The organism is Bradyrhizobium sp. 25ACV, from assembly GCF_054863005.1.
The window spans coordinates 1-114,969 of sequence record NZ_JAVAYO010000006.1; the positions used below are offsets into that span (position 1 = coordinate 1).

The window sequence follows — 114,969 nt, forward strand, 5'->3', positions numbered from 1 at the left end:
AGGACTTGACCGTAGCAACGACGGCCAGGACCACACGGTTTTGCCGTACGCACGGCCCGCCATTTCGCCGCAGTTTTCCCTGACTCCGTCGACGAAGCCGGAAACTTACAGACGAGACGAAGCCTGGCAGCGCCGCTCGTCCGCACGAAGCCTCGGGCTCACAGGGACTACCCGCCCTGCCCGCGCCTCTCGTGCCGACGCTGCCGCGTCCACCGCAACCCCGGCTCGCGATGCGTGACGACACATGATCGCCCCTCTTGGTGAGCCGGGATGGTCGACACATACGCCTAAACCGAATTTCGGTAAAGCGGAATATTTTTGGCGACGCGGATTGACAGAGGGCGACACAGGCACGGTCCCGTAGCCCGGATGGAGCCAACGGGTCGGCGCGGAGCGCCGCCCGATGACAGGCTCCGCGTAATCCGGGACAGTGCAAAATGAGGGGCGGCCCCGGATTACGCGTTCGCTCCATCCGGGCTACGAGAGCGGCTCAAGCCGACATTGCTCGCTTGCGTCCGGCCGGATCGATCAGACGGACGATCTCACAGATCGCGACGAGGCCGGCGAGCCAGACCGCGCTGGTCAGTCCAATGCGCGTCACGATCGCGGCGGTGAAGGCGCCCTCGCCGCCGAGGAACGGCGTCGCGGCGAGCAGCACGAGCTCGTAAATCCCGTAGGCAGCGACGAGCGTGATCGCCAGCGTCAGCGGCGTGCGGCGCTGCGGCAGCAGGCTGAGCACCGCCGACGAGGCCGCGGTCGCCGGAAGCGCGGCCGCGCCGATCACGAAGCCCCAGGCAATCGTGCTGGCATCAACGGGATAGTGCAGCGCGCCGAAGCCGATGGTCTGGTTGACGAGCCAGGCGCCGGTGACGACGAGCAGCGCCGGACGCTGCGGCAGCATCGCCGCGGCAATGACGGCGAAGGCTGCGAACGGCGTGGCGCAGGCGAACGCAAAACTTGCGAGCGCGCATGACGCCGTCAGCAGCGCAAAGCAGAACATCGGCGCAAGGCGCGGCGCGACCGGGTGAAGTCGGAAGCGATCGCCACTGGACGGCAGGATGCTGAGAGCCATGGTTGAATCTCCTTTTCGAATTCTAGTCCGTTTGAGGGCGTGTGACAGCCCCGGCGAAAATCAGAACGTTGCACCGGCCTTGAGCAGATAGGTGCGGCCGGGCAGCGGATAGGCGCTGAAGCGGCCGTCCGTGAAGGTGCTCGCGATGGCGTAGTCGTAGTAGAGCGCGTTCAGCATATTGTTGACGCTGAGGGACCAGAAGTAGCGCTCAACCTGGCCGCTGAGCTTGAGATCGATCGTGCCGTTGGCGGGGATCGGCTTCTGGGTGCCCGCCTGGTCGTTGTCCATGCGCCGCTCGCTCCAGAAGCGCGCGGTGGCATCGAGCACCACGTAATTCTGCCAGATGTTCCAAGTGACGCCCGCACTCGCCGTGTAGCGCGAGACCAGCGGCACGTCGTTGCCGGCCCAGATGCCTTCGCGGAAGACCGCGCTTGTATAGGCCACGCCGGAGCGCAGCAGCAGGGCGTCGTTGACGCGATAGGATAGACTGGTCTCAGAGCCGTAGCGGCGGGTCGGATCAAGATTTGTGTTGTAGAACAGGACCGGATTGAAATGGACCTCGTTGGTGAGATCCATCAGATAGACACTGCTCTGCAGCTGCAACCCGCCGCCCTTGATGCGAACACCGCCCTCGATGTCCCAAGAGGTCTGGGTCTTGAGCTGGAACGTTTGCGGGATCGCAGCGAAGGTAAAGGGATCGAAGGAAGGCCCTGAGGACAGGCGCTCGTCAACATCAGGCGTGCGGAACGCACGCGCAACGCGGCCGAACAGCGAGACTTGGTCGTTGAGGCGATGCTCGGCGCCGAGATGCAGCGCATATTGGGTCTCGTTGCTCGTCAGCGGCAGCGCGCCGATGTCGCCGTTGAACGGAGCTGCCGGGTCGAAATTGTCGCGTGCCGCAAGACTGACGTTCTGCACACGCGCGCCGTAGGAGATGTCCGTCGTGGGCGCGATTCCCAGTGTGTGCTGGAAATAGCCCGCAACCGTCTGCTGCCTGAGATCGTAATTGTGCCAGGGGGAAAGCCCCTGCCCGGCGCCGCGGTTCTGCTCAAAGCTCGCATCGTAATAGTCTATGCCGGCCAGGAGCTGCGACGGCATGCCGAGCAGCAGGCTCTTCACGCTGAGCCGCGGCGTGATCGACCATGTCGTCAGATGGGAACCGACATAGGTCGACGTGAAGAACGCCGGAATCGGCGCCGGGCTGGAGAAGAACGCACTCTGCTGCTTCTTGTCGCGCACGCCGCCGTCGACGATGAGATCGACGCCGTTGACCAGGATCTTGGTGAAGCCCGCGGTCGCGCCAAAACCCTGCTGGTTGGCGTAGTTGAACGGCGTGCCGGTCCCTCGCCGGTTGGCCCTGAGCTCGTCGAGGCCGATGGAGGGATCGACGGTGCGGCCGCCCGGCAGCCGCAGCTCCTGATTGTCACCGGTAACCGTGAGAAAAGCAGTCAGGTCTGGCGTGGTGTAATTGAGATTGCCGACGCCATTCTGCTGCGAATAGCGGTTGTTGTCGCGATAGCCATGGGTCCTGACCGTATTGCCGTAGAACGAGGTCGACCACGGACCGGAATTGAGCGAGGTCGACACGTTGCCGAGCCTGGTGTTGAACGAGCCGAAGCCAGCCTCGATGCGCGCGGTCACGGGCGGTCCGCCAACGCCATTTTTGGTAACGATGTTGATCACACCGCCGACCGCGTTGTCGCCGTAGAGCACCGCGCCGGAATTGCCCCGCGTGATCTCGATGCGTTCGATCGAATTGAGCGGGATGTTGGAGAGGTCCACCTGCGCCATGTCGACGTCGTTCAACCGCCGTCCGTTGACCAGCACCAGCGTGTTGGCGGTGGCAAAGGCGCCGAAGCCACGCAGGTCCACGCTGGTCTTGGCGCCGATCTGGCCGCCATAGAGCGTCGTGATCTGAGCCCCAGGCGTCTGCGTCGCGATGATCTCGGCAAGCGTCTGCGACGGCGAATGCGCGATATCCGCGGCCGTGATGACGGTCGTGGCAGCCCCGACGATTCCGCCGCTGCCGGCGGCAGCCTCACCGCCGGAGCCGGATGAGCCGGCGCCATTGCCTGCCGGCGCGACATTCGTCCTCACCCGCTGCCGCGTCGCCTCGCCGTCACCGATCGCCCCGGCGCGTGTGCGGTTGTGATCGTCGGGCCCGGTCACTTCGATCGGCGGCAATTGCTCGGCAAGCGCCTGCTGGGCGAAGGCGGAGGACAGATCGAGCGAATGGAGGGAAACGGATGCGAGCAGGCCGGCGCTGAGGCGCCTGGCGGCAGGGACAAGACGGGACACAATTGTAACCTCGGTATGACGTCAGTGGCACGTCACAGCGAACGAGGTTTCACGGCAGAGCGATGGATTGCTCCGGTGAAGCTAATGTCTGTACTCCCCGACCGACATCTTCGCGTGTGACCACGGCTGACGGCAGGTCTCCTGGCTCGCGGGTCGTGACCTTGCGTCGCCTTCCCAGGACCGAGATTCCCAGTGGCATGAGACGAAAGATTCACCGCTTACAGTTGCGGGGGCAGCCGTGGCGTTGAGACAAATCCCTGCATTGGGACAATCCCGCACCACATTCCCTTTTGATCTCCGCGAGGAGAACCGTCGCCGATCATTTAGGAGCCGTTGGCCCCGGGAGTCAATCGACCGGTGCATGCTCGGCGCTCAGGTCCGCCCTCGCACACGCTGTGCCTGGGCCCAGGCGACAGCGACGTCGCTTGGCGGAACATCGACGCGCTTGATCGGGGTCAATTCGCCGGAGGCCGAGACGATGGCGGTCTCCTCGCGGCGACAGCGCGTGCAGACAAAGCGCACCTCGTGCGGAGACGCCGTCCAGCTCGACCGCTTCACATTGGCCGCCATCGGCCAGGCATCGCAATGCGAGCACGACACCAGAAATCGGCCGGGATCGAGCATACCCATTTCCATCGGACTCCGCGTCCTGCCCACTTGCTTCAATGATTAACCCAAGTGAATCGTTCCGGTGTCCCAGCACCGCCGCTGGGCGCGCAACGAGAAAGTGGTGGCCTCAGCGCGCGCCCTTGAGGGTGCAGGAGGTGGTGCAGGTGACCGTGGTGCCGCGATCGCACGATTTGCAGGCACTGACGCACTGGTTCATGTCGCGGGGATTGTAGCTGTAGTTCCGCATCGGGCAGGTCGGCGTCGAGCCGGTGATGTCCTGCTCCTGGTCGCAGGCCGCCGTCATGAGCGCGAATATGATCACGGCAACGAGGCGCATGTGATTGCCCTGTCAAACATGGCAAATGACACTCGCGAGGTGCGCTGCATTGCAGCGAACCCCGGCCTTTCCACCACGAGCGATCGCTCGTGAGGTCAAGGATGCGCGCCAAACCTTAAGAACGGATTGCAGCCGGGATCAGGCAGCAGCCTTGGTCGCGATCGCCTGCCGCATGTCCACCGCCAGCTGACGGTACTGTTCCGAGAGTTTCAGATAGAACTCGCGCTTGGTGCTGTCGGTGGCGAGCTTGGCGATCAGCTCGCATTCGGCGGTGAGCGTCTCGAACCGTTCCAGCCTGTCCTGAAGTTCTGTCATCGGCGTGTCCCCGTCAAACGCCTCAAGGACATCCAACCTAAGCCCGGGAAATAGGTCACGGCGAACATCGTTATCGAGTAGAAACGTTTTTTCCGGACAGGGCGGGCTGGTCCAACAAAAAAGGCTATTTCTGCTCCAGCCGCCAGGCGCCGTCCCACCCCTCTTCCGGCGGCTTGGCCTCGAATTGCGCGATGCGGCCGAGCATCGTGCGCGAGGGGCCGTCGCCGGGGACGGCTTCGAGCGCGGCGTTGAAGGCGGCGCGCGCCTCGTCGAAGCGGCGGGCCCGATAGGCGGCAAGCGCTTCCGCATAGTGCGTGCGCAGGCTGTCCTGCGCGCCGGTGAGCGCACCTGCCCGCGCCATCACCTCGAAGATCGGCTGCGGCCCGCTCTGGCCTGCGACCGCGAGACGATCGATCTCGCGCAATTCGAGCCGCGCTCCGATCGCGTCAGCAGTTGCCTGCGAGATCAGGATGCGGGTGCCGTAGACCTTGTTGACGGCCTCCAGCCGCGAGGCCAGGTTCACGGCATCGCCCATCACGGTGAAGCTCATCATCAGCTCGGAGCCGATGCTGCCGGTCAGGACCTCGCCGGTGGCGATGCCGATCCGCAGGTCACACGGCGCCGGCATGGCGCGGATGCCGAGCAGGTCGGGCAGCTGCTTCTGGAGCGCGGGCACCTGGTCGACCATCTCGGTTGCGGCGATGCCGGCCAGGAGCGCCTGCTCGTCCTCCTCGATGAAGGGCGGGCCCCAATAGGACATGATGGCGTCGCCGATATATTTGTCGATGATGCCGCGATTACCCCTGATCGGTCCGGACATCACCGTGAAATAGTGGTTCATCACCCTGACGAGGCCACGCGGGGTCATGCCCTCGCTCATCGAGGTGAAGCCGCTCATGTCGCAGAACATGATGGTCATGACCCGGCGCTCGCCGTCGATCGCGACCTCGGGCCGGTCGATCAGCCCCTGCACCACCTTGGGATCGATGTAGCGGCCAAAGGTCTCGCGGATGCGCTCGTTGTGCCTGAGCTGCTCGGTCATGCGGTTGAAGGCCGCGGCGAGCTCGCCGATCTCGTCCTGCGTGGAGACCGTGATGGTCTTGTCGAAGCGGCCGGCCTCGACCTCGCGGGTGCCGGCGAGCAGCAGCCGCACCGGGCGCGTGATGCCGCTGGACACCAGCAGCGCAAAGGCAAAGCCGACGATCGCCGCGAGCAAGGTCACAATGGCGGAGATGACGATCGCCTGATGCTGACGGCCTATCACTGTCTTTGTCGAGGCAAAGACCTGCTTCAACATGTCCGCGCGGATCGTGTCGATCCTCTGATTGAACTGATCGCGCAGTGTATCGAGATGCTCCAGCGTGCCGCGCACCTCGGTCATCTGCTTGCCATCGACCTGCTTGAGCAGCTTGGCATGATCCTCATTCATTGCCTGCCGAAGTTCGGTGAGCGCGGTTTCGATGCGCGTCTCGATCCGCGCCAGCCCGGCATTGTCGGACTGCGTTCTGGAATCGTCGATGATCGCGTTGATGAGCGTGCGTGCGGCCTCCGCCTCGTCGTCGATCTTGCGATCGGCCTCCTCAAACTCTCGCAAGCGCGCCGCATAGGCTTCCTCCTCCGACGGCGCCTGCATTTTCATCATCACCATTCGCCGCAGCGCCACCGACCGCTCCAGCGAGCGAATGTTGGCACGCGCCAGATGTCCATAAGCCGGGATGTAGCGGTTGGTCAGCTCGTCGAGCAGGATTCCGACCTGGCTCGACATCACCATCGACAGGATCGAGGTGACCAGCATCAGGACGATCAATCCGAGGGCGATGCCGACGATCTTGCGCCTGATCGACTGGTTGAAAATCGGCATAGCTGCACGGACAAAGGCCAAAGGGACGGAGCAAGGGAACTCCATACACCGGATCTGGCTGCGGGAACACGCGCAATCTGGGCTTGTGACGCCCAGGACCAAGCCAAGCCGTCGGGCGGGCCCGGATCGTTAACAAAGGTTAAACGAACTGACCCTTGCTCCCAAGCCGAAGTTCCCTCGTCACATCCGTATTTTGCCGCATTGTTGCGACAGCGTGGGGAATGCGAAACGATGCCGTGGCATCGTTCTCGATGTCGTTGATTCTCAAGCCGCATGTCGTCGCGGACCTTGGTTTGTAGTGGTTTCGCAGGGGGACCATGGGATGAACCAGTGCCTACGCTCGCTCGCGTGTCTCGTTGCCGTGGCCGCGATGGCCCTCCTTCCGACCGAGCTGGCGGCGAAGAGCAGCCACAAATCGTCCGCGCCGAAAAAGTCGCATGAGGCGAAAGCCGGCAAGCAGCGTCATGCCGCGGCCAAGTCCCGTCACGGCAAGCATGCCGAGGCCAAGCGCAAGGCGAAGAAGACCGACGACGAGCCCTCGGACAAGCCGGCGCCGCCGCCGCTGACCGGCGACCTCGCCGCGCTGAAGGACGCGATCGACCTCGCGCGCAAGGGCAAGACGGACGATGCGAGCGCGGCGCGCGACCGCATCGCTGATCCCGCCGGACAGAAGCTCGCCGACTGGTTCATGCTGCGCCATTCCGAGAGCACCGCCAATTTCAAGCGTTATGCCGCCTTCCTTGCCGCCAATCCGGGTTGGCCGAGCAGTGCCCTGCTCCGCCGCCGCGCCGAGGCGCGGCTGTGGCAGGAGAAGGCCGACGCGGCCACCGTGCACAAATTCACCATGGACCGCCCGACCAGCGCCAAGGGCAAGTTCGCCCTCGCCCGCGTGCTGCTCACTGAAGGCGACGCCGACAGGGCTGCCCGCCTCGTGCGCGAGGCCTGGCGCACCGACGAATTGTCCGAGCGCAGCGAGGAGGATTCCTACGAGGCGTTCCGCGATCTGCTCAACTCCGAGGATCATCGCGCCCGCATGGACAAGCGGCTCGGCGCCAAGGACTATGCCGGTGCGCGGCGCGCGGCAAAACGGCTCGGCGAGGATGCGCTGGCGATCGTCAAGGCCTGCGCCGCCGTCACCGGCAAGGCCAGCAAGGCCAACGATTATCTCGAGGACGTACCGACCGAAGCGCGCCGCGATCTCGGCTATGTGCTGTGCCGCGCCCAATGGCACCTCCAGAAGGACCGCATCGACGATGCCGCCGAGGTGATCCTTGCCGCCGCGCCCGACACCATGGCGGCCCAGGACACCGACGCCTGGTGGCGCGAGCGTCGCCTGCTCGCGCGCAAGCTGCTCGACCAGGGCAAGTTCAAAACGGCGTATGATGTGGTGCGCACGGCCGCGGTGCCCGAGAAGGAAGTCTACCGCGTCGACTATCATTTCATGTGCGGCTGGATCGCACTGCGCTTCCTGAGCGATCCCCAGGCAGCCATGGTGCACTTCGCCGCCATCGACGCAGGCTCGGCCAATCCGATCGCGCTGTCGCGTGCCCATTACTGGCGCGGCCGTGCCGCCGAGGCGATGGGGGCGACAGCCGATGCGCGCATGAGCTACCGGGCGGCCGCGCGCTATCCGACCGCCTATTACGGCCAGCTTGCGCGCGCAAAGCTCGGCCTCGATCGCATCGAGCTGCGACCGCCCTCGCCCGTGCTGGCCGCGCTCGACACCCCGCCCGCAGACGAGCGCGTGCGCGCCGCCGACATGCTCTACGGCATCGGCGAGCGCGACACGGTGTTCTATTACGCCGAGGATTTCGCCAAGGAGAGCACCGACGTCGCGGCCCTCGAGGGCCTCGGCGAACTCGCCGGACAGCGCCGCGATGCGCGCGTGATGCTGGAGGTCGGCAAGTCGGCGCTGGCGCGCGGGCTCGCGCTCGACCATTACGCTTTTCCGACCATCGGCATCCCCGAGCACCAGCAGGTCGCGCCCGCGATCGAGACCAGCGTGATCTATTCGGTGGCGCGCACCGAAAGCTCGTTCGACCAGCGCGACAAGTCGCCGGCCAATGCGGTCGGGCTGATGCAGGTGACGCCTGAAGCCGGCCGCGACACCGCCAAGCGCTTCGGCCTGACCTACGACTGGGACAAGATGGTCTCCGATCCCGTCTACAACACGCAAATGGGCGCGGCCGAGCTCAGCGCGCTGCTGTCGGAATATCGCGGCAACCAGATCATGACCTTCGCCGGCTACAATGCCGGCCGCGGCCGCGTGCGCGAATGGGTGCAGGCCCGCGGGGATCCCAGGGATCCCAAGGTCGATCCGGTCGACTGGGTCGAGCGGATCCCGCTGTCGGAGACGCGCAACTACGTCCAGCGCGTGATGGAGAACGTGCTGGTGTACCGCGCCAGGTTCGAGGGCAGCAGCATGGTCGCCGGCAAGTCCGACCAGCGCGTCACGACGCAGGAAGTGAGCGCGGCACCAACGGGATCGGCCGCAGCCCCCTCACCCTAGCCTCGCCGCCGGGGCTGGACGCGGCGCGGGCTGGACGCGGGACTGCGGCCGACCGCTCTCTGCGCGGCCTGCATCGTTCAGCTAGCCGTCACCTCCTTCCATGGTCAGAAGGTCGTACTCGCGCAGATATGCCTCGGCCAATGCGCGCGACAGCGCGCCCATCTGAATCATCCAGCCCCAGCTCGAGATCGCCGTCAGCATCGCGATCCCCTCGAACGGGATGCGGGGCCACAGCATGTCCATGGCCGTCTGCTGACGGTAGCAACCGTAGTCGCAATACCGCTCTTGCTTGGACACATGCCGGACGTAACTCGCACCCAGCGGCCGGGCGCATGCACTGCAGACGCCGCCGTGGCAGGGATGTTCCTGATTGACGAGCATGAATCTCAATGCCGTGTCCTCTCCTACCGAAGGCAGATCCGCCGAATGCGTTCTGCCAGCCTGACGGCTCAAGATGCCGCGCGCGTACGTCCCTCGATCAACGGCGCGGCCTCGTGATGAAGCGCGTAGCAATCGTAGCCGCAGTAGCGCAGCAGCGTCCTGGCGTCGCGCAGATAGCCACCGTCGATCTCCTCGCAGCACCAAAGGCACGACGTCTTGCGGAACGGAGTTCTGCCGTTCACCAATACGAATCTCACGTGGCACCTCCCAACGCGAAACAGTAGACCAAGTCGACCAGAGAGGCGGACGGCGGTGGCGCGCAGATATGGTTGCGGCCGTCGGGATTGTCTCTGTTGCGCTCGACCTTCTGGGACGGGATCAGGATGTATTTGCCGTCTTCCCGGCGCCGCGCGTAGATCCTGCCGTCGACGTAGCGAATCTCGGTCGGGTAGCAATCGGCATTGTTGCAGCAGCTCAGAACCGGATTGTCCGGCATGTGCCAGCTCGAATAGAACTTCTCGTGCAGCAGTTGATCCTGGGGCGGATGGTGACGATGTGAACCATCCCGTCCGGCTTCGTCGGCCTCCACGCCCGTCACCAGCGGAAGCGGCAGCGCGATCGCCAACAGCAGCTTGCAGGTACGGTTCAACGCAGCCTCCCGACGAAGAAATTGCCTGAGGTGGCAGACGCGGCGGCTGGTCCTCAGGCCGCCTGATATCGGAACAACCAGCGGCGGTCGCGCTCGCGGCGCGCCCTGAACCGGTCGAGACATTTCCTCGAACAGAGCGGCGTCCGCCAGGAATAGTATCGGATCAGGCCAAACTTCGCCGCGCAGACAGCACAGCCTTTGGTCTCGGGACGGCGCTCGGAGTAGTCGGGGCTATCGCACATCATCCTCTCCTCTTGACCTCTTAGGGGTCCCGGCTTCCTTGGTGCGCAAGCACGGGTCGCCACGGTCGTCACGGAAAATGCGGCTTCTCAATCGTGACCGCCAATTCATCCGGCAAGTCAGGGGGCGGACGCAGAGCCTGGCTTTTTGGGGGCAACATCCCCGAGCCTTTCAGCGATTTGTGCTCCGCAATCGTCTCCTCTCGATTGACCGCAAAACTACGCCGCTGCAACGCATCGCTCAATTGTACGGAGGTAAATGCGCGCTAGAACTAGGATTGTGCGAGCTATACGTAGGTTTGTGCCGTAGTTTTGCGGACCTCTGCCCGCCTGCGCAACGAGACAGCGCAACGCGCGCAAGCTGCACGGCAACCGGGAGTTTTACCGGGAATCCGACTTTGGTCGGGGGCAATTGCCCCTGTTCTGGCAAAGTGCTCTACTCGCCTTGACGCTAGCGCGCCGGGACGCTTGCGATGATGCCTGGCCAGATCACAAAAATCGGGACTTCGGCCGCACAATTCCTGCTCGGCGGCCTTGCGGCGCTTCGATCATTCGGCAACGGCGAGAAGGACCGGTCCGCGGTCGCTGACGTCTCGCGGCAGAACACCGATCTGCGTGACGCCATGAAGCAATGGCGTGAGGTATTCGAGCACAATCCGGTCATGTACTTCATGGTCGATCCGTCCGGAACCGTGCTCAACGTGAATACGTTTGGCGCCGCACAACTGGGCTACACGACGGCCGAGCTGATCGGCCAATCCGTGCTGAACGTCTTCTTCGAGGAAGACCACGACTTCGTTCGTCAATGCGTCGCTTTGTGCCTCACGACCGTGGACCAGTCGCATACCTGGGAGATTCGCAAGTTCCGGAAGGACGGGTCGGTGCTCTGGGTCCGCGAAAACGCCAAGGCGATGCTGCGCGGCGACGGCACGCCGATCCTGCTGGTCGCCTGCGAGAACATCACCCAGCGCAAGGAGACCGAGGATGCGCTGCGACAGAGCGAGGCCTATCTCGCCCAGGCCCAGGAATTGAGCCACACCGGCAGCTTCGGCTTGAACCTCGCCTCCGGCGAGGCGGTCTGGTCGAGGGAGACCTTCCGCATTTTCCAATGCGACCCCGCGACGAAGCCGACCCTGAGCTTCGCCTTTCAGCGCATCCATCCGGAAGATCGCGACACAGTCCGCGGCACCCTGGATCGGGCCTACCAGCTGGCCGAGGATTTCGACCACGAATACCGCCTGCTGATGCCCGACGGATCGATCAAATATCTCCATTCCGTGGCGCGCGCCGTGCGGCACCCATCCGGGCGTATCGAGTTCGTCGGAGCGGTGACCGATGTCACCATTGCGAAGGAAGCGGAACAGAGGCTGCGTCGCAGCGAAGCCTATTTGGCCGAAGCCCAACGCCTCAGCCATACGAGCAGCTGGGCCTGGGACGTTCATCGTCAGGAGTTCGCCTACCGGTCGACTGAACTGTACCGACTGTTCGGGTTTGAGCCGGAGCAGACTGATCTCCCGGCCCGAGCTTTTCAGCAACGTATCCTGCCGGAGGACTTTCGGCGGATTGTCGAGGTGGAACGTGAAGCCGTCAGGCTAAAGCAGCCCTTCCAAATCGACTTCCGGATTGCGCGCCCCGACGGCTCGATCAGACGCGTCCACAGCGAGGGACACCCCGTGATCGGCCGCGACGGCGAGGTGATGGAAATCATCGGCACGCACGTGGACGTCACCGAGCAGTTCGCGGCAAAAGATGCCCTGCATAAGGCGTTCGACGAGCTCAAGACATCCGAACAGCGATTCCGCGACTACGCCGAAACCGCATCGGATTGGTTCTGGGAGACCGGGCCCGACCACCGCATTACCAGGATATCGGAGCATGCCGAAACCTCCAGCGCGGCGCCGACGGGCTTGATCGGCCTGACCCGCTGGGACATTCCGCCCGATGCCGAGTTCGAGCCGGAGAAATGGGAGCAGCATCGCGCGGCGCTCGATGCCCACGTTGCGTTCCGCGATCTGATCTACCGCAGCAAAGATGGCAACGGATCTCCAATCTACGTGCGAACCAGCGGCAAGCCGTTCCATGATGCGACAGGCAATTTTCTCGGCTATCGCGGCGTCAGCAGCGACGTCACGGCGGCGATCCGCGTCGAGCAGGCGGAAGAGGCGCTGCGCAAGGCGCAAGGCGAGCTCGCCCACGTCACCCGCGTCACGACGCTCGGCGAACTGACCACCTCGATCGCCCACGAAATCACCCAGCCCCTTGCCGCGGTGATCTCCAATGCGGACGCTTGCATCGCTTGGCTTGACCGCGACCCCGCCGACCTGAAGGCCGCGCGCCGTTCCGCAGAATGGATTGTCGAGGACGCCAATCGGGCAAGCGAGGTGATCCGCCGGATCAGGGCGCTTGCGAAGAAGACCGAGATCGAAATGGCTCCACTCGACATCAACCAGGTCGTCAGGGAGGCAGTGGCGCTGGTACGGCGCGAACTGGCGATCCATGCGGTGTCGGTGCGAATGGAGTTGGCGTCCGACCTGCCCAGGATCTGCGGCGACCGGATCCAGCTTCAGCAGGTGCTGATCAACCTGGTGGTGAACGGCATCGAAGCCATGCATGCCAATGTCGACTGCCCACGCGAGCTGGCGATCCGCTCGGGCCGGACGGACGACGACCACCTGCTCCTCACCGTGACGGACAGCGGTGTCGGCCTTGGCAAAGACGTCAAGGAACGCATCTTCACTCCCTTCTTCACGACCAAATCGGGCGGTCTGGGAATGGGACTCTCGATCTGCCGATCGATCATCGAGGCTCATGCGGGCCGGCTTTCGGCCATTCAAAATGAAGGGAGTGGTGCAACATTCCAGATCGCCCTGCCCTTGCCAAACAAGGACACGTCGTGACTGATCATGCCAAGCAGGCCCAGGCGAGCGCCAGTGATCCGATCGTCCTGATCGTCGATGATGATCCGTCGATGCGCCGTGCGCTCACCAATCTCTTTCAATCGGTCGGCCTCAAGGTCGAAGCCTTCAGTTCGGCGGCGGAGATCATGGAAGCCAAACCGCCTGCGGTCCCCAGTTGCCTCGTGCTCGACATCCGCCTGCCAGGCTTGAGTGGCCTCGACCTCCAGGCGGACCTCGCCAAAGCCAATATTCACACGCCCATTATCTTCATCACCGGTCACGGCGATATTCCAATGACCGTAAGAGCCATGAAAAGCGGTGCCGTCGATTTTCTGACCAAGCCGGTGCGCGACCAGGACATGCTGGATGCGGTGCAGGCGGCGATCGAACGCGATCGCAAGCGGCGCGATGCCGAGCAGTCGATCTCAGGCGTGCGATCCCGTTACGAGGGGCTGACGGCGCGCGAACGCGACGTCCTCGCCCTGGTTGCGTCCGGCCTGATGAACAAGCAGGTCGCCGCCGAGCTTGGATTGGCCGAAATCACCGTGAAGATCTATCGCGGCCAGATCATGCGAAAAATGGCGGCGAAGTCGTTGGCCGACCTCGTCAGAATGACCGACGCGCTCGGAATCCCGCGCAACAGGGGTCATCTGCAAACCTAAGTATGCTTTCCAATCTCGCTCCGGTGGCCCACCTTGCCTCGAGCGGCTGAATCGTGGCCGGCGGCTCCCCGTGCAGGAGCGATTATATTGTCAGCGTCTTCGATCGTTTCCGTCATTGATGATGATGCCTCCGTTCGCCTTGCGACGAACAACCTCCTGACGTCGCGCGGGTACACGGTCTACACCTTTGGCTCGGCTCAAGAATTTCTCCAATCCGCCGAGCTGGAGACGACATGCTGCGTGATCACGGACGTGCAGATGGCGGTCATGAGCGGCGTCGAACTGTTGACGCATATGCGCGGCCTCGGGCACGTCACGCCCTTCATCTTCATGACGGCTTTTCCGGACGAGGCCGTACGCGAGCGGGCACTGAGGGCCGGCGCGATCTGCTTTCTCGCCAAGCCGTTTTCCACGCCGGCCCTGCTCCAGTGCCTGGAGACCGCACTGTCGAGGCCCGGTGACGCCGCGACGTGTTGCGGGGGCGCCGCGCCGTCCCCATGACGCGCCCGCGGCCCTGCGGCTCAATCCACCTTGATGTTGGCCGCCTTGATCATCGGCCACCATTTGGCGATCTCGGCCTTCTGTCGGGTGCCGAGCGCTTCGGGAGTGAGTTGGTCCTTCGGCGTCATCTCCAGCCCCTGGCTTTCGAGCTGCTTCTTCACGGCGGGATCGTTCAGCGCCTCCACGGCTGCGGCGTTGAGCTTTGCCACGATCTCCTTCGGCGTGCCCTTCGGCACCCACATGCCCGACCACAGCGTCATGTTGAAACCCTTCAGGCCCGCCTCCTCCGCGGTCGGAATCTCGGGCGCCGAGGACAGGCGCTTGCTGTCGGTGATGGCGTAGGCGCGGATGGTGCCGGCGCGGACTTGCGCGATGGAGTTGGAGGTCTGGTCGATGATGACGTCGATCTGGCCGGCGATGAGATCGTTCAGCGCGGGCGCGGTGCCGCGATACGGCACGTATTGCAGCTTGATGCCGGAGACGCTCTCGAAATAGACGCCGGCGATGTGGCTGCCGGAGCCGGCGCCGGCGGTGCCCGCTGTCGGCGGCGACGGCCGGGACTTCAGCCATTCGATCAGCTCTTTCAGCGAGGTCGCGGGCACCGCGTTCTTGCTGACGACGATCATCGGATTGCTCGGCAGCAGCACCACCGGCTCGAGGTCGGCAACGAGGTCGTATTTGAGCTTGTAGACGGCGCCATTGGCGACGTGGGTGCCGAGATGGCCGAAGGAGATGGTGTAGCCGTCCGGCGGCGATTGCACGGCACGGCCGACGCCGATCGACCCGCCCGCGCCGGTGACGTTCTCGACCACGAGGGGCTGGCCGAGCGCAGTGCGCATCCGCTCGGCAAGCACACGCGCCATCGCATCCGACGGGCCGCCGGCCGAGAAGGGCACGATGATGGTGATGGGACGGGAGGGATAGTCATCGGCGCGCGCGGCGCCGGTCACAGCGAGAATAGCAAACAGCGCAGCCCAGACGGCCTTCGTCATTGTCTTCTCCCCAGCGATGTCGTTCTTGTTTTTGTCTCTTCCCGCGTACGGGAAGAGGGATCGTTCGTGAAGAGACGAAATGACGCGCTAGAACTGCGTGTAGTCGATCGGCTTGTGACGGTCGAGCGTGCGGGTGACCGGCGGCAGCGGATATTTCAGGCCGGTCGCGCAGTTGAACAGCATGACGCGGTCACCCTTCGAGACGCGGCCGTCGGCGAGGCTGTCCTTGTAGGCGGCGTAGGTGGCGGCGCCCTCGGGGCACAGCAGCAGCCCCTCCTCGCGCGCAACCTCGTTCAGCGCCGACGAGATCTTGTCGTCGTCGACCGCGATCGCAAAGCCCTTGCTCTCGCGCACCGCGCGCAAGATCAGGAAGTCGCCGATCGCCTGCGGCACGCGGATACCCGAGGCGATGGTGTGGGCGTCCTCCCAGCGCGTCGCATGCTCGGTGCCGGCGTCATAGGCCCGCACCATCGGCGCGCAGCCGGAGGCCTGCACCGCGACCATGCGCGGGCGCTTCGAGCCGATGAAGCCGATCTTCTCCAGCTCGTCGAACGCCTTCCACATGCCGATCAGACCGGTGCCGCCGCCGGTCGGATAGAAGATCACATCGGGCACGTCCCAGCCGAGCTGCTCGGCGAGCTCGAGGCCCATCGTCTTCTTGCCTTCGATGCGGTACGGCTCCTTCAAGGTCGAGGTGTCGAACCAGCCGACCTTGGCCTTGCCCTCGCCGACGATCTTGCCGCAATCGTCGATATAGCCGTTGACCCGGTAGACGGTCGCGCCCTGCAGCTCGATCTCGCTGACATTCACCTCGGGCGTGTCGGCCGGGCAGAAAATGGTGGTCTTGATGCCGCAGGAGGTGGCGTAGGCCGCGAGCGCCGCGCCGGCATTGCCATTGGTCGGCATCGCCATGTGCTTGATGCCGAGCGCTTTGCCCATCGACACCGCCATCACGAGGCCGCGCGCCTTGAACGAGCCGGTCGGCAAACGGCCCTCGTCCTTGACGATGATCTCGCCGCCGCCGAGCTTCTTGCCGAGCTTCGGCAGCCGGATCAGCGGCGTCGTGACCTCGCCAAGCGAGACGATGTCCTTACATTTGCGCACCGGCAGCAGCTCGCGGTAGCGCCACATGTCGCCGGGGCGTTGCGCGAGCGCGTCCTTGGTCAGCGCCTTCTTCACCCCGGCAAGGTCGTAGCGCACCAGCAGCGGCTTGCCGGCCTTGGAGAGATTGTGGACCTGGTCGGCCGCGTAGTGATCGCCCTCCATCGCGCATTCGAGATGGGTGACGAAGGTCGGGCGTTCGATGGTGAGGTTGTCGTTGTCGTGCATGGGTTCATTCCCTCTTCTTGTTTTCGTATTTCTCTATCAAACCCGTCACCCTGAGGCGCCGGAGCGAAGCGGAGGCCACGAAGGGCGACGAGCACGGCTGCTGCAGCTCGGCCGTTCATCTTCGAGGCTCGGCCAGCCGTGCTATGCACCGCTGGCCTCGCACCTCAGGATGACGGGTCCCACAGCCCCGCCGCCTCATCCATCAAATATTCAACACCCGCCCATACGCATCGAGCACGGCTTCCTTCATCATCTCCGACAGGGTCGGATGCGGGAACACTGTGTGCATCAACTCTTCTTCGGTCGTCTCCAGGTTCATGGCGACGACGTAGCCCTGGATCAGCTCGGTGACCTCGGCGCCGACCATGTGGGCCCCTAACAGCTGGCCGGTCTTCTTGTCGAAGATCACCTTGACGAGGCCCTGGTCTTCTCCGAGCGCGATCGCCTTGCCGTTGCCGACGAAGGGGAAGCGGCCGACGCGGATCTCGCGGCCGCTCTCTTTCGCCTTGGCTTCGGTGAGGCCGACCGAGGCGACCTGCGGGTTGCAATAGGTGCAGCCCGGGATCAGGTTCTTGTCCATGGGATGCGGATGCAGGCCCTTGATGGCCTCGACGCAGATCACGCCTTCATGCTCGGCCTTGTGGGCGAGCATCGGGGGCCCCGCGACGTCGCCGATGGCGTAGATGCCGGGGACGTTGGTCTTGCCGTAGCCGTCGACGACGATGATGCCGCGTTCGGTCTTCACGCCGGCTTTTTCCAAGCCGAGATTCTCGATATTGCCGACGACGCCGACGGCCGAGATCACGCGCTCGAACTCGGTGGTGACAGGCTTGCCCTTGCCGTCGTCGATGGTGGCGACGACGCTGTCGGCCTTCTTCTCCAGCTTGGTCACCTTGGTCGAGGACATGATCTTGAGGCCCTGCTTCTCCAGGCGCTTGCGCGCGAGGCCCGCGATCTCGGCGTCTTCGACGGGCAGGATCTGCGGCAGCACCTCGACCACCGTCACGTCCGAGCCCATGGTGTGGAAGAACGAGGCGAACTCGATGCCGATCGCGCCGGAGCCGACCACCAGCAGCGACTTCGGCATCCGCTCCGGAACCATGGCCTCGAAATAGGTCCAGACCAGCTTCTTGTCGGGCTCGAGCCCCGGCAGCACGCGCGGCCGCGCGCCGGTCGCGACGATGATGTGCTTGGCCTGATAGCTCCCCTCGCCCAGCGTGCCCTTCGGGCCATCGACGTCGGACTTCTTCACGGTGACCTTGCCGGGTGCGTCGATCGAGGCCGCGCCCCAGATCACGCTCACCTTGTTCTTCTTCATCAGGAAGCCGACGCCGTCGTTCAGCCGCTTGGAGACGCCGCGCGAGCGCTGCACCACGGCCTTCGGGTCGAACGAGACCTTCTCCGCCGACAGGCCGTAGTCCTTGGCGTGCTGCATGTAGTGATAGATCTCGGCGGAGCGCAGCAGCGCCTTGGTCGGGATGCAGCCCCAGTTCAGGCAGATGCCGCCGAGATACGACTTCTCGACGATCGCGACCTTGAAGCCGAGCTGAGCGGCCCGGATCGCGGTGACATAGCCGCCGGGACCGGAGCCGATGATGATGATGTCGAAGGATGTGTCGGCCATGGCGGCTCCCGTTCAACTCAACAGGCGCCGCGGGCGCGGCGCTTGACCAGAAAAGACCTCACCAGCCATTCGAGCATCAGCGCCAGGACCATGACGGCCAGAGCGATGAGCACGATGGGCTGGGCGATGTTCCGTGCCAGTTGCTCGCCGGCAAAGAACGCAGAGTGCAGAAAATCGAGCCCGATCGGGCTGAGCGCGACGACGGCTCCGAGCAGCAGCGATATCCATGGCCAGCGGGTACGGACATGCAAAATTGCGCCCTCTGCCGCCGCGTCAGACCATCATCATGACGGGGTTTTCGATCAGCTGCTTGAAGGCGCCGATCAGCTCGGCCCCGAGCGCACCGTCGATGGCGCGGTGATCGCAGGACAAGGTCACGCTCATCATGTGCGCGATCTCAATCTTGCCGCCGCGCACGACGGGCCGCTCCTCGCTGGTGCCGACCGCCAGGATGGTCGCATGCGGCGGGTTGATCACGGCGGTGAAGTGGCTGATGCCGTACATGCCGAGGTTGGAGACTGCGGTGGTGCCGCCTTGGTATTCCTCCGGCTTCAGCTTGCGCGAGCGGGCGCGCGCGGCGAAATCCTTCATCTCGTTGGAGATGGTCGAGAGCGTCTTGGTCTCGGCCTTGCGGATGATCGGCGTGATCAGGCCGCCGGGCATCGCCACGGCGACGCCGACGTCGGAATGGTGGTGCTTGACCATGCCGCTTTCGGTCCAGCTGACATTGCAGTTCGGGATTTTCTGCAGCGCTACCGCCATCGCCTTGATGACGAAATCGTTGACCGAGATCTTGTAGAGCGGCTTCTTCTCCTTGTCCTTCGGCGCGGCAGCGTTGATCTCCTCGCGGGCAGCGAGCAGCTTGCCGATGTCGCAGTCGATGGTCAGGTAGAAGTGCGGGACGTTCTGGATCGACGCGGTCAGGCGCTGCGCAATGGTACGGCGCATGCCGTCATGCGGGACGATGTCGTAGGAGCCGGGCTCGAACAGCGAGAGGATCTGCTTGTCCGACATGGTCGGTGCGATCGAGGGCGCACCTGATGGTGCCGCGGCAGGCGCCTTGAGGCCCTTGCCCGACTTGGCCTGCTCGACGTCGCGCGCGACCACACGGCCGTGCGGGCCGGTGCCTGTTACCATCGACACGTCGATGCCGGCGTCCTTGGCGAGACGCCGCGCCAGCGGCGAGGAGAACACGCGACCGCCTTGGCCGTTGCTCTGCGCGGCAGGAGTTGCGGCCTGCGGCGCAGGTGCAGCAGCCGGCGACGGTGCAGCCTTGGGAGCGGCAGGCGTGGGAGCCGGCGCCGCAGCAGGAGCCTCGGCAGCCTTCGGAGGTGTGGCTGAAGCACTGGGCTTGGCGGCACCCGCCGCCTTCACGTCCTCGCCTTCGCCGGCGAGCACCGCGATCACGTCGTTGACCGGGACGTCCTGCGTGCCCTCGGGCACCAGGATCTTGGCGATCGTGCCCTCGTCGATGGCCTCGACCTCCATGGTCGCCTTGTCGGTCTCGATCTCGGCGATGACGTCGCCGGATTTGACCTTGTCGCCTTCCTTCTTCAGCCACTTGGCGAGGTTGCCCTTCTCCATCGTCGGCGAGAGAGCGGGCATCAGGATGTTGATGGGCATGCTGACCTCAAGAAGAACTTTGCAAAACGTCGTCTCCAAAAGCGAAGACGAACAGACCAGGTTTAGTTGCCGATGTCGCCCTGCCACAGGCGCTCATTGGCAGGGATGGAACGCCAATTCTTCATCATGCTGATGGAGCGCTCGTCGGCAAGGTCGATCCAGGGGATGCCGAACTTGTCGAGGATGTCCTTGGATCCCTCGAAGGTGACGGACTCTCCGATCACCACCAATGAGACCTTGAACAGACCCAGCGCGCCGGCGCACATCGAACATGGCGACAGCGTGGTGTACATGACGGTGTCGTGGAACGAGATCGCGCCGGCTTCGCGCAGGCAGCTCATCTCGCCGTGCAGGATCGGATTGTTCTCCTGCACGCGGTTGTTGTGGCCGCGGGCGATGATTTTGTTGTTGCGCGTCAGCACGGCGCCGATCGGCAGGCCGCCCTGCGCGATCGAAGCCTCCGCCTCGCGGATCGCCTCCAGCATGAAATCGAAATGATGAGCTTCGATCGCCACGGTCAATGTCCCTTGCCGCGCGGCGTCGTGGTGCCGGTGTCGGTGGGACGCTCGATCTCGGCCTGGAACATCTCCAGGATCCGGTTCAGCGCGTCCTCTTCGGTATATTCGCTCTCGCGCGCATAAGCGCGCGCGGCGTGGCGGGCGAGATCGACGAGCAGCAAGCCCCACATGTCGGGCTCCTCGAAGGCGCGCTGGAACGCCATCGACAGCCCGCCGTCCAGCACGAACACGCGCAGGATCTCGACCGCGTCGTCGCGGGTCATGACGTCGGGCGGAAGTGGCTGCTCCTTCGGGCCCGCCATGATCTACCTGTAGCAGACGGCTTTGGCGGCCTCGACGACTTCTGCCGCCGACGGCAGCGCGAGCTTCTCCAGGTTCGCAGCATAGGGCATCGGCACGTCCTTGCCGGAGACGCGCACAACCGGCGCGTCCAGATAGTCGAAGGCGTTCTCCATGATGCGCGCGGCGATCTCGGCGCCGACGCCGCTCTGGGCCCAGCCCTCTTCCACCGTGACGGCACGGCCAGTCTTCTTCACCGAGTTGATGATAGTCTCGGTGTCCATGGGACGCAGCGTGCGCAGGTCGATCACCTCGGCCTCGATGCCCTCCTTGGCAAGCTCGTCGGCGGCCTTCAGCGCATAGGTCATGCCGTTCGACCAGGAGATGATCGAGACATGGCTGCCGGTGCGCACGATGCGGGCCTTGCCGATCGGGATCACGAAATCGTCGAGCTTCGGCACCTCGCCGGTGTGGCCGTAGAGCACCTCGTTCTCGAGGAAGATCACCGGATTGGGATCGCGAATCGCGGCCTTCAGAAGCCCCTTGTAATCGGCGGCCGAGAACGGCGCGACGACCTTCAGGCCAGGGACGTTCGAGTACCAGGCCGAATAATCCTGGCTGTGCTGGGCGGCGACGCGCGCAGCCGCGCCGTTCGGTCCTCGGAACACGATCGAGCAGCCCATCTGCCCGCCGGACATATAGAGCGTCTTGGCCGCGGAGTTGATGATCTGGTCGATCGCCTGCATCGCGAAGTTGAAGGTCATGAACTCGACGATCGGCTTGAGGCCCGTCATCGCGGCACCGACGCCGACACCGGCAAAGCCGTGCTCGGTGATCGGGGTGTCGATGACGCGCTTGGCGCCGAACTCCTGGAGCAGGCCCTGCGTCACCTTGTAGGCGCCCTGATATTCGGCGACCTCTTCGCCCATCACGAAGACGTCGGCGTCGCGGCGCATCTCTTCGGCCATGGCATCGCGCAAGGCTTCGCGGATGGTCTGCGTGATCATCTCGGTGCCGGCGGGCACTTCGGGATCCGGCTCGGCAACGACTTGCGGCGCCGGCGCAGCCTTGGGTGCAGGCGCCTCGGCCTTTGCCGCGGCGGGCGGCGCGGACTCGGCAGCCTTCGCGGCCGGTGCAGGCGCTTTGGCAAGATCGGCGGCGCTTTCGCCGTCGGCGAGAATGGTCGCGATCGGCGTGTTCACCGCGACGTCGGCGGTGCCCTCGGGGATCAGGATCTTGCCGAGCGTCCCCTCGTCGGTCGCTTCGACCTCCATGGTCGCCTTATCGGTCTCGATCTCGGCGATGACATCGCCGGACTTGATCGTCTCGCCCTCTTTCTTCAGCCATTTGGCGAGGTTGCCCTTCTCCATCGTGGGCGACAACGCGGGCATCAGCACTTGAATTGGCATAGCGACTCCAAAAGAAAGCTTGCGCGCGTTCAGCGGTAAACGTCGGTCCAGAGCTCGGCGGCATCCGGCTCGGGATCATGTTGGGCGAAATCGGCGGACGCGTTGACGATGTCGCGCACCTCGGCGTCGATCGCCTTGAGATCGGCCTCGCTGACCTTGGCGGCCAGGAGGCGGTTGCGCACCTGCTCGATCGGGTCCTGGTCGTGGCGGACCTTCTCGACCTCCTCACGCGTGCGATATTTTGCAGGGTCGGACATCGAGTGGCCGCGATAGCGGTAGGTCTGCATCTCCAGGATGAAGGGACCCTTGCCGGCGCGGCACCAGGCGGCGGCTTCGTCGCCGGCGGCCTTGACGGCGCGGACGTCCATGCCGTCGACCTGCTTGCCGGGAATGTTGAAGGACGCGCCGCGCTTGGAGAAATCCTGCTGCGCCGAGGCGCGCGAGACCGAGGTGCCCATGGCGTAGCGGTTGTTCTCGATGACGAAGATCACCGGCAGCTTCCAGAGCTCCGCCATGTTGAAGCTCTCATAGACCTGGCCCTGGTTGGCCGCACCGTCGCCGAAATAGGTGACGCTGACATTGTCGTTGCCGCGATAGTGGTTGGCGAAAGCCAGACCCGTGCCGAGCGAGACCTGGGCGCCGACGATGCCGTGGCCGCCGTAAAAGTGCTTCTCCTTGCTGAACATGTGCATGGAGCCGCCCTTGCCCTTGGAATAGCCGCCGCGGCGGCCCGTGAGCTCGGCCATGACGCCATTGGCATCCATTCCGGTGGCAAGCATATGGCCGTGATCGCGATAGCCGGTGATGACCTGATCGCCCTGCTTCAGGGCCATCTGCATGCCGACCACTACGGCCTCCTGGCCGATATAGAGGTGGCAGAAGCCGCCGATCGCGCCCATGCCGTAGAGCTGGCCGGCCTTTTCTTCGAACCGCCGGATCAGGAGCATGTCGCGGAGCGCCTTGAGCTCCTGCTCCTTCGTGAATTCCGGGGGCGAACCGCCGTCGGACTTGTCCTGTGGAGTGCTTGCGGCGGCTTTCTTGGGTGCGGCCATGGGAATTCCGGGTCAGAGAAAACTTTCGTCCTCTCTAACCCAACTCAAACGCCCTTGGAAAGCACCGCAGCGGCATGGCACGACTTTCATTATGCCGCAGTGCAACGTGGCCGAAATATTGGAAAATCTTTGGCGCTGATCGGGCAACAAATCTACGCGCGTCACGGCTCACGCAGATTCGTGGCCGGATCAAGAACTATGGACCATGCCGATCCGGGCCTTCGGATCGGACGGCGCCAAGATGGCGCCGCCCTCTCCGCACCTCCGTCAGAAGAAGCCGAGCTTCTTCGGGCTGTAGCTGACCAGGAGATTCTTGGTCTGCTGATAATGATCGAGCATCATCTTGTGGGTCTCGCGACCGACGCCCGACTGCTTGTAGCCGCCGAACGCCGCATGGGCGGGATAGGCGTGGTAGCAGTTGGTCCAGACCCGGCCGGCCTGGATGGCCCGGCCGAAGCGGTAGCAGCGGTTGGCATCACGGCTCCAGACGCCGGCCCCGAGGCCGTAGAGCGTGTCGTTGGCGATCTCGAGCGCCTCGTCGTCGGTCTTGAAGGTCGTGACCGAGACCACGGGGCCAAAGATCTCCTCCTGGAAGATTCGCATCTTGTTGTGGCCCTCGAACACGGTCGGCTTGACGTAGAAGCCGCCGGCGAGATCGCCGCCGAGCTCGGCACGTCCGCCGCCGGCGAGCACCTTGGCGCCCTCCTGCTTGCCGATGTCGATGTAGGACAGGATCTTCGCCAGCTGCTCGCTGGATGCCTGGGCACCGATCATGGTGGCGGCATCGCGCGGGTCGCCCTGCTTGATCGCCGCGACGCGCTTCAACGCCCGCTCCATGAAGCGGTCATAGATGTCGGCGTGGACCAGCGCGCGGCTCGGACAGGTGCAGACCTCGCCCTGGTTCAGCGCGAACATGACGAAGCCTTCGATCGCCTTGTCGAAGTAATCGTCGTCCTCGGCGGTGACGTCGTTGAAGAAGATGTTCGGCGACTTGCCACCGAGCTCCAGCGTGACGGGAATGAGATTCTGGCTGGCATATTGCATGATCAGCCGGCCCGTCGAGGTCTCGCCGGTGAACGCGATCTTGGCGATGCGCGGGCTGGATGCGAGCGGCTTGCCGGCTTCCAGACCAAAGCCGTTGACGATGTTGAGGACGCCGGGCGGCAGCAGGTCGCCGATGATCTCGGCCCAGACCATGATCGAGGCCGGGGTCTGCTCGGCGGGCTTGAGCACGACGCAATTGCCGGCGGCGAGCGCGGGGGCGAGCTTCCAGCAGGCCATCAGCAGCGGGAAGTTCCAGGGGATGATCTGGCCAACCACGCCGAGCGGCTCGTGGAAATGATAGGCGATGGTGTCGTGATCGATCTCGCCGATCGAGCCTTCCTGGGCGCGCACGACGCCGGCGAAGTAACGGAAGTGATCAATCGCGAGCGGGATGTCGGCGGCGCGGGTCTCGCGGATCGGCTTGCCGTTGTCCCAGGTCTCGGCAATGGCGAGGCGCTCGAGATTTTCTTCCATGCGGTCGGCGATCCGGTTCAGGACCGCGGCGCGCTCGGCGACGCTGGTACGGCCCCAGGCACCCTTGGCAGCATGCGCCGCGTCGAGGGCCGCCTCGACGTCCTGCGCGTCCGAGCGAGCGATCTTGCAGACGATCTGGCCGTTCACCGGCGAGGCATTGTCGAAATATTTGCCGGAGATCGGCGCCACGAACTTGCCGCCGATGAAGTTGTCATAGCGTTCGGCAAAGGGAACTTTGGTGACGCTGAGGAATTCCACCTTGTTCATTGATCACTCCCGATGTTTGCTGTTTGCGCAATTCGTCGCGTGACCCGCGACTTGCGCAGACGATGTCGCGGGAGGTGTTTTCTGTCAGCCCCGACGGGAGCGATGGCGGCGCCGACCTGTCGCAGTTCTGCGACAGACGTGGAGCGAGGCATCACCACCGTGTCCCGGACGCGCTGCAACGCCATAGCGCGTCGAAGACGCGCGTAAACGCGCTGATGGCGTTGCTGCGCAGAGCCGGGACCCAGGCGGCACGGGAGAATGCTGAGACATGGGCCCCGGCTCAGCAGCGCACCACGTCGCGAGGGCGACGCGCTGCGCTGCGTCCGGGGCACGAGACCGAAGTTCGAGCGAACCTTGTCGATGCAATGACAGCTGAGGGTAGCAGCGCGGCTCAGTGGTTCAGTTCGAACCGCTTGAGCTTTCTGTGCAGCGTGGCGCGGCTGACGCCGAGGGCCTTGGCGGCCGCCGAGACATTGCCGCCGGCGCGGAGCAGCGCCCGCTGCACCACCGCGCGCTGCCCGCCGGCCAGATGATCGCGCGCGGGTTCGCCGCCGAGCAGATCGGCTGCGGGCACCGGCTGCAATGCCCGGCCCGGGGCAATTCCCAGCGCCAGCCGGGCGGAGCGGGTCGCGCCGATCACGAGATCGTCCGCATCGACCGCAATGAGGCCGCCGCATTGACCGTCCGCAGCTTGCGTCAAAACGATGCGGGCATGGCTGAACGCCCTGCGGAACAGATCGGCTTCGATACGCTTGGCCGCCTCGCCCGTCGCAAGCGCGATCAGGCTGGAAAACGCGTCGGTGCGGTCGGCGCGGCAGGAGGAGACGTCGAGCACGCCCGCGAGCGCTGCCTCATGGTCGTAGATCGGAACGGCGGTGCAGCTCAAAAGCGTATTGCGGGTGAAGAAATGCTGGTCGCGGTCGATCGTCAGCGGACGCTGCTCGACGAGGCAGGTGCCGATGCCGTTGGTGCCCTCGTGCTCTTCGCCCCAGAGCGCACCGGTCCACAGACCCCAGGATTGAAACGTCGCGTCGTCCGCCGCCGTGCCGCGACGATCGACCGGCACGCCCTCGCCGTCGGCGAGCAGCACGCAGCACCCGCTCGCGCCGACGGCCTGATAGAGCCGGTCCATCGCGCCTTGCGCCGCCGCCAGCAGCGGCGCGATGCGCTCGCGCGCCTGATGCAATTCGGATTCGGTCAGCCGCGACGGCGAGGTGCGGCCGCCGGGATCGAGATGATGCAATCTGGACGAACGGCGCCACGAGGCCACAAGCGCGGAACGTGCCGCCTGGCCTGACGCGATGGCGGCCTCGACACGGGCCGCGTGATGCCGGGGCATTGACCCATTCATCACTGTTTCCTCCCGATGACAGACTAGAACGTGCCGTCCTCGCCCGATTGATCTGCGTCAACTTCGGAAGAGCGCCACAGAAGCCATGAGCCCGCCGTGGCGCTGCCGTCAAGGCGGCCGTCCGGTTCCGGACTTACGACCTTCGCAGGAGGAAAGGCGCTGTGGTCGGATTTCGGCGGCGGCTTTCGCTGTCGGTTTCGAAAGCTGCGGAAAGCGCTAGTGCGCCGGGATCATCCGAACGAGATCGCGCGGATTGACGTAGTCGAGCTGGAAGCGCGCCCGCTCGTCCAGCATGTCGGGGTCGATCCGCTCGGACCGCAGCAGCGACACCCGCTGCTCGCTCCTGGCGCGCTCACGCTTGAGCTGGGCCAGTTCGCTGGTCAGCGCGATGATCTCCTGGTCGAGCTCCTGGCGGGCGTTGAGGCCGTACTTGCCGGTATAGGCGTTGACGCCGAAATAGCCGACGATGGCGGCCGCCATCGCGTAGAGGGCAAGACCGGTCAGGATCGATTTCAGGCGCGCGCGGGAGACCATCTTGGGAAGATGAGACAGGTTGGTTAAGGGAGTGCTAATTCGGAGCCAACCGTCATTCCGGGGCGATGCGCAGCATCGAACTCAGGTGCGCAATTGCGCACCAGAGAATCTCGAGATTCCGGGTTCGACTCTTCGAGCCGCCCCGGAATGACACCCCCTCAGCCCTGATGTTTCGCAACGTGGGCGGCGAAGGCGTCGATATAGGCCTGGAGCACGGGCTTCAGCGAGTCCTTGGTGAGGTTACCTTCGGCGTCGAAGGCATCGCCGACCGCATTCAGATAGATCTCCGGCTGCTGCATGATCGGGCCGGAAATACCAGGCAGGATGTTCTGCAGCGTCTTTGCGGCACTGACGCCGCCGAGCGGACCGGGCGAGTTCGAAACGATGCCGACCGGCTTGCCGTTGAACGAGCTCTTGCCGTAGGGCCGCGAGGCAACGTCGATGGCATTCTTCAGCACGCCCGGGATGGCGCGGTTGTATTCCGGCGTGACGAAAATGACGCCGTCCGACTTCTGGAGCTTGTCGCGGAAGGCCAGCCAGTCCGCGGGCGGCGCCCCCTCGAGGTCCTGGTTGAAGAACGAGATGCCGGCCGGCGTGACGACCTCGAGCTTGAGTGTATCAGGCGCAAGCTTGGCCAGTGCATTGGCGATCTTCAGCGAAAAGCTGTCCTTGCGCAGGCTGCCGGCGATCGTGACGATGTTGTAGGCCATGAGGTGTCCTTGAGGGCTTGAGCTGGAGTGCCGAGCGGCACTTAAGCGATCCGGATCATTTAATGCAAGTGCATGAACCGGTCCGATTTGGAAACGCTGTGTTTCGCGAAAGCAGATGTTTCGGTAGCCTGGATGGAGCGTACGCTCCCTCCAGGCTACGATCTCAACGCAATCAGGCCGCCCAAAGGCGGCCTGACGTTTCACACAATCGAACCAACTCAGATCGTCGGATTCCACGCCGACGGGATCAGGCGATATTTGGCACCGTCCTTCTCGACATGGCCGACCGCCGGGAATGTGAAGTGGAAGCCGATGACGGTTGCCTTTTCCGCCGCCGCCTTGTCGTAGAATTTGTGGCGCGTCTCCTGCGCCAACGCGGCATCGTTGTCGAACATCACGTGCCAGTCGGGATTGCGCAGGAAGAATTCCGGAATGTTGGTGACGTCGGACTGGATCAGCACTTTGGCATCGCCGGAGGCGACAGCGAACGACGTGTGGCCGGGGGTGTGGCCCGGGGTTGCGATCGAGGTGATGCCCGGCGCGACCTCCTTGCCCCACTCGAACTTGGTGACCTTGGACTCGAGGCCGGCGAAGGTCTTCTTCACGTTGGCGAAGTAGTTCTTCATCATCGGATTGGACTCGGCCTTGGCGGCGTTGCCCTCGCTGGTCCAGAACTCCCAGTCCTTGCCCGGCACCATGATCTCCGCATTGGGGAACGCAAGCGCCCCGTCGGCGAGACGGATGCCGTTGGTGTGATCGGGGTGCAGATGCGACAGCAGCACGACGTCGATATTCTTGGGGTCGACGCCGGCAGCCTGGAGATTCTGCAGGGTGCGACCGACGGCGCCTTTGCTGGCCTCGAAATTCGCAATGCCGTTGCCGGTGTCGATCAAGACGAGCTTGGAGCCGGTGTTGATGAGCTGCGGGTTGAACGGCACGGTGACCATGCCCTTCGGCATGTAGGCCGCCTCACCGGCGGCCAGCGCCTCGTCCTTCTGCAGGTTGGCGACGAACTTGTCCGGCATCGGGAAGGTGCGCGCACCGTCATTGATCGACGTGCACTCGAAAGCGCCGACCTTGTAGCGATAGAAGCCCGGCGCCTGCGTGCCGGCCTGCGGCACCGCGGCATTGACGGCGGCCGGTCGGAGGCCGGTTACTGCGGCCGCGCCCACGGCAGCGGCGCCTGCGAGCAGATGACGACGATTGAGATCGGTCATGAAGTCCCCTTCTGAGCCTTGCGGTTTTCCGCATTCAATGGCGGCGAAATAATCCCCCGCTTCGCTCAGAAGGCAAGACCTTCCTTCGGTGACCTGCCGTCGCAGATCACGATTATTTATTTGGGTTGATGAGGAATTTTTCGCCGGTGGCCCGTTTGGCGTACACCGCGATGTTGGCGGGATCGAGCACCTCGGTCAGCGACACCACCTTGGTGTAGTGACTGGCGAAGGTGGTCTTGAGCTCGGACGCGACGCGCTGGCGCAGGCGGCCGATCTCGGCCGGACCGATATTCTGGAGGAACGGCGTCAGCAGCCAACCACCGACGCCCCAGGTCAGACCGAACGACCGGCTCAATTCGGTCGGACGGTTGTCGAGGCTGCCGTAAATATAGATCTGCTTGTACACGTTGGAGCCGTAGCGGCTGTATTCCTTCGCAGTCTTGTTGGCGGCAACTTCCATGGCGGTCAGAATCTGGCTGGCCAGCTTGCCGCCACCGATGGCATCGAAGGCGATCGTGGCGCCGGTCTCGACCAATGCATTGGTGAGATCGTCCGTGAAACCAGGCGCGCTGGAATCCACGACGTGCTTGGCGCCGATCTTGCGCAGGATATCGGCCTGCTCCTTGCTCCTGACGATGTTGACGAGGCCGATGCCGTCCTTGATGCAGATCTTGTTGAGCATCTGGCCGAGATTGGACGCCGCCGCGGTGTGCACGAGCGCCTTGTGGCCCTCCCGCCGCATCGTCTCGGTCATGCCGAGCGCGGTCAGCGGATTGACGAACCAGGACGCACCGTCGGCGGCCGTGGTGCCCGCCGGCAGCTCCATGACGTCGCGGACCTTCAGCACGCGGTACTGCGTGTACATCGCGCCGCCGATCATCGACACGGTCTTGCCCATCAGCGCCTTCGCAGCATCCGACGATCCGGCCCCGATCACCGTGCCGGCGCCCTCGTTGCCGACCGGCAGCGACTGATCGAGCCGGGCCCCCATCATCCGCATCGCAGCCTCCGGCATCGCCGCGGTGATGACCGGCATCTCCTTCGTGCCGGAGGCCTTGGCGGCCGACATGTCGGCGGGCCCGATCAGGAGGCCGAGATCGGACGGGTTGATCGGTGTCGCCTCGACGCGAACCACGACCTCATCGTCGGCCGGCTCCGGCGTCGGGACATTCACGAGGGACAATTCCAGCTCGCCGCTCTTCTTCAGCAGCGAACGCAGTTGCAGTCCGGTCTTGCCGTCGCTCATGTCGATCCTCCCCTGTCCGTCTTTTCTCGAGTCGAAGCGCTGGCTTATGCCAGCGCCTTCAGTGCGGCCTTGCCACCGTACAGCGCCTGCTTGCCGAGCTGCTGCTCGATGCGCAGAAGCTGATTGTATTTGGCGGTGCGATCGGAACGTGCAAGGGAGCCGGTCTTGATCTGACCGCAATTGGTGGCGACCGCGAGATCGGCGATGGTGGAATCCTCGGTCTCGCCGGAGCGGTGCGACATCACCGAGGTGTAGCCGGCCTTGTGCGCCATTTCGACGGCGGCGAGCGTCTCGGTCAGCGTGCCGATCTGGTTGACCTTGATCAGGATCGAGTTGGCGCGCCCGGTCTTAATGCCGTCGGCGAGGCGCTTGACGTTGGTGACGAACAGGTCGTCGCCAACCAGCTGGCACTTCTTGCCGATCAGATCGGTGAGCTCCTTCCAGCCGTCCATGTCGTCTTCCGACATGCCGTCTTCGATGGTCACGATGGGATAACGGCCGACGAGGTCCGCAAGGTATTTGGCCTGCTCCGAGATCGAGCGGGTCTTGCCCTCGCCTTCATAGACGTACTTGCCCCCCTTGAAGAACTCGGTCGAGGCGCAATCGAGGCCGAGCACGATGTCGGTCCCTGCCTTGAAGCCGGCCTTGCCGATCGCGTTCATCACGAATTCCAGCGCGGCATCGGCGGACGGCAGGTTCGGGGCAAAGCCACCCTCGTCGCCGACATTGGTGTTGTGGCCGGCCTTCTTCAGCTCCGACTTCAGGGTGTGGAAGACTTCAGCGCCATAGCGCAGGCCTTCGGCGAAGGAGGACGCGCCGACCGGCAGGATCATGAACTCCTGGAAGTCGATCGGGTTGTCGGCGTGCACGCCGCCATTGATGATGTTCATCATCGGCACCGGCAACAAGCGCGCGGAGGTGCCGCCGACATACCGATAGAGCGGCATGTCGAGCGAATTCGCGGCCGCCTTGGCGCAGGCGAGCGAAACGCCGAGGATGGCGTTGGCGCCGAGCCGGCTCTTGTTCGCGGTGCCGTCGAGGTCGATCATGATCTGGTCGATCTGGGCCTGCTGCTCGGCATCGAGGCCGCTCAAGGCCTCGAAGATCTCGCCGTTGACGGCGCCGACGGCCTTGGAGACGCCCTTGCCGAGATAGCGGGCCTTGTCACCGTCGCGCAGCTCCACCGCCTCATGGGCACCGGTGGAGGCGCCGGACGGCACCGCGGCGCGGCCGAGCGCGCCATCCTCCAGCACGACATCGACCTCGACGGTGGGATTGCCCCGGCTATCGAGGATTTCGCGGCCGATGATGTCAATGATGGCGGTCATGATGTGCACTTCCGTTCGTTGGAGCTGATCGGTTCGCCGCGGGTCTTACACGGGCCGCAAGCAAATGTGAACGCTTGAGGGTGGCACGTCGACTGACGCGTGAAGGCGCCAGGATTAAGGTCGAGGGCATCGGGTCTGTGCGTGCATCCTCAATCCCAATCAGTCGGGGTAACGCCATGAATCGCCGCCAGTTTCTTGCTTCCAGCACCGCCCTGTTCGTGGCGCGCCCAAGTTTTGCCCAAGAGGGCCCGTTCCGGACAAAATACTTCCCGATCAGTGCCGGCATCGGCCTGCACGATCTGACGCCCGCCCCTGACGGTTCGGTCTGGTTCACGGCGCAGAGCAAGGGCCTGCTCGGCAGGCTTGATCCCCGGGATGGCCGTTTCAAGACGGTCAGCCTCGGTCAGGGCGCCGCGCCGCATGGTGTCACCATCGGCCCCGATGGCGCGCCTTGGATCACCGAGGGCGGCCAGAACGCGATCGCCCGGGTCGATCCCGGCGATCTCAAGGTCACGCTGTTCCGCCTGCCGGAAAAGTTCGCCTCCGCCAATCTCAACACCGGTGTGTTCGACAAGGAAGGCACCTACTGGTTCACCGGCCAGTCCGGCTATTACGGCCGCCTCGCGCCGAAGTCCGGCGACATGAATGTGTTCAAGGCGCCCAAGGGCGTCGGCCCCTATGGCATCACGGTGACGCCCAAGGGCGAGGTCTGGTACGCCTCGCTTGCCGGCAGCTATATCGCCAGGATTGATCTGGCGACCGGCCATGCCAGCGTTGTCGAGCCGCCCACGCCAGGCCAGGGATCGCGGCGCGTCTGGTCGGATTCGAAGAGCCGGATCTGGGTCAGCGAATGGAACAGCGGCCATATCTCGGTGCACGATCCCGCCGATGGATCGTGGAAGAGCTGGAAGCTGCCGGGCGAGCGTCCCCGCGCCTACGCTGTCTTCGTCGACGACAAGGACAAGGTCTGGCTGACGGATTTTTCGGCCAACGCCATCGTGCGTTTCGATCCCGCCACTGAGACGTTCAACGTCTTCGCGAGCGACAGGGCCAACGCCAATGTACGCCAGCTCGACGGCCGACCGGGCGAACTCTGGGGCTGCGAGTCCGGCAACGATCGCATCGTCATGATCCAGACGATCGCGGCCGGTTGACGGCAGCGGCATTTGCGTCCATCCCGGCATCCTCTGGAGCGCGATCTTATCGCGCTCCGATTTCTGAGTTGAGCATGATCTTTCGGAAAACCGGTGCCCACTTTTCCGGATCATGCTCCAAAGGATGTGACGACGATGGCGAAGAAATCCCTCCAGCTCGGCCGCGCGGTCGAATGGCCGCACACACCGGAAGACGCCCAGCTCGACCGCGTGCCCAATCCGCAAAAGGGCACCGACTATCTGGTGCGTTTCACCGTGCCGGAATTCACCTCGCTCTGCCCGGTCACGGGCCAGCCGGATTTCGCGCATCTGATGATCGACTACGCGCCTGGTCCGTGGCTGCTGGAATCGAAATCGCTCAAACTCTACATCGCGAGCTTCCGCAACCACGGCGCCTTCCACGAGGACTGCACCGTGATGATCGGCAAGCGCATTGCCAGCGAGATCAAGCCGAAATGGCTGCGTATCGGCGGCTACTGGTATCCGCGCGGCGGCATCCCGATCGACGTGTTCTGGCAGACCGGCCGCGTGCCGAAGGGCCTGTGGGTGCCCGAGCAAGGCGTCGCGCCCTATCGCGGGCGCGGCTAGAGGGAGACGGACCCATGAAATCGATGTCAGCATTCCGTGCCTTCGCCTTCAAGTTTGCTCTGGGCCTTCTCAGCGTCCTCTGGCTGACCGGCTCGGCCGGTGCCGCCGAGGTCCGGGTGATGATCTCGGGCGGATTGACGGCCGCCTACAAGGCGCTCGTGCCGGAATTCGAGAAGGCCACCGGCCACAAGGTGCTGACGGAATATGGACCGTCGATGGGAACGACGGCGAATGCAATCCCGGTGCGGCTCGAACGCGGCGAGGCGGCCGATGTCCTGATCATGGTGGGCTATGCCCTCGCCGACCTCGCGAGCAAGGGCAAGGTCGTTGCCGGCAGCCAGGTCGATTTGACCAAGTCGCCGATCGGGGTCGCCGTGAAATCGGGTGCGCCCAAGCCGGACATCAGCTCGGTGGAAGCAGTCAAGCGCGCACTCCTCGCGGCAAAGACGATCGCCTATTCCGACAGCGCCAGCGGCGTCTACGTTTCGACCGAGATGTTCGACAGGCTGGGCATTGCCGATGTCATGAAGGACAAGGCGCGCAAGATCCCGGCAACGCCGGTCGGCGAGATCGTCGCGCATGGCGAAGCCGAGCTCGGCTTCCAGCAGATCAGCGAGCTGAAGCCCGTCAAGGGCATCGATATCGTCGGACCGCTGCCGAACGATTTGCAGAAGATCACGATCTTCTCCGCCGGGATTGCGACCGCTTCGAAGGAACCCGAGGCAGGCCGCGCCTTGATCAAGTTCCTGGCCTCCCCAGCCGCGCGCGAAGCGATCATCGGAAGTGGCATGGAGCCGATCACCGCCGCCGGGGCGAATTAGCCAAGTCTCGCCCGGTCGACGCCTCCGCCGGACGAGGCGCCGTCAGCGCGCGTCGGACGGTGCCCGCGGCTTGAGCAATTGAGCGCAGACGAAGCCCAGCACGATCATGATCGCTGCACTCGCGAACAGGGTCGGCATCTTGCCGGCATGCTGGAGCCCGAAGCCATAGGCGAGCGGTCCCACCGTCTGCCCCATGAAGAAAAAGAACGAATGCAGCGACAACGCGGTGGCGCGCGCCTCGACCGAGAGCTCGCTGGCGAACACCTGCAGACAGCCATGGGCGATGTAGAAGCCCCATCCCATCACGATGAGATTCAGCGCCTGCACTTCCCAGCGCGGACCGAACGCGACGGCGACGAGCTGCGAGGCGACCAGTGTCATGCCTGCGATCATCATGCCCTTGACGCCGAGCCACGGCAGCAGACGCGACACCGTCAGCGTGTAGAACAGGCCGCCGACCGCAAAGCCGGCGATGACCATGCCGGCGATCGACAGCGAGGTCTGCCCGAGCTCGAACAGGAACGAGGCGACGTAGGGAAACAGGCCGAGCACGCAGCAGCCTTCGATGAACACCGCCGAATAGCAGACATAGGCATTCGGATTGGTGAAGATGGTGCGATAGCCGGCCTTCAGCGCCGACAGGCTCGTCTTCGGCGGGTGCTTGACCTTGGCCCCGCGAAAGCCGGCGGCGACCGCGATCGACGCCACGATCACGAGCGCACCGAGCACCGCGAGCACGCCGCGCCAGCCAAGAAAGTCGCCGATCAGCCCGGAGGCGGAGGCGCCGAGCAGATTGCCGGTCATGGCGCCGGCAAGCGTGCGGCTGATCGCGACCTGACGTTTCTCGGGCCCGACGAGATCGCTGGTCAGGCTCAGCGCCACCGGAAACACGCCGCCGGAGCCGATGCCGGCGAGGATGCGGGTCGCAAACAGAACCGAGAACGAGGACGAGAGTGCGCCCAGGATGTTGGCAAGACCAAGCAGCGCGAGGCAGCCGATCATCAGCCGCGTCTTGCCGAACAGATCGGCGGCGGCGCCGACAATCGGCTGGATGATCGAGAAGGTGAAGGCGAACACCGCGGCAAAGCCCGCGGCGGTGGCAATGCTGACGCCAAAATCCTCGGCGACGTGCGGCAGCACCGGATCGAGCGCGCGCGCCGAAAGCGCTGCGGCGAAGCTCGCTCCCGATATGACGTAGAGGGCGGCCGGCAGGCCGTGATCGTGCGGCCGCGCCTCGCCTTGCTGCATCAGCGCGGGTTCTTTGCCAGCGCGTCGAACGCCTTCAGTCTGGCGATCAGCCCCTCGAATTCGCGCAGCGGCACCATGTTGGGTCCGTCGGAGGGCGCGCGATCAGGATCCGGGTGGGTCTCGATGAAGACGCCGGCAACCCCAACGGCAACAGCCGCGCGCGCCAGCACCGGCACGAATTCGCGCTCACCGCCCGACGAGGTCCCCTTCCCGCCCGGCTGCTGCACTGAATGGGTGGCGTCGAAGATGACGGGCGCGCCGGTGGTGCGCGCCAGGATCGGCAGCGCGCGCATGTCGGAGACCAGCGTGTTGTAGCCGAAGGACGCCCCGCGCTCGGTGACGAGCACGTTGGGATTATCCGCGCTGGTGATCTTCGTGACGACATTCGCCATGTCCCACGGCGCCAGAAACTGCCCCTTCTTGACGTTGACGACCTTGCCGGTCGCGGCGGCAGCGAGCAGCAGATCGGTCTGCCGGCAGAGGAAAGCGGGGATCTGCAGGATGTCCACGGCCTGCGCCACCTCGGCGCATTGCGTGGCCTCGTGCACGTCGGTCAGGACAGGCAGGCCGAGCGAGGAGCGGATTTCGGCGAAGATCGGCAGCGACTGCGCGAGGCCCAGCCCGCGCGCCGCCGACGCGCTGGTGCGGTTGGCCTTGTCGAACGAGGTCTTGTAGACGAGGCCGATGTTCAGCCGTGCCGCGATCTCCTTCAGCGCGGAGGCGACCTCCAGCGCATGCTGACGGCTTTCGAGCTGGCAGGGTCCTGCAATGATCGAGATCGGCAGATCATTGCCGAACTTGACTGTGCCGATGGTGACGACCGGCGCCGCTGAATTCGAAGAGCTCAAGGCCAATCCCTCGTTTCGGCGCGACCATAGCCGCGATGAGGGTCGGATCAACCCTATTCGGGCCGGGCTGCTTGAATAACAGGGTTGCGCCGGGGCTCCCCGGCGCCCCCCTTGCAGGAGCTGCTACTTGACCGAGGAGAAGGCGGTCGGCGTCAGGATCTGGCTGACGATGTTGGCGACGATCTGGCCGTCGGCTTCGCTCTCGGCGCGCGCCTTCATCCAGTCCGGATCGGTCATGAACGCGCTCCACTTCTTCTCGCGCTCGGCGAGGGAGTCCCAGGCGAGGAAATAGGTCAGATCCTGGTTGGATTCACCGATCACGGTCGTGAAGAACCCGGCCTGCTTGATGCCGTGCTTCTCCCAGATCTTCAGCGTTGCGGTCTCGAACCGCTTCAACAGCGCCGGCAGCCGGCCGGGGACACAGCGATAGACGCGCATTTCGTAGATCATTGGAGTTCACTCCTGCATCGTTGTTCTTGCAGGGAGCTTGTCGCAACAAAACGCGCAATCGTCAAAGGGAGAGCGTGCGCTACACCAGCCGGCTCTGCACCATCGCCGCCCGAACGAAGGACGCGAACAGCGGATGCGGCTCGAACGGCCGCGACTTCAGCTCGGGATGGAACTGGACGCCGATGAACCAGGGATGGTCTTCGTACTCGACGATTTCAGGCAGCACGCCGTCGGGCGACAGGCCTGAGAATTTCAGGCCGTGCTGCTCGAGGCGGTCCTTGTAGGCGGTGTTGACCTCGTAGCGGTGGCGGTGGCGTTCGGAAATCTCGGTGGCGCCGCCATAGACCTGCGAGACGCGGCTGCCGCGGTTGAGCGCGGCGGGATAGGCACCAAGCCGCATCGTGCCACCGAGATCGCCGGCCTGCGAGCGCTTCTCGAGCTCGTTGCCGCGCAGCCACTCCGTCATCAGGCCGACCAGCGGCTCCTTGGTCGGGCCGAACTCGGTGGAGTTGGCGTCCTCGATGCCGACGAGATTTCGTGCGGCCTCGATCACCGCCATCTGCATGCCGAAGCAGATGCCGAAATACGGCACGTCGCGTTCGCGCGCGAACTGCGCCGCGCGGATCTTGCCTTCCGCACCGCGCTGACCGAATCCGCCGGGCACCAGGATGCCGTTGACGTGCTCGAGGAACGGCGCGGGATCTTCCTTCTCGAAGATCTCGCTCTCGATCCAGTCGAGGTTGACCTTGACCTTGTTGGCGATGCCGCCATGCGAGAGCGCCTCGATCAGCGACTTATACGCATCCTTCATGCCGGTATATTTGCCGACGATGGCGATGGTGACGTTGCCCTCGGGATTGCGGATGCGTTCGTTGATCTGGTGCCAGCTCTGGAGCACCGGCGGGATGCGCGATTCGATGCCGAAGGCGGCAAGCACTTCGTCGTCGAGGCCCGCCGCGTGATAGGCCTCGGGCACGGCGTAGATGCTGTCGGCGTCACGCGCCTCGATCACGGCGCTTTCACGCACGTTGCAGAACAGCCCCAGCTTGCGCCGCTCCTCTTTCGGAATCTCGCGGTCGGTACGGCAGAGCAGGATGTCCGGCTGAATGCCGATCGAGCGCAGCTCCTTCACGGAGTGCTGCGTCGGCTTGGTCTTCAACTCACCGGCGCTCGGAATGTAAGGCAGCAGCGTGAGGTGGATGTAGATGGCGTGATCGCGCGGCAGCTCGTTCTTGAGCTGGCGGATCGCCTCGAAGAACGGCAGGCCCTCGATGTCGCCGACGGTGCCGCCGATCTCGACCAGCACGAAATCGTAGTCGTCATTGCCGGAGAGGACGAATTCCTTGATCGCGTTGGTGACGTGCGGAACCACCTGGATGGTCGCGCCGAGATAATCGCCGCGGCGCTCCTTGGAGATGATGTCCTGGTAGATGCGTCCCGTGGTGATGTTGTCCTGCTTGGTCGCAGGACGGCCGGTGAAGCGCTCGTAGTGACCGAGATCGAGATCGGTCTCCGCGCCGTCATCGGTCACGAACACTTCGCCGTGCTGATACGGCGACATCGTTCCGGGATCGAGGTTGAGATAGGGGTCGAGCTTGCGGAGGCGGACCTTGTAGCCCCGGGCTTGCAACAGCGCACCGAGTGCCGCTGAAGCCAGACCCTTGCCGAGCGAAGAAACCACGCCGCCGGTGATGAATATGTACCGCGCCATGGGACTTAACCTCTAATCCCTCGAATTCGATTCGCCAAAGCGATTCGTATTCCGCCCCAAAGATTCTGCGGGCCTGTGGGTGAGCCAAAACTAAGAGTGGTGACAGTGCCTTGATGGGGATTGTTGATGCAGGACGGTAGCCACCGCCCTGCATGGCCCCCCTGCTTTATTGCGAATGAGGCACCTGCGGGCCGCTCGGAGCCGGCGCCTGCTGCTGCTCGTCGGCCTTCTTCAGCGAATCCAGGATGCCGCCCGAGGTCGGCGGCGCGATCGGCGATCCGCCGGCCGGCTGGCCCTGTGACGCCGGCGTGCCGATGATCGACGACGGCGCGCGGCTGTAGCCCGCATGCCAGGACAGGAACATGCTGGTGAGGAAGAAGCCGGCGGCAAGAATCGCGGTGGTCCGCGTCAAGAGGTTCGCGGTGCCGCGGCTCGACATGAAGCCTGCGCCGCCGCCCATGCCGAGGCCGCCGCCTTCCGACTTCTGGAGCAGGACGGCGCCGATCATAACGGCGACGATCATGAGGTGGATGACGATGACAACGGTCTGCATAGTATCCTTCCGTCACAAGCGGGCGGCGCCTGACGGCGGCCGATCGCGCTTCGCGGGTTTTCCTGAAGTTGCGCGGTGTTACACGATCAGAGGGGGCATTGCCACCCCCGATCGGGTCCGGATCAGCCGCTTTGAGGTTAGCTAGGGGCAGCCCTTGGCGATCGCAAGGAAATCGGCCGCCTTCAGGCTGGCGCCGCCGACCAGGGCGCCGTTGACGTTCTTGACCGCCATCAGCTCGGCCGCATTCGAGGGCTTGACCGAGCCGCCATAGAGGATGCGCATCTTCGCCCCGTCGGTCTTGAACCGGGAGGTCAGGACCTCCCGGATAAACCCATGAATCTGCTCGACATCCTTGGCTGTGGGGGTGAGCCCGGTGCCGATCGCCCATACCGGCTCATAGGCCACGATGAGATTCGCGGCCGTCGAGCCCTCAGGCAGGGAGCCGGCGAGCTGCCCGCGCAGGATGTCCAGGGTCTGGCCGGCGTCGCGCTGGGCCTGGGTCTCGCCGATGCAGACGATCGCCGTCGCGCCGGCCCGCCAGGCGGCCTCGGCCTTCTGCCGGATCAGGGCATCGCCCTCGCCGTGGTCGGCGCGGCGCTCGGAATGGCCGACGATGATGGCCGTTGCCCCGGCATCAGCCAGCATTTCGGCGGCGATATCGCCGGTATGGGCACCGGAGGCCTTGGGGTGGCAATCCTGGGCGCCGACCCCGACTTTCTTGCCGCGCGCCTTGTCGGCGAAGGCCGCAATTAGCGTCGCAGGCGGGCAGACCAGCAGATCGGCCTTGCCGCTCACCTCGGCCGCACCATTGAGCATGGCGTCGAACTCGGCAGCCTGGGCGTTCAGGCCGTTCATTTTCCAATTGCCGGCGATCAGGGGGCGGATGGCGTCGGTCATGTCAATTTCCAGCAAAATGAGGTTTGTGCATGCGCTAGCAGAGGACCTGCTGCAGTTCCAGAGACCAGAGGCTTTTAACCGCAGCCGCAAACGGTCGCCGGACCCGAGGTTGCGGGGGGAAAGCCACCACTTTATGATGATTGATCAATTTGGTGACGCGCTTTTGCTGAATCTGCATTAAGACGCGATCCCGTTCCCCTCCCGCTCAAACAAGTTGGACCAAATGCTTCGAGGAATGCGCAAGGCCTCATCAAACTGGCTCGGCAAGACCATTATGGCCGTGGTGATGGGCGTATTGATCGTCAGTTTCGGCATTTGGGGCATCGCCGACATCTTCAAGGGCTTCGGGCAGTCCACGGTGGCCAAGATCGGCAGCACCGAGATTTCGCTGAACGAGTTCCGCCAGATCTATACGGACCGCCTGCAACAGATCAGCCGTCAGTTCGGCCGTCCGCTGACGCCCGACCAGGCGCGCGCCTTCGGCCTCGACCGCCAGGTGCTGCAGCAGACGATCGCCGAAGCCGCCCTCGACGAAGAGGCGCGCCGGCTCGGGCTCGGCCAGTCCGACGACCAGATCCGCCAGGTCATCATGAACGACCCCAACTTCAAGGGCGTCGGCGGCAGCTTCGATGCGAACCGATTCCAGGCCGTGATCCGCAATTTCGGCTATACCGAGCAGCGCTACGTCGCCGAGCAGCGCAAGGTCTCGCTGCGCCGGCAGATCACCGGCACGATCGGCGCCGGCCTCGAGCCGCCGAAGGCCATGATCGACGTGCTGACGCGCTTCCAGAACGAGCAGCGCGCCATCGAATTCGTCAGGCTCGATGCCGCCCAGGCCGGCCAGATCGACGCGCCCTCGCCCGAGGCGCTCGCCGCCTATTTCGAGGACCACAAGGTCCAGTTCCGCGCGCCCGAATACCGCAAGATCTCCTTCGTCGTGGTCTCGCCGGAAGAAATCGGAAAGTGGAGCGAGGTCTCCGACGAGGACGCCAAGAAGGTGTTCGAGCAGCGCAAGGACCGGCTCGGCACGCCTGAGAAGCGCCAGATCCAGCAGATCGTGTTTCCCAATGTGACCGACGCGCAGGCCGCGCGCGAGCGCCTCGTCGGCGGAATGTCGTTCGAGGATCTCGGCAAGGAGCGCGGGCTGAGCGCCTCCGACGTCGACCTCGGCCACGTGACCAAGTCTTCGCTCGCTGCCGCGGTCGGCGATGCCGCCTTCGCGCTTCCCGTCGGCGAGATCAGCCAGCCGATCCAGGGCGGGCTTGGCGTTGCGATCGTGAGGGTCGACAAGATCGAGCCGGGCAAAGAGGCGGACTACGCCAGCCTTGCCGGCGACATCAAGCGCGAGATCGCCACCGAGCGCGCACGCGTCAAGGTCGCCGATCTCCGCGACAAGATGGAAGACGAGCGCGGCGGCGGCGCCAGCGTGATCGACGCGGCGCAGAAGCTCGGCCTCACCGCCGTGACCATCGACGCGGTCGACCGCTCCGGCCGCGCCCCCAACGGCCAGCCGGTCGCCAACATTCCGCAGGGCCTCGACGTGGTGTCGCAGGCCTTCAACACCGATGTTGGCGTCGACAACGACTCGATCTCGTTCAAGGGCGGCTATGTCTGGTACGACGTGCTCGCCATCACGCCTTCGCGCGACCGCAATCTGGACGAGGTCCGCGACCAGGTCGAGGCGCGCTGGCGCCAGGACCAGATCGCCACCAAGCTGAAGGCCAAGGCGACCGAAATGGTGCAGAAGCTCGAAGCAGGCGGCAAGCTCGCCGATGAGGCCGCAGCGATCGGCGCCAAGGTCGAGACTGCAACCGGCTTCAAGCGCGACGATACGCCCGCCAGCGTGCCTGCATCCGTCGTGGCGGCCGCCTTCCGCACCGCCAAGGACGGCGTCGGACAAACGCCGGTGACGGGGGGCACCGAGGTGATCGTCTTCCGCGTCACCGACATCGTCGAACCCGCGGTCGACGCCGCCTCCGACGCGGTCAAGAAGCTGAAGGAAAGCCTCGACCGTGCCCAGACCGAGGAGCAGGTCGCTTCCTACGTCAACAAGCTTGAAACCGACATCGGGACCACCATTAATCAGGCCGCCTTCGCGCAGGTGACCGGCGCGAACCAGCAGTAAGTTGAAAGCACGCGATGGACGACCTGAAATCGATCATTGGAAAAGTGGCGACCGGCGCCAGCCTGTCGCGTGAGGAAGCGGCTTCCGCCTTCGACGCCATGATGAGTGGCGAGGCCACGCCCTCGCAGATGGGCGGCTTGTTGATGGCGCTGCGGGTGCGCGGCGAGACCGTGGACGAGATCACCGGCGCCGTTACGGCAATGCGCTCCAAGATGCTGAGCGTGACGGCACCGCCTGAAGCCGTCGACATTGTCGGCACCGGCGGCGACGGCTCCGGCTCGGTCAACGTCTCGACCTGCGCTTCCTTCATCGTCTCCGGCGCCGGCGTGCCGGTGGCCAAGCACGGCAACCGCGCGCTGTCGTCGCGCTCGGGTGCCGCCGACGTGCTGGCCTCGCTCGGGGTGAAGATCGACCTCAGGCCCGAGCAGATCGGCCACTGCGTGCGCGAATGCGGCATCGGCTTCATGTTCGCTCCCGCCCATCACCCGGCCATGAAGAATGTCGGCCCGACTCGGGTGGAGCTTGCGACACGGACGATCTTCAATCTGCTCGGCCCCCTGTCCAACCCGGCCGGCGTAAAGCGGCAGATGGTCGGCGTGTTCTCGCGGCAATGGGTGCAGCCGCTGGCGCAGGTGCTGAAGAACCTCGGCTCCGAATCCGCCTGGGTCGTCCACGGCTCCGACGGCCTCGACGAGATCACCCTCACCGGCCCGACCTTCGTCTCAGCGCTCCACAACGGCGAGATCCGGAATTTCGAGGTGATGCCTGAGGACGCCGGCCTGCCACGCTGCGAGGCCGACGCGCTCAAGGGCGGTGACGCCGACGCCAATGCAATCGCCTTGCAGAGCGTGCTCGACGGCAAGCCGAGCGCCTACCGCGACGTCGCGCTGATGAACGCCGCCGCCGCGCTGGTCGTGGCCGGCCGCGCCAAGGACCTCAAGGAGGGCGTCGCGATCGGCACGAAGTCGATCGACAGCGGTGCCGCCAACGCGAAGCTGAAGCACCTGATCGCGATCTCGAACGGTCAAGCCTGACATGTCGGACATCCTGACCAAGATCGAAGCCTATAAGCGCGAAGAGATCGCGGCCGCCAAGCGCGCCGAGCCGCTCTCGGCGGTCGAGGCGAAGGCCAAGGCGCAAGCCGCACCGCGCGGCTTCGTGCAGGCGATCAAAGCCAAGCACGCCCACGGCGATTACGCGCTGATCGCGGAGGTGAAGAAAGCGTCGCCGTCGAAGGGGCTGATCCGCGCCGATTTCGATCCGCCCGCGCTCGCGAAAGCTTATGAAGCCGGCGGCGCGGCCTGCCTGTCCGTGCTGACCGACACCCCCTCGTTCCAGGGCCATCTCGACTTCATGGTGGCGGCGCGTACGGCGACGGCATTGCCCGTGCTGCGCAAGGATTTCATGTTCGACACCTACCAGGTGGCCGAAGCGCGCGCGCATGGCGCCGACTGCATCCTGATCATCATGGCCGCGCTCGATGATGCCACGGCAAAAGACCTCGAAGACGCCGCGATCACCTACGGCATGGACGTGCTGATCGAGATTCACGACCGCGCCGAGCTCGACCGTGCGCTCAAGCTTCGCTCGCCGATGATCGGGGTCAACAACCGCAATCTTCGCACCTTCGAGACCACGCTCGCGACCAGCGAAACACTGGCGCCGCTGATCCCCGGGGATCGGCTGATGGTCGGCGAGAGCGGCATCTTCACGCCCGCCGATCTCGCCCGGCTCGAGCGCGTCGGCATGTCGACCTTCCTGGTCGGCGAGAGCCTGATGCGGCAGGCCGACGTCACCACCGCGACGCGCACGCTGCTCGCGCGCGAGGGTGCGGCGCGCGCGACGGGCACGCGCTGACATGGCGCGCAAGCCGGCCAAAAAAGCCGTCCCCGCCCTCACCCATATCGGCTCCTCCGGCGAGGCGCGGATGGTCGACGTGTCCGATAAGCCGGCGACCGAGCGGCTTGCAGTCGCGGAAGGCCGGGTCGTCATGACCAAGGCGACGCTCGATCTGATCGTATCCGGCAATGCCAAGAAGGGCGACGTGCTCGGGACCGCCCGCATCGCCGGCATCATGGCCGCCAAGCGCACCTCGGAGCTGATTCCGCTCTGCCATCCACTGGCGCTGTCGAAAGTGACGCTCGACATCGAGCCCGACGCAAAACTACCGGGCTGCCTCGTCCGCGCCAGCGTCAAGGTGACGGGTCCGACCGGCGTCGAGATGGAGGCCCTCACGGCCGTGTCGGTCGCCTGCCTCACCATCTACGACATGATCAAGGCGGTCGAGCGCGGCGTGCGCATTGAGGGCATTCATCTGGTCGAAAAGCTCGGCGGCAAGTCCGGCCATTACCGCGCCTGAATGCGCAATCCGCTCTATTTCGCCTCGCGCTGCCGCTCGCGATAAGCGCGCGTCTTCATCCGGTTGCCGCATAGCGTCGACATGCACCACCGCCGCGTCGACGGTTTCGACCGGTCGAAGAACACCCGGCGGCATTCCTCCGACGCGCACATCTTCAGCCGGTCCAGCGTTCCCACGAGAGTTGCGTCATGAAGCTCGATCGCGATGGCCGACAGGCCGGCAAGCGCATCCTCGCGCGCTGCTGACAGCGTTGCGCAACGGCCTGGGTGCGCCTCGACCCGCAACGGAAACGGCGCCAGCGCGTCATTGAGCGCGCCGAGAACGCTCTTGTTCCGGAGCCGCTCGCTCGGCTCACACTGCAGATAGGCACGCAAGGCCTCGCGCATCCTCAGCGCAGTCTCGAACATTGCGGGCGTGACATGGCTGCCCTTGGCGCCAAGGCCGCGTTCCCGCATCCAGTCTGCCAGGTCCTTCGGGCCACCGAGCTCATCGCTCTCCGGGTGCTCCGCGCCGAAATGCGTGAAGTGGCGAACATCGAGCGTGTTGGCGAAATCGTAGAGGTTCGCCAACGCGTCGGGAACCTGGAATTTGCGCGACTCTTTCGACATCGAAACACCAAAGATTTGAACACCAGTAAACCAGATTTACCGGTTGACAGCAAGCGACACCTGTATCTTATCTATACTGGTGTCGAACGATCCTTCGGGGTCGAGCGTCTCTGCAATCATCGGAATGGAGAATCGAGCCGTGACCGACGCCCTGCACTATCTCGAACTCACCACGCTCGCGGCACGCCTCAAGGCGCGCGAAATTTCGGCGCGGGAGGTGACGCGCGCGCAACTCGACCGGATCGATTCCATCGACCGCGATCTCGGCAGCTACGTTCACGTGATGGCGGAAACGGCTATGGCCGAGGCGGAAGCCGCGGACGCCGACATCGCGCAGGGCCGGTATCGGGGCCCCCTGCATGGCGTGCCGATTGCGCTCAAGGACCTGTTCTGGACCGTGGGCGTTCCGACGGCGGCAGGCACCACGCTTCATCGCGACTTTCGTCCCAATGAAGACGCAACCGTCGTGCGCCGGCTCAAGAACGCGGGCGCCGTGATCCTCGGCAAGCTGCAACTCACCGAGGGCGCTTATGCCGATCACCATCCGCTGGTGAAACCGCCGAAGAATCCGTGGAATGCGAGCTACTGGCCGGGTATTTCGTCCAGCGGCTCGGCGGTCGCGACGGCTGCCGGACTTTGCTTCGGCTCGCTCGGCTCCGACACCGGCGGCTCGATCCGCTGGCCCTGCGCCGCCAACGGCCTGACCGGATTGAAGCCGAGCTGGGGCCGCGTCAGCCGCCACGGCACCTTCGAGCTTGCCGCGACGCTCGACCATGTCGGACCGATCGGCCGCAGCGCGGCCGACGCCGGTGCGCTGCTCGACATCATCGCCGGACACGATCCGAACGACCCGACATCGCTGATCGATCCGGTGCCCGACTATCCGGCCGCCGCCGCACAAGACGTGCGGGGCTTGCGGATCGGCGTCGATCCTGCCTGGAACAGCGAGGACGTGGACGTTGGGACCCAGCGCGTGCTGGCGGACACCATCGGTGCTTTCCGCGCGCTTGGCGCCGACACCGTCAATGTCCGATTTCCCGACGTCACGCAGGCGATCGCCGACTGGACGCCGAACTGTGCGGTGGAAGCTGCGGTCGCTCATGAGGCGACCTATCCCGCCCGCAAGGATGAGTATGGTCCGATCCTCGCCTCCGTAATCGAGTCCGGCCGCGCTCTCTCTGCTCTCGATTATCAAAAGATCCTGCTGCGGCGACTGGCGCTACGCGGCCGGGTGACTGCGCTGTTCGAGACCATCGACCTGCTGCTGATCCCGGTGCACCCGTTCCCGCCAGTGACGCTTGCCATGATCCAGACGCTCGGCGAACAGCCGGATCTGATCGCGAAGCTGCAGCGCTACACCTGCCCGTTCGACATGACCGGTCATCCCACCATCACGCTGCCAGGTGGTGCGTCGGCGGACGGGCTGCCGATCGCGTTCCAACTCGTCGCCGCCCATCTCGGCGAGGCCACGCTCGTGCGCGCCGGCGCGGCCTTCCAGCGGGCCACGTCCTGGCATCGTCGCCATCCTTCCCTCACCTCGTGGAGGCAGCATTGACCATTCAATCCAAGCTCGCTCAGCGAAGCATTTTCCATGGCTGGTTCGTCGTCGCGGCGGCGTTTGCCGTCATGTTCGTCGGCTTCGGCTCCGCCTACACGTTCAGCGCATTCCTCGAGCCACTCCAGCGCGATTTCGGCGCCTCGCGCGGTTCGATCTCGCTGGTGTTTTCGATCGCGGGCTTTCTGTACTTCGCGCTCGGCCTCGTCAGCGGTCCCCTCGCCGACCGGTTTGGTTCGCGTCCGCTGGCCGTCGCCGGCATGATCCTGGTCGCGGTCGGACTCGCGGCCGCGAGCGCTGCCCGGTCCGTCGTCGAGGTCTATCTCGCCTACGGACTCGGCGTCGGCCTCGGCGTCGGCTGCGCCTATGTTCCTGCCATCGGCGCGGTGCAACGCTGGTTTGTCAGGCGCCGCGGCTTTGCCTCAGGGCTCGCGGTGAGCGGCATCGGGCTCGGTACGCTGGCGATGCCGCCGCTCGCCTCATTGCTGATCGCCTCGGTGGGCTGGCGCGGAGCCTATCTGGTGCTGGGCGCGATTGCGCTGGTGCTGGGCGGCGGGATGTCTCTGCTCATCGAGAACGATCCGAAGCACCGCGGCCTCGGCCCCGATGGCGATCCGCCTCGCGATGCGGCGGGCGCCAACAACGCCGGCGGCGCATCCGTGCGCGAGGCCATCCGATCGACGCGATTTGTCGCCCTCTATTTGTCGTGTCTGGTCTGCTCGTTCGGAGCCTTCGTCCCGTTCGTCCATCTCGTGCCCTACGCGCGCGACCACGGGGTCGCGGCGTCCTCTGCCGTGCTGCTGCTCGGCGTGATCGGGGCCGGTAGCACCGCAGGCCGCTTCTTTCTCGGCGCACTCGCCGACCGGATGGGCCGTGACCGCTCGCTGATCCTGGTCCTGACCGGAATGGCGCTCGCGATGGCGATCTGGGCCATTGCCGCTGATGTCTGGACCCTCGCCGCTTTTGCCTTCGCCTACGGCGTGTTCTACGGCGGCTGGGTCGCGGTGCTGCCCTCTGTGGTCATGGACTATTTTGGCGGACGCAATGTCAGCGGAATCATCGGCATTCTCTACACCAGCGTGGCGTTCGGCACGCTGATTGGCCCGAGTGCCGCCGGCTTCGCCTACGACGTCAACCACAGCTATACGATGCCGATCCTGATCGCTCCCGCCGCGAACGTCGTCGCGGCGCTGATCGTGGTGGCGATACTGGCACGTAGCGGAGCCCACGCGATCAGCGCAGTGACGCGCTGATCGCGGTGAATTTGCTGTTGAGCTTGGAGCCCATGCCGTTCACGACGGTGATGATGGCCAGCGCGATGCCGGCCGCGATCAGGCCGTACTCGATCGCCGTTGCCCCACGCTCGTCGGCAAGGAAGTCCTTCAGGGTGTTTTTCATCGTTGCGTCCTCTCTGTGTCGTCAGCAGGCATGTCGTCGTCAGCAGCAGGCATGTCGCAAATCACGTGCCAATGCCGACGCGAGGATCCCCAACACGTTAGATGGTTAGAACTTGGTTGATTGTGGCGTGGCCGGCAGGAATTGACCGGCACCCTCGAATGCTTTCGGCAATTCCTGCCCGCTGTATCGCGGACCTCGGTTGCATTTGCGCGCGACCGTTCACACAGCGTTAACCGCGCTTCCTAACTTCGCCTCCACACCGTTCCCGTAAACCAACGGGTGTCTTCGGGGCCAAGAATTGATCCTGACGTGTGCACGGCAATGATCCAGCATGATGACGAGATTCGGCAGTCGCCTCTTTGACCACGCCTTCGTGCGCAGCGGACCGATCCGCTGGCTGGTGGTGGGCGGCGCCCTGCTGATCGCGGCCATCGCCATTGGCTCGGTCCTGATGGCGCAGAATTTCCGCGAGCGGGCGCTGCGCAACTCCAGCCGCGAGCTGGAAAACACGGCGCTGCTGCTCGCCCATCATTTCGATCAGCAATTGCAGGATTTCGCGGTCATCCAGAAGGACTTCGTCGATCACGTCCGCACGACCGGAATCAGGACCGTGGAGGACTATCGCAAGCGCCTCGCCGACGAGGACGTCCACCGGATGTTGCGCTCGAAGATCGAGGCGCTGCCTTACATCGGCGGCGTCAACATCATCGATGCCGAAGGCAATCTGATCAATTCGTCGACAGCATGGCCGGCTCCGAAAGTGAACGTTGCCGACCGCGCCTATTTTCGCACCTTCAAATACGACCCCTATTCGCCTGATATCCTGATCGAGCCGTTGCACAGTCGCGTCTCCGGCGCCTGGACCGTCCTGATCGTGCGCAGGATCGTCGGGCCGAACGGCGAGTTTCTGGGTATCGTCGGGCGCGGCATCGAACCCGCCAATTTCGAGAAGTTCTTCGCCTCCGTCGTGCTCGGTGAGGGCGCGACGATCTCGATGCTGCATCGGGACGGCACGCTGCTCGCCCGCTATCCCCATTCCAGCGAATTAATGGGGCGGAATTTCAAGTCCGGCACGACTGCGCAGCAGAGAGTCTTCGACCTCGATCACTTCGCCGGACGATTCATGAGCCCCGTCGACGGCGAAGACAGGCTGATCTCCTCGCGCGCCCTGCCCCACTTCCCGATCCTGATGATGGCCACCACGACGCGCGCCTCCGCCTTGACGGACTGGCGCGAGCAGATCGGCATCCTGATCTCGGTGGCCGCCTCTTCCGCACTCGCCATCGCAGGCGTGCTGATCGCGGTCGTGCGCAAGCTTCTGGAGCAGCACCGCCTCTCGCGGGAGCGGCTGACGCTGGAAAAGCAGCGGCTCGATCGCGCCGTCAACAACATGACGCAGGGCCTCTTGCTGTTCGACGCCGAGCAGCGGCTGGTGGTCTGCAATCAGCGCTATCTCGAAATGTACGGATTGTCGGCCGAGATCGTGAAGCCCGGCTCGAGCTTCCACGACATCATCGCCCATCGCAAGGCGACCGGCTCGTTCACGGGGGACATCGACGACTATGTCGTGCGCGTGCTGAAGGGCATCCATACGCGCAATTCCATGGTGGTCGACACCTCCGATGGCCGCTCGATCCACATCCCCAACGAGCCGCTCACGGACGGCGGCTGGGTGGCGACCCATGAGGACATCACCGAGCGCCGCCGGATCGAGGAGCGCATCACCCACCTCGCCCATTACGACGCGCTGACCGACCTGCCCAACCGCACCATGTTCCACGAGCATCTGCGCGAAGAGCTGGCCGCAGTCGGCAACGACGAACAGATCGCGGTGCATTACATCGACATCGACGAATTCAAGGGCGTCAACGACGCGCTTGGCCATCTCGTCGGTGACGAGCTGTTGAAATCGATCGCCGGAAGCCTGCGCCGTTGTGCCGGCCCGGCGGATTTCGTGGCGCGGCTCGGCGGCGACGAATTCGCGATCGTCCAGAGCACGGTGACGTCGCTCGACCAGGTCAACGAGCTCGTCGCACGGGTCTTCGCCGCCATCCGCGCGCCGTTCGACTGCATGGGCCACCATCTCACCACCGACGCCAGCATCGGCATTGCGCTCGCGCCGGAACATGGCACGGCGCTCGACCAGGTCCTCAAGAACGCGGACATGGCGATGTACGCCGCCAAGTCCGCCGGGCGCCGCACCTATCGCTTCTTCGAGCCGGAGATGGATGCCAAGGTCCGCGAGCGCCGGCAGCTCGAGAGCGACCTGCGCCACGCCATCGCCCAAGGGGGGCGCGATGGCGGCCTCGAGGTCTATTACCAACCCTGCCTCAGCCTGAAGGATGATCGCATCACCGGCTGCGAGGCATTGGTGCGCTGGCGTCATCCCGCGCGCGGCATGGTCTCGCCGGCGGAGTTCATCCCCATCGCCGAAGATACCGGCCTGATCAACGAGATCGGCGAATGGGTGCTGGCGACAGCCTGCCGGGACGCTGCGAATTGGCCCGACGACATCCGCCTCGCCGTCAACGTCTCGCCGGTGCAGTTCAAGAGCGGCACGCTGGCGCTGAAGATCATGGCGGCGCTCGCTGCTTCCAACCTGCCGGCGAGCCGGCTCGAGCTCGAGATCACCGAGGCGGTGCTGATCCGCGACGACGACACGGCGCTGGCGATCCTGCACCAGCTCCGCGCCATCGGCGTGCGCATCGCCCTCGACGATTTCGGCACCGGCTACTCGTCGCTGAGCTATTTGCACCGCTTCCCGTTCGACAAGATCAAGATCGACCGCTGTTTCGTCGACGACATCGCCGGTCCCGACGGCTCGGCCAGCATCGTCCAGGCCGTCGTCAATCTGGCGGCCGCGCGCCGCATGACCACCACGGCCGAGGGCGTCGAGACCGAAGAGCAGCAGCGTCTGCTCCGCGCGCTCGGCTGTTCCGAGATGCAGGGCTATCTGTTCAGCGCCGCGAAGCCCGCCGACAAGGTGCTGGAGCTGTTCGCGCTGCATCGCAGCCGCCTCGCCCAGCGCGGCGGCGCGAAAGCCCGCCGCCGCGAGGCGAGTTAGGGCCGCCGCGGACACCGCTAAGGTCCCAAACGAAATCGCCCGGGAGCGGTCATCCACTCCCGGGCGATCAATGTCTGGGGGGCGTAAGACCTAGTTCGGCACTGCGGCCTTCGACGCGGGCTTTGCGGCCACCGCATTGGCGGTGACGCCGTGCAGGAAGTCGTACGCGGCATGCAGGGCCTTGTCGTCCTCCTCTTTCGGCGGAACGTAGGACTGCGATCCGGTCTGCTCGCCGCCCTCGCCGGCGGAGAGATGCCCGCGCATCTGGGACTCCGCCATGGTGTCCATGCGGCCCTTCAGCTCCGGCGGCACGTCCTGCAGGATCTCGATGTCGGGGGCGATGCCCTGGGCCTGGATCGAGCGGCCGGACGGCGTGTAGTAGCGCGCGGTGGTCAGCGCCAGCGCGCCATTGCCGGCACCGAGCGGAATGACCGTCTGCACCGAACCCTTGCCGAACGAGCGCGTGCCGATGATGGTCGCACGCTTGTGATCGTGCAGCGCACCGGCCACGATCTCGGAAGCCGAGGCCGAGCCGCCATTGACCAGGACCACCAGCGGCTTGCCCCTGGTGAGGTCGCCGCCATGCGCGGTGAAGCGCTGGGTCTCTTCCGGGCTGCGGCCGCGGGTCGAGACGACCTCGCCGCGCTGGAGGAAGGCGCTCGACACCGAGACGGCCTGATCGAGCAGACCGCCCGGATTGTTGCGCAGGTCCATCACGTAGCCGGTGAGCTTCTCCTGCGGCACCTGCTTGGAGATCGCGGCGATCGCCTTCTTCAGGCCGTCGGTGGTCTGCTCGTTGAACGAGGTGACGCGGATATAGCCGATGTCGCCGTTCTCGACGTGGAAGCGCACCGGGCGCACGTGGATGATCTCGCGCGTGATCGCGACGTCGAGCGGCGCGTCCGCGCCCTTGCGCACGATCGTGAGCTTGGTCTTGGTATCGACCGGGCCCTTCATCTTGTTGACGGCCTGCTCGAGCGTCATGCCCTGCACGGCCTCGCCGTCGATCTTGCTGATGAGGTCGCCGGACATCAGGCCGGCCTTCGAGGCGGGCGTATCGTCGATCGGCGAGACGACCTTGACGAGACCGTCTTCCATCGTGACCTCGATGCCGAGGCCGCCGAACTCGCCGGAGGTGGTCTCCTGCATCTCGGTCCAGGCCTTCGCGTTCATGTAGCGCGAATGCGGATCGAGCGAGGTCACCATGCCCGTGATCGCGCCTTCGATCATCTTGGCGTTGTCGGGCTTCTCGACATAGCTCGCCTTGACGCGCTCGAACACCGTGCCGAACAGGTTGAGCTGGGAATAGGCATCGTCCGCGCTCGCTGCCGCCCGTGCCGCCCATACACCACCGTGCGGGCTGGCGACCAGAAGGGTGAGACACGCTCCGGTGAGCGCGCCCAGAGGGAACAGCAGGGTTTTCCGCATGGATGGGCTTGCCTTTTTGCTTGGCGGTTCGCTTGAGCTTGCTTGGGCTCGTCTCTCGAGACTTGGGAAGCACACTTGGGAAGCGCCATGCAATTGGCGATCCAGCCCACTTCTCACAATACCATTCTGGTTTCTTCAAGGCCGGGACGCACCGCCGACCGGTACACCGCAGAAATCGCTTCGTTCGGACCTAAACTTTTGGCAACGTTGCAGGACTGGCCCGCCCCAAAGGTACCTAAAGGGGGAATCGGTGCGCCCGTCCACGCCGCGCAGCCATGCCATTTTAGGATGGTTTTGGAGCGCTGGACGGGTTAGGCGATGACACAAGGCTTCAAATTCTCGGGAGGATAACAATGAACGAAGCACCCCGGATCCGGCCGGAACGGAACGTCGAGCTCGGCGCCAGCAACGAGCCGTTCCAGAACCTGCACGAATTCATTCGGAAAGCGCGGGCCAACCTCAACCAGAACGCCTGGGATTACATCGTCGGCGCCGCCGAGACCGAAACCACGATGCGCCGCAACCGCATGGCGCTGGACGAGATCGCCTTCCGCCCGCGGGTGCTGCGCGACGTCCGCAAGGTTGACGGCTCGGTTCAGCAGTTCGGCCGCAAGATGCGCCTGCCGGTGGTGCTCGCCCCCGTCGGCGCGCTCGAGATCTTCGACCCGGATGGCGCGGCGAGCGTCGCGCGTGCTGCCGGCACCTTCGGTGCGGCGCACATGCTGAGCTCGGTGTCCGAGCCCGGCCTGGAGCAGACCGCCGAAGCCGCGCCGGATGCGCTGCGGCTCTATCAGCTCTATGTCCGCGGCGACGATGCCTTCGTCGCCGATGTCGTCAGCCGGGCCGAGAAGAGCGCCTATGCCGCCTTCTGCCTGACCGTCGACACCGCCCATTACAGCCGTCGTGAACGCGACATCGCCAAGCGCTACGTTCGCGAGAGCCGCCTGCGTGCCACCGGCGGCGATTTCCAGAAGGGCCTGGAGTGGCGGACCGTGAAGATGATCAAGGACAAGTTCAGGATTCCGCTGATCCTGAAGGGCATCGCCACCGCCGAGGACGCCCTGATCGCGGTCGATCACGGTGTCGAATGGATCTACGTCTCCAACCATGGCGGCCGCCAGCTCGACCACGGCCGCGGCGCCATGCATGTGCTGCCCGAGATCGTCGAGGCCGTGAAGGGCCGCGCCAAGATCATGGTCGACGGCGGCATCTGTCGCGGCACCGACATCGTCAAGGCGATCGCGGCGGGCGCGGACATGGTCGGCATCGGCCGGCTGCAATGCTGGGCGCTGGCGGCGGCTGGCGAGGCCGGCGTCGCGCGGATGCTGGAGCTGCTGGAGGACGAGGTGCTGCGCTGCCTCGGCCTTTTGGGCGCCACGTCGTTTGCCGAGGTCGACAAATCCTGCCTGCATCCGGTGACCGCCACCAACGCGCCGAGCGTGTTCAGCGCATTCCCGCTGTTCGACCATGATCCCTATCGATACTGAGTGAAAAGGACGCAATGACTTCGCTCTCTCCCGGCAGCGCAGATGCGCTGCTGTTCGATCTCGGGCGCGTGGTGCTCGACATCGATTTCTCCAAGGCGATCGCCTGCTGGGCGGGACATGCCGGCTGCCAGCCCGAATCCATCGTCGCGCGCTATGTGCGCGACGAGGCCTACCGGCTGCACGAGGTCGGCAAGATCAGCGACGAGGACTATTTCGCTTCGCTGCGTGCTTCGCTCGGCATCGGCATTTCGGACGCGCAGTTCCTGGAAGGCTGGAACGCGATCTTCGCCGGCGAGATGCCCGATATCGCCGAGCTGCTGCCGCGTGCGGCGAAGCAGATGCCGCTCTACGCCTTCTCCAACACCAACCGGCCGCATGTCGACTATTTCTCGAAGGAGTATGGCGAACTGCTCGGCCATTTCCGCGCGCTGTATCTGTCGTCCAGCATCGGCCTGCGAAAACCGGACGCGGAGGCTTTCGACCATGTCGTCGCCGCGATCGGCGTGCCCGCAGGACGCATCGTGTTCTTCGACGATCTCGCCGAGAACATCGAAGGCGCGCGGTCGCGCGGGCTGACGGCGGTGCATGTGACGTCGCCGCGCGACGTCGGGAACGCCTTGAAGGCATTGGGCATCTGACGATCTCCGCTCAGCGGGAGGCGCAACGTCGGGCAGCCTTCCCGGAACCAATTTTGCCCAAAATGAGGAACCAGAGCGTTTTGTGCATTTTTGTACGGAGTTCCGGGAACGGAATGACCCCTTCCGGACTCTTGAGTCCGTTGGGACTTCTACACCGGACTTATGGACGTGCTGGGCAAAACCTATCTCACCAAGCAAGCCTCTCTCCTGCTTGAATTCGCAAGAACCACCTCGGATTCTGACCTGTCCGCCAAGCTGATCAGCAAGGCCGCCGACCTGAAATCCCAGGCCGATCCGCTGCCCGACAAGGATCAAGGCCCGAAGGCTCCCGACGTCGCGCTGGACGACGGGCCGGACCGGCCGAGCGGGAGTTGAGCGATGTTGGCCGTGGCACTCGTCATTCTCGTCCTCACCATGGCCACCCTCCTGCTGATCGGTCTCGTTCTCTGGATCATGCCACGCCAGGCCTGAGCCTGCCTTCCATCCAGGGCTGAAAGCGGCAGGATAAATCGTGCCCGCTCCGCAATTTTGCCTCTGCTCCCGCGCTCGGTTAGAAGACTGTCGGAACATTTCGTCCGAACGTGCCGAGCAGGAGTTTCGCCGTGGCCTTGATGCCGGTTTCCGACGCCCTTGCTGCGGTGCTGGCGGGTGCAGCGCCGCTGCCTGCAGAGACGGTTTCGCTCGACGAAGCCTACCATCGCGTGCTCGCGCAGGACGTCGCTGCGCGGCGCACCCAACCGCCCCAGGCGATGTCGGCGATGGACGGCTATGCCGTGCGCGCGGCCGATGCGGCGACAATCGATTCAAGGCTGATGATGATCGGTGAGGTCGCAGCGGGCCGTCCGTTCGCGGGAAAGGTCGGCGCCGGCGAAGCCGTGCGGATCTTCACCGGGGGCGTCGTTCCCGACGGCGCCGATGCTGTCGTGATCCAGGAGGACACGATCGCCGAGGGCCAGCACATAACGATCAAGGAAGCCGCGATCGTGGGTCGGCACATCCGCCCCGCCGGCGTCGATTTCCGCGAGGGCGACGTTCTCCTGTGCAAGGGAACCCGTCTGACGGAGCGCGATCTCGCCCTCGCCGCTGGAATGAATCACCCGCTTCTCGCCGTCTGCCGCCGTCCGAAGGTCGCGATCCTCGCCACCGGCGATGAACTGGTGATGCCGGGCTCAACGCCCGGGCACGGCCAGATCGTCTATTCCAACGGCTATGCCCTGCACGCGCTCGCCCGCAGCGAGGGCGCCGAGACCATCGACCTCGGTGTTGCCGCCGATACGCTGGAGGCCACCACCGCCGGCATCCGCCGCGCGCGCGAAAGCGGCGCCGACGTCCTGGTTACGACCGGAGGCGCATCGGTCGGCGACCACGATCTGGTCCAGCAGGCGCTCAAGGAAGAAGGCATCGCGATGGCGTTCTGGAAGATCGCGATGCGGCCCGGCAAGCCGATGATGCACGGACGGTTAGGGACGATGGGCGTCATCGGCCTGCCCGGCAATCCCGTATCGTCCTATGTCTGCGCCTTCCTGTTCATGGTGCCGCTGATTCGCGCGCTGTCGGGCCGTTCGGTGATTCATCACCATCGCGAGCGCGTCGTGCTGGGCCGCGATCTCAGCGCCAACGACCAGCGCGAGGATTATCTGCGCGCGCGCCTGGAAAAGCGCGACGATGGCACGCTCGTCGCCCTTCCCGTCAGCCATCAAGACTCCTCTCTGCTTGCGAATCTTGCTGCAGCACAGGTACTTCTCGTGCGCGCACCGTTTGCGCCAAAGGCCGAGGCCGGCAGCCCCTGCGAGATGCTAAGGCTCCCCGTCTGACCTGCGCGGCCACACGCATTCCGCGAGCTTCGCTCTGTTCACGGTAAATTAAGCAGTTGCGGAACATGTATCGAACATATAGTGTCCGTTCATGATTTGTTTCGAGGATGTAGCGGCTTATCGCTGAATTCATCGTCTCGGAATCGAACGACATCAACCGGGGGACTTTGGTCGAGATGTTAACGCGCAAACAATACGAGCTTCTGCGGTTCATCAGCGAACGCTTGAAGGAAAGCGGCGTGCCGCCGTCCTTCGACGAGATGAAGGATGCGCTCGATCTGCGCTCGAAGTCAGGCATCCACCGCCTGATCACCGCGCTCGAAGAGCGCGGCTTCATCCGCCGCCTGCCCAACCGCGCCCGGGCCATCGAAGTGATCAAGCTGCCGGAGCTCCAGGCTGCCGCCGGCAACCGACGCGGCTTCACGCCAAGCGTCATCGAGGGCAATCTCGGCAAGGTCCGCGCGAGCTCCAGCGCGTCCGCGGACGAGGGCGAGCGGCCCGTTGCGGTGCCGGTGATGGGCCGCATCGCGGCCGGCACTCCGATCGAGGCATTGCAGACCCGCAGCCACACCATCAGCGTGCCGCCCGACATGCTCGGCTCCGGCGAGCATTACGCGCTCGAAGTGCGCGGCGATTCCATGGTCGAGGCCGGCATCCTCGACGGCGACATGGCGTTGATCCAGCGCAACGAGAGCGCCGATACCGGCGACATCGTGGTGGCGCTGATCGACGACGAGGAAGCCACGCTCAAGCGTTTCCGCCGCCGCGGCGCCTCGATCGCGCTGGAGCCCGCCAACGCCGCTTATGAGGTGCGCATCCTGCCGCCGAACCGCGTGAAGATTCAGGGCAAGCTGATCGGGCTTTATCGCAAGTACTGATACCGGAACTACTCATACCGGAAGTACTCAGCGCCTCGCGCGCGCCTTCGATCGGCATCGCCGATCAGAGATTGGAGCGGATGATGGTCCGCTCCGGCTGGATAGTCTTTCTGGTACTGCACAGATTATCTGGCCCCTCCTTGTCCGCGACATCCCCGGCAGGCCGCGCGAAGCAACATCGCTTCGCGGCCTTTCGAGGTCGAGGGGGACAGCCCGAATGCGCCAGATCGTTTGAGCGCAACCGCAGCAACGCTGGGCGCGTCATCATGTCGGCCAGGACACGGCCGTGATCTAGAAAATCCGCAACGACCGCGATGCAGCGCGTACACAGCCGAGCTGGCGATACTCGGGCTGGCTGGTTTCGCCGGTCGTTGACGCGCGCCTGCCAAATGCACGGAAGCCGACTTTGTTCCTATCGAATTCGGAAAAGATGGAAAAGATAATGTGATCGGGGCTCGCGGATCCCAGCCGCAGATTTGCCTACAACCAAGCAGACCGTCACGTGCTTCCACTCTGGTAGGGGCCTGCGCCTCCGAAAGAGGTGCGGGTCGCTATCTCTGCATTGAGGAGCACCCGATGTGTGACTACAGCCTGCATGCCGTCGCGACGCGCCCCGCAGAAGTCGGCGAGACGATCGTCACGACAACATTCCGCGGCACCTCGACGCGCGGCTTCGCCTCCGAAGCCGATCTCTCCGTCGCAGTCTGCCTGCTGCCGGGAACGGAGCTCGCTTTCGCCGACAACGTCCGTTACGACAACCGCTGGATCTGGACGCGCACCGTCAACTCCCGCGTCGGCAAGTTCGGCAAGATCGATCCGCACATTCCCGATCGCCATCATGATGCGATCGAATTCCCGGACGGCAAATCCGTGCTGGTGACGCAGCTCGTCGAAGGCCAGCGCGCAACCGTGCTGCAACTGCCCGTGACCCAGCCGATCGGCGAGCGCGAGCACAAGCCGCAGATCATCGCCGACAGTCGCCCGACGGTCACGCGACTGCCGATCGGCTGACGCCCTCCGGCCGACGGGTCGAGGGCCAGGATTGAAATGCCGTCGCCGGCCGAGGCCGGCGAGCCCGGTGGGTTTTTGTTTCACGAAATTCGAGCGGCGAACCTCGTCGCCGCACGAAGTTTGGGCCGTCCTGCCTGAATTTTGAACCTCCGCTCCGCAGCCAAATGACCGATGCTGTCGTGGTTTGAGGCGGCGGACACGCTCGATGAAAACCTTCATTCGCGTCGTTGAACTCTGGGTGCCTGACCGGACGCGCATGCGGCTGGAATTCGGCGGCGGCCTCTACGATGAAGGGCTGTCCGCGTTCAAGGCCTTCAGCGAAGAGCTGAACTTCGGATATGACGAGGGGCTTCCAGGCAAGGCCTGGGCCTGCGGCCATCCAATCATCCTCACGAAATTCGCCAACTCCTATTTCAAGCGGACCGATCAGGCCGTCGCGGCCGGCCTCACTTGCGGCGTGGCGGTGCCGGTGTTCGCAGGCGAATTCCTGCAAGCCGTGATGGTGCTGTTCTGCGGCGGCGACGAGGCGCATGTCGGCGCGATCGAACTCTGGCACAACGATCCTGATCTCTCCCACGAGATGGGCCTCGTCGACGGCTATTACGGCGCAGCTGACATGTTCGAATTCAACTCCCGCCACACCAGATTTCCTCGCGGCTTTGGACTGCCCGGACGCACCTGGAAGGCTGGCCTGCCGCTGATCATCAAGGACTTGCACGACGCCAAGAGCTTCCTGCGCTGGGAGGACGCAGCCAAGGTCGGGATCAATCTCGGCGTCGGCGTGCCCTACCGAACCGGCACCGACCAGACATGGGTCCTGACTTTCCTCTCCGCGCAGGCAACGCCGATTGCGCGGCGCTTCGAGATCTGGGTCCCGAACGAGGCCCGTTCCGCGCTGGTCTTTCGCGCCGGCGATTGCAGCGCGCACACCGACCCTGCCGCGCTCTATGCGACCAGATTCATCTCCCGAGGCGAAGGCAGCATCGGCGGCGCCTGGGCCACCGGCATGCCGGCGCTCAGCGACGATCTCACCCACGACGGCTCGGTCGCCGGCTCGGACGCCTGCGCAGCCGGGCTGGACCGAATGGTGGCCCTGCCAGTCATCGGCAACGCAAGGCTCGAAGCTGTGCTGGCCTGGTATCTGTAATCAATCGCGTCAATCGTCGGCCTGCAAGTCGGTCTCCGATGGCGTTGCGTCGCGGCTGCGGGGAGCCGCCCTCGGCACAAGCCTGCCGTCGAAGTCCCCTTCGCCCGCACCGGCCGGTAACCACGGGCGGTTCGTGCCTCTCGCCCTCACCGCCTGAACCGAAAAGCCGTCGCCACGCTGGGTCAATGCCAGCGCGCCCTGGCGAGCGAGCCGCTGCCGATCCACCACCATCGCCGCACAATCGGGCGGCGCGGGCCTTGACGTCACCACCAGTGCGGCCCGGCCGCAATCGTCGGCCAACGCGTCAATGCGCGAGGCCAGCGCGACCAGCCGTCCGTCCGCGAGCGGCGTCACGCAGCCGGACTCGTCGCACGATATGCCGCTCGCCAGCGCGCTGCTGCCGGCATCGCGCGGATCGGCGTCGGCAGACAACCACTCCTTGAGCAGGAAATTGTCCTTGCCCGCCCTGATCAGATGCAAACGCCCGTCCCCGCCCCGCACCGCGACGCTCGCGCCATCCCCGGCAATCAGGATATCGGGCTGCCGCACCGACAGCCCCCAGCCGATGGAAACCAGCAGCACCATGGCACCGCACCAGCGCAACGGCGTGCGCAACAGGCCCATCACGATGATCCCCAGGCTCGCTGCGATCAGCGGCGCGATGCCGAACGCCGGGATGCGGCCGACCGCGCCTGGCAATGCCGCCACCCAGCGCGAGACCGCGACCATCCAGTCGATCCCGATCCCCATCAGCCACCAGAACACGCCGTCGAGCCCGAACGGCGCTGCGAGCAGGCCCAACAGCCCGGCCGGCATCACCAGCGCAGAGACCACCGGCATCGCGCCGAGATTGGCGAGCACGCCGTAGGGCGTGACGCGGTGGAAGTGGAAGGCGGCGTAGGGCGTGGTCGCAAGCCCGGCGATCAGCGAGGCCAGGAACAGCATCGCGATCTCGCGGCCGCCCCACATTGCGACGCGCGCGGTCGCCGAATGATCGGGTGAGGCAAACAGGTTCGGCATGCCGATCTGTACCAGCGCGACGAGACCCAGCGTCGCGGCAAAGGACATCTGGAAACTCGGATGCACAAGCGCTTCCGGCGCGACCGCGAGCACGATCAGCGCCGCCACCGCGAGCGTACGGAAGGTGATGGCGCGGCGATCGACCATCACGGCGATCAGCACCACCGCCGTCATGAAGAACGAACGTTGCGTCGCGACCTCCGCGCCAGACAACAGCAGATAGAATGCAGCCGCGACCAGCGCCGCGGCCGCCGACCATTTCTTGATGGCAAAGCCGGCCGCCAGTCCCGGGACCAAGGCCAGCAGTGCGCGCACCGCGAAGAAGACCACGCCGGCGACGACCGCCATGTGATAGCCGGAGATCGACAACACGTGCCCCAGCCCCGAGATGAACATCGCGTCGTTGACCGGCGTGGAAATCGCATCGCGCCGCCCGGTGAGCAGCGCCGTCGCGATCGCGCGGTTGTCACCCTCGAGCATGGCGCGGATGCGGGCGTCGATCGCATCGCGCAGGCCCTGCATGAAGGCCGCATAGCGCAGCCGCAGGCCCCCGGCATCGGGCGAGATTGAAGCCGTGATCGCGCCCATCACGAAGCCGGAGGCGCCGATGCCCTGAAAGAACATATCGCGCGAAAAATCGTAGCTGCCGGGGCGCACCGGCGAGAGCGGCGGCATCAGCCGGGCCTTGAGCTGCACGAAGCTGCCGACCTCGGGCGCAGTGCCCTTGCGCACCGACAGGCGGACGCGTTCCAGCTTGACCTCGCTGCGCTGCGCCTCCATGGCCGTGACGCGCAGCACGAAACGATCGGTGCGCTCGCGGATGTCGCGGGCCTCGACGAAGCCCGACAGCGCCACCGAATAAAGCGGCTTGGCCAGCACGGGGTGGGCGATGCGCGCCGTCTTCCAGGTCGCCACGGCAAAGCCGGAAGCGACCGCCGCAATCATGATCGCAGGCGCAAACAGCCGGCTCCTCCGCAATAGGATCGCGCCAAGCAGGAGCACGGCCGCCGTTGCTGCGACGACCCATAACACCGGCTCGTGATCAGCAGCGAAGTAGAGCGCGATGCCGCCGCCGAACGCGACCGGCACCCACGGCAGCAGGCGCCCGGGACCGGCCTCGGCACGGGCCCATTCACGCAGCGTCTCGATGATTGCCGGCCAGGCGCCAAAGCCCGCCGGCGCGAGGCCGCCAGCCGGTGCAGCACGGCCGACCGGCCACGTCCCGGCGACTCCCTGGGAGCGTATTGGCCGGCCCGGCTCCGCCATGTCCCTGCACCTTACGCGACGCGACTGGCACTGAGGCTACCGGAACGTGCGGCTCCGCGAATAGCGGTACAGATCGGGAACGCGAGAAGGCGCCCCCTACTTTTCCTCTTCCATGGTCACGGCGACCGACGCCTTGGCAGACAGCCGCACCTTGTTGCCGTCGACATCGGCAACGAGACCCTTGTCGATGAAATGATGATGGCCCTTGTGGCTGCCCTCGCCGCTGTCCTTCTTGGTCAGCTTGATGCGGTTGCCTTCGACGCGATCGACCGTGCCGACATGGACGCCGTCGGCGCCGATGACTTCCATATGTTCTGCGATGTTCTGCATGGTGGGTTCCTTGGTTCGGACCCACTCCAACGCACTGGGCGCACGTTCGTTCTCACACGGGGATGACGATGCCGTGTGCGAAGCGCTCAGATCAGCGGCGCTTTCGCCGAAGCGTGGTGATTGACGATCTTCCAGTCGCCGTCCTCGCGGACGATCACCCAGCTCATCTTGACGACGAGATCGTCCCGCTCGCCGGCGAGATCGAACGAGATGGTCGCGGCCATATTGATCAGATCGGGGCCGGCCTGCGCTGCGTTCACGTCGGAGAACGCAGCGCTCGGCCTGCGCCAGCGCGGCAGGCCGTTGAAATAATCGGCAACGCCGTCCCTGCCCCGATAGAGTTTCGGGTTGGAGCCGAAGAAGAACGCGTTGTTCGTATACAGCGACGACAGCGCGGCCGCGTCGAGCGTCGCGAAGCCGGCGCACCATTTCGCGATGATGGCGGAAACGATGGCGTCGGCTTCATTGCTCATGTCGTCAGCCCTTCGCGACTTCCTTCGCGAACGTGTCGCGCAGGCCGATGGTGCGTGAGAACACCGGCTTGCCGGGCGTCGAGTCCTTGTCGCGCACGAAATAACCCTGGCGCTCGAACTGCATCGGCTCGGTCGAATTGCTCTGTGCGACCGATGCCTCGATCCGCGCGTCGGCGAGGATCTCGAGCGACTGCGGATTGAGATCGGCCGCGAAGTTTTGGGCGTCCGGGCTCGGATTGGCGAACAGCTGGTTGTAGATGCGGATCTCCGCGGGCACCGAATTCGCTGCCGGCAGCCAGTGCATCGTCGCCTTGACCTTGCGGCCGTCGGGCGCGTTGCCGCCCTTGGTCGCGGGGTCATAGGTGCAGCGCAGCTCCACCACCTCGCCCTTGTCGTTCTTGATGACGCCGGTGCACTTGACGAAATAGGCGTAGCGCAGCCGCACCTCGTTGCCCGGCGACAGGCGGAAGAACTTCTTCGGCGGGTTCTCCATGAAGTCGTCCTGCTCGATATAGAGCTCGCGGCCGAACGTGATTTTCCGCGTGCCCGCCGAGGGATCGTCCGGGTGGTTGATCGCCTCGAGCTCCTCGGTCTGCCCTTCCGGATAGTTCTCGATCACCACCTTCAGCGGCCGCAGCACGCCCATGCGTCGCTGCGACGTGCGGTTCAGCTCCTCGCGGATGCAGAACTCGAGCATGCCGACGTCGACCACGCTGTTGGCCTTGGCGACGCCGATGCGCTTGATGAATTCGCGCAGCGCGGCCGGCGGCACGCCGCGGCGGCGCATCCCCGCCATGGTCGGCATGCGCGGATCGTCCCAGCCGGCGACATGGCCGTCGCGGACGAGCTGGGTCAGCACGCGCTTGGACAGCAGCGTATAGGTGATATTGAGCCGCGCCATTTCGTACTGATGCGGCTGCGAGGGAACCGGCAGCTTCTCGATGAACCAGTCGTAGAGCGGCCGGTGGTCCTCGAACTCCAGCGTGCAGATCGAATGCGTGATGCCCTCGATCGCGTCCGACTGGCCGTGGGCATAATCGTAGCTCGGATAAATGTGCCACTTGGTGCCGGTGCGCGGATGATGCGCATGCAGGATGCGGTACAGCACGGGGTCGCGCAGATTGATGTTGCCCGCGGCCATATCGATCTTGGCCCGCAGCACCCGCGTGCCGTTCGGGAATTCACCGGCCTTCATGCGGCGGAACAGGTCGAGGTTTTCGTCCACACTGCGGTCGCGGAACGGCGAGTTCTTGCCGGGCTCGGTCAGCGTGCCGCGCGCGAGGCGGATCTCTTCCTGGGTCTGGTCGTCGACATAGGCGAGCCCCTCGCGGATCAGCTGCTCCGCCCATTCGTACAGGCGGTCGAAATAGTCCGAGGCAAAGAACAGGTTCTTGCCCCAGTCGAAGCCGAGCCAGCGCACATCGGCCTGGATGGAATCGATATATTCCTGCTCTTCCTTGACCGGATTGGTGTCGTCGAAGCGGAGATGGCAGCGGCCCGGAAACTCCTGGGCGATGCCGAAATTCAGCGCGATCGACTTGGCATGGCCGATATGCAAATAGCCGTTCGGCTCCGGCGGGAACCGGGTCACGATCTCCCTGTACTTGCCCTGGTCGAGGTCGGCCTGGATGATGTCACGAATGAAATCGCGCCCAACCTCAGCTGCCACCGGTTCTGTCATTACGAAAATCCTGTCGGGAAATCAGCGGTTCTTCTGCCAAATTCGGAAGGCTGAGCCAAGAGCTTAAGCAAGGCCTTGAGCGCGGCCCGGCAGGTCCGCCGACGGGCTTTGTTTATGTCCCGTTCCTGCTATACACCACCGCCTCCAAAGCATAGGCCCTGCCAAGAATGACCGATTCCGTCGTCACGCGCTTCGCTCCCTCGCCGACCGGCTTCCTCCATATCGGGGGCGCCCGCACCGCGCTGTTCAACTGGCTGTACGCGAAGAAGCACGGCGGCAAGATGCTGCTCCGGATCGAGGACACCGACCGTGAGCGCTCCACCGAGGCTGCGATCGGCGCCATTCTCGACGGTCTGAAATGGCTGGAGCTCGGCTGGGACGGCGAGGTCATCTACCAGTTCAGCCGCGCCGCGCGCCACCGCGAGGTCGCCGAGCAGCTGCTCGCCGACGGCAAGGCCTATCGCTGCTATGCGACCGCCGAGGAACTCGCCGCCATGCGCGAGAAGGCGCGCGCGGAAGGGCGCACCCGCCTCTATGACGGCCTATGGCGCGACCGCGATGCCGCGACAGCCCCGTCCGACGTCAAGCCGACGATCCGCCTGCGCGCGCCGCAGACCGGCGAGACCGTGATCGAGGACCAGGTCCAGGGCCGCGTGGTCTGGCAGAACGAGAACCTCGATGACCTCGTGCTTTTGCGCGGCGATGGCAACCCGACCTACATGCTCGCTGTGGTGGTCGACGACCACGACATGGGCGTCACCCATGTGATCCGCGGCGACGATCATCTGATCAACGCCGCGCGCCAGAAGCAGATCTACGATGCGATGGGATGGGCTCTGCCGAGCATGTCCCACATCCCCCTGATCCACGGCCCGGACGGCTCGAAGCTCTCAAAGCGCCATGGCGCGCTCGGCGTCGATGCCTACCGCGCCATGGGATATTTGCCGGCCGCGCTACGCAATTACCTCGTCCGGCTCGGCTGGAGCCATGGCGACCAGGAGATCTTCTCGACCGAGGAGATGATCGCGGCGTTCGACCTCGCCAGCGTCGGCCGTGCCGCCGCCCGCTTCGATTTCGCCAAGCTGGAAAACCTCAACGGCCACTACATCCGCCACGCCGACGATCAATCACTCGTGAAGATGTTCGAGGACGTGCTCGACCATCTCGTGCCCGCACGCGACGAGATTAAGGCCAAGTTAAACGACACCACGCGCGCCCAGCTTCTCAAGGCCATGCCGGCCCTGAAGGAGCGCGCCAAAACGCTGATCGAGCTGATCGACAGCGCTTATTTCATCTTCGCCGACCGGCCGCTTGAGCTCGATCCCAAGGCACAAGCGCTGCTGACGCCCGAGAACCGCAAGCTGATCGGCCAGCTTCATTCCGCGCTGGAGAAAGTCGAGACATGGAGCGGCGTCACCACCGAAGCTGCGCTACGCGCTTTTGCCGAGGAAAATAGTCTCAAGCTCGGCGCGGTCGCCCAACCCTTGCGGGCCGCGCTGACCGGGCGGACGACGTCGCCTGGTATATTTGAGGTTTTGGACGTCCTGGGACGCCAGGAAAGCCTCGGCCGGCTTAAAGATCAGTCTACGACGTAAGTCGAGCATGCGTGCGGTGATCTTGCAGCGCACACAGCAATAATATACCCATCTCCCCCGTACCTTCTGGAACATCCGGCCTGCCCCATCATCTCGCAAGGGGGCCTCCGGCTCCGGCCCGCTTCACATTTCATCGGGGACCTACGATGGACGCAAAACCGAGCAATAAGACCGCTACGCTGACGGTCGGAAACAAGAACTACGATCTCCCGATCCACAGCGGCAGCGTCGGGCCTGATGTCATCGATATCGGCAAGCTCTACGGCCAGTCCGGCCTGTTCACCTACGATCCCGGCTTCACCTCCACCGCGAGCTGCCAGTCCAAGATCACCTATATCGACGGCGACGCGGGCGTGCTGGAATACCGCGGCTACCCGATCGAGCAGCTCGCCGAGAACGGCGACTTCCTCGAGACCTGCTATCTCCTGCTGTTCGGGGATCTGCCGACCGCTGCGCAGAAGAAGGATTTCGACGACCGCGTGACCCATCACACGATGGTGCACGAGCAGATGGCCCGCTTCTTCCAGGGCTTCCGCCGCGACGCCCATCCGATGGCGATCATGGTGGCTGCGGTCGGCGCGCTCGCCGCGTTTTATCACGACTCCACCGACATCAACGATCCGAAGCAGCGCATGATCGCTTCCATGCGCATGATCGCCAAGATCCCGACGCTGGCGGCGATGGCCTACAAGTACACGGTCGGCCAGCCCTTCGTGTACCCGAAGAACTCGCTCAAGTTCGCCGAGAACTTCCTGCACATGTGCTTCGCCGTGCCGTGCGAGGACTACAAGATCAACCCGGTGCTGGCTGACGCGCTGGACAAGATCTTCATCCTGCACGCCGACCACGAGCAGAACGCCTCGACCTCGACGGTGCGCATCGCCGGCTCGTCCGGCGCCAACCCGTTCGCCTGCATCGCCGCCGGCATCGCCTGCCTGTGGGGTCCGGCGCATGGCGGCGCCAACGAAGCCGCCCTCGCGATGCTCGCCGAGATCGGCTCCGTGGACAAGATTCCCGAATTCATCGCCAAGGTGAAGGACAAGAACTCCGAAGTCCGCCTGATGGGCTTCGGTCATCGCGTCTACAAGAACTACGATCCGCGCGCCAAGATCATGCAGAAGATGTGTCACGCCGTGCTCAAGGAGACCGGCCATGGCGACGATCCGATGCTGAAGGTGGCGCTCGAGCTCGAGAAGATCGCGCTCAGCGACCAGTACTTCATCGACCGCAAGCTCTACCCGAACGTCGACTTCTATTCGGGCATCACGCTGAAGGCGATGGGCTTCCCGGTCTCGATGTTCACCGTGCTGTTCGCGGTCGCCCGCACCGTCGGCTGGATCAGCCAGTGGAGCGAGATGATCGAGGACCCGCAGCAGAAGATCGGCCGTCCGCGCCAGCTCTACACCGGCGTCACCCGGCGCGATTACGTCGCGATCAAGGATCGCAAGTAAGATCCAAGCCGTTACGGCTTTCGAAGCGGCGCCATCGCAAGATGGCGCCGTTTTTGTTTGCGAAACCGGGTCGAACAACTCGCCCTCTTGCTGCCGCGCACAACAACAAGTCCACGCCTGCGGCCGCAAACGCCTTGACAGTCAGAGCGCTCCGCGCGCAAATTCTTACACTAAGTAAGAATGACGACAGGGATGGAAATGCCGGAGCAGCCGAGAAGTCGGCGGCAGACGCGCGCTGCCATTTTGACTCACCTGCTCCAGTCGGGCGGCTCGTTTCGCCCGCCGCTGGCCAAGGCCGTGCGCCTGTCCGAAGCGAGCCTGTCGCGCATCCTGCTTGACCTGAAGGCCGAAGGCCTGATCGCGGAAGTGCGGCGCCCTGCCCCTTACGTCGGCGGTCCGACCGGCCTCGTGTCGCTCGATGGCTCGGTCGCCCTGGCAGCCTTCGAGCTGACCGCTCAGCACCTCAGCCTCGGCGTCGGCGGCCTGTCGGGCGAGCTGCACTACACCGAGCGCGTGCCGCTGCCGAAGACGCCGACCGTCGAGACCGTCGGCCGGGCGTTTCGCGAAGCGATGACATTGTTGCGCGACTGGACGCGGCGGCGCCGCGTCGTCCTTTCGCAGGTCGGCGTCTCCATTCCGGGCCTCGGCCGGCTCAGCGCCGCGGGCAATCCCATCATTCCCTGTGACGTCGGGCGCATCAGCGACATGTTCGGCGAGATGTTCGCCGACGTGCCCGTCGAATTCACCAATTCGGTCGTGGCGCACGCCACATTCCATCGCTGTCGCACCGAAAACTATCCATTCAATGACACGCACCTGTTCGTCTTTGTCAGCCATGGCGTTGCCGGCGCCTGGATGGATGATCCCGTCGAGACCGACGCGCTCCAGCCGATCGAGCTCGGTCACATGGTGTTTGGTGAAGGGGGGCCGCGCTGTCGCTGCGGCCACCTCGGCTGTGTCGAGGCTTATACTTCGCTTCCGGCGCTGGCCGAGCTTCTCGGCGTGCCCGAGCCGGAGTTGCTCCAGCTCGGCAGCGATTGGGTCAGCGCGATCCCGATCTCCTCGCGCGTGCGTCAGGAGCTGCGGCATCGCCTGTATCGCCTTGGGCTTGCGATCGGCAACACCCTGAACGTCAAGCCCTGTCACGGCGTCGCCATCTCCGGCTGGCCCTCGCTCCTTGCGGAAGGCGATCGGAAAGCACTGGTCGACGGCGTCGATGCCTGCCTGCTCGGCGGCCGCAAGCATGCGCAGGTGTCGCTCGCTTTCGTGCCGCCGTCGAACGGCAATGATCCCAGGGCCGCGCTGGCCTTCGCCGCGTTCTGCCTCGCCTGCCGCGGCGGCATGCCGGCCGCGTCGACGGAGGCCGCCTGAGATGGCCTGAAGCTGCGCGGCTCGCGCGCAAGAGAGTTCACACCGGGAGGAACTGCCATGCCGATCACGACAACAAGGCGCCGTCTGCTCGCTGGATCCGTTGCCACGCTCGCACTGCCGGCCTTTGCCCGCGCGCAAGGCGCGGTCAAGCCGCGCCTGACCGCGATCTCGCAATGGTCTGCGGGCAGCGACGGGGCGGCCATCACCGCACTCGGCAAGAAGTTCGAGGAGAAAGGCGGCGTCTGGCAGCACTCGCCCGTCCCCGGTTTCACCACCGAGATGATGAACAAGCTGCGCGCCCAGATCATGGCCGGCGATCCACCGGCCTGCTCCCAGCTCAAGGGTCCCGAGATTGCAGCCTGGTCGAAGATTGCCCCGACCGTCGATCTCGACGCCGTCGTCGCTGCCGCCGGTTACGAAAAGGTGGTCGCGCCAGACCTTGCGAAATTGCACAAGCCGGGCGGCAAATGGATCGCACTGCCTTTGCAGATCTACAGCACCAACATGCTGTTCCTGTCCAAGCGCGCGATGGACAAGGCCAAGGCCGACAAGATCCCCGTCACATGGGCAGACTTCAACGACCTCGCCGACAAGATGAAAGCAGGCGGCGTCCCCTATCCCGTCGCCAACGGCGGCACCCGCCCCGACGACGGGCAAAAATTCGAGGCTGCCTTGGCCGGCATCAGTCCCCTCGCATACCGCGCCGCCATCATGAATCTCGAGAAGAAGGCCCTGGAGGGCCCTGAGATCAAGGCTGCGTTCGCGCAGGTGCGCAAGATCGCCGACTGGATGGACCCCAATGTCGGCGCCCAGCACTTCTCGACCAATTTGAAGCGCTTCGTCGACGGCGACATGGGCATGATGATCATGGGCGGCTGGGCGCAGGGCGTATTGCGCAATGCCGGTTTCAAGTTCGAGGACTTCATGATCGCGCCAGGCCCGAGCGACAACAGCAAGCCGGTGTTCCTGTTGAACGCCGACGCCTTCATCTTCTGGCAGCGCAAGGAGCCTGACCTGCAAGCCGGCCAGACCCTGATGGCCCAGCTCGTCATGGATCCGGCGATCCAGACCATGTACTCGCAGATCACGGGATCGATCCCCGTACGCACCGACGTCGATCTGTCCGGCGAGGGCTGGTCGGACGGTCAACGGCGGACCGCGGCAGCTCTGAAGGACGCCATCGCCAGCAACCAGGCGGTCCTGAGCCTTGCGCACAACATGGCGCAGGAGAACGGCATGACCGCCGCGATGATCGACGTGATCACGGAGTACGTGAAGAACAAGACGATCAAGCCCGAGCAGGCGGCCACCCGCCTCGCCGAGGCCGTCGAGGGCGCGCGTTGACCAATGCCGCCGCGATAAAACCGGGCCGGCCGGCGCTTCCTGAATGGATGCGCCGGCTGCCCGAATATCTGATGATCTGGGTGCCGCTGCTGCTGTCGGCCGCGCACCTCGTCTCGTTCTCGCTGTGGACGATCTGGATCTCGTTCACACCATCGACGCTGATCCCCGTCTCGGGCTGGGTGGGGCTGCGCAACTACTCGGCGGTCGCGGCATCGCGGAATTGGCAGATCGCCTTCGACAATCTGCTGTTGTTCGGCAGCGCTTTCGTGCTGCTGAGTGCGGCGACCGGCCTCGTGCTTGCGATCCTGCTCGACCAGCGCATCCGCGGCGAGAACGTGCTGCGATCCATCTTCCTCTATCCCCTTGCGGTGTCGTTCGTGGTCACCGGCACGGTCTGGAGCTGGCTGCTCAATCCTGGCCTTGGAATCCAGAAGCTCGTCCACGACCTCGGCTGGACCTCCTTCAAGTTCGACTGGCTGATCGACCGCGACATGGCGATCTGGACCATCGTGATCGCCGCGATCTGGCAATCCTCCGGCTTCGCCATGGCGCTGTTCCTCGCCGGCCTCCGCTCCGTCGACACCGACATCATCAAGGCCGCGCAGATCGACGGTGCGGGACCGGTCCGAATCTACCGGCGCATCATTCTGCCGTCGCTTTGGCCGATCACGATCACCGTCGTCGTGATCCAGTTGCAGTTCGCGATTTCGACGTTCGACCTCGTCCGCGCGCTCACCAATGGCGGGCCGGGAATCGCAACCCAGCTGCCGGCACTCGTCGTCTACGATCTGATGTTCCAGCGCAGCCTGCTCGGCCGGGGCGCGGCGGCGGCAGTGCTCATGTTGCTCATTCTTCTCGCAGTGCTGCTGCCGTATGCGGCGTGGCGATATGTCCAGCGACGGCGGGCCGCCCATGCGTGAGCGAACCTTCGCCTCCAGCCGGATCTTGATCTACCTCATCGTCCTGCTGATCGCTGCGGCATGGCTCGCGCCATTGGCTGTGGTCGTGCTGAACTCGCTCCGCAGCAACGAGGAGATCGCGCAGGGCTCGATGATCGGCTGGCCGCAGCACTGGGCCTGGAGCAACTACCTGGCTGCCTGGAGCGGCTTCTGCGTTGCCGAGACCTGCGCCGGCATCCGGCCGTACATGCTGAACTCCGCCCTCGTCACGATTCCTGCGACGATCTTCTCGACCCTGCTCGGTGCCGTCGCCGGCTACGCCGTATCGCTTTGGCGTTTTCGCGGCGACACCTGGATTTACGGCATCGTGACCCTCGGCCTCTTCCTTCCCCAGCAGATGCGCCTGCTGCCCTGGACCATCGTGCTGCGCGACATCGGTCTCATCAACACGCTGGCGGGCCTCGTGCTGATTCACACGATCCAGGGGCTCTCCTTCACCACGCTGTTCTGCCGCAACTATTATGTCGCCATCCCCCATGAATTGATCAGGGCCGCGCGCATCGACGGCGCTGGGTTCTTTCGCATCTTCTGGCGCATCATCCTGCCGCTCTCGCCGCCGATCCTGATCGTCACCGTGATCTGGCAGTTCACGCATATCTGGAACGAGTTCCTCTATGGCGTGACATTCACGAGCGGCCAGCAGCAGCCCGTCACGGCCGCTCTCATCGCGCTGTCCGCTGCAGTCGCAGACATCCCGCAGCACGGCGTGCAGAGCGCCGCGGTGATCATCGCGGCGCTCCCGACGCTGCTGATCTATCTCCTCGGTGGCAAATACTTCGTCCGCGGCCTGACTGCCGGGGCCGTGAAATGATGGAGGCGTCATGGCAGCACTGAGCATTCGAACCCTGTCGAAGCGCTACGCCAATCTGGAGGTGCTGAAGGGCGTGGATCTCGACATCGAAAGCGGCGAGTTCACGGTGCTGGTCGGGCCATCCGGCTGCGGCAAGTCTACACTGCTCAACATCGTTGCCGGGCTCGATCATCCGAGCGCAGGGACCGTCGAAATCGGTGGACGCGTGGTCAATGACGTCCCGCCCAAGGACCGCGACATCGCCATGGTGTTCCAGTCCTATGCGCTCTACCCGTCGATGACCGTGCGCCAGAACATCACCTTCGGCATGGAATGCCGTCATGTGCCGAAGGCCGAGCAGGACAAGGCGGTCGCGAATGTCGCCAAACTGCTCCAGATCGAGGCCCTGCTCGGCCGCAAGCCGTCGCAGCTCTCCGGCGGCCAGCGCCAGCGCGTGGCGATGGGCCGTGCGCTGGTGCGCGATCCCCTGCTTTTCCTTTTCGACGAGCCGCTGTCCAATCTCGACGCAAAACTGCGCGTCGAGATGCGGATGGAGATCAAGCGGCTGCACCAGCGCATCGGCGCGACCATCATCTATGTCACCCACGACCAGATCGAGGCGATGACGATGGCGACACGGATCGCTGTGATGCATCGCGGCGTGGTGCAGCAGTTTGCCGATCCTGATACCGTGTACCGCTATCCCGCCAATCTGTTCGTCGCACGCTTCATGGGCTCACCGCCGATGAACACCATGCCGGCGCGGCTCGAGGCCGACGCCGGCGGTCCCGTGGTCGTGATCGGTGCGGGGCGGCCGGACGAGTTTCGCCTTCGCCTGCAGGGATACGATGCGGCGGCACCCTATCTTGGCCGCGAGGTGGTGTTCGGGATCAGGCCGGAATGCATCGCGGAGGGCAACCGCGTGTTCTCCGGCGATGCACCCATCGTCGTCCACGCGCCGGTGGAGATGGTCGAGCCCACCGGCGCCGAAACCATCGTGCTGCTGCGGCTCGGCGGCGAGTCCGCGCTGGCCCGCATCACGCCGGACATCCGTCCCCCGCCGGGGACGGCAGCCCCCTTCGCGCTGGATACGCGCCGCATCTGCCTGTTCGACCCCGAGACGGAGCGACTGATCGCATGACAAAGACGAGCTATGCCGGACTTGCGGACCGCGTCGTACTGATCACCGGCGGCGCCAGCGGCATCGGGGCCGCCTTCGTGCGCGCCTTCGCGGCCCAGGGGGCGCGCGTTGCGTTCCTCGATGTGGATGAAGAAGCCGGCGCGGCGCTGGTCGCGGAGGTGAGCGCTGCATCCGAAACCGCGCCGTTGTTCGTGCCCTGCGACCTCCTGGACATCGAGGCCTTGCGCGCGGCCATGGCACAGGTGCAGCGATCGCTCGGCGATGCCGCAGTGCTCGTCAACAATGCCGCCAATGATCAACGCCAGTTGCTGGCCGAGGTGACGCCGGCAAAGTTCGACTGGATGATCGGCGTAAATCTCAAGCACGTCATCTTTGCTGCGCAAGCGGTGGTGCCGCAGATGCAGGCGCGCGGCGGCGGCTCGATCATCAACATGTCGTCGATCGCCTGGATGCGCGGTGCACCGGCGCTGCCGGTCTACGCCGGGGCAAAGGCGGCGATCGTCGGTTTCACCAACTCGCTGGCCCGGCTGGTCGGCCCCGACCGCATCCGCGTCAACGCGATCGCGCCGGGCATGGTGATTACCGAACGTCAACGCCGGCTGTGGTATCCGGACGAGCAGGTCATCACCGAAATGCGCTCGCGCCAAGCCGTTCCGGATGCCGTGACGCCCGAGGACATTGCCAACATGGCGCTGTTCCTCGCCTCCGACGAAAGCCAGCGCATCACCAGCCAGTGCTTTCGGGTGGATGCAGGACTTGCGTAGAACTTGATCCGGCCACACTGGCGCAACGTTCACGGTCTCGCAGGGTGGGCAAAGCGGAGCGTGCCCACGAATTCTTCTCATCGCGACGAATCGTGGGCACGGCGCGACGCGCCTTTGCCCACCCCACGAGACCTCCGTTACCGCCGTCCCTTGCGCATCGTCTCGAGCACGATGTCGGCGGCGAGCACGCTTGGCGATTTGTTGCCGGTCGACATGATCTGGTCGAGCCGGGCAAAGGCCTCGACCTGCTGCCGCCGCAGCGGCGAATCCGTCAGCACCTCGGCGAGTGCCGGCGCCAGTTTCTCCGGCGTGCAGTCCTCCTGCAGGTACTCCGGAATGACATCGTTGCCGATCACGAGATTGGCAAGGATCACCGAGGAGACGCGGATCGCGCGGCGCAGGATGAAGGCCTCGATCGCACCGACGCGATAGGCCGTCACCATTGGAATACCCGACAGTGCGAGCTCCAGCGTCACCGTACCGGATTTGGCCAGCGCCGCACGCGCGATGCGGAACACGGCGCGCTTCTCGTTCTCGCCGGTCACGACCCTTGGCTTGACCGGCCAGCTCGCGATGCCCTCGCGGATGGTGGCCTCGAGATGCGGCATGGTCGGCAGTATCAGTTCGAAGGCGTGGCCTTCCGCCTGCAAGCGGCCGAGCACCCCGCCGAAGACATCGAGATGGTGCCTGACCTCGCTGCGGCGGCTGCCGGGCAGTACCAGCAGCACCGGCGGCTCACTGTTGCGGCGCGCCTGCTCCTCCGCGTTCGGCCGCAGCGAGGGCAATTGCTCGATGAGGGGATGGCCGACATAGCTGCATGGCGGTCCGCCGAGCTTGCGATATTCCTCCGGCTCGAACGGCAGGAGACCGAGCACGTGGTCGACATAACCGAGCATGGTCCGCGCCCGCCCCGGCCGCCACGCCCAGAGCTGCGGCGAGACGTAGTCGACGACCGGGATCGCCGGATTCTTCGCGCGCACGCGGCGGGCGACGCGATGGGTGAAATCGGGGCTGTCGATGATGACGAGCGTATCAGGCGCGGCCTCGGCCACGGCGTCGCCCGTCTCGCGGATCAGCCGCAGGATTTTCGGCAATTGCTGCACCACCGCGGCGAAGCCGACGATCGACAGCTCCTCGATCGGAAACAGCGATTCCAGCCCTTCGCGCGCCATGGTACGGCCGCCGACACCGACGAACTCCACGCCGTCGCCGAGGCGCTGGCGCAGCACCTTCATCAAGGCACTGCCGAGCCGGTCGCCGGATTCCTCCGTGGCGATCAGGAAGATCTTGCGCTTGGAATCGCGCGACTGCATCACGCCGGCAGACCCATGACGAAGAGATATTTGGCGTCCGCGAGGCCGATCATCGCCTGTGGCTCGGCGGCGATGGTGTTGCCGGCGATGACGGCGAGGCCCGCAAGGCCGGCCGCCGCGACGCCCTCGATGGTCCGCGGGCCGATCGTCGGCAGGTCGAAGCGCAGATCCTGGCCGCTCTTCGGCGCCTTCACCAGAACGCCGCGGCCGGCGGCCGCGCGAATGCGTCCCTCCTCGCGCAGCCGCGCGACGCGCGCGAGCAGCGCGTCGGTGCCCTCGATGTCCTCGACCGCCACCACATGGCCGTCGATCACCACCGCAGCCTGGCCGATGTCGAACGGGCCGAGCGCGGTCAGCACCGCGCGGCCGCGCGCGATGTCGATCTTGCTGGTGTCGCTGGGCCAGGCGCGACTGATGCAGCCCTCGGGCATCAGGAGATCGGGCGCGAGGTCCTTGATGCCGACCATGCGAAAGCCATCCTGCTCGAGGATGCGGCCGACGCCGGACAAGAGATGATCGTCGCCGCCGCGAAAGGCGCGGATGACGTTGCCGAGCAGCCGCATCGTCTTGACGTCGAACCGGATCTCGGAGAGCGAGGGCCGCACCAAGGTGCCTATGAAGATCAGGTCGCGGCAGCCCTCCTCGCGGAACAGCCGCATTGCGCGGCCGAGCTGGCCGACAGAGATCCAGCGATGGCGGAATTTCTCCACCCGCGCGGGATCGCAGGCCCCGCGCAGCGGAAACAGCACCGGCGTGATGCCGCGGGCGGCAAGCGAGTCGGCGACCGCAAACGGCATCGCACCGCCGCCAGCGACGATGCCGACCGGCGAGGAGATGTCCGACGCCGCCGATGTCATGTCCGCGGCCATCCCGAAATCACTTCGCAATGGCGGGAAGACAGAGCGGACGCTTGCCCTTGCCGATGAAGTCGAGGATTTCGGCGATCGCCGGATCTTCGCCCGCAAGCGGCCTGGACGCCTCTAACCGCTCGGCGAATGTGCCTGGCCCATGGAAGAGCTTTTGGTAGAACCCGCGTACCGTCGCCAGTCGCTGCTTGGTGAACTTGCGCCGCTTCATGCCGATCAGGTTGAGGCCTTCCAGCGCCGCATATTGGCCGTTGACCAGCCCGAACGGGATGATGTCGTCGCGCACACCGCACACACCGCCAACCATGACCTGCGGCCCGATGCGGGTAAACTGGTGGACCGCGGACAGACCACCGATGAAGACGAAATCGCCGATCTCGGCGTGACCGCCGAGCGTCGCCGAGGTCGCGAAGATCACGTCGTTGCCGACATGGCAGTCATGGCCGACGTGGCTGCAATTCATGAAGTAGCCGCGATCGCCGACCGTGGTGATGCCACCGCCGGCGACCGTGCCGGCGTTCATCGTCACGGATTCCCGGATGGTGCAGCTCGATCCGATCTGGAGCTTTGTCAGCTCGCCCCGGTAGCTGAGCGACTGCGGTGGCGTGCCCAGCGAGGCAAAAGGATAGATGGTGCAATTGTCGCCGATGGTCGTCTGCGCGGTGATGTGCACATGTCCGACCAGCTTGCAGTTCGCTCCGATCACGACATTCGGGCCGATGATGCAATACGGCCCGATCTCGGTGCCCTCGCCGATCACGGCGCCGTCCGCGACCCGTGCGGTGGGATCAATCTTGCTCATCAAGCAATCTTACTCGTTAGGAAGCTCTGGTTATGCCTTGAAGTCGCTCAGTTTTCCGGTGGTTAGCGCGACTATGCCCGATCTGTCCAGTGACGTATCATCTCGGCCTGTTTCAAGTACCGGATGAGGCGGTCGTCCCGGCTCCTCAGCAACTTCATGCGGAGCTTCAGCTTTCATGGTCAGGGCCCTGGCACTTCTGCTCGCACAGCTCGCGGCCGCACCGATCGTGTCCGAGACGGTCGAGACCGGCGAACGCCACCCTATCGACCTCGCGACATTCGAATGCCGCGACATCAGCCGCAGCACGGTGCTTCAGCGGGTCTGTTACGACCGCGCGCAGCGCGACCTCGTCGTCGCGACTGGCGGCAGCTATGCGCGCTATTGCGGCGTCGCGGCCGAGACGGCCGACCGTCTCCTGGGCGCGCCGTCCATGGGCCAGTTCTTCAACCAAAACATTAAGCGCGAGGCCCCCGGCGGCCGCTACGATTGCGGCGCGTGAAGAACCCGCCCATCGCGACACGCGTGCCGCTCAGTCCGTCAGCATGGCGCCGACGTCGGCTTCCGCAACTACCTGCCCGTTGACCTTGGCATCGCCGTGAAACCACCACATGGCCTTGCGGCGGCCGACCGAGCGCATGTGATACTCGATGGTATCGCCCGGCAGCACGGGCTTGCGGAATTTGCACTTGTCGATGGTGAGGAAATAGACCGCCCGCGGCTTCTCGGTGCCTTCGACCGACTTGATGCCGATCACGCCTGCGGTCTGCGCCATCGCCTCGATCATCATGACGCCGGGATAGACCGGGCGCTCCGGGAAATGCCCCTGGAAGGCCGGCTCGTTGAAGGTGACGTTCTTGATGCCGATGCCGCTGTAGTCGGCCCGGATGTTGATCACGCGGTCGATCAGCAGCATCGGAAAGCGGTGCGGCAGCGTCTGGAGGATGGCATTGATGTCCACCAGCTCGAACTTAACAGGTGATTCCTCCGTCATTCCCGTCCCTCATCCTTCGGATCAGCCCTGCTGTCGCGTACCAAGCGCTCCACCGCGATGATCTCCTTGAACCATTGTTTGGTCGGCTTGGCGAAAAAGCCACCCCAGCGTCCGCCCGGCGGGATGTCGTCCTTGACGCCGCTCATCGCGGTCACCTGGGCCCCGTCCCCGATCTTGAGGTGGTTGTTGATACCAACCTTCGCTCCAAGTGCCACGTTGTCGCCAATGGACAGGCTGCCGGCGAGCCCGATCTGGGCGGCCAGCAGGCAATGCCGGCCGATCGTGACATTGTGACCGATCTGGACCTGATTGTCGATTTTCGTGCCTTCGCCGATCACGGTGTCGCGCAAGCTGCCGCGGTCGATCGTGGTGCCGGCGCCGACTTCGACGTCGTTCTGAATCAGCACCCGCCCGGTCTGGGGCACTTTCAGATGGCCCTCGGGGCCGAAGAAAATGAAGCCGTAGCCGTCCTGGCCGATCGAGCAGGCGGGATGGATCAGCACGTTGTTGCCGATCAGGGCGCACTGGATCGCGGTGCGCGCGCCGACATTGCAGTCCCGGCCGATCTTGACGCCAGGCCCGATCACCGCCCCGACGCCGACCACCGTGCCGCTGCCGATCTCCACATCCGGGCCGATCACGGCCAAGGGATCGACGATCACGCCGTCCTCGAGCCGGGCCGAAGGATCGATGATCGCCGACGGCGCGATGCCGTCATTGCCGACCCAGGATTGGGGCCTCAGCGCTTCGCCGTGCCATTCCCGCGCGATCCTGACAAAGGCCCGGAACGGCTGCGCCACCCGTAGCACGGCCACGTGCGCGGGCACCTGGGGCTCGAAGCGCGGGCTCACCAGGCAAGCGCCGGCCTTGGTCGCCTTGAGCTCGTCGGCGTATTTGAGGTTGTCGAAGAACGCCAGATGCATCGGGCCCGCTTCGTCAAGCGAAGCGAGGCCCGTGATGATGTGGCCGCCCCTGGCGGGATCGACCAGCTGCGCCTTGGTCAGCGTGGCAATGTCAGCCAACGTTGAGGCAGGCGGCTTTGTGAAGAAGGTCGGCTGCGCCATTCCACCCCGTCGCGGTCCGGCTTCGGCATGAAGCGGTCGAGCCGCATCATGCTCCATCTCTTGGATCGGCACGATCCCTTTCGGAAACCAGTTTCAGTGATCCGGATCGTGCCGTGCTGATCGAATTAGAACGTGGTGCCGCCGCCGAACCGGAACTCCTGCGTGCGATCGTACTTGCCCTTGCTGAGCGGCACGGCGTAGTCGAAGCGCAGCGGACCGAACGGTGACTGCCAGATCAGACCGACACCAACCGACGAGCGGATCACCTTGCTGTCGTCATAGACGAGGCCGGTACAGGTTCCCGCGGTCGGCGGATTGATGGTCGACGGGATACAGCCCGAATTACCCGGCGTCGTCATTTCGTTGGTCACCGACCACGTCGTCGGTCCCTTGTAGTCATACAGGCCGCCGGCATCGGCATAGACCGCGCCCTTCAGACCCACTTCCTTCGGCAGGAACCAGAACGGCATCTGCAGTTCGAGCGAAGCACCCCAGTACTTGGTGCCACCGAGCGCGTCCTGCGTACCGAAGGGGTTCAAATCGCGCGGGCCGATGCCATTCGGGGCGAAGCCGCGGACGAGGTTCGAGCCCATCTGGAAGTGGTCCAGCATGCGCAGATCGCTGCCGATCTTGTTCAGCATGCCGCTCTGCAAGCGGACCAGGCCGACGATGTCAGAGACCAGCGGAGTGTAGTACTTCGCATCGATGACCGACTTCAGGTAGGAGACGTCGCCGCCGACGCCGGCGAAATCCTGACGGAAGTCGACGAGCAGACCGTCGGACGGGTTCTTGTTGTTGTCCAGCGTGTTGTAGGTCAGCGTGTAGCCGAGCGCCGAGGTCAAAGTCTTGCCGTTGGCGAGCTCCTTGCGCACCGGCAGCGAAGCTTCGCCGTCGCTGTAGCAGCCGAGACCGTTGGTCGAGGTCAGATCCGGAACGCCGCCATTGGCATTGACGAAGGCCGGGCTCGGGTTGAACGCCGAGGTGCCGAGATTGTTGTTACAGTTCGCCAGATAGTACGGCAGCGAAATTTCCTGCTGATAGACCGAGTAGCGCAGCTGCAGCGCCAGATCTTCACGCAAGGAGAAGCCGAGGCGCGGCGAGAAGCCGAGCGTCTTGGTGCCGTAGGAGATGTAGCTGTTGGACAGCTGCTGGCGCTGATAGAGGTCGAGGCCGAGCGCGACGCGGTAGTCGAGCAGATACGGCTCGACGAACGACAGCGAGTAGCCGCGTGCATATTGGCCATAGGTCACCGACGCCTTGGCGAACAGACCGCGGCCAAGCAGGTTGCGCTCGGAGATCGAGACTTCGGCCAGCGCGCCGTCGGTGGTGGAGTAACCGCCCGAGATCGAGAAGTCGCCGGTCGATTTCTCTTCCATGTCGACGATCAGGACGACGCGATCGCTCGACGAGCCGGGCTCCGTCGTGATCTTCACGCTCTTGAAGTAGTCGAGGTTCTTCAGGCGCCGCTCGGCACGGTCGACCAGGGCGCGGTTGTAGGCGTCGCCCTCCGAGATGTCGAACTCGCGGCGGATCACGTAATCGCGGGTACGCGTGTTGCCGCGCAGGTTGATGCGCTCGATATAGGTGCGCGGACCTTCGTCGATGTTGAACACGACGGAGACGGTGTGCGCCTCGAAATTGCGGTCGCCGCCGGGCCGGACCACGGCGAAGGCGTAGCCGCGGCGCGAGGCCTCGATCTGCATCTCCTCGACCGACTTCTCGACCGATTCGACGTTGTAGAGCGAGCCGACATTGACGCGCGAATAGGCGCGCATCGACGAGGGATCGAAGTTCGGAATGCTGGAGCGGAAGTCGAGCGCGCCGACGCGGTACTGCGATCCTTCCTCGATCTTGAAGGTGACGTTGAAGCCCTTCTTCTCCGGATCGTATTCGGTGAGCGCGGCCACCACCTGGACGTCGGCGAAGCCGTTCTTGAGATAGAAGCGGCGGATCAGGTCGCGGTCGGCTTCGACGCGGTCGGGATCATAGATGTCACCGCTGGCCAGGAAGCTCAGCAGGTTCGATTCGCGGGTCTTGATGACGTCCCTGAGGCGGTAGGACGAGAATGCGACATTGCCGACGAACTCGATCGACTTGACGCCGGTCTTGGCGCCCTCCTCGATCGTGAAGATGAGGTCGACGCGGTTGTTCGGCTGCTCGATGACCTCGGGCGTGACGCGCACGTCGTAGCGGCCGGAGCGGCGATAGATTTCAGCGATTCGCAGCGTGTCGGACTGCACCATGGCGCGGGAGAAGGTGCCGCGCGCCTTGGACTGGACTTCAGTGGTGAGCTGCTCGTCCTTGATCTTCTTGTTGCCCTCGAAGGCGATCCGGCCGATCACCGGGTTTTCCACCACGGAGACGACGATCTGGCCGCCGCCGCCGCGGTTGATTCTCACGTCCTGGAACAGGCCGGTCTCGATCAAGGCCTTGAGGCCGTCGTCGATGGCGCCTTGATCCAGGCGCCCGCCCGGACCCGGCTTGAAGTAGGAGCGGATCGTCTCCACCTCGACCCGGCGATTTCCTTCGACGGAAATCGACTGCACGGTCTGAGCGAGCGCAGACGAAGACACGAAAACAGCCCCGACCGGGGCAATCACCGGCGCGCCGAACATGATCAGGGTTGCGAGCAAGCCCCCCCGGAGTCGCAGTCCAAACTTCATCGCGCAACGCGCCCTTATCATTCCGAGCCAGACCCAACCCCAACGCCGGTCTGGAAGATTCCCCAAGTTCAGGCCGCTTGTAGCCAATTTCACCGACGCCGCAAACGGCCGAAAGCGCCGTAATTTCAATTTCATTCCAAGACGTTGCTCATCAGCAACGCCACAAAAAAGCCTCCATCAAGATGCCGCCATCCGCAGGATGTCGTTATAGGTCGCAAACACCATCAACATCAGCACCAAACCGAGCCCGATTCGGAACCCCATCTCCTGAGTCCGCTCGGACAGGGGTCGGCCGCGGACGACTTCCGCCGCATAGAACATCAGGTGGCCGCCATCGAGCAGTGGGATCGGGAACAGGTTCAGCAGGCCAATCGACACCGACAGCACCGCGCACAAATTGATCACGAACTGGAACCCGGCGCTGGCCGCCTGCCCGGACATCTTCGCGATGCCCAGAACGCCGCTGACCTCGTTCGGATTGCCGTTTCCGACGAACAGCGAGCCCAGGAACTTGAAGGTGCTGGTGATGATGAACCAGACCTGCTCGACCCCGATCTTGAGCGCCTCGCCGATGCCCACCGGGGCGGTCGATGCCTCGCCGGCCTGAGATTTATGCTCGACCCCGAGCACGCCGAGACGGTGGCTGTTGCCGAACGGATCCTTGCGCTCGAGCAGGGCCGGCGTTGCGGTCAGCGAGACGATGGCTCCGTCCCGCTTCACCTGGAAGGCAAGCGCCGAACCCGCATTCATCGCAACGATTCGCTGCATGTCGGCAAAGCTCTCGATCGGCTTGCCGTCGATCTGGACGACGACGTCCCCGATCTTGAAGCCGGCCGCAGCCGCGGCGCCATCGGCAACGACGCCATCGACGCGCGCGATCGTGCTCGGCTTGCCGTAATACAGCGCCATGCCCGCGAAAATCAGCGCGCCCAGGATGAAATTGGCGATGGGTCCGGCCGCGACGATGGCCGCGCGCGGGCCGACCTTCTTGTGGTGGAAGCTGCCGGCGCGTTCCTCGGTCGTCATGGCCGCGAGCGTCTGGGCCGAGGGAGTCGAGGCCTCACTCTCGTCGCCGAAGAACTTGACGTAGCCGCCGAGCGGGATGGCCGAGATCTTCCAGCGGGTGCCGTGGCGGTCATTGAAACCGACCAGCTCAGGTCCGAAACCGAGCGAGAAGGTCAACACGCGAACGCCCGCCCAGCGCGCGACCAGGAAATGGCCGAGTTCGTGGAAGAACACGACGATCGTCAGGACAAACAGGAAGGGAACCGCGTAGCCGAGGAGCCCATGGCTCAACGTATTGAAACTATGGACAAAAAAGTCGACCATCGAATTCCCTCATCCAGCGCCGCAAGGCCCTGGCCCCGAACCATCTAGGATGCCTTTAAGGCAATTTGAGGCAATAGGGCGGCAGCTCTATTTCGAGCGACATGGTCAACAGAGATTGCATCATCGGCGGACGTCAGGGGCGCCTGGTTCCCGCTGCGGATCCAGTCGTCCAATGTTGCCTCCACCAGCCGGGCAATCGCGCCGAACCGGATCTTGCCGGCGATGAACGCGGCGACCGCGACCTCATTGGCCGCGTTGTAGACGGTGGTCGCCCCCTTCCCGGTCCGGAGCGAATCGAAAGCCAGCCGTAATCCGGGGAAACGCTCGAAGTCCGGTGCCTCGAAGGTCAGCTGGCCGATCTTGGCGAGGTCCAGCTTGGCCGCCGGCCCCTTGATGCGGTCGGGCCAGCCGAGGCAATGCGCAATCGGCGTGCGCATGTCGGGCGCGCCGAGCTGGGCCATCACCGAACGGTCGGAGAACTCGACCATGCCGTGGATGATCGACTGCGGATGCACCAGGACGTCGATCTCGTCAGGCGACAGCGCGAACAAATAGGACGCCTCGATTACCTCGAGCCCCTTGTTCATCATCGACGCCGAATCGATCGTGATCTTCTGGCCCATGCTCCAGTTCGGGTGCTTCAGAGCCTGCTCGAGCGTCGCCTGCTCGATGTCGGCCGGCTTCCAGGTGCGGAACGGGCCGCCCGACGCCGTGATGATGACGCGGACCAGTTCATCGCGATTCCCGGACGCCAAGGCCTGAAACAGCGCATTGTGCTCGGAATCGGCCGGCAGGATGCAGGCGCCGGCCTTGGCGGCGCGCTGCATGAAGAAATCACCGGCGCAGACCAGACATTCCTTGTTGGCGAGCGCGACATGCGCGCCGCGATCGACCGCCGCCAGCGCCGGCTTCAATCCGGCAGCGCCGCTCACGGCTGCCATCACCCAATCGGCCGGACGCGCGCCGGCCTCGATCACCGCGCTTTCGCCGGCGCCGCATTCGGTGCTGGTCCCGGCGAGCGCGGCCTTGAGCTCGGCGAGCTTGGAGTTGTCGGCGATCGCGACGTAACGCGCGGAGAATTCCTTCGCGAGCTTTGCCAGTGCCGCGACATTGCCGTTCGCCGTCAGCGCCTCGACGCGGTAGCGCTCGGGCGAGGCGCGCAGCAGATCCATCGTGCTGTCGCCGATCGAGCCGGTGGCGCCGAGAACCGTGACGCTGCGGACGCTGGACGCCGCAGCCTTGTTATTACGCAATGGGACCGCGCTCATATCCTCACCAAACCATAAGACCGCTTCCGGCGCTATGCACACCATGGCGGAGAAAGCCGATAATCCATGCCGCCAGGATGGCGGCGACAAAACCGTCCAAGCGGTCCATAAGCCCGCCATGGCCGGGAATTAAGTGACTGGAATCCTTGACACCGAAGCGCCGCTTCACCGCGGATTCGAACAGATCGCCCAATGCCGACACCACCGAAAGGATGGCGCTGACCAGCAGCAATGGTCCCATCTTTCCGAACCCGCAAGCCGCAAAGCCCACCGCAACCAGAAGGCTTGCGACGAAGCCGCCCAGCGCCCCGGACCAGGTCTTTTTCGGGCTGACGCGCGGCCAGAGCTTCGGCCCGCCGATGCTTCGACCGGCAAAATAACCGCCGATGTCGGTCGCCCACACCACCAGCAGCACGAACATCAGCGCGGAGAAGCCGTTGACGAGATCCTTTCGTACCAGGATCGAGGCCAGCAGCGCCGCCGCTGCATAAGCAAATCCGGTCGCCGCCCAGATGAACTTGCCGCGCGCGATCAGCGTCACGATCGCGCCGCCGACGAGGCCGACGACGACGGACGTCTTCAGCCCGCCAAAAGCGACGGCGGCCCCCATCATCGCGATGACGATCGTCCCTGCCCCGGTCAGCGCCGCCGAGCCCGCGCCGACAACCGTCAGCCATTCCGCGAACAGCCCGATCGACACCAGGGTGACGAGCAGCGCCCACAACCAACCGCCGGCATAAGCGACCGCGATGGTCAGCGGCGCCAGCACCAGCGCTGCGAGGACCCGCATCACCAGATTGCTCGGGGCAGGCTTGGCGCCCGCCGGTGCGGCGTCTTGTTCGCTCACGAGGCGGTTTTCGCGACCAGGCCGCCGAAACGGCGCTCGCGCCTGGCGAATTCGGCGATCGCGCTTTCCAGCGCCGCCTTGTCGAAATCGGGCCAGTGGATCGGCACGAACACGAGCTCGCTATAGGCGGCCTGCCACATCAGGAAGTTGGACAGGCGCTGCTCGCCGCTGGTGCGGATGATGAGATCGGGATCGGGAATGTCGGGCGTATCGAGATGCGCGCCCAGTGTCTCGGCGTCGATCGTGGCAGGATCGCGCTTACCTTCCGCGACCTCGCGCGCCAGCTTCTGCGCCGCCTTCGCGATCTCCTGCCGCGAGCCGTAATTGAAGGCGACGACGAGCGTCAGGCGCGTGTTGTCGCGCGTCAGCTCCTCGGCCTCATTGAGCAGCGCGCAGATGTCGCCCTCGAGGCCGTCCCGCTCGCCGATGATGCGGACCTTGACGCCGTCCCGATGCAGGCTGGCGAGATCGTTGCGGATGAAGCGGCGCAGCAGACCGAAGAGATCGCCGATCTCGCTCGCCGGCCGCGACCAGTTCTCCGAGCTGAAGGAGAAGATGGTGAGGTAGCGGATGCCGAGCTCGTGCGAGGCACGCACGACGCGACGCAAGGCCTCGACGCCGCGGCGATGCCCTTCCGCACGCGGCAGACCGCGCGCGGCCGCCCAACGCCCGTTGCCATCCATGATGATGGCGACATGCGCGGGCGCCTCGGACCGATCGGGTCCTTCCGTTGCGGGCGCGGCGGCGTTGGACATTGAAGGTGGCCTTAAAGCATGATCCGGAAAAGTGCGAAGCGGTTTTCCGGAAAGATCATGCGCTTACAATAACCTGAAGCGCGATGACAATTCATCGCGCTTCAGACGGTGAGGATTTCTTTTTCCTTGGCGGCCAGCAACTGGTCAATTTCGGAGATCGTGCCGTCGGTCGCCTTTTGCACCTCGTCGGCGTGGCGCTTCTGGTCGTCCTCGGACATCTCGTGGTTCTTCTCGAGCTTCTTGAGGACGTCGAGGCCATCGCGGCGGACGTGGCGCGCGGCGACCTTGGCGGCTTCCGCATATTTATGTGCGACCTTCACCAGTTCCTTGCGCCGTTCCTCGTTCAGCTCGGGGATGCGCAGGCGCAGCACCTGGCCTTCGGTCGCGGGCGACAGGCCGAGGTTGGAATCGACGATCGCCTTCTCCACCGCCTTGACCATCGACTTGTCCCAGACCTGCACCGAGATCAGGCGCGGCTCCGGCACGCTGACGGTGGCGAGCTGATTGAGCGGCATGTGGCTGCCATAGGCGTCGACCTGCACCGGATCGAGCATCGAGGCGGAGGCGCGCCCCGTCCGCAGGCCGCCGAGCTCGTGCTTGAGGGACTGGACGGCGCCCTGCATGCGGCGCTTCACTTCGTTGAGGTCGAAAGTACCCGTGGACATCACGTTTCTCCTTCAAGATCCCGGCGACCGCTCTCGCGACCTTCCCTAAAGGCGCGCGACAGATGAGCGGTCAGCCGGCGACAATGGTTCCGTGGCCGACGCCACGCAGAATCGCGCCGATCGAACCCGGCTCCGCGATCGAGAATACGATGATAGGCAGAGACGTCTCGCGAGCAAGCGCGAAGGCGGTCGCATCCATCACCTTATAGCCGCCCTCGATCGCCTGCGAATGGGTCAGCCGGTCAAACCGCGTGGCGGCCGGATCCTTCTTCGGATCGGCCGAGTAGACGCCGTCAACATTGGTGGCCTTCAGAACCGCCTGGGCGCCGATCTCGGCGGCGCGCAGCACCGCGGTCGTATCGGTGGTGAAGAACGGATTTCCGGTCCCGCCGCCAAGCAGCACGATCCGGCCCTCGGCGAGATATTTGTGCGCCGCAGCGCGGGTGAACAGCTCGGAAATCTCGGGCATGACGAAGGCCGACAGCGTGCGCGCCGGCGTGCCCTTGCGCTCGATCGCCGCTTCCAGCGCGAGGCAGTTCATCATGGTGGCGAGCATGCCCATGGTGTCGCCGGTCGGGCGCGACACACCGCGGGCGGAGACCTCGACGCCGCGCACGATGTTGCCACCGCCGATCACGACCGCAACCTCGGTGCCGAGCTTGCGAGCCGCGATCAGATCGTCCGCAACCCGGTCGACGGTCGGCTGATCGATGCCAAAGCCTTGCTGTCCCGCGAGATATTCGCCGGACAGCTTGATCACGACGCGACGATAGACCGGATCAGACATGAGCACTTTCCTTGTCCGAGCGCCGCTTCCGGCGGCACGCCGGAAGGAGGTGTTCCGGCGCTTACTTCTTGCCGCTGGCCGCAGCGACCTCGGCCGCGAAGTCGCTTTCCTGCTTCTCGATTCCCTCACCGAGAGCATAGCGCACAAAGCCGGCGATCTTCAGGGCTCCGCCGACCTTGCCTTCGGCCTCCTTCAACGCCTGCGCCACCGACTTGCCGGTGTCGTGGATGAAGGCCTGCTCGAGCAGGCAGACTTCCTTGTAGTAGGTCTTGAGGCCGGACTCGACGATCTTCTCGATCACGTTCTCCGGCTTGCCCTGCTGGCGATATTTGTCGGCGAGCACGTCCTTCTCGCGCTTGACGACCGCCGGATCGAGGCCGGACGGATCGAGCGCCAGCGGATTCGCGGCGGCAATGTGCATCGCGATCTGGCGGCCGAGCGTTGCGAGCTCGTCGGCCTTGCCGGGCGATTCCAGCGCCACGATCACGCCCATCTTGCCGGCGCCCTCGACGACCGCGCCGTGGACGTAGTTCGACACCACGCCCTGGCTCACTTCGAGCGAAGCTGCGCGGCGCAGCGTCATGTTCTCGCCGATGGTGGCGATCGCGTCATTGATGGCGGCTTCGACCGTGACGTCGCCGACCTTGGCGGCCTTGATCTTCTCGACATCGGAGCCGGCGTCGAATGCGACCTGGGCGACCATCTTGACGAGGCCCTGGAACTGGCCATTGCGCGCGACGAAGTCGGTCTCGGAGTTGACCTCGACCACGACACCCTTGGTGCCCTTGGTCAGGGCGCCGATCAGGCCCTCGGCCGCGACGCGGCCCGACTTCTTGGCGGCCTTGGACAGGCCCTTCTTGCGCAGCCAATCCTGCGCCGCTTCCATGTTACCGTCGTTTTCGGTCAGCGCGGCCTTGCAGTCCATCATGCCCGCGCCGGTCGACTCGCGCAGGTCCTTGACCATCGCAGCTGTGATCGTTGCCATCGTTGAAAATCCTTTGTGCCTGCTGGTTCGCCGCGGCGTGGCATCGAAGCGCCCCGCCGCGGTCCATCTCAGGGATTCGCGTCAACTGAAATGGTGGCCGGATCTTGTCCGGCCAACCCATCGCTCTCTTGACTATTCCGCTTCCGCGGTCAGCGCCTTGGCCTTGGCCACCCAGGCGTCCGCACGGCTCGGCAGACCGACTTCTTCGCCGATCGTGTGCGCGGTGTCGTGATCGAGCTCGGCGAGCTGCCAGAAGTGGAAGATGCCGAGGTCGTTGAACTTCTTCTCGATCGCACCCGACACGCCCGGGAGCTTCTTGAGGTCGTCGGCGGTGCCGCGCGGACCTGCGAGGCCCTGGAAGCCGCTCGACGAAGCCGCCGGCAGCTCTTCAGCGAGCGGACGGGCCGAGGCGCCGACGTCGATGCCCGAATCGCCCTGAGCGCGGGAGATGCCGTCGATCGCGGCACGCGCGATCAGGTCGCAATAGAGCGCGATCGCACGGCCGGCGTCGTCATTGCCCGGCACCACATAGGTGATGCCCTTCGGGTCCGAATTGGTGTCGACGATCGCGGCGACCGGGATGTTGAGCCGCTGGGCTTCCTGGATCGCGATGTCTTCCTTGTTGGTGTCGATCACGAAGATCAGGTCGGGCAGACCGCCCATGTCCTTGATGCCGCCGAGCGAGCGGTCGAGCTTGTCGCGCTCGCGCTGAAGCGTCAGGCGCTCCTTCTTGGTGTAGGAGCTGGCATCGCCGCCCGACAGCACGTCGTCGAGGTGACGCAGGCGCTTGATCGAGGCCGAGATCGTCTTCCAATTGGTCAGCGTGCCGCCGAGCCAGCGCGAATTGACGAAATACTGCGCGCAGCGCTTGGCAGCGTCCGCGACGCCGTCCTGCGCCTGGCGCTTGGTGCCGACGAACAGGATGCGGCCGCCCTTGGCGACGGTGTCGCTGACCGCCTGCAAGGCGTTGTGCAGCATCGGCACGGTCTGCGCGAGGTCGACGATGTGAATGTTGTTGCGAGCGCCGAAAATGAACGGCGCCATTTTCGGATTCCAGCGGTGAGACTGGTGACCAAAGTGCACGCCGGCTTCGAGCAGCTGACGCATAGTGAAATCGGGTAGTGCCATCGTTCTAATTCTCCGGTTGGTTCCTCCGGAAGCGTGTGAGCAAAACGGAGCGTCCTCGCCCCGGCTGCCACCGGACGGCCTTGTGAGCCATGCTTCCGTGTGAGATGCGGCGCTGTATAGCGCCATTTCGGCCAGAAGCAAGGAAATAAGGGCCTTTCGGGGGCGGATTTCGCCCGCGAGAGGCCCTTTCCCTGAAGGCCGGGCCGCTCCCTAGCGCCCCGACTAGCACTTGATTAGCACCTGGGCTGGTTCGGCGGGCACTTCTTGGCCGCCGGCGGCGGGGGTGCGGGACGCGGCGGAGGCGCGGCCGGACGCGGCGGGGGTGGTGGCGCAACGGCCATACGCGGCGGCGGCGGGGGTGCCGGTCGAGCCACCGGCGGCGGTGGAGCGGGACGCGCCATGGGCGGAGGAGCCGGCCGCGCGACCGCAACCGGAGGCGCCGGGCGTGGCGGCGGAGGTGCGGCCATCCTCGGCGGCGGTGCCGACACCCGCGGCGGGGGTGGTGGCGTGGGCCGCGCTACGGCCTGCGGCGGCGGCGCAGCCGGCCTGGCCGCCTGCGGCGGGGCCGCCGATGGCAGATGCTGTGGCCTGATCGGCTCACGCGCCGCTAAAGGCGGCGGCACGATCGGCCTTCCGGCCGCGGCCGGAGGCGTCGCCGGCGCGCCTGCAGCGGCGGGCGGCGAGCCAGCAGGCTCACGGGTCGCAGACTTGGCGCGATCCGCAGGCCCGGTGCCGGGCGGCGTCTGTGCCACCGGCGGCCTGGGGGGCTGGCCGGGCACAGCAGTCGGGTTGGTCACGGCGGGCGCAGCGGTCGCCGGCGCGGCAGCCGTCGGCGCTGTGGGATGCGCCGGCGGCGGCGCACCGGGCGTTGCGGTCACCGGCGCCCCCGGATGGGGCGGCGCGGTCGGCGGAGCGGTTGCGGTCGGAGCGGCAGCACCAGGCGCGGGCTTGCCGCCCGGCAGGGTCCCTGCCCCCGCCGCCGGCGGCCCGCCATGGGCACCGGGAACCGGCAAGGTATTGGCCTGCGGCAGCTTGGTCTGGGGTGCGACCGGCGGCGCTGCAGTCGGCGCGGTCGGCGCGACAGCCGCCGGCGTTACCGGGGGGGCACCGGGCTTCGCCATCGGCTGGATCGTCCCGGGAAGTGTAGCGGGCTTTGCCGTCGGCTGGATCGTCGCGCTCGGCGGCATCGGCGCCTTGCCCTGCTGGATCAGCGCGGCGCGCTGCACGACCGCCTGCGGAACGGCGGGCCCGGCCGGGTTGGCGCGCCCCGCAATCGCGGGCGCCAGATTGCCCGGTCCGGGCCCCGGTCCTGCCCCTGCTCCCGCAGCGGGTGCTGGTGCCGGCGGGCGGTTGATCACGGTGTTGATCACCGTCGTATTATGGATGTTCTGGTAGATGATGTTGTTCGGCGGCGGCGCGACATAGACCGGCGGCCTGACGAACACCGGGATCGGCACGAACACCGGCTGCGGCAGCACGAACAGGCCGACCACGGGCAGCGGCGGCGGCAGCACGACGAAATCCGGCGGCGGCGGCGGCAGATAATAGACCGGTGGCGGCGGTGGCGGCGCGAAGCCGAAATCGGGATCGCTGAAATACAGCACCGGACGGTCGACATAGACCACCTCCTCCGGCGGCGGTGGCGGCACGTCGTAGTCGATCATCGCAAAGCTGGGCGGCGGCTCGGCCGGCGCGGTGAGGATCGCGAGGCGCCGGCGCGCGTCCGCCGCATGCGGCCCGCGCGGATAGCGGCGCAGATACGACCAATAGGCTTCCGGCGTGTCGTTCCGGTAGGTGCGTCGCCAGGTGATCGCTTCGCGGCGCGCCGCGACGATCGCCATCACGCGCTTCGACAAGGGGTCACCGGGATAGGCGGCGAGAAACTCCTCATAGGCCGGCAGCGTGTCGCGCTCGAGCGCGGCGGCATAGGCATCCCGCACGCCAAGGTCGCGGATCGGCTTGCTCCGGATCGCGGCGACCTGGTCGGGCGCGGCCTCCGGGGGCGGCGCGTCGGGCCCGCGCTCGAAGAACGAGAATGGCGCCGGTATCTTCTGCTCGTTCCAGGGCACCTGCGCGCCCTTGGAGGCCTCGTTGACGCGCAGGCGAACGCGGTCGAACACCTCAGGCAGCGGCAGGCCGCCGGTCCGGATCATCTCGGCCAGCGACTGGGCGTAGATGCCGTAAGGCCCCGGCTCCTCCGGCGCGACCGTGCCGGGCGCGGCGTTGAACGCGATCAGCATGTTCGGCTCGGGCTCGACCAGCGCCAGACCACTCGCGATCGGCTGGCCGCCCTCGATGAAGGGCTGCGCGCGGGCCGCGTCGAGCACGACGATGTTGGCCTTGAGCGGGATCGAGGCGAGCTGGCGCACATAATCACTGATCCGCAACGCCTCGGTCGGAACGTCGGTGTCGCGGGTGATGTTGGAATCGACCGGGATGAAATAGTTCTCCCCGGCAAGCTGCACGCCGTAGCCGCCGAGATAGATCATCGCGACCGTACCCGGTCCCGAGGCCTGGGCCTTCTGGATGAAGTCGCGAAAGCTCTTGCGCAGCGTGTCGCCGTCGAGATCGCGGGCACCGACGACGTCGAAGCCGGCCGCCTGCAGCGTCTGCGCGATCAGGCCGGCGTCGTTCGCAGTCGTTGCCAGCGGCGACTTGGCATAGGCGCCGTTGCCAACGACGAGCGCGATGCGCTTCTCCTGCTGCTGCGCGTTTGCTGCTCCCGGCGTACCGGCGGCAAGGGCCACGATCGGCAGGAGAAGGCAAATGAAGACTCGGAACGTCCCACGCATGGCTTGCTTGCCCGCTACTGTAGTTGAGGTGCCACCACGCATGTGGCGCGCAGCCGGCTGAACGGCGGTTGAACGAAAAGCTCGGATTGAGGCAGTGGCGTGGCCACGCCGTTGCTGGCGTCAGCTTCAGGTCAGCCTCAAGTCAGCCTCACCTTACTCCACAGCTTGCAGCTCGGCGAGCTTCGTTCGCGCGTCGCCTCGTCCAGCGCAACGAGTTCGGCCGGCCCGGGATTCGCATCTCCTGCCGTCGCGATGGAAACGGCTGCAAGCCCGACCAGGCCGCCGAGGACCGCGCCGCCCGTCGCGGCATCGTGCTGGCGCGGACCGGGCGCCGGCGCTGCTGCACGACGCCCGATGCTCCAAACGCCGGGCTTTAGCCCTGGGCGATCAACTCGACGGTCCCCGTGCTCAGCCGGTAGATGCCGCCGACCACCTTGAGCTTGCCCTGTTCGACCGCTGCGTTGAGAAGCGGGGCGGCCGATTTCAGCTTGGCAACGTTGTCGATGACGTTCTGGCGAATGGCGTTGTCGAGCGCGTTCCCGCTCTGCTTGGCCGCCGTCTTCACTGAAGGTGCGATCGCGGAGACCAGTGTGGGGATGTGTCCCGGCAGCGGCTTGTCGTCCTTCAGCGACTTGATGGTCGCATCGACCGCGCCGCAATTGTCATGGCCGAGCACCAGGATGAGGGGCGTGCCGAGCACGGCAACGGTGTATTCCATGCTCGCGACCGTCTCGTCGCCGGCAAAGTTTCCGGCGACGCGGCACACGAACAGATCGCCGCGTCCGCTGTCGAAGGCATATTCGGGCGCGATGCGCGAATCGGCGCAGCTCAAGACCGCCGCGTAGGGATTCTGGCCGCTGACCAGAGCCTCGCGCTCATGCTTGAAATCGTGGCGGCGCGACACACCCGACACGTAGCGCGAATTGCCCTCCATCAGCCGCTTGAGCGCCGCATCGGGCGACAGCACGTTCTGGGGTTTGGGGGGCGCCTTCGCCTCCTTGGCCCACGCGGTCCCGCCAAACGCCGCCGCCCCGAGCGCCGAGGCGGCAAGAAGCATCATTGAGCGCCGGGAGGGAGTAACCGATTGATGCAGATTTTCAGAGCATTTGTCGCACATGGCTGTCTCCTGGCTTCCCGCCGAACGAGATTGTCGAAACAACAACTTATAGCTGTGCGCCAGCGACTTCGAAACCGCGCGCGGGCCAAATAGTTAAGCTTTGGTTTGCGGCGGTGCCGACAGTATCAGAGCTGCTGCACGTCCACCACGCCCGCGACCGCCTTGATCGCGCCGGCAATCTGCGGCGAGACCTTGAAACGGCCGGGCAGCTTCATCTCGACCTCGGTCTCGAGGTCGAGCATCATCACCAGCGAGACCTCACCGTCGCCATTCGAGCGCGGTGCGATGCCCGGGCTGCCGACTTTTGGCGCAGCGCCGTTCGAGGCGGCCATGTCGGGACCGGCCAAGCGCTTGGCGATCGAGTCCAGCGGCTTGGTGTCGCGCAGGAAGATTCGCAGGCCCTTCTGCGTCTTGGCGGCGGCGTCATCCAGCGGCTCGGCATGCAGCACGCGGGCGCGAACGTCCTCGCCCTGCAGCTCGGCACCGAGCTGCAGCAGCACGGCAGCGCCCGGCTCCAGCACGTCGCGATATTGCGCGAGGCCTTCGGAGAACAGCACCGCCTCGAAGTGGCCCGTGGGATCGGAGAGCCCCATGATGCCCATCTTGTTGCCGGTCTTGGTGCGCCGCTCCATGCGCGAGACCACGGTGGCCGCGACCTTGCCGGCGGTGGCACCGGTCTTGACCGCGCGCGAGAACTCGGCCCAGCTCTGCACCCGCAGGCGCTTGAGCACGGTGGCGTAATCGTCGAGCGGATGGCCCGACAGGAAGAAGCCGACGGCGTCGTATTCGCGGCGGAGCTTTTCGGCCGGCAGCCAGGGCTCGATCTGCGGCAGCATGATGGTCGGCGCATCCGCCGACATCCCGAACATGTCGTTCTGGCCGATGGTCTCGGCCTGATGCGCGCGCTGGCAGGCGGCCAGGATCGAGTCCGCGCCGGCGAAGACGCGGGCGCGGTTCGGCTCCAGCGTGTCGAAGGCGCCGGCGGCGGCGAGACTTTCGATGATGCGCTTGTTGATCGCGCGCGGATTGACCCTTGCCGCGAAGTCGGCGAGCGAGGTGAACAGCCCGCGCTTGGTGCGCTCCTCGATGATCTGCTCGATCGCCTGGATGCCGACGCCCTTCAACGCTGCGAGCGCGTAGTAAATGACCTTGTCGCCGACCTCGAAGGTCGCGCCGGAGCGGTTGATGTTCGGCGGCTCGACCTTGATGCCGAGGCGCTGCGCCTCGGAGCGGAATTCGGAGAGCTTGTCGGTGTTGTTCAGATCGAGCGTCATCGACGCCGCGATGAACTCCACCGGATAATGCGCCTTCATGTAGGCGGTGTGATAGGACACCAGCGCATAGGCCGCCGCGTGGCTCTTGTTGAAGCCGTAGTCGGCGAACTTGGCCAGCAGCTCGAAAATGGTCTCGGCCTGCGCCTTGGGCACGCCGTTCTTCACCGCTCCCGCGACGAAGATGTCGCGCTGCTTGTCCATCTCGGCGCGGATCTTCTTGCCCATGGCGCGGCGCAGCAGATCGGCGTCGCCGAGCGAATAGCCCGACATCACCTGCGCGATCTGCATCACCTGTTCCTGGTAGATGATGACGCCGAAGGTCTCCTTCAGGATCGGCTCCAGCACGGGATGCAGATATTCCGGCTCCTCGTCGCCGTGCTTGCGCGCGCAATAGGTCGGGATGTTCGCCATCGGACCCGGGCGATACAGCGCCACCAGCGCGATGATGTCCTCGAAACGGTCGGGGCGCATGTCGACCAGCGCGCGCCGCATCCCCTGGCTTTCAACCTGGAACACGCCGACCACCTCGCCGCGCGCCAGCATCTGGTAGCTCTCGGCGTCGTCGATCGGCAGCGTCGCGAGATCGACGTCGATGTTGCGCGGCTTGAGCAGCTTACAGGCGACATCGAGCACGGTCAGCGTCTTCAGGCCGAGGAAGTCGAACTTGACGAGGCCCGCCGGCTCGACCCATTTCATGTTGAACTGGGTCACCGGCATGTCGGATTTGGGATCGCGGTAGAGCGGCACGAGCTCGCTCAAGGGGCGATCGCCGATCACGATGCCGGCGGCATGGGTCGAGGCGTGGCGGGTCAGGCCTTCGAGGCGCTGGGCGATGTCGAAGGCGCGCGCCACGATCGGATCTTCGTCGCGGAACGCCTGAAGCTTCGGCTCGCTCTCGATTGCGGCCGCGAGCGTGACGGGCGCAGCCGGATTCTGCGGCACCAGCTTGGTCAGCTTGTCGACTTGGCCATAGGGCATCTGCAGCACGCGGCCGACGTCGCGCAGCACGCCGCGCGCCTGCAGCGTTCCGAAGGTGATGATCTGCGCAACCTGGTCGCGGCCGTAGCGCTCCTGGACGTACCTGATCACCTCGCCGCGGCGGTCCTGGCAGAAGTCGATGTCGAAGTCCGGCATCGAGACACGTTCGGGATTGAGGAAGCGCTCGAACAGCAGGCCGAACTTGATCGGGTCGAGGTCAGTGATGGTCAGCGCCCACGCCACCAGCGAGCCTGCGCCGGAACCGCGGCCCGGCCCGACCGGAATGCCCTGGCCCTTCGCCCATTTGATGAAGTCGGACACGATCAGGAAGTAGCCCGCGTATTTCATGCGCATGATGACGTCGAGCTCGAACGCCAGGCGCTTGCTGTAATCCTCGTCCGTCATGCCCTGCGACAGGCCGTGGACCCGCAGGCGATTGGCGAGCCCCTCCTCCGCCTGGCGCTTCAGTTCGGCCGCCTCGACCGCGGCGGCGTCCGAGCTCGACGCGGCGCCGACGGTGAAGAACGGCAGGATCGGCTTGCGCGTCATCGGGCGGAACGAGCAGCGCTCGGCGATCTCCACTGTCGAGGCCAGCGCCTCCGGAATGTCGGCGAACAGCACCGCCATCTCGGCGCGGGTCTTGAAGCGATGATCCGGCGTCAGCTGCTCGCGCTCGGTCTCGGCGATCAGCCGCCCGCCGGCGATGCACAGCAGCGCGTCATGCGCTTCGTAATCGTCGGTCGCGGCGAAATACGGCTCGTTGGTCGCGACCAGCGGCAGTCCCTTGGCGTAGGCCATGTCGATCAGGCCGCTTTCGACGCGCCGTTCCTTCTCGGTGTTGTGACGCTGCAATTCGATGTAGAGGCGGTCGCCGAACAGGCTGGCCAGACGCTCGCAGCGCAGGGCGGCAAGCTCGGCATGACCGCCGGCAAGCGCCAGCGAGATCGGCCCGTCGGGTCCGCCCGTCAGTGCGATCAGCCCGTCGGTCTCGCCCTTGAACCAGTCGAACTTGACGAACGGAGCGTGGCTATCCGGCGATTCGAGGAAGGCGCGCGAGTTGAGCCGCATCAGGCTGCGATAGCCGCGCTCCTGCGCGGCCAGCAGCACCACGCGCGACGGCCCCATCGCGTTGCGCGCATTCGGATCCTGGTCGCCGAAATCGATCGCCAGCTCGCAGCCGACAATGGGCTGGATACCGGAGCCCGCCATCTTGTCGGAGAATTCCAGCGCACCGAACAGATTGTCGGTGTCGGTCAGCGCCAGCGCCGGCTGGTGGTCCTTCTTGGCAAGCTCGGCGAGCTTGGCGATCTTGATCGAGCCCTTGAGCAGCGAATAGGCCGAGTGAACGTGAAGGTGGACAAATCCGGCGCTCGGCATGGTCGCGTGACGGCCTCTTGCAGATGGAATGGAGCGGTCGCCGGCTCCTCAAGGCATCATGCACTCGCCGTTTGCCTTCGTTTGCCGACTCGCCTCGCAATGGTGAGGTGTCGCCGCTTCAGAGTCCACGCCGGAGCGGCCAATTGGCCGCGTCGTCCTGCTTTTCCCCAGGGGGCACCAGTAAAGGGGAGCAGCGGTTTACAAAACCGCTGCCCCTAGAGCTGCGGTATGACCTGCGCCCAGATCGCGATCATCCCGACGAACAGCGTGATCGACGCCAGTGCGGCGGCCTCTTCCACGAAAACCCTGAACATGGCTTGCTCCCTTGTTGGAACGTATGAAGAACATTGTTCTCATTTCGTTCTCAAGAGTCAAGCATGGCGGACGACCTCCATGAGCAATGGTTAACTCGCTGAATTCACGCAATAAAAAGCCCCGGCCTAAGCCGGGGCTTTTCGAGGACCGCTCGATGACGAGCGATCAGTCTCAGTAACGGCCGAGGATCGGGCCGCCGAACTTGTAGTTCAGGCGGACGAGACCCATGTCGACGTCCTGCTTGACGCGCTCGACAGCGCCGCTGGCAAAGGTGATGTCGTGGTCGCCAAGGAAGATGTGATTGTACTCGACGCCGACCGTCCAGTTCGGAGCGAAGCCATACTCCAGGCCCGCGCCAACCGTGGCACCCCAGCGGGTCTCGTCAGCCCGGTCGAGGTTAGCACCCGTGACAGTGCTGTAGACGTCGTACTTGTTGCTGACGACAGCCGCACCGCCCTTTGCGTAGAGCAGGACGTTGTTCCAGGCGTAGCCAACCTGGCCGGTGATCAGACCGAACGAGTCGACGCGCGTACGATTCCGGAATCCGGTGATGCCGCTGATGTTGTCACCCGAGAAGTCGGCCCAGTTGCCCTGGCCTTCGATGCCGAACACGAACTGGCCGGACTGCAAACGATAACCGACCTGACCACCGACCGTGCCGCCGGTCGAGTTGTGCGAGCCTTCCGCACCGAAGCCGACCAGGTTCCACGACGTGTCCGCCGAACCGCCGCCGCCGTTGACGCCGATATAGAAGCCGCTCCAGTCATAGACCGCGGCGATCGCCGCCGGCGGCGCCTTGGTGTACGGCCGAGCTGCGAGGTCGGCAGCCAGCGCCGGCGCAGTCGCGCTCAGCGCGACAAGGCTCACAGCGGCAAGCAACAAATTCTTCTTCATTTGAGTCCCGTTCCAGTTTCGTCGTTAGGCCCCCTGGCCGCAGCGTGGTCATAACAGTGATCGATGGAATTGCTGTAACCTCGACGCAACAGTTCGCTCCAAAGGCCCGCGCTTCATTAATGAAGATTTATCAGCGCGTTCTGGAAACCCTTTGAAATAAGTGTTTTCTGTAGTTCCATTGTCGGCGACACGAGATAAATTGCATGCGCGCGTAACAACGTCGCGCGCACATTCCCGTGATGGAGAATTGAAGATGCGCAGACGAATTGTCCTCCCCATTGTCGCCACACTTTCGCTTGCACTCGCCACATTTGCACTCGTGTCGAGCGCATCAACACCCGCACGCGCGTTCGGCACGCATCATCCATTCTGCCTCACCGGCGATGAATGGCCGGGCCTGAGCAATTGCAGGTTCGACACCTACGCGCAGTGTCAGGCAAGCGCATCGGGACGCGCGCTGACCTGCATCGCCAATCCGTATTTCGCCGGCCAAAGCGACGACCCCTACGCCTATCAGAATCGTCCGCGTGCGCAGACGCCCGGCTATTCCCCAGGCTACTTCCTGCGCTGAGATGCGCCACCCTCGCCTCGCACTGGTCGCGATCGGCCTGCTTCTCGCGGGCGGATCCGCACGCGCGCAGACCTACGATCCGAGCTATCCCGTGTGCATGCAGATCTACGGCCCCGTCGGCTATTTCGACTGCCGCTACGGCTCGCTTGAGCAGTGCCGATATCTCGCCGTCGGGCGTTCGGCGAGTTGCGTGGTGAACCCGTATTTTCCGCAGAAGAAACCAACGCGCCCTCGCCGCTCGAGCGCGCCGCCTCGCCCCGGATCCTAACCGTTCAGTTTCCGCCGGAGATAGGGCGGCGGAGGCGTGCGGCGAATGCCGTCATCGGCTCAGCTCTGCCAGGGCGTGCTGCGGATGCGCGTGCACGCATTCGGCTTGCGGAAGCTGGGATCGTGATCCTCGATGTAGTCGAAATTGACCGTCCCGAACGTCGTCTGCGGCTTCTTCAGCGCCGAGCAGGTCTGCACCTTCAGGAACTCGTTCTTGAAGTCACCGCGCGGAAACGCCGAGATCACCTGGTCGCGCTGCTCCGGCGTGTAGTCGTCATAGCCAATGCCCACGACGTCCACCAGGACACCCGCGTTGGTGAGCGCGATTTCCGGCCGCATGAATTGCGGAATGCCGGGCGTGGTGTGCAGCGCGATTGCCTCCCACACCAGATCGGCTTGCGGCTCGGCGATGCCGCGCGCCCGCAAGAACTCACGCGCAGCGTCGGCTCCGTCAACCTCAAATCGCTTTGTCTGCGTGTGGTAATGGTCGACGAGGCCGAGATCGTGAAACAACGCCGCGACATAGAGAAGTTCGGGATCGAATTTCAGCTGCTGACGCAGCCCCTTCATGGCGCCGAAGACGTAGACCCGGACGGAATGGTTGAAAAGCATATCGTCTTCGTAGCTGCGCACCAGTTCAGCCGCCTCGCGCGCCAGCTTGCTGTCGGGGATTTTGACGCCGGAAATCACACTCATCATCTTCAAGCTCCTGCTTTGCATTTCGGCTGATGCCGCGCGATCCGTCAGGCCGCCTTCTCGAGCGCGGCCTGCGGCGTATTTCGGAAGCTGATCGACATGCGATTGTACGCATTCATCAGGCTGATTGCGATCGTGAGATCGACAAGCTCGCGCTCGCTGAAGACCTTGCGGGCGGCTTGATAGGCTTCATCGGGCACGTTGGTCTCGGCGACGCGGGTGACAGTCTCGGCCCAGGCGAGGGCCGCGCGCTCGCGGTCGTCGAAGAGATCGCCGGCCTCGGCCCAAGCCTGCAGCAGCGCGAGCTTTTCGACCTTCACACCGCTCTTCAGCAGATCCCGCGTGTGCATGTCGAGGCAGTAGGCGCAGTTATTGATCTGCGAGATGCGCAGGTAAGCGAGGGTCACCAGCGTCGCGGGAAGCCCGCTCTGCATGACGTAGCCATAGACGCCGCCCAGTGCCTTCGCGCCTGCCGGTGCAATGTGGTTGTAGTTGAGACGTTCACTCATCCGCTTTCTCCTTGATGATCGAGGGAGCCCCTCTTCCTCCCTCAGATGCCCCTGCCGTGGTCTATAAAAAAGGACCAAGAACGCGGGAAAATCGTGTACCAAGGATCATGACCAGATCGCTGCGGCTGAAGCTCGACCGGTCGGCGAAGACGCCGCTGGCGGAGCAAATCCACCGGGGGATCAGGGCCGCCATCGAGCGCGGCGTGCTCGCCCCGGGCGCGCGGCTGCCCTCATGGCAGGATTTGGCGGCCCAGCTTGGCGTCGCGCGCGGCACCGTGCGCTCAGCCTATGAAAAGCTCTCATCGGCCCAGCTGATCATCGCGGCCCGCGCGACAGGCACGCATGTCGCCGACCGACCGTCCATTCCCGTGCGGCGGGACAAGGCGCCGGACCCCGGCTCGTTCATGGAGATGTACCAGGAGCTCACGGCGGGGCCGGCGATCTTCCAGATGGGCGTTCCTTCGCAGGAGACCTTTCCTGCGACGCTGCTCGCGCGAATGCGCGCACGGGCGGTTCGCGTCGAGATGAGCGCACCTGCGATCTACCCCGACCCGCGGGGCGAGCTGGGCTTGCGCCGCGAGATCGCGGCCTACCTTGCGCTGGCGCGCGGGATCGAATGCGCACCGTCCCAGATCATCATCACCAGCGGCTTCAGCGGCGGCCTCGGCCTGGCGCTCCGTGTCCTCGACCTCGGGCAAAGGAAGAAAGTCTGGATGGAGGATCCTGGCTTTCCCTTCACTAGGTACGGCCTCGAACTTGCGCGATTGTCGATCGTGCCGATCACGGTTGACGCGGATGGGATCAATGTCGATGACGGCCTGCAACAAGCGCCCGACGCCGCGCTGGTTGTCGTGACGCCGGGGCAGCAGGCGCCGCTCGGATCCACGCTGTCACTGGCACGTCGATCGCGCCTGCTCGACTGGGCGACCCAAAACAACGCGTGGGTGATCGAGGATGACTATCTCAGCGAGCTCCAGCTCAAGGGCCGGGCCACGCCGGCACTCGCCTCGCTCGATCGCGCCGGCCGCGTCATCCACATTGGCTCCTTCAGCAAGACCGTAACCCCTGCCCTACGGCTCGGCTTTGTCGTTGCACCGGCCGCTCTGGCGTCGCGATTCGCCGAGACCGCGGCGTGCCTCGCGCCGGCTCCCGGACCCGCGGTGCAGCTCGCCACGGCAGACTTCATCCGCGAGGGCCATTATCTGCGGCATCTGCGGCGCACCAAGCGCGCCTACACCGCGCAAGGCGATGCATTGCTGAAGCAGCTTCGAACGCGCACCACGAACGTTGCGATTGCAGGACTGGCCGCGGTCCTGCGCTTGCCGGACGGAGCGCCTGATCTCGCCATATCCAGGCAAGCTGCATCGTTCGGACTGGCGCCCACGCCGCTCTCGCTCTGGTATGCCTCGAAGGCTTCGGCGCGCCCGGGACTGTTGCTGGGCGTCGCGACGTCTCCACTCAAAAGGATCGAGGCATCCTGCGACCGGCTCCTTCAGATCATCGACCGCCTGACGTGATCCGGCTCCGGCGTCGGCGGCCTTAACCCGCCAGCGTCACGATCAAAGGTCCGTTGCGGGTGGCGATCACGGTGTGCTCGTATTGAACGGTCGGCGCCTCGGGGCTGCTGTAGAGCGTCCATGGGTCGTCGCCATTCTCCGCCCATTCGGCGCCCATGGAGAGGAACGGCTCGACGGTGAACACGAGGCCATCGTTCATGATGCGGCGTTCGGAGCGGTCGGGCCAGGTTGCAATCTCCGTCGGCTCCTCATGGAGCGACAGGCCGACGCCGTGACTGGCCAGATTCCTGACCAGGCTGTAGCCTTTCTTCCGCGCAAAGGTCCCGATCGCCTGGCCGATCCCGGCAATCGGCTTGCCGGCGCCGACCTGCTGCAGGCCTGTCCACATCGCCCGCCGGCCATCCCGGCAAAGACGTTCGATCGCGCGGTTTACGGGGGGAACGGCGAAGGAAGCACCCGTGTCGGCAAAGAAGCCGTTCTTCTCGGCTGACACGTCGATGTTCACGAGGTCGCCGCGCGCGATCCGCCGCTCGCCCGGTATGCCGTGAGCGATCTCCTCGTTCACGCTGATGCAGGTCGCCCCGGGAAATTCGTAGGCCAGCTCCGGGGCCGAACGCGCGCCGGCGGCCTCCAGCAGCTTTCGCCCGATCTGGTCGAGCTCGGAGGTGCTCATGCCCGGCTCAATCGCCTTCCCCATCGCCTCCAGCGTATTGGCGACGATGCGCCCGATCTCTTTCAGGCGCGTCAGGTCGTTGTCATCGGAGATTGTCATGTCAGGGCTCTTGTCCGGGAGGCCCGGACATAGCCCCTGCGAGGTCGGCTTGCAAACGCAGCATGTACGCCAGAATCGTTCGCGCAGCCGAGTCAGAGTTCCGCCAACGCAGGATCGCAAGTCCTGCCAGATCTACATGAAGCCCGGATTGCGCGGGAGGTAACTAACCCAATCTCCGAACTGTCGATTGGACATCAGCAGCATCGGCAACGTCACATGCATGCCGTGGTCGATCGCCACCTTGAGCGCCGGCTCGCTCGCGCCCGGCACGAAGGCCGAGATGGTTGGAGCATCGCTCCGTGCCGCGAGCGACAGCGCAGCCGCCAAGGCGGGGCCAACCAGATCTGGCCGGCGGACCGCGAGCGGACCAATATGCCCATCCGAAACATAGACATACCCAACGCACTCACGGCCGGCGTGAATGGTGAACCCGTTCGTCGTGCTGTCGCCCAGGAGATATCGGTGATGCTTCGCTCTGGAGACGCCGAGAGCGCTGATATCAATGGGCACCAGGTCCTCGAACCGGGCCGTCGCGGCGGCAAGAGGTTCAAGACGCAGCGGCTCGGCCAACCGTGACGCCAGGCGGTCACGGGGCACGCTGACCATGTAGATCGGACAGCGCGGGAATAGACCGTGGCGGATGTAGAGGCCTTGAGACACATTGTTGAAGGTGAAGGTGATCAGCGCTTTGATGGATGCTCCGCGCGTTGCCGCGTGAGCGAATGACTTGCCGAGCAATTGATTGCCAATGCCGTCGCTCTGGCGATCAGGCGCCACGAACAGCTGCGCCAAGAACCAAAGCTCGCCACACACCCAACTCCACGCGAAACCGACAATGTCTCCATCGTCCTCGGCAACCCATAGACCTTCGGGATCATCCGCAAGCGAAAAGGCTTGAAAATGCTGCGGGCGGGAGGACGCCATCTTGCCGAACCCCCGCCGTTCCGTGAGTTCGTTGATGCTGGCGACCACGATCTCGTCGGTTCTCGCCAAATCGTCGCTACAAGCGGGTCGGCACACGACAGCCATTCTCGAATCCTCCCGAAGAGATCAACACGGCCCATGGGAGCGACGAAATCCTCAACCGGCAATCAGGCCAGGGGCCGGATGTTCTGGTTCATGCGGAAGAAGTTGGTCGGGTCGTATTTCGCCTTGATCCGCTGCAGGCGCCGGTAGTTCGGTCCATAGGCGGCCGCGACAGGATCGCCTGTCTCGTCATCGTCGAGATAATTGACATAGCGGCCGGAGGCGAAGAAAGGCCGCATCCTTTCGTAGGTGTCGCGCGCCCAGGACATGCAACGGCTGGTATCGCTGGCCTGCATCCACTGCGCGAGAATCAGGAAATTATAGCCCTCCTGCCGATGCGGGAATGCCGTATCCCCGGCATCGACGCGGGCCGCCGCGCCATGGACGTGTTCGACCAGGAACTGCCCCATGGGAGTCGGGCAGCGCGCGAAACAATCGATCATGGTCGCAATCGCGCCATCACTGAGCTCCGCGAGGAAGTTCGATTTCCAATAGTTGAAAGCGCCTTTCGGATAGTTGGCGTCGAGCATGCGATTGAGGTCGCAATAGGGAATCGGCCCGACTGCATCCAGGATCGGAGTCCCGAACTGTTTCAGCGGCCGCACCGCTCGCTCGGCATCCGCCAACGGACCGCAGTGACTGGTGACCAGGACCGCGACCTCCGTGCCGGAGCCGTCCGGCGCATGCGTCAGGGATGCGAACAGCATGTGCTCGTCCGCGAGCGACCGCGTGCTGGTCCGGAAGAATTCGAGCACGTCACGGGAGCGTTCGATGGGATGGACGATCGGGCCGCCGGTCATGATCGGTCCGACGGTATGAAGATCGTATTCGAGACTGGTGGCGATCCCGAAGTTTCCGCCGCCGCCGCGGAGGGCCCAGAACAGATCGGGCTCCTCTTGCCTGCTGGCGCGCAAAACCTTGCCATCGGCGGTGACGAGTTCGACGGCCCGCAGATTATCCAGTGCCAGACCGAACTTGCCCATCAGCCAGCCCAGTCCTCCGCCGAGGGTCAGGCCGGCAATCCCGGTGGTTGAGACCACGCCGCCAGTGACCGCAAGTCCGTGAAGTTGCGTTTCGCGATTGAGCTCGCCCCAGGTGGCCCCGCCCTGTGCCCAGACGGTCTTGCCGACCGGGTCGACCCGGACGCCCTTCATGGGCGAGAGGTCGATCATGATCCCGCCGTCGACGGTCGCGCGTCCTGCTACATTGTGGCCACCGCCGCGAACGGCGACCTCGAGGCCGAGCTTGGTCGCAAGAGCGACGGCGTCGACGACGTCGGCCACGCTGCGACACCTGGCGATCAATGCCGGCCGTTTGTCGACCAGCCCGTTATGGACCTTTCGCGCCTCCTCATAGCCCTCATCCGCCGGTTTGAGCAGTTGTCCTCCGAAGGAGGCGCCAAGATCGGCGGCAGCGCTGGCGACAGATGCGATGGACGACATGACCTGATCTCCTCAGCTTGACCCGCCATATCCTCGACCGAGCACCATCTCGGCGCAAATCCGAAGAATTCAGGTGACGATGAATTAGTTTCACCTAGACTGGGCGGGCATGCACAAGCTCCCGCCCCTGATCGAGCTTCGCGCTTTTGAAGCCGCCGCCCGCCATCTGAGCTTCAAGAAGGCAGCGGCAGAACTCGGTGTGACGCCAACGGCGATCAGCCACCAGATCGGATTGCTCGAGCAATATTGCGGTCGCGCTCTGTTTCGCCGCAGACCTCGGCCGCTCTCGCTGACCGATGCCGGAGCGCGGCTTTTCCCCGCCATACGCGGTGGGCTCGAGGTGTTTGCCGCGGCCATTGCGAGCGTCAAGCAGGAAGGCGCCCAACAGCCTCTCCGGGTGACGACGACCAACGCATTCGCCAGCCGCTGGCTCGTGCCCCGCCTACCCCTGTGGCGCAAGTTGCATCCCGACGTGCCGCTGGAGGTCATCGGCACTGACACGGTGCTCGATCTGCAGGCCGGAGACGGCGACGTCGCCATTCGCTACGCGACCAGCCGAGTACGACCGACAGACGGCATCGTGGAAGATCTCTTCACCGATACATTCTGGGCCGTCTGCAGTCCGCGCCTGCTTGCAACGGGGCGCTTGATGCGACCGGTCGACCTCGCAAGTCACGTCCTGATCCACTCTTACTGGTCGCCCGCCGATCGTGAGCCGCCCACCTGGCAGCGATGGCTCGCCGCGGCTCAGCGCAGATGGCGTGACGTCCCCCCGTTCAAGGACATGCAGCATCTGAGTTTCCGCGAGGAATTGCACGCCATCGAGGCGGTGATCGCGGGACAAGGAATAGGCGTGTTCAGTGATGTGCTCACGGCACACGACCTCGCCGCCGGTACGCTCGTGAAGGCGTTCAAGTTGAGCTTGCCTGGCTATGGCTTCCATGTGGTCAGTAAGGCAGGCCATCCGCGCGCAAGAACCATCCGCGCCTTTTCGGAGTGGTTACGGTCAAATCCTTGATCCGCGTCCCTGCGCGTTCGAGATGTCCACTCCCGATCCCGGCGAAATAAACGTGGACCGTCATGCCACCGAAAGTTGTGATCACGCTGATCGTCGTATAGCGTTAGTCACGGTCCCTCACCATACGTAGTCGATCGCTTCATGCTCGCCCGAATATTGCTTCTGCTGGCCTTGCTGTCGCTTCCCGGCGCATTGCGTGCCGAAGCAGCGCCGGCTGAGAAACCCGGCTTTGCCTCCAGGCTGACGATCTATCTTGCCAAAGGCGCGCCCGACGCGTGCGGGCCGGGCTGCGACCGCTGGATCGCGATCGAGGGCCAGATCGATCAGGACGCAGCGTCCCGCATTCGCCGCTTCCTCGCCGGCGTCAAGGACCTGCAGCGCCCGATCTACCTCCATTCGCCTGGTGGAAACGTGGAGCAGTCCTATGTGATCGCCCGGCTGCTACGCAGCCGCAAGGCGATCGCCCGGGTTGGCCGGACGATCGCGACGGCGTGCGCCGCGGGCACGCAGATCGACGCCGCATGCCTGAAGATCAAGAACGGGAACGGCGAGGTCGAGGCCGAACTCAGCACCTATCATGCGACGTGCAACTCGGCCTGCGGCTACCTGTTTCTTGGAGCGACCTCTCGCGAGGTTGCGCCCGATGCCGCGCTGGCGGTCCATAACTCCAGGCTCATCCTCCGGTTTCGAGGCAATCCGCCTCCGGAAGTGGTCGCCGAAGCGCGGCGGCGCCGGATCGCCGGCGCCGACCGCGACCGCGCCGCGTTCATTGCGGCGATGGGAATCAGCCGCGAGCTCGATGCGCTGATCAGCACCGTGAAGTTTGAAAGCCTGCAGGTGCTGACGCGGCCCGAGCTCTACCGGTTCGGGATCGACACGCGACCGCTGGCCGAGACGATGTGGCGGCTGGAAAAGGGAGCGCGACCGTTCATCAGCAAGATCGCCGCGGTGAAGAAGGAGAGCGACGCCTCGTTCCGGACCATGGAATGGCGCCTGTATTGCGAAAACAAGAAGCGCGTGCCGCTGATGTTCGCGGGTGAGATCGACGCATCGGCTGCCGGCAAGAAAACGATCCTGATCGCTGCCAGCGCCGACATGAGCAAGGAAGCCGGAGGGCCTCCGGTGCGGTTCGGGAAGTACGAGGTCTGGAACGGCGCCGTCGACCCCGACATGGTCAAGGCGGTGCTGGCCTCGCACTCCCTGCAGGTCCGGGAAACCACGCCGGAACCAGAGGGACGGGCTGACGTCACAAGCTTCAACATCGACACGACCGGTTTGGCGTCGGTGTGGACGCAGCTCGGGACATCGTGCACCTCGGTGGCGACAGGCCCGGCAAAGGCTTGGCCAGCGAATTCTCTGCGGCCGACACCCTGGACGGACAGTCCATGGACAGTAGGTGGTACCCTGCCGAACGTCAGCGCCACGCCTGCGGCCACGCCCGCGCCGTAGCGCGCGGCTTGCAAATCAGTCTTCAAGAGCTGACGCCTGCTCCCTCCCTCAAGCCTCGACCGGCGTGTAGATCACGAGCTTCAGCGCGGGATCGTCGTTGGCCTGGAAGCTGGTGTGCTCGAACCGGAGCACGCCCCTGGTCGGATGGTTCATGGTCTTGAGGCCCGAGGCGGTGTTGCGGATGTCGTGGGCTTCCCACCATTTGACGAATTCCGGACTGCCCTGGCGCAGCCGCGCCAGCAGCTCCGTGAAAGCGGGATCGCCGGCCCAGACGTCGTGATTGGCGCGGAACATCGCGACCATGCTCCTGGCGACGTCGGTCCAGCTCGCGCCGTAGAATTTTCGCGTCTGCTTGTTGGTCATCACCAGCAGCAGCGTGTTGCGATCCTGCTCGGGCAACTGACCGAAGGCAAAGACCTCCTCAGCCGCCGCGTTCCAGGCCAGCACATCCCAGCGGCGCCCCGTAATATAGGCCGGCTGGTGCAGGCTCTCGATCATCCGCCGAATGGGCGGCGGCACGATCTCGCGTGTGAACGCCCCCCTGGCGCCGTCGCGCGCCAGCGCCTTCAGATGCGCGTGCTCGGTCTTGCTGAGGCGCAGCGCGCGGGCCAGCGCATCGACGGTGGTCACCGACGGGCTGACGGTGCGGCCCTGCTCAAGGCGGATGTACCAGTCGACGCCGATGCCGGCGAGCTGCGCGACCTCCTCGCGGCGCAACCCCGCGGTGCGCCGGCGCCGGCCGACCGGAAGGCCAACCGTCTTCGGCGACAGCTTTTCGCGGCGGGACCTCAGGAAGTCGCCGAATTCAACGCGGCGCGGATCGGCCATGATGTCGCTCCCAACATGGAGGGTCTTTGTAATACTAGGATAATACCAGGCCTTCTTGTCCCCTCCAAGGCGGCGCATATGGGATTCACCGCGACTTTGAGGTGAACATCCATGAAAGCTGCCGTACTCAAATCCCTTGGATCGCCGCTGGTGATCGAGGACGTTCCGAAGCCGACCATCGGTACCGGCGAAGTCGTTGTCGACATCATCGCCACGCGCGTCCTGTCGTACATGAACGAGGTTTTTGACGGGACACGCAATTACGCGCTCGATCTGCCTGTTATCCCCGGTCCCGGCGGCATCGGCCGGGTGCGCGCGATCGGACCGGATGCCACCAAGCTCAGCGTCGGCGATTGGGTGTTTTGCGACCCGACGGTGCGCTCGCGCGATGATGTCGTAGCGCCCGATATCGCCCTCCAGGGGCTCACCGCCGCCGGCCCCGGCGGCATGCGTCTGCAACAGCACTTTCGCCACGGCTCCTTTGCCGAGCAGATGCGCCTGCCGACCGAGAATGTGAAGCGGCTCGGCGCGATCACGCCGGAGGAAGCCACACAATGGTGCGCACTGGGCACGCTGCTGGTGCCCTATGGCGGCTTTCTTGCCGCCAACCTGCGACCAGGCGAGACCGTGCTGGTGAGCGGGGCCACCGGCAATTTCGGCAGCGCGGCCGTCTCGGTCGCACTCGCAATGGGCGCGGCCTGCGTGGTCACGCCGGGTCGCAACGAGAAAGTCCTCGCCGACCTCGTCCGCCGCTTCGGCACCCGCGTGCAACCGGTCAAGCTTACGGGCAATGAAGATCACGACCGCGAGGCGATGAAGCGCGCAGCGCCCGGCCCGATCGATTGTGTGTTCGACATCATGCCGCCCTCCGTGAGCACCGACGTCGTGCGTGCGGCGATCATGACGGTGCGCCCCTATGGACGCGTCGTGCTGATGGGCGGCGTCGGCATGGCCGGCGGCGCGGGCCTCGAGTTGCCCTATCCCTGGATCATGCGCAACTGCATCAGCATCCACGGCGTCTGGATGTACCCGCCGGATGCCGCGAGCCGTCTGATCGCGCTGGTACGTGCGGGACTGCTCAGGCTGGAGGAATATGAGACGACGGCCTTCGACCTCGACCACGCCAACGAGGCGGTGGCACACGCCGCGGCCAATGGCGGGCCGTTCAAAATGACGGTGATCCGGCCTTGAGCCCTAAAGCATGATCCGGAAAAGTGCGCAGCGGTTTTCCGAAAAGATTATGCTTAAACACCAACCTAAACCGCGATGACGGTTCATCCTAATCGCATCGCGATTTAGGGGCACGGCAGAGCGCCGTCGCCGATTTTTTTCGCAAGGCCAGCCAAGCACTTGGCTACTGTGCATGGGGTTGTTTTCGCAAAATTAGTTACTCGAGCTCGACCACCTGGCCGTTCGACAGCGACACCCGCCGGTCCATGCGGCCGGCGAGCTCCATGTTGTGGGTCGCGATCAGCATCGAGACCTTGGTCGCCTTGACCAGCTGCATCAGCGCCTGGAAGACGTGGTCCGCCGTGTGCGGATCGAGGTTGCCGGTCGGCTCATCCGCGAACAGTACCCGTGGTGCATTCGCCACCGCGCGCGCGATCGCGACGCGCTGCTGCTCGCCGCCGGATAGCTCGGCCGGGCGATGGGTGATGCGGTCGCCGAGGCCGAGATAGCCCAAAATCTCCTTGGCGCGCTTGACGCTCTCGGACTTCTTCAGGCCGCGGATCATCTGCGGCATCATCACGTTCTCCAGCGCCGAAAACTCCGGCAGCAGCCGGTGCGACTGGTAGACGAAGCCGATATCGGTGCGGCGCAGCTGGGTGCGCTCGATGTCGGGCAGCTGCGAGGTCGGCGCGCCCGAGACATAGACCTCACCGGAATCGGGCGCTTCCAATAGCCCCGCGATGTGCAGCAGCGTCGATTTGCCCGAGCCCGACGGCGCCACCAGCGCCACCGACTGTCCGGCCCACAGCGCGAGCTTGGCGCCATCCAGGATCGTCAGCGGTACCTCGCCCTGCAAGTACTGCCGCTTTATCTCGTGGAGATAAATGACCGGTACGTCTTCCGCCCCCTGCTGCTGCTCCATCAACCCCTCACTCGTACCGCAGCGCTTCGACGGGATCGAGGCGCGCGGCGCGCCACGACGGATACAGCGTCGCCAGGAACGACAGCGTCAGCGCCATGATGACGACGGCCGTGGTCTCGCCGACGTCGATCTCGGCGGGCAGTTTCGACAGGAAATAGAGTTCCGGCGAGAACAGCTCTGTGCTGGTCAGCCAGGACAGGAATTGCCGGATGGATTCGATGTTGAGGCAGATCACGAGGCCGACGACAAAGCCGACCAGCGTGCCGACCACGCCGATCGAGGCGCCCGTGATCAGGAAGATGCGCATGATCGAGCCCTGCGAGGCGCCCATCGTGCGCAGGATCGCGATGTCGCTGCCCTTGTCCTTCACCAGCATGATCAGGCCGGAGACGATGTTCAGCGCCGCGACCAGCACAATCATGGTCAGGATCAGGAACATCACGTTGCGCTCGACCTGGAGCGCGTTGAAGAAGGTCGAATTGCGCTGCCGCCAATCCACCAGGAACACCGGCCTGCCCGCAGCCTCCGTCACCGCCTGGCGGAAGGCGACGATCTGATCGGGATTGGTGGTGAACACCTCGATCGAGGTGACGTCGTTGCTGCGGTTGAAATAGGCCTGCGCCTCCGCGAGCGGCATGAATACGAAGCCGAGATCGTATTCGGACATGCCGATCTCGAACACGGCGACGATCTTGTACGGCTTGATCCGCGGTGTCGTGCCCATCGGCGTGACCGCGCCTTTCGGCGCCACCAGCGTGATGCTGTCGCCGGCATGCAGCGACAGCTGGTCGGCGAGGCGCCGGCCGATCGCGACGCCCTGCCCGTCGTCAAAGCCCTCGAGCGAGCCCTGCTTGATGTTCTTGGCGATCGAGGTGAGGTTGTTGAGGTCGTCGGAGCGGATGCCGCGCACCAGCACGCCCGAGGCGTTCCACGGCGAGGACGCCAACGCCTGGCCATCGACCACGGGCGCGGCGAGCCGGATGCCTTTGACCTGGCTGAGGCGGTCGGCGACGTCCTTCCAGTCGGTCAGCGGCGATTCCAGCGGCTGCACCAGGATGTGCCCGTTCAGCCCCAGGATTTTGTCGAGCAACTCTTTGCGGAAACCGTTCATCACGGCCATGACGATGATCAGCGTCGCCACACCCAGCATGATGCCGAGGAAGGAGAACCCGGCGATGACCGAGATGAATCCCTCCTTGCGGCGCGCCCGCAAATAGCGCGCCGACAGCATCCACTCGAATGGCGCAAAAGGCGCGGTTTGCACGGTTTCGGTCATGGTCTCATCCATCGCTCGATAATCCCATGATTCGGGGTCAAATGTGGCCGGATTGGCGGCCGCGATATCGGGCGATGAACAATATTCAGCCGACCAGGCTTATCAGCCCACAAGTCTTGCGACCGCGTCCGCAGGCGACATGGTCTCGCGGGAGCCGTCGGCTCGCCGCTTGATCTCGACCTTGCCGTCGGCGAGCCCCTTCGGCCCGATCATGATCTGCCAGGGGATACCGATCAGGTCGGCGGCGGCGAATTTGGCGCCGGCGCGCTGGTCGGTGTCGTCATAGAGCACGTCGACGCCCTTGGCCGTGAGCTCGGCATAAAGCTTCTCGCAGGCCGCATCGACGGCGGCATCGCCCTGCTTGAGGTTGAGAATCGACACGCGGAACGGCGCGACCGCCTCCGGCCATTTGATGCCGGCATCGTCATGGCAGGCTTCGATGATAGCGCCCAGCAGGCGCGAGACGCCGACGCCGTAGGAACCGCCATGGATCGGCACGTCGACGCCGTCGGGGCCAGCCACCAGGGCCTTCATCGCGTCGGAATATTTTGTGCCGAAATAGAAGATCTGCCCGACCTCGATGCCGCGGGTGTTCACCCGCTTATCCGCGGGCACTTCCTGCTCGAACCGCGCAGCGTCGTGGACGTCCTCCGTCGCCGCGTAGACCGAGGTCCATTGCTTGATGATCGGCGTCAGGTCGCTGTCATAGTCGACGTCCTCGCCCGGCACCGGCAGGTCCAGCACATCGCGATTGATGAACACGCCGGATTCCCCGGTTTCGGCAAGCACGATGAACTCGTGGCTGAGGTCGCCGCCGATCGGGCCGGTCTCCGCGCGCATCGGGATCGCCTTCAGCCCCATCCGCGCAAAGGTCCGCAAATACGCGACGAACATCTTGTTGTAGGCGACGCGCGCCGCGGCTTCGTTGAGATCGAAGGAATAGGCGTCCTTCATCAGGAACTCGCGGCCGCGCATCACGCCGAAACGCGGACGCTGCTCGTCGCGGAATTTCCATTGGATATGATAGAGATTCAGCGGCAGGTTCTTGTAGGACTTCACATAGGCGCGGAAGATCTCGGTGATCATTTCCTCGTTGGTCGGCCCGTACAAGAGCTCGCGCTTGTGGCGGTCGGCGATGCGCAGCATCTCCGGACCGTAGGCGTCGTAGCGGCCGCTCTCGCGCCAGAGGTCGGCAAGCTGGAGCGTCGGCATCAACAGTTCCAGCGCGCCGGAGCGGTCCTGCTCCTCGCGCACGATCTGCTCGATCTTCTTCAGCACGCGAAAGCCGAGCGGCAGCCAGGCATAGATACCGGCGGCCTCCTGCCGGATCATGCCGGCGCGCAGCATCAGCCGATGCGAGACGATCTCCGCCTCTTTCGGATTTTCCTTCAGGATGGGCAGAAAGAACCGCGACAACCGCATGGTAATACTCTGGGAATCAGTGATGAGTTGCAGTGAAACCGGATTGAGAGCGAAAACACAAGACCGGGAATGAGGAAAAGCCGCTAACGCAGCGGAATTCCTGTCATTTTTCCGTCGGACTTCAGGTTCGGCCCGAGCTGCGTCTCACGGCGGCGTGACGTCGAGTTCATCTTCGAGCGTGATCTGCTCGAAGTCGGTCACAAGTGCGTCGATCCGCACGTGCCAGCGGCCGGCAAAGGGCAGCTCGACTTTGCGCACATGCCAATAACCGTCGGGCCCGAGCGAGGCCCTTCGCTCCATCGGCTCGATGCCGCGCTCGGGCAGGCTCAGGGTCAACGTCGCCTCCTTGGCCGCCAGCGGCGTCCCTTCGCCGGTCATGAGCTGGAGCACGACATCATTGGCCCCCGCCTTGCCTGGCGAGATCAGGACCTGGAACATCGCCTTGTCGCTATGGATGTGGATCGCCAAAGGCGTCTCCGGCACGATCGTCCGCGGCGGCGGCGTGAAACGCCAGCCGGCGGCCACCGCCAGGATGGCGAGAGCAATCGTACCTTCCAGCACGATCGAGCGCTTGAGCGCGGGCGTCCCTGTCTCGTTCCGCGCCAGAGCCGGAGTCAGCCGGAACCGATTGAGCGCGGCCAGCGCCAGCAATCCCGTGACCAGAACGAGCTTGACCGAGAGGATCAGCCCGTAGCGGGTCCCAACCAGCGCTCCAGGCTTTTCGAGCTGCACGATCGCGAGTGCGAGGCCGGTCAAGGCCAATACGCCGACTGCGAGCGCAGCAATGCGGGAAAAGCGGTTCACAATCGCGAGCGTCGCAATCGTCGGCTTCGACACCAGCGCCACGAGCGGCGCGAGAGCACCGATCCAAATGGTGACACCGAGGCCGTGGAGAAAGATTGCAGGCCGGGTCAACGCCTCCGGCGGTGCCGTTGCGGCGTGCCCGGTCACGGCGAGCGACAGACCGACGCCAACCAACGCCATGATCGCAAGAGCACGCGCGTACCACGCACTGCGCAGCGCCATCAACGCGAGTAGCATCGCAAACAGGGCAACCAGCAGCGCAGGGCCGGCGCTGGTCGCGAGCGCGACTTTCCAGGGAGCAGCGGTCGCAAGGGCTGCCAGTGGCAGCCCGAGGAGATCGAGGCCCAACGCGCCGACGGACGCCACCGCGCTCGGGAGACCGAGCGCGAGCGCCATGCGCGGGACAGCCATGCCGGTCATCGACCACGCAACCCAGCGCGCGAAGAACACGCCGCCGACGCCGATGAACAGCCCAACGTACAGGCCGACGCGCGCCAGCCAGATCAGCGCGTTCAACCCGCTATCCTCAGCGGCGGCAGGCTTCGTCGCGGTCGGCATGCCGATCGAGAAGATCACCGATCCGGTGACGGGATGACCGTCCTGCGAGATCACGCGATAACTGACGACCGCGGTCCCCTCAGGCAGATCCACCGGCATCGCGACCGAGATGGTCTGGCCCGATGCGCTGACGCGCGCATCGTCCCGCGCCCTGCCCCTACCATCGATCAGCCGGATCGCGCCCGGCGTTACCGCCTCGTTGAAACGCAGCTCCACCGCCTTGGGCGCGGTCGCAAGCATGCTGCCGCTCGCCGGCTCGACCGAGACCAGCGCCGCATGCGCCGACGCACCGCTTGCGAAGCCGGCAACGAGGAGCAGCGTCGCAAGCGCGGCGAAGAGGCGCATCAGGGTTTTGGCAACAGTTTCACGCCCGGCGCCGGCGACTTGCCCTCGGACTTGCCCTCATGTGAATGCCCTGCCCCCGCCGCCGGGATTTCGATCCATCGGCTGACGCCGGCCTCGCATTCCTGAACGACGGGGAAGTACAGAACCGTGTTCGGCTTCAGGCTGTCGGTCAAGAACGTGCTGAGAACGAATTCGTCATAGTTCTTGTCCGGCAGCTTGCCGCCGGACCACGCCACCTCCTTGACGCCGGAGGAGAGCTTGTTGCCGTGATAGTCGTATTCCCCGGCATATTTGCCCTCGACGACATCGATGGTCCAGCCGGCCTTCGGCATCGGCTTCACCGCGATCACCCCTTCCGGAATCTGCACCCGGATCTTCACCGTCGGCGAGCCCGCGCAGCCATGCGGCACGGTGAAGACGGCCTTGTAGGACGTGCCGACCGTGGCTTGCTTGGTCTCGATCGACACGTGCGCCACCGCCGGCGAGGCGGCGAGCGCGGCAACCAGGATCAGGCAGGATTGCTTCGACATGTTCGGTCTCCCGAGAGTCCAGATCAGTCTCATTTCATCTTCATTCCCGAGTGATCCGGCATTTTCTTCATGTCCATATGACCTGAATGCCCGGCATCGCCAGGCGCCTGCGCGCCGACGCCCTGGACGTCGAGGGACACCGCGACCTTGCCGGCCTTCTCGAATTGCAGCGTCACCGGCACTTTGTCGCCCTGCTTGAACGCGCCCTTCAGCTCCTGGAGCATCAAATGATTGCCGCCGGGCGCGAGCTTCACCGTCTTGCCGGGATCGATGGCGAGCCCCTTGTCGAGCGGGCGCATCTTCATCACGCCATTGTCCATCGCCATCTCGTGAATCTCGGCCT

The 114,969-nt window shown here is 64.9% G+C and carries 104 protein-coding genes and 1 riboswitch (1 of these 105 only partly in view); of the genes, 36 read left to right on the forward strand and 68 right to left on the reverse strand.

The annotated features are described in order from the left end of the window. Window positions 1–490: 490 nt before the first annotated feature. The 6 genes from RAD04_RS15140 to RAD04_RS15165 all read right to left on the reverse strand — a co-directional run bounded on the left by RAD04_RS15140 (window position 491) and on the right by RAD04_RS15165 (window position 6,492). A complete protein-coding gene (locus tag RAD04_RS15140; RefSeq protein ID WP_461624408.1) occupies window positions 491–1,072 on the reverse strand; it encodes a hypothetical protein in 582 nt (193 codons plus the stop codon). 60 nt (window positions 1,073–1,132) lie between these two features. Further along, window positions 1,133–3,370: a TonB-dependent receptor gene (locus tag RAD04_RS15145; RefSeq protein ID WP_461624409.1), complete on the reverse strand. Its 2,238-nt coding sequence runs from the start codon at window positions 3,368–3,370 to the stop codon at window positions 1,133–1,135. Between the two features lie 114 nt (window positions 3,371–3,484). Then, window positions 3,485–3,699: riboswitch (cobalamin riboswitch) on the reverse strand. A 43-nt stretch (window positions 3,700–3,742) separates the two neighbouring features. Next, the gene (locus tag RAD04_RS15150; protein ID WP_461624410.1) at window positions 3,743–4,006 is read right to left on the reverse strand and encodes a hypothetical protein; all 264 of its coding nucleotides are present in this window, start codon (window positions 4,004–4,006) and stop codon (window positions 3,743–3,745) included. A 100-nt stretch (window positions 4,007–4,106) separates the two neighbouring features. Then, the gene (locus RAD04_RS15155) at window positions 4,107–4,316 is read right to left on the reverse strand and encodes a hypothetical protein (RefSeq protein ID WP_461620349.1); all 210 of its coding nucleotides are present in this window, start codon (window positions 4,314–4,316) and stop codon (window positions 4,107–4,109) included. A gap of 138 nt (window positions 4,317–4,454) precedes the next feature. Next, on the reverse strand, window positions 4,455–4,631 hold the full coding sequence (locus RAD04_RS15160; RefSeq protein ID WP_018320305.1) for a hypothetical protein: 177 nt from the start codon (window positions 4,629–4,631) through the stop codon (window positions 4,455–4,457). A gap of 124 nt (window positions 4,632–4,755) precedes the next feature. Then, on the reverse strand, window positions 4,756–6,492 hold the full coding sequence (locus RAD04_RS15165; protein ID WP_461624411.1) for an adenylate/guanylate cyclase domain-containing protein: 1,737 nt from the start codon (window positions 6,490–6,492) through the stop codon (window positions 4,756–4,758). Window positions 6,493–6,814: 322 nt separating this feature from the next. Between RAD04_RS15165 and RAD04_RS15170 the strand changes: the two genes are divergently transcribed. Then, window positions 6,815–9,001, forward strand: coding sequence for a transglycosylase SLT domain-containing protein (locus RAD04_RS15170; protein ID WP_461624412.1), 2,187 nt, complete (start codon window positions 6,815–6,817; stop codon window positions 8,999–9,001). Between the two features lie 81 nt (window positions 9,002–9,082). Here RAD04_RS15170 and RAD04_RS15175 read toward each other — a convergent pair whose 3' ends face one another. The 3 genes from RAD04_RS15175 to RAD04_RS15185 all read right to left on the reverse strand — a co-directional run bounded on the left by RAD04_RS15175 (window position 9,083) and on the right by RAD04_RS15185 (window position 10,031). Next, window positions 9,083–9,244 carry a hypothetical protein gene (locus RAD04_RS15175; RefSeq protein WP_461624413.1) on the reverse strand — a complete coding sequence of 54 codons (162 nt, stop codon included), beginning with the start codon at window positions 9,242–9,244 and terminating at the stop codon, window positions 9,083–9,085. A 206-nt stretch (window positions 9,245–9,450) separates the two neighbouring features. Continuing rightward, the gene (locus tag RAD04_RS15180; RefSeq protein ID WP_461624414.1) at window positions 9,451–9,639 is read right to left on the reverse strand and encodes a hypothetical protein; all 189 of its coding nucleotides are present in this window, start codon (window positions 9,637–9,639) and stop codon (window positions 9,451–9,453) included. Further along, window positions 9,636–10,031, reverse strand: a complete 396-nt coding sequence (locus RAD04_RS15185; RefSeq protein ID WP_461620345.1) for a hypothetical protein — start codon at window positions 10,029–10,031, stop codon at window positions 9,636–9,638. Before RAD04_RS15185 ends, RAD04_RS15180 begins: the two co-directional genes overlap by 4 nt. 712 nt (window positions 10,032–10,743) lie before the next feature. On the opposite strand from RAD04_RS15185, the gene RAD04_RS15190 reads away from it, so the two are divergent. The 3 genes from RAD04_RS15190 (at window position 10,744) to RAD04_RS15200 (ending at window position 14,330) form a co-directional block, all read left to right on the forward strand. Beyond that, window positions 10,744–13,167, forward strand: coding sequence for a PAS domain S-box protein (locus RAD04_RS15190; RefSeq protein WP_461624415.1), 2,424 nt, complete (start codon window positions 10,744–10,746; stop codon window positions 13,165–13,167). After that, window positions 13,164–13,829 carry a response regulator transcription factor gene (locus RAD04_RS15195; RefSeq protein WP_461624416.1) on the forward strand — a complete coding sequence of 222 codons (666 nt, stop codon included), beginning with the start codon at window positions 13,164–13,166 and terminating at the stop codon, window positions 13,827–13,829. Before RAD04_RS15190 ends, RAD04_RS15195 begins: the two co-directional genes overlap by 4 nt. A gap of 87 nt (window positions 13,830–13,916) precedes the next feature. Further along, window positions 13,917–14,330: a response regulator transcription factor gene (locus RAD04_RS15200; RefSeq protein ID WP_461624417.1), complete on the forward strand. Its 414-nt coding sequence runs from the start codon at window positions 13,917–13,919 to the stop codon at window positions 14,328–14,330. A gap of 20 nt (window positions 14,331–14,350) precedes the next feature. Here the strand turns inward: RAD04_RS15200 and RAD04_RS15205 are convergent, their stop codons facing one another. The 16 genes from RAD04_RS15205 to eno all read right to left on the reverse strand — a co-directional run bounded on the left by RAD04_RS15205 (window position 14,351) and on the right by eno (window position 31,327). Beyond that, entirely contained in the window at window positions 14,351–15,322 is a 972-nt protein-coding gene (locus RAD04_RS15205; protein ID WP_091965725.1) for a tripartite tricarboxylate transporter substrate binding protein BugD, read from the reverse strand. Window positions 15,323–15,409: 87 nt separating this feature from the next. Further along, on the reverse strand, window positions 15,410–16,651 hold the full coding sequence (locus RAD04_RS15210) for a threonine synthase (RefSeq protein ID WP_104461578.1): 1,242 nt from the start codon (window positions 16,649–16,651) through the stop codon (window positions 15,410–15,412). A 202-nt stretch (window positions 16,652–16,853) separates the two neighbouring features. Further along, window positions 16,854–18,275, reverse strand: coding sequence for a dihydrolipoyl dehydrogenase (gene lpdA, locus RAD04_RS15215; protein ID WP_461624418.1), 1,422 nt, complete (start codon window positions 18,273–18,275; stop codon window positions 16,854–16,856). Between the two features lie 17 nt (window positions 18,276–18,292). After that, on the reverse strand, window positions 18,293–18,526 hold the full coding sequence (locus RAD04_RS15220) for a hypothetical protein (protein WP_461624419.1): 234 nt from the start codon (window positions 18,524–18,526) through the stop codon (window positions 18,293–18,295). 22 nt (window positions 18,527–18,548) lie between these two features. Next, the gene (locus RAD04_RS15225; protein WP_461624420.1) at window positions 18,549–19,898 is read right to left on the reverse strand and encodes a pyruvate dehydrogenase complex dihydrolipoamide acetyltransferase; all 1,350 of its coding nucleotides are present in this window, start codon (window positions 19,896–19,898) and stop codon (window positions 18,549–18,551) included. A 62-nt stretch (window positions 19,899–19,960) separates the two neighbouring features. Next, window positions 19,961–20,413, reverse strand: a complete 453-nt coding sequence (locus tag RAD04_RS15230; protein WP_461624421.1) for a nucleoside deaminase — start codon at window positions 20,411–20,413, stop codon at window positions 19,961–19,963. Between the two features lie 2 nt (window positions 20,414–20,415). Further along, a complete protein-coding gene (locus RAD04_RS15235) occupies window positions 20,416–20,718 on the reverse strand; it encodes a DUF5076 domain-containing protein (protein WP_018320291.1) in 303 nt (100 codons plus the stop codon). Window positions 20,719–20,721: 3 nt separating this feature from the next. Next, entirely contained in the window at window positions 20,722–22,104 is a 1,383-nt protein-coding gene (locus tag RAD04_RS15240; RefSeq protein WP_461624422.1) for a pyruvate dehydrogenase complex E1 component subunit beta, read from the reverse strand. 29 nt (window positions 22,105–22,133) lie between these two features. Continuing rightward, window positions 22,134–23,156 (reverse strand): pyruvate dehydrogenase (acetyl-transferring) E1 component subunit alpha, encoded by a 1,023-nt coding sequence (gene pdhA, locus RAD04_RS15245; protein WP_461624423.1) that lies wholly within the window; start codon window positions 23,154–23,156, stop codon window positions 22,134–22,136. Between the two features lie 267 nt (window positions 23,157–23,423). Beyond that, window positions 23,424–24,941: an aldehyde dehydrogenase gene (adh, locus tag RAD04_RS15250; protein ID WP_461624424.1), complete on the reverse strand. Its 1,518-nt coding sequence runs from the start codon at window positions 24,939–24,941 to the stop codon at window positions 23,424–23,426. Window positions 24,942–25,332: 391 nt separating this feature from the next. Beyond that, window positions 25,333–26,292: a helix-turn-helix domain-containing protein gene (locus tag RAD04_RS15255; RefSeq protein ID WP_461624425.1), complete on the reverse strand. Its 960-nt coding sequence runs from the start codon at window positions 26,290–26,292 to the stop codon at window positions 25,333–25,335. 216 nt (window positions 26,293–26,508) lie between these two features. After that, a complete protein-coding gene (locus RAD04_RS15260; protein WP_018320286.1) occupies window positions 26,509–26,826 on the reverse strand; it encodes an FtsB family cell division protein in 318 nt (105 codons plus the stop codon). Between the two features lie 158 nt (window positions 26,827–26,984). After that, window positions 26,985–27,536 (reverse strand): NADPH-dependent FMN reductase, encoded by a 552-nt coding sequence (locus RAD04_RS15265; RefSeq protein ID WP_461624426.1) that lies wholly within the window; start codon window positions 27,534–27,536, stop codon window positions 26,985–26,987. A gap of 218 nt (window positions 27,537–27,754) precedes the next feature. Continuing rightward, window positions 27,755–28,753, reverse strand: coding sequence for an MBL fold metallo-hydrolase (locus tag RAD04_RS15270; RefSeq protein WP_461624427.1), 999 nt, complete (start codon window positions 28,751–28,753; stop codon window positions 27,755–27,757). A gap of 112 nt (window positions 28,754–28,865) precedes the next feature. Next, on the reverse strand, window positions 28,866–29,999 hold the full coding sequence (locus tag RAD04_RS15275; protein WP_461624428.1) for a zinc-binding dehydrogenase: 1,134 nt from the start codon (window positions 29,997–29,999) through the stop codon (window positions 28,866–28,868). A 44-nt stretch (window positions 30,000–30,043) separates the two neighbouring features. Then, window positions 30,044–31,327: a phosphopyruvate hydratase gene (gene eno / locus RAD04_RS15280; RefSeq protein WP_104461569.1), complete on the reverse strand. Its 1,284-nt coding sequence runs from the start codon at window positions 31,325–31,327 to the stop codon at window positions 30,044–30,046. Window positions 31,328–31,503: 176 nt separating this feature from the next. Here eno and RAD04_RS15285 point away from each other — a divergent pair, with 176 nt between their 5' ends. The 3 genes from RAD04_RS15285 to RAD04_RS15295 all read left to right on the forward strand — a co-directional run bounded on the left by RAD04_RS15285 (window position 31,504) and on the right by RAD04_RS15295 (window position 33,890). Then, window positions 31,504–32,481, forward strand: a complete 978-nt coding sequence (locus RAD04_RS15285; RefSeq protein ID WP_461624429.1) for a Vgb family protein — start codon at window positions 31,504–31,506, stop codon at window positions 32,479–32,481. A 135-nt stretch (window positions 32,482–32,616) separates the two neighbouring features. Then, window positions 32,617–33,069, forward strand: coding sequence for a preQ(1) synthase (queF, locus tag RAD04_RS15290; protein ID WP_165637764.1), 453 nt, complete (start codon window positions 32,617–32,619; stop codon window positions 33,067–33,069). A gap of 14 nt (window positions 33,070–33,083) precedes the next feature. Beyond that, window positions 33,084–33,890 (forward strand): substrate-binding domain-containing protein, encoded by an 807-nt coding sequence (locus tag RAD04_RS15295; protein ID WP_461624430.1) that lies wholly within the window; start codon window positions 33,084–33,086, stop codon window positions 33,888–33,890. Window positions 33,891–33,932: 42 nt separating this feature from the next. On the opposite strand, the gene RAD04_RS15300 is transcribed toward RAD04_RS15295, so the two are convergent. The 6 genes from RAD04_RS15300 to tpiA all read right to left on the reverse strand — a co-directional run bounded on the left by RAD04_RS15300 (window position 33,933) and on the right by tpiA (window position 39,597). Further along, window positions 33,933–35,138 carry an MFS transporter gene (locus RAD04_RS15300; protein WP_461624431.1) on the reverse strand — a complete coding sequence of 402 codons (1,206 nt, stop codon included), beginning with the start codon at window positions 35,136–35,138 and terminating at the stop codon, window positions 33,933–33,935. Then, on the reverse strand, window positions 35,138–35,986 hold the full coding sequence (gene kdsA, locus RAD04_RS15305; protein ID WP_461624432.1) for a 3-deoxy-8-phosphooctulonate synthase: 849 nt from the start codon (window positions 35,984–35,986) through the stop codon (window positions 35,138–35,140). The genes RAD04_RS15300 and kdsA overlap by 1 nt, the downstream gene beginning before the upstream one ends. Window positions 35,987–36,109: 123 nt before the next feature. Then, complete coding sequence (locus tag RAD04_RS15310; protein ID WP_461624433.1) at window positions 36,110–36,436, reverse strand: NIPSNAP family protein; 327 nt, start codon at window positions 36,434–36,436, stop codon at window positions 36,110–36,112. 79 nt (window positions 36,437–36,515) lie between these two features. Further along, entirely contained in the window at window positions 36,516–38,147 is a 1,632-nt protein-coding gene (locus RAD04_RS15315) for a CTP synthase (protein ID WP_461624434.1), read from the reverse strand. Window positions 38,148–38,313: 166 nt separating this feature from the next. Next, window positions 38,314–38,700 carry a preprotein translocase subunit SecG gene (gene secG / locus RAD04_RS15320; RefSeq protein WP_461624435.1) on the reverse strand — a complete coding sequence of 129 codons (387 nt, stop codon included), beginning with the start codon at window positions 38,698–38,700 and terminating at the stop codon, window positions 38,314–38,316. 141 nt (window positions 38,701–38,841) lie between these two features. Further along, a complete protein-coding gene (gene tpiA, locus RAD04_RS15325) occupies window positions 38,842–39,597 on the reverse strand; it encodes a triose-phosphate isomerase (RefSeq protein ID WP_461624436.1) in 756 nt (251 codons plus the stop codon). A 223-nt stretch (window positions 39,598–39,820) separates the two neighbouring features. On the opposite strand from tpiA, the gene RAD04_RS15330 reads away from it, so the two are divergent. From RAD04_RS15330 to moaC, 4 genes are read left to right on the forward strand one after another with little or no spacing between them, the layout of a single operon-like run. Next, window positions 39,821–41,722, forward strand: coding sequence for a SurA N-terminal domain-containing protein (locus RAD04_RS15330; RefSeq protein ID WP_461624437.1), 1,902 nt, complete (start codon window positions 39,821–39,823; stop codon window positions 41,720–41,722). Between the two features lie 14 nt (window positions 41,723–41,736). Then, window positions 41,737–42,756, forward strand: a complete 1,020-nt coding sequence (gene trpD, locus RAD04_RS15335) for an anthranilate phosphoribosyltransferase (RefSeq protein WP_461624438.1) — start codon at window positions 41,737–41,739, stop codon at window positions 42,754–42,756. 1 nt (window position 42,757) lies between these two features. Then, window positions 42,758–43,579 (forward strand): indole-3-glycerol phosphate synthase TrpC, encoded by an 822-nt coding sequence (gene trpC / locus RAD04_RS15340; protein ID WP_461624439.1) that lies wholly within the window; start codon window positions 42,758–42,760, stop codon window positions 43,577–43,579. Between the two features lies 1 nt (window position 43,580). Next, window positions 43,581–44,081, forward strand: coding sequence for a cyclic pyranopterin monophosphate synthase MoaC (gene moaC / locus RAD04_RS15345; protein WP_461624440.1), 501 nt, complete (start codon window positions 43,581–43,583; stop codon window positions 44,079–44,081). Window positions 44,082–44,095: 14 nt separating this feature from the next. On the opposite strand, the gene RAD04_RS15350 is transcribed toward moaC, so the two are convergent. Continuing rightward, on the reverse strand, window positions 44,096–44,689 hold the full coding sequence (locus RAD04_RS15350) for a CGNR zinc finger domain-containing protein (protein WP_461624441.1): 594 nt from the start codon (window positions 44,687–44,689) through the stop codon (window positions 44,096–44,098). 139 nt (window positions 44,690–44,828) lie between these two features. Between RAD04_RS15350 and RAD04_RS15355 the strand changes: the two genes are divergently transcribed. Both RAD04_RS15355 and RAD04_RS15360 read left to right on the forward strand, forming a co-directional pair. Further along, window positions 44,829–46,244, forward strand: coding sequence for an amidase (locus RAD04_RS15355; protein WP_461624442.1), 1,416 nt, complete (start codon window positions 44,829–44,831; stop codon window positions 46,242–46,244). Continuing rightward, the gene (locus RAD04_RS15360) at window positions 46,241–47,497 is read left to right on the forward strand and encodes an MFS transporter (protein ID WP_461624443.1); all 1,257 of its coding nucleotides are present in this window, start codon (window positions 46,241–46,243) and stop codon (window positions 47,495–47,497) included. The genes RAD04_RS15355 and RAD04_RS15360 overlap by 4 nt, the downstream gene beginning before the upstream one ends. Here RAD04_RS15360 and RAD04_RS15365 read toward each other — a convergent pair. After that, on the reverse strand, window positions 47,478–47,642 hold the full coding sequence (locus tag RAD04_RS15365; protein ID WP_461624444.1) for a Flp family type IVb pilin: 165 nt from the start codon (window positions 47,640–47,642) through the stop codon (window positions 47,478–47,480). The two genes, RAD04_RS15360 and RAD04_RS15365, sit on opposite strands and share 20 nt — an antisense overlap. A gap of 331 nt (window positions 47,643–47,973) precedes the next feature. Here RAD04_RS15365 and RAD04_RS15370 point away from each other — a divergent pair, with 331 nt between their 5' ends. Then, the gene (locus RAD04_RS15370; RefSeq protein WP_461624445.1) at window positions 47,974–50,706 is read left to right on the forward strand and encodes a bifunctional diguanylate cyclase/phosphodiesterase; all 2,733 of its coding nucleotides are present in this window, start codon (window positions 47,974–47,976) and stop codon (window positions 50,704–50,706) included. Window positions 50,707–50,796: 90 nt separating this feature from the next. On the opposite strand, the gene RAD04_RS15375 is transcribed toward RAD04_RS15370, so the two are convergent. Then, window positions 50,797–52,134 carry a S41 family peptidase gene (locus tag RAD04_RS15375; protein WP_104461553.1) on the reverse strand — a complete coding sequence of 446 codons (1,338 nt, stop codon included), beginning with the start codon at window positions 52,132–52,134 and terminating at the stop codon, window positions 50,797–50,799. Between the two features lie 353 nt (window positions 52,135–52,487). Here RAD04_RS15375 and RAD04_RS15380 point away from each other — a divergent pair, with 353 nt between their 5' ends. The 7 genes from RAD04_RS15380 to RAD04_RS15410 all read left to right on the forward strand — a co-directional run bounded on the left by RAD04_RS15380 (window position 52,488) and on the right by RAD04_RS15410 (window position 59,109). Beyond that, window positions 52,488–53,621 (forward strand): alpha-hydroxy acid oxidase, encoded by a 1,134-nt coding sequence (locus RAD04_RS15380; RefSeq protein WP_461624446.1) that lies wholly within the window; start codon window positions 52,488–52,490, stop codon window positions 53,619–53,621. A gap of 14 nt (window positions 53,622–53,635) precedes the next feature. Then, the gene (locus RAD04_RS15385; RefSeq protein WP_461624447.1) at window positions 53,636–54,259 is read left to right on the forward strand and encodes an HAD-IA family hydrolase; all 624 of its coding nucleotides are present in this window, start codon (window positions 53,636–53,638) and stop codon (window positions 54,257–54,259) included. A gap of 168 nt (window positions 54,260–54,427) precedes the next feature. Then, on the forward strand, window positions 54,428–54,634 hold the full coding sequence (locus RAD04_RS15390; RefSeq protein WP_091965798.1) for a hypothetical protein: 207 nt from the start codon (window positions 54,428–54,430) through the stop codon (window positions 54,632–54,634). Between the two features lie 227 nt (window positions 54,635–54,861). Next, on the forward strand, window positions 54,862–56,073 hold the full coding sequence (locus RAD04_RS15395) for a molybdopterin molybdotransferase MoeA (protein WP_461624448.1): 1,212 nt from the start codon (window positions 54,862–54,864) through the stop codon (window positions 56,071–56,073). Between the two features lie 176 nt (window positions 56,074–56,249). Beyond that, window positions 56,250–56,951 (forward strand): transcriptional repressor LexA, encoded by a 702-nt coding sequence (gene lexA / locus RAD04_RS15400; RefSeq protein ID WP_404556652.1) that lies wholly within the window; start codon window positions 56,250–56,252, stop codon window positions 56,949–56,951. Window positions 56,952–57,527: 576 nt separating this feature from the next. After that, window positions 57,528–57,962 carry a hypothetical protein gene (locus RAD04_RS15405; protein WP_028141557.1) on the forward strand — a complete coding sequence of 145 codons (435 nt, stop codon included), beginning with the start codon at window positions 57,528–57,530 and terminating at the stop codon, window positions 57,960–57,962. Between the two features lie 205 nt (window positions 57,963–58,167). Beyond that, a complete protein-coding gene (locus RAD04_RS15410; RefSeq protein WP_461624449.1) occupies window positions 58,168–59,109 on the forward strand; it encodes a GAF domain-containing protein in 942 nt (313 codons plus the stop codon). 9 nt (window positions 59,110–59,118) lie between these two features. Here RAD04_RS15410 and RAD04_RS15415 read toward each other — a convergent pair whose 3' ends face one another. The 4 genes from RAD04_RS15415 to RAD04_RS15430 all read right to left on the reverse strand — a co-directional run bounded on the left by RAD04_RS15415 (window position 59,119) and on the right by RAD04_RS15430 (window position 63,879). Next, window positions 59,119–61,395 (reverse strand): ComEC/Rec2 family competence protein, encoded by a 2,277-nt coding sequence (locus tag RAD04_RS15415; RefSeq protein WP_461624450.1) that lies wholly within the window; start codon window positions 61,393–61,395, stop codon window positions 59,119–59,121. 96 nt (window positions 61,396–61,491) lie between these two features. Next, a complete protein-coding gene (locus RAD04_RS15420; protein ID WP_461624451.1) occupies window positions 61,492–61,725 on the reverse strand; it encodes a DUF2171 domain-containing protein in 234 nt (77 codons plus the stop codon). An 86-nt stretch (window positions 61,726–61,811) separates the two neighbouring features. Further along, complete coding sequence (locus tag RAD04_RS15425) at window positions 61,812–62,198, reverse strand: SgcJ/EcaC family oxidoreductase (protein WP_461624452.1); 387 nt, start codon at window positions 62,196–62,198, stop codon at window positions 61,812–61,814. Between the two features lie 4 nt (window positions 62,199–62,202). Then, window positions 62,203–63,879, reverse strand: a complete 1,677-nt coding sequence (locus RAD04_RS15430; RefSeq protein WP_461624453.1) for a glutamine--tRNA ligase/YqeY domain fusion protein — start codon at window positions 63,877–63,879, stop codon at window positions 62,203–62,205. A 167-nt stretch (window positions 63,880–64,046) separates the two neighbouring features. On the opposite strand from RAD04_RS15430, the gene gltX reads away from it, so the two are divergent. The 8 genes from gltX (at window position 64,047) to RAD04_RS15470 (ending at window position 73,294) form a co-directional block, all read left to right on the forward strand. Continuing rightward, the gene (gene gltX, locus RAD04_RS15435) at window positions 64,047–65,474 is read left to right on the forward strand and encodes a glutamate--tRNA ligase (RefSeq protein ID WP_461624454.1); all 1,428 of its coding nucleotides are present in this window, start codon (window positions 64,047–64,049) and stop codon (window positions 65,472–65,474) included. A 146-nt stretch (window positions 65,475–65,620) separates the two neighbouring features. Then, window positions 65,621–66,925 carry a citrate synthase gene (gene gltA, locus RAD04_RS15440; protein WP_018320224.1) on the forward strand — a complete coding sequence of 435 codons (1,305 nt, stop codon included), beginning with the start codon at window positions 65,621–65,623 and terminating at the stop codon, window positions 66,923–66,925. Between the two features lie 192 nt (window positions 66,926–67,117). After that, window positions 67,118–68,296, forward strand: coding sequence for an ROK family transcriptional regulator (locus tag RAD04_RS15445; RefSeq protein WP_461624726.1), 1,179 nt, complete (start codon window positions 67,118–67,120; stop codon window positions 68,294–68,296). A 57-nt stretch (window positions 68,297–68,353) separates the two neighbouring features. Then, entirely contained in the window at window positions 68,354–69,640 is a 1,287-nt protein-coding gene (locus RAD04_RS15450) for an ABC transporter substrate-binding protein (RefSeq protein ID WP_104461543.1), read from the forward strand. A 47-nt stretch (window positions 69,641–69,687) separates the two neighbouring features. Further along, window positions 69,688–70,560, forward strand: a complete 873-nt coding sequence (locus tag RAD04_RS15455; RefSeq protein ID WP_461624727.1) for a carbohydrate ABC transporter permease — start codon at window positions 69,688–69,690, stop codon at window positions 70,558–70,560. Then, window positions 70,553–71,410 (forward strand): carbohydrate ABC transporter permease, encoded by an 858-nt coding sequence (locus RAD04_RS15460; protein ID WP_461624455.1) that lies wholly within the window; start codon window positions 70,553–70,555, stop codon window positions 71,408–71,410. The genes RAD04_RS15455 and RAD04_RS15460 overlap by 8 nt, the downstream gene beginning before the upstream one ends. 10 nt (window positions 71,411–71,420) lie before the next feature. Beyond that, a complete protein-coding gene (locus tag RAD04_RS15465) occupies window positions 71,421–72,530 on the forward strand; it encodes an ABC transporter ATP-binding protein (protein ID WP_461624456.1) in 1,110 nt (369 codons plus the stop codon). After that, window positions 72,527–73,294, forward strand: coding sequence for an SDR family NAD(P)-dependent oxidoreductase (locus tag RAD04_RS15470; RefSeq protein WP_461624457.1), 768 nt, complete (start codon window positions 72,527–72,529; stop codon window positions 73,292–73,294). Before RAD04_RS15465 ends, RAD04_RS15470 begins: the two co-directional genes overlap by 4 nt. Before the next feature lie 137 nt (window positions 73,295–73,431). On the opposite strand, the gene lpxB is transcribed toward RAD04_RS15470, so the two are convergent. From lpxB to lpxA, 3 genes are read right to left on the reverse strand one after another with little or no spacing between them, the layout of a single operon-like run. After that, window positions 73,432–74,610: a lipid-A-disaccharide synthase gene (gene lpxB / locus RAD04_RS15475; RefSeq protein ID WP_461624458.1), complete on the reverse strand. Its 1,179-nt coding sequence runs from the start codon at window positions 74,608–74,610 to the stop codon at window positions 73,432–73,434. After that, entirely contained in the window at window positions 74,607–75,464 is an 858-nt protein-coding gene (locus tag RAD04_RS15480; RefSeq protein ID WP_461624459.1) for an LpxI family protein, read from the reverse strand. The genes lpxB and RAD04_RS15480 overlap by 4 nt, the downstream gene beginning before the upstream one ends. Window positions 75,465–75,483: 19 nt before the next feature. After that, the gene (gene lpxA / locus RAD04_RS15485) at window positions 75,484–76,275 is read right to left on the reverse strand and encodes an acyl-ACP--UDP-N-acetylglucosamine O-acyltransferase (RefSeq protein WP_461624460.1); all 792 of its coding nucleotides are present in this window, start codon (window positions 76,273–76,275) and stop codon (window positions 75,484–75,486) included. Between the two features lie 175 nt (window positions 76,276–76,450). On the opposite strand from lpxA, the gene RAD04_RS15490 reads away from it, so the two are divergent. Beyond that, window positions 76,451–76,774, forward strand: a complete 324-nt coding sequence (locus tag RAD04_RS15490; RefSeq protein ID WP_461624461.1) for a KTSC domain-containing protein — start codon at window positions 76,451–76,453, stop codon at window positions 76,772–76,774. A 30-nt stretch (window positions 76,775–76,804) separates the two neighbouring features. Here RAD04_RS15490 and fabZ read toward each other — a convergent pair whose 3' ends face one another. The 15 genes from fabZ to RAD04_RS15565 all read right to left on the reverse strand — a co-directional run bounded on the left by fabZ (window position 76,805) and on the right by RAD04_RS15565 (window position 97,504). After that, window positions 76,805–77,266: a 3-hydroxyacyl-ACP dehydratase FabZ gene (gene fabZ / locus RAD04_RS15495; protein WP_091965774.1), complete on the reverse strand. Its 462-nt coding sequence runs from the start codon at window positions 77,264–77,266 to the stop codon at window positions 76,805–76,807. Further along, the gene (gene lpxD / locus RAD04_RS15500; RefSeq protein WP_461624462.1) at window positions 77,263–78,330 is read right to left on the reverse strand and encodes a UDP-3-O-(3-hydroxymyristoyl)glucosamine N-acyltransferase; all 1,068 of its coding nucleotides are present in this window, start codon (window positions 78,328–78,330) and stop codon (window positions 77,263–77,265) included. The genes fabZ and lpxD overlap by 4 nt, the downstream gene beginning before the upstream one ends. Before the next feature lie 125 nt (window positions 78,331–78,455). Then, window positions 78,456–80,993, reverse strand: a complete 2,538-nt coding sequence (gene bamA / locus RAD04_RS15505) for an outer membrane protein assembly factor BamA (protein WP_461624463.1) — start codon at window positions 80,991–80,993, stop codon at window positions 78,456–78,458. A 177-nt stretch (window positions 80,994–81,170) separates the two neighbouring features. Further along, entirely contained in the window at window positions 81,171–82,322 is a 1,152-nt protein-coding gene (gene rseP, locus RAD04_RS15510; RefSeq protein ID WP_461624464.1) for an RIP metalloprotease RseP, read from the reverse strand. 44 nt (window positions 82,323–82,366) lie between these two features. Then, the gene (gene dxr / locus RAD04_RS15515) at window positions 82,367–83,590 is read right to left on the reverse strand and encodes a 1-deoxy-D-xylulose-5-phosphate reductoisomerase (RefSeq protein ID WP_461624465.1); all 1,224 of its coding nucleotides are present in this window, start codon (window positions 83,588–83,590) and stop codon (window positions 82,367–82,369) included. Between the two features lie 4 nt (window positions 83,591–83,594). Continuing rightward, on the reverse strand, window positions 83,595–84,437 hold the full coding sequence (locus RAD04_RS15520) for a phosphatidate cytidylyltransferase (protein ID WP_461624466.1): 843 nt from the start codon (window positions 84,435–84,437) through the stop codon (window positions 83,595–83,597). Continuing rightward, window positions 84,434–85,192 (reverse strand): isoprenyl transferase, encoded by a 759-nt coding sequence (locus RAD04_RS15525; protein WP_461624467.1) that lies wholly within the window; start codon window positions 85,190–85,192, stop codon window positions 84,434–84,436. The genes RAD04_RS15520 and RAD04_RS15525 overlap by 4 nt, the downstream gene beginning before the upstream one ends. Before the next feature lie 101 nt (window positions 85,193–85,293). Next, entirely contained in the window at window positions 85,294–85,857 is a 564-nt protein-coding gene (gene frr / locus RAD04_RS15530; protein ID WP_091965781.1) for a ribosome recycling factor, read from the reverse strand. Window positions 85,858–85,927: 70 nt separating this feature from the next. Continuing rightward, entirely contained in the window at window positions 85,928–86,644 is a 717-nt protein-coding gene (pyrH, locus tag RAD04_RS15535; protein ID WP_461624468.1) for a UMP kinase, read from the reverse strand. A gap of 61 nt (window positions 86,645–86,705) precedes the next feature. Further along, entirely contained in the window at window positions 86,706–87,629 is a 924-nt protein-coding gene (gene tsf / locus RAD04_RS15540) for a translation elongation factor Ts (RefSeq protein ID WP_028141513.1), read from the reverse strand. 132 nt (window positions 87,630–87,761) lie between these two features. Continuing rightward, window positions 87,762–88,757: a 30S ribosomal protein S2 gene (locus RAD04_RS15545; RefSeq protein ID WP_018320203.1), complete on the reverse strand. Its 996-nt coding sequence runs from the start codon at window positions 88,755–88,757 to the stop codon at window positions 87,762–87,764. 233 nt (window positions 88,758–88,990) lie between these two features. Then, on the reverse strand, window positions 88,991–91,549 hold the full coding sequence (locus tag RAD04_RS15550; protein ID WP_461624469.1) for a caspase family protein: 2,559 nt from the start codon (window positions 91,547–91,549) through the stop codon (window positions 88,991–88,993). A 373-nt stretch (window positions 91,550–91,922) separates the two neighbouring features. Then, a complete protein-coding gene (locus tag RAD04_RS15555; RefSeq protein WP_461624470.1) occupies window positions 91,923–92,666 on the reverse strand; it encodes a carbonic anhydrase in 744 nt (247 codons plus the stop codon). Between the two features lie 125 nt (window positions 92,667–92,791). After that, window positions 92,792–96,295 (reverse strand): DNA polymerase III subunit alpha, encoded by a 3,504-nt coding sequence (dnaE, locus tag RAD04_RS15560; protein ID WP_461624471.1) that lies wholly within the window; start codon window positions 96,293–96,295, stop codon window positions 92,792–92,794. Between the two features lie 486 nt (window positions 96,296–96,781). Then, complete coding sequence (locus RAD04_RS15565) at window positions 96,782–97,504, reverse strand: outer membrane protein (RefSeq protein WP_091965788.1); 723 nt, start codon at window positions 97,502–97,504, stop codon at window positions 96,782–96,784. 253 nt (window positions 97,505–97,757) lie between these two features. Between RAD04_RS15565 and RAD04_RS15570 the strand changes: the two genes are divergently transcribed. Then, complete coding sequence (locus RAD04_RS15570) at window positions 97,758–98,075, forward strand: DUF3551 domain-containing protein (protein WP_461624728.1); 318 nt, start codon at window positions 97,758–97,760, stop codon at window positions 98,073–98,075. A gap of 1 nt (window position 98,076) precedes the next feature. Then, complete coding sequence (locus tag RAD04_RS15575; RefSeq protein ID WP_461624472.1) at window positions 98,077–98,343, forward strand: DUF3551 domain-containing protein; 267 nt, start codon at window positions 98,077–98,079, stop codon at window positions 98,341–98,343. A gap of 59 nt (window positions 98,344–98,402) precedes the next feature. On the opposite strand, the gene RAD04_RS15580 is transcribed toward RAD04_RS15575, so the two are convergent. Beyond that, window positions 98,403–99,041 carry an HD domain-containing protein gene (locus RAD04_RS15580; RefSeq protein WP_104461597.1) on the reverse strand — a complete coding sequence of 213 codons (639 nt, stop codon included), beginning with the start codon at window positions 99,039–99,041 and terminating at the stop codon, window positions 98,403–98,405. A 44-nt stretch (window positions 99,042–99,085) separates the two neighbouring features. Continuing rightward, window positions 99,086–99,547, reverse strand: a complete 462-nt coding sequence (locus tag RAD04_RS15585) for a carboxymuconolactone decarboxylase family protein (protein ID WP_461624473.1) — start codon at window positions 99,545–99,547, stop codon at window positions 99,086–99,088. A 107-nt stretch (window positions 99,548–99,654) separates the two neighbouring features. On the opposite strand from RAD04_RS15585, the gene pdxR reads away from it, so the two are divergent. After that, complete coding sequence (gene pdxR / locus RAD04_RS15590) at window positions 99,655–101,064, forward strand: MocR-like pyridoxine biosynthesis transcription factor PdxR (protein WP_461624474.1); 1,410 nt, start codon at window positions 99,655–99,657, stop codon at window positions 101,062–101,064. A gap of 22 nt (window positions 101,065–101,086) precedes the next feature. Here pdxR and map read toward each other — a convergent pair whose 3' ends face one another. From map to RAD04_RS15605, 3 genes are all read right to left on the reverse strand, one after another. Further along, window positions 101,087–101,836 carry a type I methionyl aminopeptidase gene (gene map, locus RAD04_RS15595; RefSeq protein ID WP_461624475.1) on the reverse strand — a complete coding sequence of 250 codons (750 nt, stop codon included), beginning with the start codon at window positions 101,834–101,836 and terminating at the stop codon, window positions 101,087–101,089. 132 nt (window positions 101,837–101,968) lie between these two features. After that, entirely contained in the window at window positions 101,969–102,865 is an 897-nt protein-coding gene (locus tag RAD04_RS15600) for a GNAT family N-acetyltransferase (protein WP_461624476.1), read from the reverse strand. A 62-nt stretch (window positions 102,866–102,927) separates the two neighbouring features. Further along, window positions 102,928–104,304: an FAD-binding oxidoreductase gene (locus RAD04_RS15605; RefSeq protein ID WP_461624477.1), complete on the reverse strand. Its 1,377-nt coding sequence runs from the start codon at window positions 104,302–104,304 to the stop codon at window positions 102,928–102,930. Window positions 104,305–104,413: 109 nt separating this feature from the next. On the opposite strand from RAD04_RS15605, the gene RAD04_RS15610 reads away from it, so the two are divergent. Together RAD04_RS15610 and RAD04_RS15615 are read left to right on the forward strand one after the other, a co-directional pair. Next, the gene (locus tag RAD04_RS15610; RefSeq protein WP_461624478.1) at window positions 104,414–105,322 is read left to right on the forward strand and encodes a LysR substrate-binding domain-containing protein; all 909 of its coding nucleotides are present in this window, start codon (window positions 104,414–104,416) and stop codon (window positions 105,320–105,322) included. Window positions 105,323–105,463: 141 nt separating this feature from the next. Continuing rightward, on the forward strand, window positions 105,464–106,771 hold the full coding sequence (locus RAD04_RS15615; protein WP_461624479.1) for a hypothetical protein: 1,308 nt from the start codon (window positions 105,464–105,466) through the stop codon (window positions 106,769–106,771). 48 nt (window positions 106,772–106,819) lie between these two features. On the opposite strand, the gene RAD04_RS15620 is transcribed toward RAD04_RS15615, so the two are convergent. Further along, window positions 106,820–107,599, reverse strand: coding sequence for a helix-turn-helix transcriptional regulator (locus RAD04_RS15620; RefSeq protein ID WP_461624480.1), 780 nt, complete (start codon window positions 107,597–107,599; stop codon window positions 106,820–106,822). Window positions 107,600–107,710: 111 nt separating this feature from the next. Between RAD04_RS15620 and RAD04_RS15625 the strand changes: the two genes are divergently transcribed. Further along, the gene (locus tag RAD04_RS15625; RefSeq protein WP_461624481.1) at window positions 107,711–108,790 is read left to right on the forward strand and encodes a zinc-binding dehydrogenase; all 1,080 of its coding nucleotides are present in this window, start codon (window positions 107,711–107,713) and stop codon (window positions 108,788–108,790) included. A gap of 196 nt (window positions 108,791–108,986) precedes the next feature. Here the strand turns inward: RAD04_RS15625 and RAD04_RS15630 are convergent, their stop codons facing one another. From RAD04_RS15630 to RAD04_RS15655, 6 genes are all read right to left on the reverse strand, one after another. Continuing rightward, complete coding sequence (locus RAD04_RS15630; RefSeq protein ID WP_018320184.1) at window positions 108,987–109,691, reverse strand: ABC transporter ATP-binding protein; 705 nt, start codon at window positions 109,689–109,691, stop codon at window positions 108,987–108,989. 7 nt (window positions 109,692–109,698) lie between these two features. After that, window positions 109,699–110,979: a lipoprotein-releasing ABC transporter permease subunit gene (locus tag RAD04_RS15635; RefSeq protein WP_018320183.1), complete on the reverse strand. Its 1,281-nt coding sequence runs from the start codon at window positions 110,977–110,979 to the stop codon at window positions 109,699–109,701. Window positions 110,980–111,069: 90 nt separating this feature from the next. Continuing rightward, the gene (gene proS, locus RAD04_RS15640; protein WP_018320182.1) at window positions 111,070–112,389 is read right to left on the reverse strand and encodes a proline--tRNA ligase; all 1,320 of its coding nucleotides are present in this window, start codon (window positions 112,387–112,389) and stop codon (window positions 111,070–111,072) included. A gap of 144 nt (window positions 112,390–112,533) precedes the next feature. Beyond that, the gene (locus RAD04_RS15645) at window positions 112,534–114,096 is read right to left on the reverse strand and encodes a copper resistance CopC/CopD family protein (RefSeq protein ID WP_461624482.1); all 1,563 of its coding nucleotides are present in this window, start codon (window positions 114,094–114,096) and stop codon (window positions 112,534–112,536) included. After that, window positions 114,096–114,626 carry a YcnI family copper-binding membrane protein gene (locus RAD04_RS15650; RefSeq protein WP_461624483.1) on the reverse strand — a complete coding sequence of 177 codons (531 nt, stop codon included), beginning with the start codon at window positions 114,624–114,626 and terminating at the stop codon, window positions 114,096–114,098. The genes RAD04_RS15645 and RAD04_RS15650 overlap by 1 nt, the downstream gene beginning before the upstream one ends. Before the next feature lie 29 nt (window positions 114,627–114,655). Continuing rightward, window positions 114,656–114,969 carry the 3' portion of a copper chaperone PCu(A)C gene (locus RAD04_RS15655; protein WP_461624484.1) on the reverse strand. It continues 223 nt past the right edge of the window, so only the last 314 of its 537 coding nucleotides appear in the window; its start codon lies beyond the right edge, outside the window; its stop codon occupies window positions 114,656–114,658.

Coding starts and splice junctions, on each gene's coding strand:
- RAD04_RS15295 (WP_461624430.1), top strand. CDS start 33,084: ATGAAATCGATGTCAGCATTCCGTGCCTTCGCCTTCAAGTTTGCTCTG.
- lpdA (WP_461624418.1), bottom strand. CDS start 18,275: ATGGCCGACACATCCTTCGACATCATCATCATCGGCTCCGGTCCCGGC.
- RAD04_RS15450 (WP_104461543.1), top strand. CDS start 68,354: ATGCCGATCACGACAACAAGGCGCCGTCTGCTCGCTGGATCCGTTGCC.
- RAD04_RS15235 (WP_018320291.1), bottom strand. CDS start 20,718: ATGGCGGGCCCGAAGGAGCAGCCACTTCCGCCCGACGTCATGACCCGC.
- RAD04_RS15350 (WP_461624441.1), bottom strand. CDS start 44,689: ATGTCGAAAGAGTCGCGCAAATTCCAGGTTCCCGACGCGTTGGCGAAC.
- RAD04_RS15260 (WP_018320286.1), bottom strand. CDS start 26,826: ATGGTCTCCCGCGCGCGCCTGAAATCGATCCTGACCGGTCTTGCCCTC.
- RAD04_RS15580 (WP_104461597.1), bottom strand. CDS start 99,041: ATGATGAGTGTGATTTCCGGCGTCAAAATCCCCGACAGCAAGCTGGCG.
- RAD04_RS15425 (WP_461624452.1), bottom strand. CDS start 62,198: ATGAGCAATGAAGCCGACGCCATCGTTTCCGCCATCATCGCGAAATGG.
- moaC (WP_461624440.1), top strand. CDS start 43,581: ATGGCGCGCAAGCCGGCCAAAAAAGCCGTCCCCGCCCTCACCCATATC.
- RAD04_RS15255 (WP_461624425.1), bottom strand. CDS start 26,292: ATGAATGGGTCAATGCCCCGGCATCACGCGGCCCGTGTCGAGGCCGCC.
- RAD04_RS15285 (WP_461624429.1), top strand. CDS start 31,504: ATGAATCGCCGCCAGTTTCTTGCTTCCAGCACCGCCCTGTTCGTGGCG.
- RAD04_RS15380 (WP_461624446.1), top strand. CDS start 52,488: ATGAACGAAGCACCCCGGATCCGGCCGGAACGGAACGTCGAGCTCGGC.
- RAD04_RS15415 (WP_461624450.1), bottom strand. CDS start 61,395: ATGGCGGAGCCGGGCCGGCCAATACGCTCCCAGGGAGTCGCCGGGACG.
- RAD04_RS15405 (WP_028141557.1), top strand. CDS start 57,528: ATGTGTGACTACAGCCTGCATGCCGTCGCGACGCGCCCCGCAGAAGTC.
- RAD04_RS15570 (WP_461624728.1), top strand. CDS start 97,758: ATGCGCAGACGAATTGTCCTCCCCATTGTCGCCACACTTTCGCTTGCA.
- RAD04_RS15480 (WP_461624459.1), bottom strand. CDS start 75,464: ATGACATCGGCGGCGTCGGACATCTCCTCGCCGGTCGGCATCGTCGCT.
- RAD04_RS15140 (WP_461624408.1), bottom strand. CDS start 1,072: ATGGCTCTCAGCATCCTGCCGTCCAGTGGCGATCGCTTCCGACTTCAC.
- RAD04_RS15210 (WP_104461578.1), bottom strand. CDS start 16,651: ATGCACGACAACGACAACCTCACCATCGAACGCCCGACCTTCGTCACC.
- RAD04_RS15490 (WP_461624461.1), top strand. CDS start 76,451: ATGGTCAGGGCCCTGGCACTTCTGCTCGCACAGCTCGCGGCCGCACCG.
- RAD04_RS15190 (WP_461624415.1), top strand. CDS start 10,744: ATGATGCCTGGCCAGATCACAAAAATCGGGACTTCGGCCGCACAATTC.
- RAD04_RS15155 (WP_461620349.1), bottom strand. CDS start 4,316: ATGCGCCTCGTTGCCGTGATCATATTCGCGCTCATGACGGCGGCCTGC.
- RAD04_RS15565 (WP_091965788.1), bottom strand. CDS start 97,504: ATGAAGAAGAATTTGTTGCTTGCCGCTGTGAGCCTTGTCGCGCTGAGC.
- RAD04_RS15575 (WP_461624472.1), top strand. CDS start 98,077: ATGCGCCACCCTCGCCTCGCACTGGTCGCGATCGGCCTGCTTCTCGCG.
- gltX (WP_461624454.1), top strand. CDS start 64,047: ATGACCGATTCCGTCGTCACGCGCTTCGCTCCCTCGCCGACCGGCTTC.
- trpC (WP_461624439.1), top strand. CDS start 42,758: ATGTCGGACATCCTGACCAAGATCGAAGCCTATAAGCGCGAAGAGATC.
- pyrH (WP_461624468.1), bottom strand. CDS start 86,644: ATGTCTGATCCGGTCTATCGTCGCGTCGTGATCAAGCTGTCCGGCGAA.
- RAD04_RS15160 (WP_018320305.1), bottom strand. CDS start 4,631: ATGACAGAACTTCAGGACAGGCTGGAACGGTTCGAGACGCTCACCGCC.
- RAD04_RS15605 (WP_461624477.1), bottom strand. CDS start 104,304: ATGTCGTCCATCGCATCTGTCGCCAGCGCTGCCGCCGATCTTGGCGCC.
- RAD04_RS15470 (WP_461624457.1), top strand. CDS start 72,527: ATGACAAAGACGAGCTATGCCGGACTTGCGGACCGCGTCGTACTGATC.
- map (WP_461624475.1), bottom strand. CDS start 101,836: ATGACAATCTCCGATGACAACGACCTGACGCGCCTGAAAGAGATCGGG.
- secG (WP_461624435.1), bottom strand. CDS start 38,700: ATGCAGACCGTTGTCATCGTCATCCACCTCATGATCGTCGCCGTTATG.
- RAD04_RS15550 (WP_461624469.1), bottom strand. CDS start 91,549: ATGCGTGGGACGTTCCGAGTCTTCATTTGCCTTCTCCTGCCGATCGTG.
- RAD04_RS15430 (WP_461624453.1), bottom strand. CDS start 63,879: ATGACAGAACCGGTGGCAGCTGAGGTTGGGCGCGATTTCATTCGTGAC.
- dxr (WP_461624465.1), bottom strand. CDS start 83,590: ATGAGCGCGGTCCCATTGCGTAATAACAAGGCTGCGGCGTCCAGCGTC.
- eno (WP_104461569.1), bottom strand. CDS start 31,327: ATGACCGCCATCATTGACATCATCGGCCGCGAAATCCTCGATAGCCGG.
- RAD04_RS15150 (WP_461624410.1), bottom strand. CDS start 4,006: ATGGAAATGGGTATGCTCGATCCCGGCCGATTTCTGGTGTCGTGCTCG.
- lpxD (WP_461624462.1), bottom strand. CDS start 78,330: ATGGCGCAGCCGACCTTCTTCACAAAGCCGCCTGCCTCAACGTTGGCT.
- RAD04_RS15225 (WP_461624420.1), bottom strand. CDS start 19,898: ATGCCCATCAACATCCTGATGCCCGCTCTCTCGCCGACGATGGAGAAG.
- trpD (WP_461624438.1), top strand. CDS start 41,737: ATGGACGACCTGAAATCGATCATTGGAAAAGTGGCGACCGGCGCCAGC.
- RAD04_RS15645 (WP_461624482.1), bottom strand. CDS start 114,096: ATGCGCCTCTTCGCCGCGCTTGCGACGCTGCTCCTCGTTGCCGGCTTC.
- RAD04_RS15370 (WP_461624445.1), top strand. CDS start 47,974: ATGATGACGAGATTCGGCAGTCGCCTCTTTGACCACGCCTTCGTGCGC.
- RAD04_RS15630 (WP_018320184.1), bottom strand. CDS start 109,691: ATGGAGCAGCAGCAGGGGGCGGAAGACGTACCGGTCATTTATCTCCAC.
- RAD04_RS15165 (WP_461624411.1), bottom strand. CDS start 6,492: ATGCCGATTTTCAACCAGTCGATCAGGCGCAAGATCGTCGGCATCGCC.
- RAD04_RS15205 (WP_091965725.1), bottom strand. CDS start 15,322: ATGACGAAGGCCGTCTGGGCTGCGCTGTTTGCTATTCTCGCTGTGACC.
- RAD04_RS15170 (WP_461624412.1), top strand. CDS start 6,815: ATGAACCAGTGCCTACGCTCGCTCGCGTGTCTCGTTGCCGTGGCCGCG.
- RAD04_RS15275 (WP_461624428.1), bottom strand. CDS start 29,999: ATGAGCGACGGCAAGACCGGACTGCAACTGCGTTCGCTGCTGAAGAAG.
- RAD04_RS15625 (WP_461624481.1), top strand. CDS start 107,711: ATGAAAGCTGCCGTACTCAAATCCCTTGGATCGCCGCTGGTGATCGAG.
- proS (WP_018320182.1), bottom strand. CDS start 112,389: ATGCGGTTGTCGCGGTTCTTTCTGCCCATCCTGAAGGAAAATCCGAAA.
- RAD04_RS15270 (WP_461624427.1), bottom strand. CDS start 28,753: ATGACCGATCTCAATCGTCGTCATCTGCTCGCAGGCGCCGCTGCCGTG.
- gltA (WP_018320224.1), top strand. CDS start 65,621: ATGGACGCAAAACCGAGCAATAAGACCGCTACGCTGACGGTCGGAAAC.
- RAD04_RS15455 (WP_461624727.1), top strand. CDS start 69,688: ATGCGCCGGCTGCCCGAATATCTGATGATCTGGGTGCCGCTGCTGCTG.
- fabZ (WP_091965774.1), bottom strand. CDS start 77,266: ATGACGGAGGAATCACCTGTTAAGTTCGAGCTGGTGGACATCAATGCC.
- RAD04_RS15420 (WP_461624451.1), bottom strand. CDS start 61,725: ATGCAGAACATCGCAGAACATATGGAAGTCATCGGCGCCGACGGCGTC.
- RAD04_RS15265 (WP_461624426.1), bottom strand. CDS start 27,536: ATGGCCTACAACATCGTCACGATCGCCGGCAGCCTGCGCAAGGACAGC.
- queF (WP_165637764.1), top strand. CDS start 32,617: ATGGCGAAGAAATCCCTCCAGCTCGGCCGCGCGGTCGAATGGCCGCAC.
- RAD04_RS15460 (WP_461624455.1), top strand. CDS start 70,553: ATGCGTGAGCGAACCTTCGCCTCCAGCCGGATCTTGATCTACCTCATC.
- RAD04_RS15365 (WP_461624444.1), bottom strand. CDS start 47,642: ATGAAAAACACCCTGAAGGACTTCCTTGCCGACGAGCGTGGGGCAACG.
- pdhA (WP_461624423.1), bottom strand. CDS start 23,156: ATGGCCGCACCCAAGAAAGCCGCCGCAAGCACTCCACAGGACAAGTCC.
- lpxA (WP_461624460.1), bottom strand. CDS start 76,275: ATGAGCAAGATTGATCCCACCGCACGGGTCGCGGACGGCGCCGTGATC.
- RAD04_RS15545 (WP_018320203.1), bottom strand. CDS start 88,757: ATGGCACTACCCGATTTCACTATGCGTCAGCTGCTCGAAGCCGGCGTG.
- tsf (WP_028141513.1), bottom strand. CDS start 87,629: ATGGCAACGATCACAGCTGCGATGGTCAAGGACCTGCGCGAGTCGACC.
- RAD04_RS15315 (WP_461624434.1), bottom strand. CDS start 38,147: ATGGCGCGGTACATATTCATCACCGGCGGCGTGGTTTCTTCGCTCGGC.
- RAD04_RS15375 (WP_104461553.1), bottom strand. CDS start 52,134: ATGCGGAAAACCCTGCTGTTCCCTCTGGGCGCGCTCACCGGAGCGTGT.
- RAD04_RS15620 (WP_461624480.1), bottom strand. CDS start 107,599: ATGGCCGATCCGCGCCGCGTTGAATTCGGCGACTTCCTGAGGTCCCGC.
- RAD04_RS15585 (WP_461624473.1), bottom strand. CDS start 99,547: ATGAGTGAACGTCTCAACTACAACCACATTGCACCGGCAGGCGCGAAG.
- RAD04_RS15600 (WP_461624476.1), bottom strand. CDS start 102,865: ATGGCTGTCGTGTGCCGACCCGCTTGTAGCGACGATTTGGCGAGAACC.
- RAD04_RS15410 (WP_461624449.1), top strand. CDS start 58,168: ATGAAAACCTTCATTCGCGTCGTTGAACTCTGGGTGCCTGACCGGACG.
- RAD04_RS15465 (WP_461624456.1), top strand. CDS start 71,421: ATGGCAGCACTGAGCATTCGAACCCTGTCGAAGCGCTACGCCAATCTG.
- adh (WP_461624424.1), bottom strand. CDS start 24,941: ATGAACAAGGTGGAATTCCTCAGCGTCACCAAAGTTCCCTTTGCCGAA.
- tpiA (WP_461624436.1), bottom strand. CDS start 39,597: ATGACCGACGCCATCCGCCCCCTGATCGCCGGCAATTGGAAAATGAAC.
- RAD04_RS15310 (WP_461624433.1), bottom strand. CDS start 36,436: ATGATCTACGAAATGCGCGTCTATCGCTGTGTCCCCGGCCGGCTGCCG.
- dnaE (WP_461624471.1), bottom strand. CDS start 96,295: ATGCCGAGCGCCGGATTTGTCCACCTTCACGTTCACTCGGCCTATTCG.
- RAD04_RS15240 (WP_461624422.1), bottom strand. CDS start 22,104: ATGCCAATTCAAGTGCTGATGCCCGCGTTGTCGCCCACGATGGAGAAG.
- RAD04_RS15650 (WP_461624483.1), bottom strand. CDS start 114,626: ATGTCGAAGCAATCCTGCCTGATCCTGGTTGCCGCGCTCGCCGCCTCG.
- RAD04_RS15385 (WP_461624447.1), top strand. CDS start 53,636: ATGACTTCGCTCTCTCCCGGCAGCGCAGATGCGCTGCTGTTCGATCTC.
- RAD04_RS15555 (WP_461624470.1), bottom strand. CDS start 92,666: ATGTGCGACAAATGCTCTGAAAATCTGCATCAATCGGTTACTCCCTCC.
- RAD04_RS15610 (WP_461624478.1), top strand. CDS start 104,414: ATGCACAAGCTCCCGCCCCTGATCGAGCTTCGCGCTTTTGAAGCCGCC.
- lexA (WP_404556652.1), top strand. CDS start 56,250: ATGTTAACGCGCAAACAATACGAGCTTCTGCGGTTCATCAGCGAACGC.
- RAD04_RS15635 (WP_018320183.1), bottom strand. CDS start 110,979: ATGGATGAGACCATGACCGAAACCGTGCAAACCGCGCCTTTTGCGCCA.
- RAD04_RS15175 (WP_461624413.1), bottom strand. CDS start 9,244: ATGGACATGCTGTGGCCCCGCATCCCGTTCGAGGGGATCGCGATGCTG.
- RAD04_RS15300 (WP_461624431.1), bottom strand. CDS start 35,138: ATGCAGCAAGGCGAGGCGCGGCCGCACGATCACGGCCTGCCGGCCGCC.
- RAD04_RS15525 (WP_461624467.1), bottom strand. CDS start 85,192: ATGTCCAACGCCGCCGCGCCCGCAACGGAAGGACCCGATCGGTCCGAG.
- frr (WP_091965781.1), bottom strand. CDS start 85,857: ATGTCCACGGGTACTTTCGACCTCAACGAAGTGAAGCGCCGCATGCAG.
- rseP (WP_461624464.1), bottom strand. CDS start 82,322: ATGGTCGACTTTTTTGTCCATAGTTTCAATACGTTGAGCCATGGGCTC.
- RAD04_RS15330 (WP_461624437.1), top strand. CDS start 39,821: ATGCTTCGAGGAATGCGCAAGGCCTCATCAAACTGGCTCGGCAAGACC.
- pdxR (WP_461624474.1), top strand. CDS start 99,655: ATGACCAGATCGCTGCGGCTGAAGCTCGACCGGTCGGCGAAGACGCCG.
- RAD04_RS15615 (WP_461624479.1), top strand. CDS start 105,464: ATGCTCGCCCGAATATTGCTTCTGCTGGCCTTGCTGTCGCTTCCCGGC.
- bamA (WP_461624463.1), bottom strand. CDS start 80,993: ATGAAGTTTGGACTGCGACTCCGGGGGGGCTTGCTCGCAACCCTGATC.
- RAD04_RS15445 (WP_461624726.1), top strand. CDS start 67,118: ATGGAAATGCCGGAGCAGCCGAGAAGTCGGCGGCAGACGCGCGCTGCC.